At 60.7% G+C, this 115343-nt stretch carries 81 protein-coding genes, 1 other RNA gene and 1 pseudogene; 42 read left to right on the top strand and 41 right to left on the bottom strand.

Annotated features, from left to right (window positions below; all coding sequences use genetic code 11):
• The first annotated feature begins 194 nt into the window (after positions 1-194).
• On the top strand, positions 195-374 hold the full coding sequence (locus tag BK658_RS25005; protein ID WP_123584631.1) for a PA1571 family protein: 180 nt from the start codon (positions 195-197) through the stop codon (positions 372-374).
• A 174-nt stretch (positions 375-548) separates the two neighbouring features.
• Here BK658_RS25005 and pdxB read toward each other — a convergent pair whose 3' ends face one another.
• A complete protein-coding gene (pdxB, locus tag BK658_RS25000) occupies positions 549-1691 on the bottom strand; it encodes a 4-phosphoerythronate dehydrogenase PdxB (protein ID WP_123584630.1) in 1143 nt (380 codons plus the stop codon).
• A gap of 150 nt (positions 1692-1841) precedes the next feature.
• Here pdxB and BK658_RS24995 point away from each other — a divergent pair, with 150 nt between their 5' ends.
• On the top strand, positions 1842-3257 hold the full coding sequence (locus BK658_RS24995) for an MATE family efflux transporter (protein WP_123584798.1): 1416 nt from the start codon (positions 1842-1844) through the stop codon (positions 3255-3257).
• A 39-nt stretch (positions 3258-3296) separates the two neighbouring features.
• On the opposite strand, the gene tusA is transcribed toward BK658_RS24995, so the two are convergent.
• A complete protein-coding gene (gene tusA, locus BK658_RS24990; protein WP_054593199.1) occupies positions 3297-3548 on the bottom strand; it encodes a sulfurtransferase TusA in 252 nt (83 codons plus the stop codon).
• A gap of 168 nt (positions 3549-3716) precedes the next feature.
• Positions 3717-4790: a 23S rRNA (cytidine(2498)-2'-O)-methyltransferase RlmM gene (gene rlmM / locus BK658_RS24980; RefSeq protein WP_123584629.1), complete on the bottom strand. Its 1074-nt coding sequence runs from the start codon at positions 4788-4790 to the stop codon at positions 3717-3719.
• A 222-nt stretch (positions 4791-5012) separates the two neighbouring features.
• Here rlmM and acnA point away from each other — a divergent pair, with 222 nt between their 5' ends.
• From acnA to BK658_RS24965, 3 genes are all read left to right on the top strand, one after another.
• The gene (gene acnA, locus BK658_RS24975; protein ID WP_123584628.1) at positions 5013-7763 is read left to right on the top strand and encodes an aconitate hydratase AcnA; all 2751 of its coding nucleotides are present in this window, start codon (positions 5013-5015) and stop codon (positions 7761-7763) included.
• 227 nt (positions 7764-7990) lie between these two features.
• Positions 7991-8782: a CPBP family intramembrane glutamic endopeptidase gene (locus BK658_RS24970; protein WP_123584627.1), complete on the top strand. Its 792-nt coding sequence runs from the start codon at positions 7991-7993 to the stop codon at positions 8780-8782.
• Positions 8783-8882: 100 nt separating this feature from the next.
• Positions 8883-10448: a methyl-accepting chemotaxis protein gene (locus BK658_RS24965; RefSeq protein WP_123584626.1), complete on the top strand. Its 1566-nt coding sequence runs from the start codon at positions 8883-8885 to the stop codon at positions 10446-10448.
• A 187-nt stretch (positions 10449-10635) separates the two neighbouring features.
• On the opposite strand, the gene BK658_RS24960 is transcribed toward BK658_RS24965, so the two are convergent.
• Positions 10636-11313 (bottom strand): alpha/beta family hydrolase, encoded by a 678-nt coding sequence (locus BK658_RS24960; RefSeq protein ID WP_123584625.1) that lies wholly within the window; start codon positions 11311-11313, stop codon positions 10636-10638.
• A gap of 98 nt (positions 11314-11411) precedes the next feature.
• Between BK658_RS24960 and ccoN (BK658_RS24955) the strand changes: the two genes are divergently transcribed.
• From ccoN (BK658_RS24955) to ccoP (BK658_RS24920), 8 genes are all read left to right on the top strand, one after another.
• Positions 11412-12836: a cytochrome-c oxidase, cbb3-type subunit I gene (ccoN, locus tag BK658_RS24955; RefSeq protein ID WP_123584624.1), complete on the top strand. Its 1425-nt coding sequence runs from the start codon at positions 11412-11414 to the stop codon at positions 12834-12836.
• A gap of 10 nt (positions 12837-12846) precedes the next feature.
• Complete coding sequence (ccoO, locus tag BK658_RS24950; protein WP_123584623.1) at positions 12847-13455, top strand: cytochrome-c oxidase, cbb3-type subunit II; 609 nt, start codon at positions 12847-12849, stop codon at positions 13453-13455.
• An 18-nt stretch (positions 13456-13473) separates the two neighbouring features.
• Positions 13474-13680, top strand: a complete 207-nt coding sequence (locus BK658_RS24945; RefSeq protein ID WP_123584797.1) for a cbb3-type cytochrome oxidase subunit 3 — start codon at positions 13474-13476, stop codon at positions 13678-13680.
• Entirely contained in the window at positions 13677-14630 is a 954-nt protein-coding gene (ccoP, locus tag BK658_RS24940) for a cytochrome-c oxidase, cbb3-type subunit III (RefSeq protein WP_123584622.1), read from the top strand. The genes BK658_RS24945 and ccoP (BK658_RS24940) overlap by 4 nt, the downstream gene beginning before the upstream one ends.
• Positions 14631-15114: 484 nt before the next feature.
• Complete coding sequence (ccoN, locus tag BK658_RS24935; protein WP_054593208.1) at positions 15115-16557, top strand: cytochrome-c oxidase, cbb3-type subunit I; 1443 nt, start codon at positions 15115-15117, stop codon at positions 16555-16557.
• Positions 16557-17165 (top strand): cytochrome-c oxidase, cbb3-type subunit II, encoded by a 609-nt coding sequence (ccoO, locus tag BK658_RS24930; protein WP_054593209.1) that lies wholly within the window; start codon positions 16557-16559, stop codon positions 17163-17165. Before ccoN (BK658_RS24935) ends, ccoO (BK658_RS24930) begins: the two co-directional genes overlap by 1 nt.
• Positions 17166-17170: 5 nt before the next feature.
• Positions 17171-17356 (top strand): CcoQ/FixQ family Cbb3-type cytochrome c oxidase assembly chaperone, encoded by a 186-nt coding sequence (locus tag BK658_RS24925; protein WP_003175465.1) that lies wholly within the window; start codon positions 17171-17173, stop codon positions 17354-17356.
• Entirely contained in the window at positions 17353-18330 is a 978-nt protein-coding gene (gene ccoP, locus BK658_RS24920) for a cytochrome-c oxidase, cbb3-type subunit III (protein WP_054593210.1), read from the top strand. Before BK658_RS24925 ends, ccoP (BK658_RS24920) begins: the two co-directional genes overlap by 4 nt.
• Positions 18331-18408: 78 nt before the next feature.
• On the opposite strand, the gene BK658_RS24915 is transcribed toward ccoP (BK658_RS24920), so the two are convergent.
• Positions 18409-19419 carry a metallophosphoesterase family protein gene (locus tag BK658_RS24915; RefSeq protein ID WP_123584621.1) on the bottom strand — a complete coding sequence of 337 codons (1011 nt, stop codon included), beginning with the start codon at positions 19417-19419 and terminating at the stop codon, positions 18409-18411.
• 474 nt (positions 19420-19893) lie between these two features.
• Here BK658_RS24915 and ccoG point away from each other — a divergent pair, with 474 nt between their 5' ends.
• The 8 genes from ccoG to BK658_RS24870 all read left to right on the top strand — a co-directional run bounded on the left by ccoG (position 19894) and on the right by BK658_RS24870 (position 28460).
• Positions 19894-21309: a cytochrome c oxidase accessory protein CcoG gene (gene ccoG / locus BK658_RS24910; RefSeq protein WP_123584620.1), complete on the top strand. Its 1416-nt coding sequence runs from the start codon at positions 19894-19896 to the stop codon at positions 21307-21309.
• An 11-nt stretch (positions 21310-21320) separates the two neighbouring features.
• Positions 21321-21854, top strand: a complete 534-nt coding sequence (locus tag BK658_RS24905; protein ID WP_123584619.1) for a FixH family protein — start codon at positions 21321-21323, stop codon at positions 21852-21854.
• Between the two features lie 153 nt (positions 21855-22007).
• Positions 22008-24452, top strand: a complete 2445-nt coding sequence (locus BK658_RS24900) for a heavy metal translocating P-type ATPase (RefSeq protein ID WP_123584618.1) — start codon at positions 22008-22010, stop codon at positions 24450-24452.
• A 22-nt stretch (positions 24453-24474) separates the two neighbouring features.
• The gene (gene ccoS, locus BK658_RS24895) at positions 24475-24705 is read left to right on the top strand and encodes a cbb3-type cytochrome oxidase assembly protein CcoS (RefSeq protein ID WP_123584617.1); all 231 of its coding nucleotides are present in this window, start codon (positions 24475-24477) and stop codon (positions 24703-24705) included.
• On the top strand, positions 24698-25381 hold the full coding sequence (locus BK658_RS24890) for a sulfite exporter TauE/SafE family protein (protein ID WP_123584616.1): 684 nt from the start codon (positions 24698-24700) through the stop codon (positions 25379-25381). The genes ccoS and BK658_RS24890 overlap by 8 nt, the downstream gene beginning before the upstream one ends.
• Positions 25382-25636: 255 nt before the next feature.
• Positions 25637-27019, top strand: a complete 1383-nt coding sequence (gene hemN, locus BK658_RS24880) for an oxygen-independent coproporphyrinogen III oxidase (protein WP_123584615.1) — start codon at positions 25637-25639, stop codon at positions 27017-27019.
• Between the two features lie 79 nt (positions 27020-27098).
• On the top strand, positions 27099-27833 hold the full coding sequence (fnr, locus tag BK658_RS24875; RefSeq protein WP_123584614.1) for a fumarate/nitrate reduction transcriptional regulator Fnr: 735 nt from the start codon (positions 27099-27101) through the stop codon (positions 27831-27833).
• 78 nt (positions 27834-27911) lie between these two features.
• A complete protein-coding gene (locus tag BK658_RS24870; RefSeq protein WP_123584613.1) occupies positions 27912-28460 on the top strand; it encodes an adenine phosphoribosyltransferase in 549 nt (182 codons plus the stop codon).
• A gap of 132 nt (positions 28461-28592) precedes the next feature.
• Here the strand turns inward: BK658_RS24870 and BK658_RS24865 are convergent, their stop codons facing one another.
• From BK658_RS24865 to dnaX, 4 genes are all read right to left on the bottom strand, one after another.
• A complete protein-coding gene (locus BK658_RS24865; protein ID WP_123584612.1) occupies positions 28593-29741 on the bottom strand; it encodes an acyl-CoA dehydrogenase family protein in 1149 nt (382 codons plus the stop codon).
• 188 nt (positions 29742-29929) lie between these two features.
• Positions 29930-30532, bottom strand: a complete 603-nt coding sequence (recR, locus tag BK658_RS24860; protein WP_054593221.1) for a recombination mediator RecR — start codon at positions 30530-30532, stop codon at positions 29930-29932.
• A gap of 179 nt (positions 30533-30711) precedes the next feature.
• Positions 30712-31050 carry a YbaB/EbfC family nucleoid-associated protein gene (locus BK658_RS24855; RefSeq protein WP_008028561.1) on the bottom strand — a complete coding sequence of 113 codons (339 nt, stop codon included), beginning with the start codon at positions 31048-31050 and terminating at the stop codon, positions 30712-30714.
• 67 nt (positions 31051-31117) lie between these two features.
• Positions 31118-33223 carry a DNA polymerase III subunit gamma/tau gene (gene dnaX / locus BK658_RS24850; RefSeq protein ID WP_123584611.1) on the bottom strand — a complete coding sequence of 702 codons (2106 nt, stop codon included), beginning with the start codon at positions 33221-33223 and terminating at the stop codon, positions 31118-31120.
• A 146-nt stretch (positions 33224-33369) separates the two neighbouring features.
• On the opposite strand from dnaX, the gene BK658_RS24845 reads away from it, so the two are divergent.
• Positions 33370-34128 (top strand): substrate-binding periplasmic protein, encoded by a 759-nt coding sequence (locus BK658_RS24845; protein ID WP_123584610.1) that lies wholly within the window; start codon positions 33370-33372, stop codon positions 34126-34128.
• A gap of 3 nt (positions 34129-34131) precedes the next feature.
• Here the strand turns inward: BK658_RS24845 and BK658_RS24840 are convergent, their stop codons facing one another.
• Positions 34132-35832, bottom strand: a complete 1701-nt coding sequence (locus tag BK658_RS24840; RefSeq protein WP_123584609.1) for a putative bifunctional diguanylate cyclase/phosphodiesterase — start codon at positions 35830-35832, stop codon at positions 34132-34134.
• Between the two features lie 490 nt (positions 35833-36322).
• On the opposite strand from BK658_RS24840, the gene BK658_RS24835 reads away from it, so the two are divergent.
• Positions 36323-36637, top strand: a complete 315-nt coding sequence (locus BK658_RS24835) for a helix-turn-helix domain-containing protein (RefSeq protein WP_071550993.1) — start codon at positions 36323-36325, stop codon at positions 36635-36637.
• A 136-nt stretch (positions 36638-36773) separates the two neighbouring features.
• Positions 36774-37142, top strand: coding sequence for a VOC family protein (locus BK658_RS24830; protein WP_123584608.1), 369 nt, complete (start codon positions 36774-36776; stop codon positions 37140-37142).
• A gap of 120 nt (positions 37143-37262) precedes the next feature.
• Here the strand turns inward: BK658_RS24830 and ffs are convergent.
• From ffs to BK658_RS24810, 4 genes are all read right to left on the bottom strand, one after another.
• An RNA gene (ffs, locus tag BK658_RS24825) (signal recognition particle sRNA small type) lies at positions 37263-37359 on the bottom strand.
• Between the two features lie 204 nt (positions 37360-37563).
• Complete coding sequence (mgtA, locus tag BK658_RS24820; protein ID WP_123584607.1) at positions 37564-40329, bottom strand: magnesium-translocating P-type ATPase; 2766 nt, start codon at positions 40327-40329, stop codon at positions 37564-37566.
• Between the two features lie 601 nt (positions 40330-40930).
• On the bottom strand, positions 40931-42268 hold the full coding sequence (locus BK658_RS24815; RefSeq protein WP_123584606.1) for a lysine N(6)-hydroxylase/L-ornithine N(5)-oxygenase family protein: 1338 nt from the start codon (positions 42266-42268) through the stop codon (positions 40931-40933).
• A gap of 134 nt (positions 42269-42402) precedes the next feature.
• Positions 42403-42945, bottom strand: a complete 543-nt coding sequence (locus BK658_RS24810) for a sigma-70 family RNA polymerase sigma factor (RefSeq protein ID WP_259740133.1) — start codon at positions 42943-42945, stop codon at positions 42403-42405.
• Between the two features lie 261 nt (positions 42946-43206).
• Between BK658_RS24810 and BK658_RS24805 the strand changes: the two genes are divergently transcribed.
• From BK658_RS24805 to BK658_RS24795, 3 genes are read left to right on the top strand one after another with little or no spacing between them, the layout of a single operon-like run.
• Positions 43207-44385, top strand: coding sequence for an efflux RND transporter periplasmic adaptor subunit (locus BK658_RS24805; protein WP_123584604.1), 1179 nt, complete (start codon positions 43207-43209; stop codon positions 44383-44385).
• Positions 44386-46359 (top strand): MacB family efflux pump subunit, encoded by a 1974-nt coding sequence (locus BK658_RS24800; protein WP_123584603.1) that lies wholly within the window; start codon positions 44386-44388, stop codon positions 46357-46359.
• A gap of 7 nt (positions 46360-46366) precedes the next feature.
• A complete protein-coding gene (locus tag BK658_RS24795; RefSeq protein WP_123584602.1) occupies positions 46367-47761 on the top strand; it encodes an efflux transporter outer membrane subunit in 1395 nt (464 codons plus the stop codon).
• A 144-nt stretch (positions 47762-47905) separates the two neighbouring features.
• Here BK658_RS24795 and BK658_RS24790 read toward each other — a convergent pair whose 3' ends face one another.
• Together BK658_RS24790 and pvdP are read right to left on the bottom strand one after the other, a co-directional pair.
• Positions 47906-48271, bottom strand: coding sequence for a DUF6124 family protein (locus tag BK658_RS24790; RefSeq protein WP_123584601.1), 366 nt, complete (start codon positions 48269-48271; stop codon positions 47906-47908).
• Positions 48272-48609: 338 nt separating this feature from the next.
• A complete protein-coding gene (gene pvdP / locus BK658_RS24785) occupies positions 48610-50247 on the bottom strand; it encodes a pyoverdine maturation tyrosinase PvdP (RefSeq protein ID WP_123584600.1) in 1638 nt (545 codons plus the stop codon).
• Positions 50248-50506: 259 nt separating this feature from the next.
• On the opposite strand from pvdP, the gene pvdM reads away from it, so the two are divergent.
• The 5 genes from pvdM (at position 50507) to BK658_RS24760 (ending at position 58476) form a co-directional block, all read left to right on the top strand.
• Positions 50507-51856, top strand: coding sequence for a pyoverdine-tailoring dipeptidase-like protein PvdM (gene pvdM / locus BK658_RS24780; RefSeq protein ID WP_123584599.1), 1350 nt, complete (start codon positions 50507-50509; stop codon positions 51854-51856).
• A 30-nt stretch (positions 51857-51886) separates the two neighbouring features.
• Positions 51887-53167, top strand: a complete 1281-nt coding sequence (pvdN, locus tag BK658_RS24775; RefSeq protein WP_123584598.1) for a pyoverdine-tailoring periplasmic protein PvdN — start codon at positions 51887-51889, stop codon at positions 53165-53167.
• 38 nt (positions 53168-53205) lie between these two features.
• Positions 53206-54075: a dihydropyoverdine dehydrogenase gene (gene pvdO, locus BK658_RS24770; RefSeq protein WP_123584597.1), complete on the top strand. Its 870-nt coding sequence runs from the start codon at positions 53206-53208 to the stop codon at positions 54073-54075.
• Between the two features lie 109 nt (positions 54076-54184).
• On the top strand, positions 54185-55834 hold the full coding sequence (locus tag BK658_RS24765; RefSeq protein WP_123584596.1) for a cyclic peptide export ABC transporter: 1650 nt from the start codon (positions 54185-54187) through the stop codon (positions 55832-55834).
• A gap of 176 nt (positions 55835-56010) precedes the next feature.
• A complete protein-coding gene (locus BK658_RS24760) occupies positions 56011-58476 on the top strand; it encodes a TonB-dependent siderophore receptor (protein ID WP_123584595.1) in 2466 nt (821 codons plus the stop codon).
• Positions 58477-58845: 369 nt separating this feature from the next.
• On the opposite strand, the gene BK658_RS24755 is transcribed toward BK658_RS24760, so the two are convergent.
• The 5 genes from BK658_RS24755 to BK658_RS24735 all read right to left on the bottom strand — a co-directional run bounded on the left by BK658_RS24755 (position 58846) and on the right by BK658_RS24735 (position 84967).
• Positions 58846-59808: an alpha/beta hydrolase gene (locus BK658_RS24755; RefSeq protein WP_123584594.1), complete on the bottom strand. Its 963-nt coding sequence runs from the start codon at positions 59806-59808 to the stop codon at positions 58846-58848.
• 57 nt (positions 59809-59865) lie between these two features.
• Positions 59866-71640 carry a non-ribosomal peptide synthetase gene (locus BK658_RS24750; RefSeq protein WP_123584593.1) on the bottom strand — a complete coding sequence of 3925 codons (11775 nt, stop codon included), beginning with the start codon at positions 71638-71640 and terminating at the stop codon, positions 59866-59868.
• Positions 71640-82691, bottom strand: a complete 11052-nt coding sequence (locus tag BK658_RS24745) for a non-ribosomal peptide synthetase (RefSeq protein ID WP_123584592.1) — start codon at positions 82689-82691, stop codon at positions 71640-71642. The genes BK658_RS24750 and BK658_RS24745 overlap by 1 nt, the downstream gene beginning before the upstream one ends.
• Before the next feature lie 165 nt (positions 82692-82856).
• Positions 82857-83591 carry a thioesterase II family protein gene (locus tag BK658_RS24740; protein ID WP_123584591.1) on the bottom strand — a complete coding sequence of 245 codons (735 nt, stop codon included), beginning with the start codon at positions 83589-83591 and terminating at the stop codon, positions 82857-82859.
• A 203-nt stretch (positions 83592-83794) separates the two neighbouring features.
• Positions 83795-84967 carry an MFS transporter gene (locus BK658_RS24735; RefSeq protein WP_123584590.1) on the bottom strand — a complete coding sequence of 391 codons (1173 nt, stop codon included), beginning with the start codon at positions 84965-84967 and terminating at the stop codon, positions 83795-83797.
• 210 nt (positions 84968-85177) lie between these two features.
• Here BK658_RS24735 and BK658_RS24730 point away from each other — a divergent pair, with 210 nt between their 5' ends.
• Positions 85178-87001, top strand: a complete 1824-nt coding sequence (locus BK658_RS24730) for a glycoside hydrolase family 15 protein (protein WP_123584589.1) — start codon at positions 85178-85180, stop codon at positions 86999-87001.
• Here the strand turns inward: BK658_RS24730 and BK658_RS30855 are convergent.
• Positions 86940-87197: a hypothetical protein gene (locus tag BK658_RS30855; protein ID WP_404943198.1), complete on the bottom strand. Its 258-nt coding sequence runs from the start codon at positions 87195-87197 to the stop codon at positions 86940-86942. The genes BK658_RS24730 and BK658_RS30855 overlap by 62 nt on opposite strands.
• Positions 87198-87573: 376 nt before the next feature.
• Between BK658_RS30855 and idi the strand changes: the two genes are divergently transcribed.
• Positions 87574-88119 carry an isopentenyl-diphosphate Delta-isomerase gene (idi, locus tag BK658_RS24720; protein ID WP_123584587.1) on the top strand — a complete coding sequence of 182 codons (546 nt, stop codon included), beginning with the start codon at positions 87574-87576 and terminating at the stop codon, positions 88117-88119.
• 93 nt (positions 88120-88212) lie between these two features.
• Here idi and BK658_RS30145 read toward each other — a convergent pair.
• Positions 88213-88347: pseudogene (locus tag BK658_RS30145) on the bottom strand (DUF6124 family protein); the annotation flags it as partial.
• A 234-nt stretch (positions 88348-88581) separates the two neighbouring features.
• On the bottom strand, positions 88582-88953 hold the full coding sequence (locus BK658_RS24715) for a DUF6124 family protein (RefSeq protein WP_123584586.1): 372 nt from the start codon (positions 88951-88953) through the stop codon (positions 88582-88584).
• A 533-nt stretch (positions 88954-89486) separates the two neighbouring features.
• Here BK658_RS24715 and BK658_RS24710 point away from each other — a divergent pair.
• Positions 89487-89894, top strand: a complete 408-nt coding sequence (locus BK658_RS24710; protein ID WP_123584585.1) for a hypothetical protein — start codon at positions 89487-89489, stop codon at positions 89892-89894.
• A 1-nt stretch (position 89895) separates the two neighbouring features.
• Here the strand turns inward: BK658_RS24710 and BK658_RS24705 are convergent, their stop codons facing one another.
• On the bottom strand, positions 89896-90882 hold the full coding sequence (locus tag BK658_RS24705; RefSeq protein ID WP_123584584.1) for a GlxA family transcriptional regulator: 987 nt from the start codon (positions 90880-90882) through the stop codon (positions 89896-89898).
• Between the two features lie 109 nt (positions 90883-90991).
• Here BK658_RS24705 and inhA point away from each other — a divergent pair, with 109 nt between their 5' ends.
• The gene (inhA, locus tag BK658_RS24700; RefSeq protein ID WP_123584583.1) at positions 90992-91690 is read left to right on the top strand and encodes an isonitrile hydratase; all 699 of its coding nucleotides are present in this window, start codon (positions 90992-90994) and stop codon (positions 91688-91690) included.
• 72 nt (positions 91691-91762) lie between these two features.
• Here inhA and acpP read toward each other — a convergent pair whose 3' ends face one another.
• From acpP to BK658_RS24675, 5 genes are all read right to left on the bottom strand, one after another.
• The gene (gene acpP / locus BK658_RS24695) at positions 91763-92014 is read right to left on the bottom strand and encodes an acyl carrier protein (RefSeq protein WP_306108842.1); all 252 of its coding nucleotides are present in this window, start codon (positions 92012-92014) and stop codon (positions 91763-91765) included.
• Positions 92015-92058: 44 nt separating this feature from the next.
• The gene (darB, locus tag BK658_RS24690; protein WP_123584581.1) at positions 92059-93210 is read right to left on the bottom strand and encodes a beta-ketoacyl synthase DarB; all 1152 of its coding nucleotides are present in this window, start codon (positions 93208-93210) and stop codon (positions 92059-92061) included.
• Entirely contained in the window at positions 93203-94159 is a 957-nt protein-coding gene (locus tag BK658_RS24685) for a dialkylrecorsinol condensing enzyme (protein ID WP_123584580.1), read from the bottom strand. The genes darB and BK658_RS24685 overlap by 8 nt, the downstream gene beginning before the upstream one ends.
• 1054 nt (positions 94160-95213) lie before the next feature.
• On the bottom strand, positions 95214-95576 hold the full coding sequence (locus BK658_RS24680) for an ArsR/SmtB family transcription factor (protein ID WP_259740132.1): 363 nt from the start codon (positions 95574-95576) through the stop codon (positions 95214-95216).
• Complete coding sequence (locus tag BK658_RS24675) at positions 95563-96021, bottom strand: SRPBCC family protein (RefSeq protein WP_123584579.1); 459 nt, start codon at positions 96019-96021, stop codon at positions 95563-95565. The genes BK658_RS24680 and BK658_RS24675 overlap by 14 nt, the downstream gene beginning before the upstream one ends.
• A gap of 149 nt (positions 96022-96170) precedes the next feature.
• Between BK658_RS24675 and BK658_RS24670 the strand changes: the two genes are divergently transcribed.
• The 3 genes from BK658_RS24670 (at position 96171) to BK658_RS24665 (ending at position 98036) form a co-directional block, all read left to right on the top strand.
• A complete protein-coding gene (locus BK658_RS24670; RefSeq protein WP_259740131.1) occupies positions 96171-97091 on the top strand; it encodes an ADP-ribosylglycohydrolase family protein in 921 nt (306 codons plus the stop codon).
• A gap of 24 nt (positions 97092-97115) precedes the next feature.
• Entirely contained in the window at positions 97116-97532 is a 417-nt protein-coding gene (locus BK658_RS30420; RefSeq protein ID WP_259740130.1) for a GFA family protein, read from the top strand.
• Between the two features lie 96 nt (positions 97533-97628).
• Entirely contained in the window at positions 97629-98036 is a 408-nt protein-coding gene (locus tag BK658_RS24665) for a lysozyme inhibitor LprI family protein (RefSeq protein ID WP_123584578.1), read from the top strand.
• A gap of 137 nt (positions 98037-98173) precedes the next feature.
• Here BK658_RS24665 and peaD read toward each other — a convergent pair whose 3' ends face one another.
• From peaD to peaA, 4 genes are all read right to left on the bottom strand, one after another.
• Complete coding sequence (gene peaD / locus BK658_RS24660; RefSeq protein ID WP_123584577.1) at positions 98174-99292, bottom strand: quinohemoprotein amine dehydrogenase subunit beta; 1119 nt, start codon at positions 99290-99292, stop codon at positions 98174-98176.
• 37 nt (positions 99293-99329) lie between these two features.
• The gene (gene qhpC / locus BK658_RS24655; protein ID WP_054596428.1) at positions 99330-99653 is read right to left on the bottom strand and encodes a quinohemoprotein amine dehydrogenase subunit gamma; all 324 of its coding nucleotides are present in this window, start codon (positions 99651-99653) and stop codon (positions 99330-99332) included.
• 1 nt (position 99654) lies between these two features.
• The gene (gene peaB, locus BK658_RS24650) at positions 99655-101085 is read right to left on the bottom strand and encodes a quinohemoprotein amine dehydrogenase maturation protein (protein ID WP_123584576.1); all 1431 of its coding nucleotides are present in this window, start codon (positions 101083-101085) and stop codon (positions 99655-99657) included.
• Between the two features lie 93 nt (positions 101086-101178).
• A complete protein-coding gene (peaA, locus tag BK658_RS24645; protein ID WP_123584575.1) occupies positions 101179-102759 on the bottom strand; it encodes a quinohemoprotein amine dehydrogenase subunit alpha in 1581 nt (526 codons plus the stop codon).
• Positions 102760-103072: 313 nt separating this feature from the next.
• Here peaA and BK658_RS24640 point away from each other — a divergent pair, with 313 nt between their 5' ends.
• Both BK658_RS24640 and BK658_RS24635 read left to right on the top strand, forming a co-directional pair.
• Positions 103073-103744 (top strand): HAD family hydrolase, encoded by a 672-nt coding sequence (locus BK658_RS24640; protein WP_123584574.1) that lies wholly within the window; start codon positions 103073-103075, stop codon positions 103742-103744.
• A 146-nt stretch (positions 103745-103890) separates the two neighbouring features.
• Entirely contained in the window at positions 103891-105381 is a 1491-nt protein-coding gene (locus BK658_RS24635; RefSeq protein WP_103317610.1) for an aldehyde dehydrogenase family protein, read from the top strand.
• A gap of 123 nt (positions 105382-105504) precedes the next feature.
• On the opposite strand, the gene qhpG is transcribed toward BK658_RS24635, so the two are convergent.
• The 5 genes from qhpG to BK658_RS24610 form a co-directional block, all read right to left on the bottom strand.
• Entirely contained in the window at positions 105505-106809 is a 1305-nt protein-coding gene (gene qhpG / locus BK658_RS24630; protein WP_123584573.1) for a flavin-dependent monooxygenase QhpG, read from the bottom strand.
• Positions 106806-107483, bottom strand: a complete 678-nt coding sequence (qhpE, locus tag BK658_RS24625) for a subtilisin-like serine protease QhpE (RefSeq protein ID WP_123584572.1) — start codon at positions 107481-107483, stop codon at positions 106806-106808. Before qhpE ends, qhpG begins: the two co-directional genes overlap by 4 nt.
• Positions 107473-109191 carry an ABC transporter ATP-binding protein gene (locus BK658_RS24620; protein WP_123584571.1) on the bottom strand — a complete coding sequence of 573 codons (1719 nt, stop codon included), beginning with the start codon at positions 109189-109191 and terminating at the stop codon, positions 107473-107475. Before BK658_RS24620 ends, qhpE begins: the two co-directional genes overlap by 11 nt.
• Entirely contained in the window at positions 109191-111095 is a 1905-nt protein-coding gene (locus BK658_RS24615) for a sigma-54-dependent Fis family transcriptional regulator (RefSeq protein WP_123584570.1), read from the bottom strand. Before BK658_RS24615 ends, BK658_RS24620 begins: the two co-directional genes overlap by 1 nt.
• A gap of 239 nt (positions 111096-111334) precedes the next feature.
• Positions 111335-112090 (bottom strand): class II aldolase/adducin family protein, encoded by a 756-nt coding sequence (locus tag BK658_RS24610; protein WP_123584569.1) that lies wholly within the window; start codon positions 112088-112090, stop codon positions 111335-111337.
• 171 nt (positions 112091-112261) lie between these two features.
• Here BK658_RS24610 and BK658_RS24605 point away from each other — a divergent pair, with 171 nt between their 5' ends.
• On the top strand, positions 112262-113218 hold the full coding sequence (locus BK658_RS24605; protein ID WP_123584568.1) for a LysR family transcriptional regulator: 957 nt from the start codon (positions 112262-112264) through the stop codon (positions 113216-113218).
• 9 nt (positions 113219-113227) lie between these two features.
• Here the strand turns inward: BK658_RS24605 and mrdA are convergent, their stop codons facing one another.
• Together mrdA and BK658_RS30140 are read right to left on the bottom strand one after the other, a co-directional pair.
• Positions 113228-115120 carry a penicillin-binding protein 2 gene (gene mrdA / locus BK658_RS24600; RefSeq protein ID WP_123584567.1) on the bottom strand — a complete coding sequence of 631 codons (1893 nt, stop codon included), beginning with the start codon at positions 115118-115120 and terminating at the stop codon, positions 113228-113230.
• A 24-nt stretch (positions 115121-115144) separates the two neighbouring features.
• A partial coding sequence (locus tag BK658_RS30140; RefSeq protein WP_221178619.1) for a hypothetical protein occupies positions 115145-115343 on the bottom strand: 199 nt, incomplete at its 5' end.

Genomic DNA, 115343 nt, shown 5'->3' with positions numbered 1-115343 from the left:
GTAAATCACAATGAGTCAGGTTAAATATGACCGCAGACAATAGAGCCTAGATGTTATCGGTCTAAAGTCCGGCTAGAAGTCCGAGGTTATTTCTGATGGACTGGTACTGCCGCCTTGTCCCCTGTAGGGAGTTGTCACAGCTTGGTCATTTGGTGGTTCTACAGTAAATGCACAACCTGATGAGGAGACAGGCCATGTCCTTGCAAAATAGCAGCGATGACAAAGTTCAAGTGATTCGCACGCAGCCACACCAGTCTCTGGGATGCGCCATTATTGACGCCCAGGGGCGCGAAGTGCCGATCACTGAAGACATGATCCAGAGTGCGTGCCGCGAACTGGAACAACGGTTGGTCAAGCCTGCCAAGCAAGATTGATACATAGCCTTACGTCTTCCGACCCGGCCCCTTGGCCGGGTTTTTTATTACCCGTTTGAGAGTAATGTCGTCTGTCAGGGACTCATCGCGAGCAAGCTCGCTCCCACAGGGTTTTGTGAACACCGAAAATCCACTGTGGGAGCGAGCTTGCTCGCGATGAGGTCGACTCGATCCCTAGACAGCCACCGCCCCAAGCGCCGCCACCATTTGCCGCAATGCCGGCGACTCACCCTCAATGCGCACCTTCAGCCCGTCAATCTCGCGCCGCTCAGGGTAATGCTTGCGCAGCAAGTCAAACGCCGTGCGCTGTTCGGCACCGCTGACCACCAGGCTGCGGCGGAAATCCGCGTCATCACGGCGCGGGTCGTACACGCCACGGCAGACCATCGCCAAGGCCCAGGCCGGATCACAACTGGCGTTCAAGTGAACTTGCGCCAGCCACGGTGCCGGCAACAACTGATCAAGGGAGACCTGAGCCGGCTGCCCGAGGAACTGGCAAAACGCCTGATAGATCTGCGCGGTCCCGCGCTGCTTGCCGTCGAGGCTGTAACCGGCGATATGCGGGGTAGCGATCACACACAGCTCGGCCAAGCCGATATCGACGCTCGGCTCGCCTTCCCACACGTCGAGCACCGCTTGCAGGTCTTCGCGCGCAAGCAGCACTTCACGCAGCGCGGTGTTGTCCACCACCGGACCTCGGCTGGCATTGATCAGCCAGGCGCCAGGTTTGAGCTGGTTCAAGCGGTTTTGGTCAAACAGGTGCCAGGTTGAATGTTCGGCGTTGTTGCTCAACGGGGTGTGCAAACTGATAACGTCGCATTGCCCGATGATCTGCTCCAGGCTGACGAATTCACCCCCTTCGGCCGCCTGACGCGGCGGATCGCAGACCAGCACTTTCCAGCCCAGACCTTGCAGAACCTTGACCAGCCGACCACCGACTTCACCGGCACCGACCACCCCGTAAGTGCGCTCGGTCAGATCGACGCCTTCGATTTCGGCCAGGGTCAGCAGGCTGCCCAACACGTAGTCGACCACGCCCCGGGCATTGCAACCCGGCGCGCGGGACCAGGTGATGCCGGCCTGCTGAAAGTAATCCAGATCCAGGTGATCCGTACCAATGGTGCAGGTGCCGACAAACCGCACGTTGCTGCCTTCGAGCAAGTCGCGGTCGACGTTGGTCACCGACCGCACCAGTAGCACATCGGCCTGTTCGACAGTGGCACGGTCGATGGAGCGTCCCGGTACGCGGCGTATTTCACCGAAACCTTCAAAGAACGCATCGAGCAGCGGGATATTTTCGTCGGCAACAATCAGCATGGCAGGCTCCTTTGGCGGATCGGCAGTGTAGCGCAGCTCCCGCAGGGTGGATGAGCTTTACAAATCCACAACACAGGAATTTTCCTGACTACGGCGTCAATGCGTAGAATGCGCCGCCTTGCGCATCAAACCCCTTTGGACGCTTCGCCTGTGAATTCCGTGACTGACAGCCTCGCCGCTACTTCCCTCAACCGCCCGGCCCGGGTTCGCCTGGAGCTTAAAAGCCTGCTTGGCCTGGCGCTGCCGATCATGATCGCGCAACTGGCAACCACCGCCATGGGTTTCGTCGATGCAGTGATGGCGGGCAGAGTCAGCCCACGGGACCTGGCGGCGGTCGCACTGGGTAATTCGATCTGGATTCCGATCTACCTGCTGATGACCGGGGTTCTGCTGGCCACCACCCCCAAGATCGCCCAACGTTTTGGCGCAAAGCAGCACGACGAGATCGCGCCTCTGGCACGCCAGGCCTTGTGGCTGGCGCTCTGCGTCGGACTGATAGGCAGTGGCCTGCTGCTTGGCGCCGAGCCGATCCTGCACTGGATGAAAGTCGACCCGCAGCTGATTGAGCCGAGCATGGGCTACTTGCACGGTATCGCCTTCGGCTTTCCCGGCATTGCCTTCTACTACGTACTGCGCTGCTACAGCGATGCCATGGGTCGCACCCGTCCAAGCATGGTCATTGGCCTGGGTGGTTTATTGCTCAATATTCCAGTGAACTACGCGCTGATCTATGGCCATTTCGGCCTGCCGGCCCTCGGCGGTGTCGGTTGCGGCTGGGCCAGCGGCATCGTCATGTGGTTCATGGCGCTGAGCATGGCCGGCTGGACCCGCTGGGCGCCCTTCTATGCCCCCACGCGTGTGCTGGTGCGTTTCGATCGTCCGCAGTGGGCGGTGATCAAACGTTTGGTCGGCATCGGCCTGCCGATCGGTATCGCGGTATTTGCCGAGTCCAGCATCTTTGCGGTCATCGCCCTGCTGATCGGCAGCCTCGGATCAACCGTCGTGGCCGGGCACCAGATCGCCCTGAACATCAGCTCGTTGCTGTTCATGATTCCTTATTCCCTGGGGATGGCGGTCACCGTACGGGTGGGTCAGGCACTGGGGGCCGGGAACCCGTATCAGGCGAGCTTCGCGGCGAAGGTCGGCCTGGGCGCGGCGCTGGTGTTTGCCGCGTTCTCGGCGAGCCTGATTCTGCTTCTGCGCGAACCTGTCGCCTCGATCTACACCGCCGACAGGACCGTCATCCAGATCGCCTCGATGCTGATCGTCTATGCCGCGCTGTACCAGTTTTCCGATGCTATCCAAGTGATCTGTGCCGGCGCACTGCGCGGTTACCAGGACACCCGGGCGACCATGGTCCTGACGTTGTTCGCCTATTGGGGGATCGGCCTGCCGGTGGGGTACGTGCTGGGGTTGACCGACTGGTTCGGCCCGGCCAGCGGCCCGAGCGGGCTGTGGCAAGGTCTGATTGCAGGCCTGAGCTGCGCGGCGCTGATGCTGTCGATCCGCCTGACGCGCAGTGCGCGCAAGCGAATCCGCATCAGTCAGCGGGTTAACCGACGGTAAAAAGAAGGCCTGCAAACGCAGGCCTTTTTTTCGGGTCCGTTAATCGGACTTCTTGCGAATCCAGTACAGATAGGTCCCGGCGTCTTCCTGTTGCTCGACCAGTTCATGGCCAAGAAACACGCAGAACTTCGGGATATCGCGACGGGTCGACGGGTCGGTGGCGATCACCTTCAGCAGACCGCCAGCCGGCAGGTCGCGCACGTGCTGGTGCAGCATCATCACCGGCTCCGGGCAATTGAGGCCGGTGGCGTCGAGGGTGCCGTCTACCGGCGTATCAATCATTTCACTCATGATTCACTCCTGAAACTGGCCGGCATTGTCGCGCAAAACCGGGTGCTCGGTCATCTGTGACATCTGTGGGAGCGAGCCTGCTCGCGATAGGGCCATAACATTCAATATCAATGTTGATTGTTACACCGCTATCGCGAGCAGGCTCGCTCCCACATGGGGCCGGGTGAATCAGCGGGTTTTCGGTTTCTTTATGTCATGCCGGCGCAAATGGCAGGTCACTTCTTCCCGGTCGTGGTACAGCTGTTTGCAGCCGATATCGACCCGAATGCCACGCGCCTTGAAGCCTTCTGCAATGCGCTCAAGCAAGCGCTTCACTTCAGCATAACGTTGCTTCATCGGCAGCTTCAGGTTGACCACCGCCTCGCGGCAATGCCCCTCGCCAATCCACTCTTCCAGCATCGCCGCGTTGCGCGCCGGTTTCTCGACGATGTCGCAGACCATCCAGTCCACCGGTTGCTTGGGCTTGAAGGTAAAACCGTCCGCCATCAAGTGCTGAACCAGCCCGGTGTCCATCAGGCTTTCAGCCATTGGGCCGTTATCGATAGCAGTCACCAACATGCCGCGGTTGACCAGTTGCCAGGTCCAGCCGCCAGGCGCAGCGCCCAGGTCAACGCCAGTCATGTCACTGTGCAGGCGCTCGTCCCACTGATCACGCGGGATGAAGTGGTGCCACGCTTCTTCCAGCTTCAGGGTCGAACGGCTTGGCGCTTCACGCGGGAACTTCAACCGCGGAATGCCCATCGGCCACATCGCCGAGTTGTTGGCCTCGGCCAGACCTACGAATACTTCACGGCCGCTTTTGAAGGTCAGCAACAAACGCGGCTTGTTGGCGTCTTCCACCAGTTTGCCGGCGCCGGTCAGCGCCTTGCGCAGCGGGCCTTCGAATTTCTTGCAGAAGTTCGACAGCTCTTTGCCGTCGTTGGTATCAACCACTTCCAGCCACAGACTGCCGCAGGTCGGGAAGCTCGCCAGATGAGCGAGGATCACGCTGATGCGGTCGGTTTCCGGCAGATCGATGAAGATCCCGCGCGCCCATTGGCGCGGAAAAATCAGCTCGGCGAAACGCTGGCCGCGCATCAGGCGCTCGGCGCCATCTTCTTCGGTGCAGACAAACTCGGCGCAGGCACTGGCGGTTTTGGCCTTGGCATAACCGGCCACGTTCAGCCGCGCGGCGTGTTCGGAAATCTCGGAACAGACTTCGCCTTCGAAGCCTGGCCGGCAATGCATAAAGAGGGTGTTCATTATTACTCCTGGGCAGATGGCGAGACATTCAACCACTGCGCGATGCCCAGACTTGCGTTGAAGCAAAGCCTGTCACGAAAACCGGCGCATGATAGCCGAGTTCGCAACGCCGGACTTGTCCATAGAGTCCGGTTATTAGCCAGATTTGCCAAACAGGGCTAGGTTAAAGGCTCTGTCCGTCCCGTCAGTCCGTAGCCGTGCGGACCCAAAGGAGTCATTTCAATGCCGTCCCTCGATAGTCTGAAGACCCTTAAAACGCTGAAAATAGACGACAAGACCTACCATTACTTTAGCCTTCCGGAAGCCGCAAAGTCCTTGGGCGATCTCGACAAGCTGCCGATGTCGCTCAAAGTGCTTCTGGAAAACCTGCTGCGCTGGGAGGACGAAAAAACCGTCACCGGCGCCGACCTCAAGGCCCTCGCCGCCTGGCTCAAAGAACGGCGCAGCGACCGGGAAATCCAGTACCGCCCCGCGCGCGTGTTGATGCAGGACTTCACTGGAGTACCGGCGGTGGTCGACCTCGCGGCCATGCGCGCCGCCATGGCCAAGGCCGGCGGCGATCCGCAGCGAATCAATCCGCTGTCGCCGGTGGACCTGGTGATCGACCACTCGGTGATGGTCGACAAATTCGCCAGCAGCACGGCCTTCACCCAGAACGTCGACATCGAGATGCAGCGTAATGGCGAGCGTTATGCCTTTCTGCGCTGGGGCCAGAGTGCCTTTGATAACTTCAGCGTCGTGCCGCCGGGCACGGGCATCTGTCACCAGGTCAACCTGGAATACCTTGGTCGCACGGTGTGGACCAAGGATGAGGACGGCCGCACCTATGCCTTCCCGGATACGCTGGTCGGCACCGATTCCCACACCACCATGATCAACGGCCTCGGCGTACTCGGCTGGGGGGTTGGCGGGATCGAAGCGGAAGCAGCGATGCTTGGCCAACCGGTGTCGATGCTGATCCCGGAAGTGATCGGTTTCAAACTCACCGGCAAACTCAAGGAAGGTATTACCGCCACTGACCTGGTGCTGACCGTCACCCAGATGCTGCGCAAGAAAGGCGTGGTCGGCAAATTCGTCGAATTTTATGGCGACGGCCTCGCCGAGTTGCCGTTGGCGGATCGTGCGACCATCGCCAACATGGCCCCGGAATATGGCGCCACCTGCGGTTTTTTCCCGGTGGACGACGTGACGCTGGAGTACCTGCGCCTGTCCGGTCGCCCCGCCGCCGTGGTGAAACTGGTCGAGGCCTACTGCAAAACCCAGGGCCTGTGGCGTCTGCCCGGCCAAGAGCCGGTGTTTACTGACAGCCTGGCGCTGGACATGAACAGCGTCGAAGCCAGCCTCGCCGGCCCCAAACGCCCGCAAGACCGGGTGGCGCTGCCGAATGTCGCCCAGGCGTTCACTGACTTCCTCGGCCTGCAAGTCAAGCCCGCCCGCCCCACCAGCAAGGAAGAAGGCCGCCTCGAAAGCGAAGGTGGCGGTGGCGTCGCCGTCGGCAATGCCGATCTCGTGAGCGAGGCGGATTACGAGTACGAGGGCCAGACGTATCGGCTGAAAAACGGTGCCGTGGTGATTGCCGCCATCACCTCTTGCACCAACACCTCCAACCCAAGCGTGATGATGGCTGCCGGGCTGGTGGCCAAAAAAGCCGTGGAGAAAGGCCTCAAGCGCAAACCCTGGGTGAAGAGTTCTCTGGCGCCGGGTTCCAAGGTAGTCACCGACTACTACAAGGCCGCTGGCCTGACCCAATACCTCGATGAACTGGGCTTTTCTCTGGTCGGCTACGGCTGCACCACCTGTATCGGTAACTCCGGGCCGTTGCTGGAACCGATTGAAAAAGCCATCCAGAGCTCCGACCTGGCCGTTGCCTCGGTGCTGTCCGGCAACCGCAACTTCGAAGGTCGCGTGCACCCATTGGTGAAAACCAACTGGCTGGCCTCCCCTCCGTTGGTCGTCGCGTATGCCTTGGCCGGCAGCGTGCGCATGGACATCAGCAGCGAGTCGCTGGGTGAAGGCAAGGATGGCAAACCGGTGTACCTGCGGGACATCTGGCCGAGCAGCAAGGAAATCGCCGACGCCGTGGCGCAGGTCGACACCGCGATGTTCCACAAGGAATACGCCGAGGTGTTTGCCGGGGACGCGCAGTGGCAAGCCATCGAAGTCCCACAAGCGGCGACCTACGTCTGGCAGAAGGATTCCACCTACATCCAGCATCCGCCATTCTTCGACAACATTTCCGGCCCCCTGCCGGTGATTCAGGACATCAGCGGTGCACGCGTACTGGCGCTGCTCGGCGACTCGGTGACCACCGACCACATCTCCCCCGCCGGCAACATCAAGTCCGATAGCCCGGCCGGACGCTACCTGCGTGAACAGGGTGTGGAACCGCGAGACTTCAACTCTTACGGCTCACGTCGCGGTAACCATGAAGTGATGATGCGCGGCACGTTTGCCAACATCCGTATTCGCAACGAAATGCTTGGCGGCGAAGAAGGCGGTAATACGCTCTACATTCCGACCGGTGAAAAACTGCCGATCTACGATGCCGCCATGCGCTATCAAGCGGCGGGCACTCCGCTGGTGGTGATTGCGGGTCAAGAATACGGCACCGGCTCAAGCCGTGACTGGGCGGCCAAGGGTACCAACCTGCTGGGCGTCAAAGCGGTGATTGCCGAGAGCTTCGAACGGATTCACCGCTCCAACCTGGTGGGCATGGGCGTACTGCCGCTGCAATTCAAGCTCGACCAGAACCGCAAGAGCCTGAACCTGACCGGCAAGGAGACTCTCGATATTCAAGGGCTGACGGGCGTCGAACTGACGCCGCGAATGAACCTGACGCTGGTGATCACCCGCGAGGACGGCAGCAGCGAGAAGGTGGATGTGTTGTGCCGGATCGACACGTTGAACGAAGTGGAATACTTCAAGGCGGGAGGGATACTGCATTATGTGTTGCGGCAGTTGATTGCTTCATAATGTCGCACTGACAAAAACACCGCCTTTGGGCGGTGTTTTTGTTTGCTTCGCGAACGTCCCTTTAATCGCACCTGCTTCTTGTGGGAGCGAGCCTGCTCCGGGCGGCGATCCGACGATGAGGCAATTACATTCAACATTGATGTCGACTGTCAGTACGCTATCGCGAGCAGGCTCGCTCCCACAGTGGATCACGTCACACTGCAAAATCCCGGGAACAAGGACTTAACATGATTGCTCTGCCATGGCTCTACCTGGCACTCCTCTCCATCGGCTACGCACTGGCCCTGATCTACAGCCACCTCGGCTGGCTGGCGGCCATCTCCATCGGGTTGTTAGTGTTTGCCGGTTTTGCCGTTCGCCAACCACAGATCCAGGTCGGCCGCGTCCTGGGTCACGGCCTGTTCGTTTTCCTGGCGGTGGCGCTGGCCATGCACTGGCTTCCCGGTTTCTACAACGGTCGCGGTATCGGCCCGGAACGCTTCAGCGCTGATGCCGCACCGTTTTCCATGTACCTGAATCTGGACAAACCACTGATTGGCTTCTGGCTGTTGCTGGTGTGCCCGTGGATTGTCGGGCGCCGCTCCCTGCGCCTTTCACTTTATGCCACCGCCGCGGCACTGACCTTGAGCGTGCTGACTGCTCTGGGTGGCGCGCTGCTGCTGGGCATGATCAGTTGGGCGCCGAAGTGGCCCGATCAAGCCTGGCTCTGGGTGCTGAACAACCTGCTACTGGTGACGCTGGTCGAGGAGGCGCTGTTTCGCGGTTACATCCAGGGCGGTTTGAGTCGCTGCCTGAAGCACCTGCGCCACGGTGAACACCTCGCCCTGCTTGGCGCTACATTGTTGTTCGGTCTGGCGCACCTCGGCGCTGGCTGGCAATGGGTGCTGCTGGCGAGCCTTGCCGGGGTCGGTTACGGGCTGGCGTACCGTTTCGGTGGGCTGGGGGCCGCCATCGCCACGCACTTTGGCTTGAATCTGCTGCACTTTGGTCTCTTTACCTACCCGATGCTGGCGGGTTGAAGATCAAGGAATGTGCGCCAGCGCTGAATATTGAAAAATAATTTCAATTTATTCCTGGCGCTGCCGACACCCTCTCAAAGCCTTGCGGATTGAAAAAGCCATGCGTAATAACCAGCCCATTACACAACGCGAGCGGACCTTCCCGGCTCAGCAACGGTTGATTTCCACGACCGATGCCAAAGGCGTGATCACCTACTGCAACGACGCTTTCGTCGAAATCAGCGGGTTTTCTCGTGAAGAGCTGATCCGTGCACCGCACAACCTGGTCCGTCACCCCGACGTTCCGTCTGCGGTCTTCGCGCACATGTGGGGCACACTGAAACAAGGCTTGCCATGGATGGGCATTGTCAAGAATCGCTGCAAGACCGGTGATCACTACTGGGTTAACGCCTATGTCACACCGGTATTCGACGGCAATCAGGTGGTCGGTTACGAGTCGGTGCGGGTCAAGCCCAGCGCTGAACAGATCCGCCGTGCCGAAGCGCTTTACCAACGCATCAATCAGGGCAAGTCGGCGATTCCTCAAACAGACAAATGGCTACCGGTGCTACAGGACTGGTTGCCGTTCATTCTGGTCAGCCAGTTGAGTTTCATGATCGGCGCCACGCTCAACTCACAGTGGGGTTTTGCGCTGGCCGCCGGGCTGTCCGTACCGCTCGGCCTGCTGGGTTTAAGCTGGCAACAGCGTGGCCTCAAGCGCTTGCTGCGCCTGGCCGAGCAGACCACATCCGACCCGCTGATTGCGCAGATGTACACTGACAGCCGCGGCGCTCAAGCGCGCCTGGAAATGTCGATCCTCAGTCAGGAAGCCCGTCTGAAAACCTGCCTGACTCGCCTGCAAGACACCGCCGAACACCTGAACGAGCAAGCTCGACAGTCCGACACCCTGGCGCACAAAAGCTCGACGGGCCTGGAACGTCAGCGCGTCGAGACCGAGCAAGTGGCGACCGCCGTCAACCAGATGGCCGCCACTACCCAGGAAGTCGCCAGCCACGTGCAACGCACCGCTGACGCGACCCAGGAAGCCAATCGCCTGACCGGTCGTGGCCGTGACATCGCCGGTGAAACCCGTGACGCGATCCAGCGCCTGTCGATGGTGGTCGGTGAAACCGGTCTGACCGTGACCCAACTGGCCAAGGACAGCGACGAAATCGGCGGCGTGGTCGACGTGATCAAAGGCATTGCCGACCAGACCAACCTGCTGGCCTTGAACGCGGCCATCGAAGCGGCTCGCGCCGGTGAGATGGGCCGTGGTTTTGCGGTAGTTGCCGACGAAGTAAGGCAACTGGCGCAACGCACCAGCGAATCGACCGGGCAGATTCACACCCTGATCGCCAAGCTCCAGCAGACCGCCAGCACCGCGGTGCAAACCATGGAAGCGGGTCACCGTCAGGCTGAAGAAGGCGTGGCGCGGGTTCTGGAAGCCGACCAGGCGCTGGTGGGTATCAGCGAAGCGGTGGCCAACATCACCGAGATGACCACCCAAATCGCTGCCGCGACCGAAGAGCAAAGTGCAGTAGCCGAAGAGATCAGCCGCAACATCAGCACCATTGCGCAACTGGCTGACCAGACCTCGGAACAGGCACAGAACTCGGCGTTGCTGAGTGAAGAGCTGACCAAAACCGCGAATACCCAGTATTCGCTGGTGGAGCGGTTTAACCGCTGATCGTTGCTGGCAAATACAAAAGCCCGGGAGGTAATACTTCCGGGTTTTTTATTGCCAATCTGAAAGTGATGTCGTCTGTCATGACTCCATCGCGAGCAGGCTCGCTCCCACAGTGGATTGTGGTGGCGCGCAAATCCTTGTGGGAGCGAGCCTGCTCGCGATGAGGCCGCAACTGCCACCATCATTATCAGAGAAGAAATTCAGCAACCTTCTGCGCCGCAGCCGCCAAATGCTGCTCGTGAGTAAACCCGGACGCCTTCAACGGCTTCAAATCATGATCGCCAGCCGCCAGCCAGAACACCTCGATACTCGGCGACAGCACGTAACCTTCCACCGCCTGGCGATTACCCAACGCATCCCTCTCCCCCTGCACAATCAGCGTCGGCGTCTTGAGCCCGGCCAGATGCTCGACTCGCGGCTTCTCCGGTTTGCCCACCGCGTAAAACGGATATCCCAGACACACCAGCGCATCCGCGCCCAACTCATCGGCCAGCAAACTGGCCATGCGTCCGCCCATGGACTTGCCGCCGATGGCCAGGCGCCCAGTGACATGGCGTCGCACCAAGGCATGCACTTCACGCCAGCATTCGAGCAATTTGGGCGTCGGATTCGGCGGACGCTTGCCACCGTCGATGCGCCGTTGCGCCATGTACGGAAACTCGAAACGCAACACGTTGACGCCAAGCCCGGCAAGGCGTGCGGCGATGTCGTTCATCCAGTCGCTGTCCATCGGTGCGCCGGCGCCGTGGGCAAGAATCAGCGTCGCCGCTGCCGGCACCGAGGCGGCATCCCACAGCCATCCGCGGTCCTGCACGCACTGCACCCATTGATCCCCGTCAATACTGGCCTTGTGCTGTTTGTCCATGCTTGCCTCGCTTTTAATCTGCCTATAACTCCAGGCGAAGGGAGCGTCATCGCCTCGCGCGGACGCTTTCACTTCGGCTGAACCGTGGATGGGGAACCATGAACACTTCTTTAAGTACCGCCTATAACTACAAGGTGGTCCGCCAATTCGCCATTATGACGGTGGTGTGGGGCATCGTCGGCATGGGGCTCGGGGTTTTTCTCGCGGCTCAATTGGTCTGGCCTGAACTCAACTTCAATTTGCCCTGGACCAGCTTCGGCCGTTTGCGCCCGCTGCACACCAACGCGGTGATCTTCGCGTTCGGCGGCTGCGCCCTGTTCGCCAGCTCCTTCTATTCGGTGCAACGTACCTGCCAGACGCAGCTGTTCGCGCCGAAAATCGCCGCATTCTGCTTCTGGGGCTGGCAGTTGGTCATTGTCCTGGCCGCCATCAGCCTGCCGCTGGGCTACACCACTTCCAAGGAATACGCCGAGCTGGAATGGCCGATCGCCATTTTGATCGCCATCGTCTGGGTCGCCTACGGCGTCGTTTTCTTCGGCACGGTGATGAAGCGCAAGACCAAGCACATCTACGTCGGTAACTGGTTCTTCGGTGCGTTCATCATCACCGTGGCCATCCTGCATATCGTCAACCACGCCTCCCTGCCGGTGAGCTGGACCAAGTCCTACTCGGCCTACGGCGGTGCGACCGATGCCATGGTCCAGTGGTGGTACGGCCATAACGCGGTAGGTTTCTTCCTCACCGCAGGCTTCCTCGGAATGATGTATTACTTCGTGCCGAAACAGGCCGAACGCCCGGTGTACTCCTATCGCCTGTCGATCGTGCACTTCTGGGCACTGATCACCCTGTACATCTGGGCCGGCCCGCACCACTTGCACTACACCGCGCTGCCGGACTGGGCGCAGTCACTGGGCATGGTGATGTCGCTGATCCTGCTCGCACCGAGCTGGGGCGGGATGATCAACGGCATGATGACCCTCTCGGGCGCCTGGCATAAATTGCGCAGCGACCCGATCCTGCGCTTCCTGGTCGTGTCGCTGGCGTTCTACGGCATGTCGACCTTCGAAGGGCCGATGATGGCGATCAAAACGGTCAACGCCCTCTCCCACTACACCGACTGGACCATCGGCCACGTACACGCCGGCGCACTCGGCTGGGTGGCGATGATCTCGATCGGCGCGCTGTACCACATGATCCCGAAAATCTTCGGCCGCACGCAGATGCACAGCCTCGGCCTGATCAACGCGCACTTTTGGCTCGCCACCATCGGCACCGTGCTCTACATCGCCTCGATGTGGGTCAACGGCATCGCCCAGGGCCTGATGTGGCGTGCGGTCAACGAAGACGGCACGCTGACCTACTCCTTCGTCGAAACCCTGGTGGCCAGCCACCCAGGCTACGTCGTGCGGCTGGTGGGCGGCGCGATCTTCTTCAGCGGCATGCTGCTGATGGCTTACAACACCTGGCGCACCGTGCGTGCCGCACAGCCAGCCGAAGCCGCCGCCGCGGCGCAGATGGCCTGAGGAGTCCGCCATGAAACACGAAACGATTGAGAAAAACGTCGGCCTGCTGTTGCTGCTGATGGTCTTCGCGGTGAGCATCGGCGGCCTGACCCAGATCGTCCCGCTGTTCTTCCAGGACGTCACCAACAAGCCGGTCGAAGGCATGAAGCCTTACACCGCCCTGCAGCTCGAAGGTCGCGACATCTACATCCGCGAAGGTTGCGTGCAATGCCACTCGCAGATGATTCGCCCGTTCCGCGCCGAAACCGAGCGCTACGGCCACTACTCGGTGGCCGGTGAAAGCGTTTGGGATCATCCGTTCCTGTGGGGCTCCAAGCGTACCGGCCCGGACCTGGCCCGGATCGGCGGTCGCTACTCGGAAGACTGGCACCGCGCGCATTTGTACAACCCGCGCAACGTCGTGCCGGAATCGAAGATGCCCGCCTACCCATGGCTGGTGGCCAACGCGCTGGACAGCAGCCACACCGAAACCAAGTTGCGGGTCATGCGCACCCTCGGCGTTCCGTACACCGACGAAGACATTGCAGGCAGCGCCGAAACGCTCAAGGGCAAGACCGAAATGGACGCGCTGGTCGCCTACCTGCAAGTGCTCGGCACTGCGATCAAGAGCAAGAGGTGAGCCATGCCCATGTCTTTTATAGAGAGCGAAATGAGCACCGGAATGATTCGCGGCCTGGGCACCGTCGTCGTCTTCATAGCCTTTGTCGGACTGACGCTATGGGTATTCAACGGTAAACGCAGCCCGGATTTCGCCGAAGCGCGCCTGCTGCCCTTTGCCGATGAACCGCAACCCGACAACACCGACACCAAAGAACCCGCAGCAACAAGGAGTACCCGGCCATGACCACCTTCTGGAGTACGTGGATCTGCGTACTGACCATTGGCAGCCTGATCGGTCTGACGTGGCTGCTGATCGGCACCCGCAAGGGCGAAACCAAAGGCAGCGTCGACCAGACCATGGGCCACAGCTTCGACGGCATCGAGGAGTACGACAATCCGCTGCCGCAGTGGTGGTTCATGCTGTTCGCCGGGACCCTGGTGTTTGCCGTCGGCTACCTGATTCTTTATCCGGGCCTGGGCAACTGGAAAGGCGTACTGCCAGGCTATCAGGACGGCTGGACCCAGACCAAGGAATGGGACCGGGAAATGGCCAAGGCCGACGCCAAGTTCGGACCGATCTTCGCCAAATTCGCGGCCATGCCTGTGGAAGAGGTCGCCAAGGATCCACAAGCGCTGAAAATGGGCGGACGCCTGTTCGCCTCCAACTGCGCGGTCTGCCACGGCTCGGATGCCAAGGGCGCGTTTGGTTTCCCCAACCTCGCCGACAACATCTGGCGTTGGGGCGGCAGTGCCGAAACCATCAAGACCACGATCATGGGCGGACGCATGGCGGCCATGCCGGCCTGGGGTGAAGTACTGGGTGAGACCGGGGTGAAAAATGTCGCGGCCTATGTGCGTCACGAGCTCGCCGGCCTGCCGCTGCCAGCCGACAGCGGTGCTGACCTGCAAGCCGGACAGCAAACGTTCAGCACCACTTGCGTAGCCTGTCACGGTCCAAACGGCCAGGGCACGGAACTGATGGGGGCGCCAAACCTGACGCAACCGGCAGGTTTCATCTACGGCACCAGCCTGACGCAACTGCAACAGACCATCCGCCATGGTCGCCAGGGTCAGATGCCGGCGCAGCACGAACTGCTCGGCAACGACAAGGTGCAACTGCTGGCCGCGTACGTGTACAGCTTGTCTCACAGCCCGAACGCCGAGCGTTTGCAGGCTGAAAGCAAAACCGAATAAATCTTCACCGCCCAACTGCTGCATTCACCCGAATGCGGCAGTTCCCTGCTCCTTTGCGACGCATTGTCGCACCCCTCAATGGGTCTGCCTTTCGGTTCGGTGGATTCGCGTCTACGCTTGCTTCGAAGCGGACTGGCAACAGCCGGTCATAAGGTCAACCGTACACGATGCGTTCGACGAATCTGTTCGATGACAGGCCGCAAAGGCTGGTGGATACCGGCTGTCGTGCAAATTGCCGTCTGTCACCTGCCCGCCTCGTTTGAACACACCCAGTTACACCTGACCCGACCCCCTCGCCTTTTTGGTCCGCCGAGACATTTTGTCCATGGGCAATTTTGTCCCTACGCGGAGCATGGAAAGGCCGCAGAATCAGCTTTTGAAAGCATTGACGCGGGTCATGGCGCGTTGCAATGACCCCCCGCTTTCTCCATACTTGCGACCGATTTTTATCCCTAATAAAACACCTAAACCGTGGAACCTTAGAATGAGCACAGCAATCAGTCCGACTGCTTATAACTATAAGGTAGTCCGCCAGTTCGCCATCATGACGGTGGTCTGGGGGATCCTTGGCATGGGGCTCGGTGTCTTCATCGCCTCACAACTGGTCTGGCCGGAGTTGAATTTCGGCCTGCCGTGGACGACGTTTGGACGCCTACGCCCGTTGCACACCAACCTGGTGATTTTCGCCTTCGGTGGTTGTGCACTGTTTGCCACTTCCTATTACGTCGTGCAGCGAACCTGCCAAACGCGACTGATTTCCGACAGCCTCGCCGCCTTCCACTTCTGGGGTTGGCAAGCGGTGATCGTCGGCGCGATCGTTACCTTGCCGCTGGGTTACACCACCACCAAGGAATACGCGGAACTGGAATGGCCTCTGGCTATCCTGCTGGCTATCGTCTGGGTCACCTACGGCCTGGTGTTCTTCGGCACCATCGTCAAGCGCAAAACCAAGCACATCTATGTCGGTAACTGGTTCTACGGTGCTTTCATCGTCGTGACGGCGATGCTGCACATCGTCAACCACGCCTCCTTGCCGGTCAGTTTCTTCAAGTCCTACTCGGCGTACGCCGGTGCGACTGACGCCATGATCCAGTGGTGGTACGGCCACAACGCGGTAGGTTTCTTCCTGACCACCGGCTTTCTGGGGATGATGTACTACTTCGTGCCGAAACAGGCCGAGCGTCCAATCTATTCGTATCGCCTGTCGATCGTGCACTTCTGGGCACTGATCACCCTGTACATCTGGGCTGGCCCGCACCACCTGCACTACACCGCACTGCCGGACTGGGCTCAGTCGCTGGGCATGGCCATGTCGATCATCCTGCTGGCACCAAGCTGGGGCGGCATGATCAACGGCATGATGACCCTGTCGGGCGCCTGGCATAAGCTGCGTACTGACCCAATCCTGCGTTTCCTGGTCGTGTCCCTGGCGTTCTACGGCATGTCGACCTTCGAAGGCCCGATGATGGCCATCAAGACCGTCAACTCGCTGTCTCACTACACTGACTGGACCATCGGCCACGTACACGCCGGTGCCTTGGGCTGGGTAGCGATGATTTCGATCGGTGCGCTGTACCACATGATCCCGAAAATCTTCGGTCGTGCGCAGATGCACAGCATCGGCCTGATCAACACGCACTTCTGGCTCGCGACCATCGGTACCGTGCTCTACATCGCTTCGATGTGGGTCAACGGCATCACCCAGGGCCTGATGTGGCGTGCAATCAACGATGACGGCACCCTCACCTACTCCTTCGTCGAAGCCCTGCAAGCCAGCCACCCTGGTTTCATCGTTCGCGCCCTTGGCGGTGCGTTCTTTGCCAGCGGCATGCTGTTCATGGCGTACAACGTGTTCCGCACCGTACGCGCCTCGAATCCGGAAGATGCTGAAGCCGCCGCTCAGATCGCTGTCGTTGGAGCTCACTGATGAAGCATGAAGCAGTCGAGAAGAATATTGGCCTGCTGGCCTTCTTCATGGTCATCGCCGTCAGCATCGGCGGCCTGACCCAGATCGTCCCGTTGTTTTTTCAGGACGTGACCAACAAGCCGGTTGAAGGTATGAAGCCACGCCCGGCGCTGGAACTTGAAGGCCGTGACATTTTCATCGCCAACGGTTGTGTCGGCTGCCACTCGCAGATGATCCGTCCGTTCCGTGCTGAAACCGAACGCTATGGCCACTACTCGGTAGCCGGTGAAAGCGTTTGGGACCACCCGTTCCTGTGGGGTTCCAAGCGTACCGGCCCGGACCTGGCCCGCGTTGGCGGTCGTTACTCCGATGACTGGCAGCGTGCGCACTTGTACAACCCGCGCAACGTGGTCCCAGAGTCGAAAATGCCGGCTTACCCGTTCCTCGTGGAAAACAAGCTCGACGGCAAGGACACCGCGAAGAAAATGGAAGTCTTGCGCACCCTCGGCGTTCCTTACACCGACGAAGACATCGCCGGTGCAAAAGATGCCGTGAAGGGCAAAACCGAAATGGACGCGCTGGTGGCCTATCTGCAAGGCCTGGGCACCATCATCAAAAGCAAACGGTGATTTAGATGGATATCGGGATGATTCGTGGCCTGGGCACCGTTGTCGTGATGGTTGCCTTTATCGGTCTGGCGCTGTGGGTGTTCAGCCCCAAGCGCAAATCGGAGTTTGAAGACGCGACCTTGCTGCCTTTCGCGGATGATCCCGAAGCCATCAAGCACGTCGAGCAAGCTTCTAGGAGTAACAAAGAATGACTACGTTCTGGAGTCTGTACGTCACAGTCCTCAGTCTGGGTACCATCTTCGCCCTGACCTGGCTGCTGCTGTCGACCCGCAAGGGCCAGCGCGCCGAGCAGACGGATGAGACGGTTGGCCACGCCTTCGACGGGATCGAGGAATACGACAACCCGCTGCCGAAATGGTGGTTCATGCTGTTTGTCGGGACCATCATCTTTGCCCTTGGTTACCTGGTGCTGTACCCGGGCCTGGGCAACTGGAAAGGCCTGCTGCCGGGTTACGGCTACCTCGACAACGAGAAGCAGACCGCGTTCGCCAACGGCCAGTCCGGCTGGACCGGCGTTCACGAGTGGGAAAAGGAAATGGCCAAATCGGACGCCAAGTTCGGTCCGATCTTCGCCAAATTCGCGGCCATGCCAATTGAAGAAGTTGCCAAGGACCCGCAAGCCCTGAAGATGGGCGGCCGCCTGTTCGCCTCCAACTGCTCGGTTTGCCATGGCTCCGACGCCAAAGGCGCTTACGGCTTCCCGAACCTGACCGACGAAGACTGGCGTTGGGGTGGCGAGCCACAAACCATCAAGACCACCATCATGGGCGGCCGTCACGCGATGATGCCAGCCTGGGGTGAAGTGATCGGCGAACAAGGCGTCAGCGACGTTGCCGCGTTCGTACTGACCAACCTCGATGGCCGCAAGCTGCCGGAAGGCGCCAAGGCCGACCCGGTTGCCGGCCAGAAGATTTTCGCCGCCAACTGCGTGGCTTGCCACGGCCCGGAAGGCAAAGGTACCCCAGCCATGGGCGCACCTAACCTGACCCACCCGGCAGCGTTCATCTACGGCTCGAGCTTCGCTCAACTGCAGCAGACCATCCGTTACGGCCGTCAGGGCCAGATGCCTGCGCAAGAACAGCTGCAAGGCAACGACAAGGTTCACCTGCTGGCCGCTTACGTCTACAGCCTGTCTCACGGTGAGAAAGCTGCTGACGCCGAGTAAGGCAAACGCGTGATCGCACTAAAAAACGGCCCCGCCAGTGATCTGGCGGGGCCGTTTTCATTTCCGTCACTCATTTGCCTACTTCAAGATCGGGATGACCTTATCGACCTTTCGGCTTGGCCAGTTACTGTTCCGAACAACGCTGACCGCCAGAGACTGCCGGTCATTCGAAAAACTGGCAATCAGATAGGTTTGCTGAGAGGCAGAGCCGCTTAGAAATACCGGCACATCACCAAAGTACTTTGGCTTACCCCAATCGAAGTAAGTCCCCGCCCCCCAGTGATCATGCCCACCAAAGACTGCGGTCACCTTGTACTTCTCGATCATCTGTTTGAATCTGGATATCTGCTCGTCATCACCATTCCAATCGAAAACCTTGTGCATAGTGAGAATAATGACCTTGCCCTGCTCCCGAGCGCTCTTTAGATCCCCCTCCAGCCAGTCAAGCGCAGGGGTAATTTCAAACGCTGTCGGAGCAAGTGGATTGCCGGAGGTAAAACTGACGGTATAGGTCGGCTCATTATTCAATTGAACCACATGCACATCACCGGCACTTTTCGAGTAAGCGAGACTGCCATAATAGACACTCCCCAAGCCTGAACTTCTTGCCGCCAGGTCCATGGATTCGACTTTTCCCCAGTAGCGATCCTTGAGGTCGTTGACACTGCCAGCCGCACAGTTATTCAGGAAACAGTCGCCCACGTTATTGGCATAGTCATGATTACCCAGCCCGTAATCATATAGCCCCTCCAGTTTATTCTCGAAAACCGATTTCATGTATGAACGTTCGTCACCATGACCAAAGGCTGTGATATCACCGTTAATCATCACCGGTATGCGGGATGCCCCGCCATTCAGCTTCCTGAAACTTGAAATATCGGAGTACTGCAACTCTATCAGCTCTTTTGAGCGAGCCTCTTTGTTGGGGTCCGGAAGATTATCATCCGTGAGATCAGTCCAGGGGTATTGCGAATCCGATACAAACACCATATGGCGCGGCGCCTCTGCCGACGAGGCGCCATAGACCACAGGGATAACCAACGCCAATGCAAGACACACCAGCCACACACGCTCTTTATATAAAGTCATAGAAATCCATTTCCATCGATATTTAACAGCCACTCCATAGCGGCAACTGCAAAATATATCGCCCACCGACAATTAACAAACGACCAGCCTCTGCAGATCAACAGTAGATATGTCCAACACTTCCTGACACTCGCGCCCTTCAAAACACTCACTAAAAAATGTTCTATATAGTCCCGCGCAAATGAACATCAGGCAGTGGAAGGCGGAAGATGAGGGAATCGGACTCGGTACGCCCCTTGCGGGCGCGCGGTAGCAACCCTGGCCGGACGGACAGCTATACTCAACAAGTCAATTGATCTGCATCATGATTTGTTACATTTGCTACACCATCCACGATTTTTACCCAACGCGACCAAAGGTCGCACCCTTGCGCTAGAGCTACAGGCGTATCATTGCGCCACTGCAACACCTCTTTTTGACCGCGGTCGGCACGTACTGACCGGGGCATTTTTCCACTGCCGTGGGATGCAATAGATGAGCAACCAGATTCCGGTACACGACGTCACCCCACCTGCCAAGAACGCGAACAACAGCGTCGACCTCTACGCCTCTCGGGAAAAAATCTACACCCGCGCCTTCACCGGCCTGTTCCGTAATCTGCGAATGACCGGCGGTGCCGCGTTGTTTCTGCTGTATTTCGGCACGGTCTGGCTCAACTGGGGTGGCCACCAAGCCGTCTGGTGGAATCTGCCAGAGCGTAAGTTCTTCATCTTCGGCGCAACCTTCTGGCCGCAGGATTTCATTCTGCTGTCCGGCTTGTTGATCATCAGCGCCTTCGGTCTGTTCTTCATTACCGTGTACGCCGGGCGTGTCTGGTGCGGCTATACCTGCCCGCAGAGCGTCTGGACCTGGATTTTCATGTGGTGCGAGAAGGTCACCGAAGGCGACCGCAACCAGCGCATCAAGCTCGACAAGGCGCCAATGAGCGCCAACAAGTTCCTGCGCAAGTTCAGCAAACACGCGATGTGGCTGTTGATCGGCTTCGTCACCGGCATGACCTTCGTCGGCTACTTTTCGCCGATTCGTGAACTGACCATCGATTTCTTCATGGGCCAGGCCGATGGCTGGTCGTATTTCTGGGTCGGCTTCTTCACCCTCGCCACCTACGGCAACGCCGGCTGGCTGCGCGAGCAAGTGTGCATCTACATGTGCCCTTACGCGCGCTTCCAGAGTGTGATGTTCGACAAGGACACGCTGATCGTTTCCTACGACCCGCGCCGCGGCGAAGCCCGTGGTCCACGCAAGAAAGGCATCGACTACAAGGCCCAGGGCCTGGGTGACTGCATCGACTGCACCATGTGCGTTCAGGTGTGCCCGACCGGTATCGATATCCGTGACGGCTTGCAGATCGAATGCATCGGTTGCGCCGCCTGCATCGACGCCTGCGACAGCATCATGGACAAAATGGACTACCCGCGCGGGCTGATCAGCTACACCACCGAGCACAACCTGTCCGGGCAAAAAACCCATAAACTGCGTCCGCGCCTGATCGGCTACGCGCTGGTGTTGCTGGCCATGATCAGCTTGCTGATCACCGCGTTCTTCATGCGCTCGCTGGTCGGTTTCGATGTCAGCAAGGACCGTGTGCTGTATCGCGAAAACGCCGAAGGCCGGATCGAGAACGTCTACAGCCTCAAAGTCATGAACAAGGATCAGCGCGACCACACTTACGTGCTGGAAGCCTCCGGGCTGCCGGATCTCAAGTTGCAAGGCAAGCGCGAGATCAAGGTGGCTGCTGGCGAAATCTTCAGCATGCCGGTCGAGCTGTCGAGTGCACCGGAACAACTGCCGTCGAGCACCAACGAGGTGAAATTCACCCTCAAGGATGCCGACGACAACAGCGTCCACGTTGAAGCCAAGAGCCGATTCATCGGCCCACAAATTCGTTGAGAGAAGTCATCATGCCCGCAGCAACTGCCACCAGCCCTTGGTACAAGCACCTCTGGCCATGGATCATCATCGGGATTCTGACCTGTTCGGTGACCCTGACCTTGTCCATGGTGACCATTGCCGTCAAAAACCCGGACAACCTGGTTAACGACAATTATTACGAGGCGGGCAAAGGCATCAACCGTTCGCTGGACCGCGAGTTGCTGGCCCAGACCCTACTGTTGCGCGCCAACGTGCATCTGGATGAGGTGACCGGTGAAGTCGACGTGCGCCTGACCGGCAACAGCATGCCCAAGACGCTGGAACTGAACCTGATCTCGCCGACCCAGCCGGAAAAAGACCGCAAGATCACCCTGACCCGCAGCGAGACCGAACCGGGCCGTTATATCGGCCAGTTGACCGACAAGATCGAAGGCCGGCGCTTCGTCGAGCTGCTGGGCAGCCAGGACGATCATGTATGGCGCATGTTCGAAGAAGAACAGATCGGCCACGACAAGCATTTGCTGCTCGGTGACGAACCGCTGCAAGCCGCGGAAGACAAGTAGTAACAAGCTCAATCACTGATCGTACCCACGCTCTGCGTGGGTACGCAGCCAGGGACGCTCCGCGTCCCAGCCGAAGCGGACGCGGAGCGTCCGGGGAGGCATTCCCACGCGGAGCGTGGGAACGATCATCGGATAACGCCCTGTGAAAACCCCATGACCACCCCCTGCTACCACTGCGCCCTGCCCGTTCCCTCCGGCAGCCGGTTTACCGCCGTCATCCTCGGCGAAACCCGCGAGCTCTGCTGTCCGGGTTGTCAGGCCGTGGCCGAGGCGATTGTCGCGGGCGGGCTGGAGCACTATTACAGTCATCGCAGCGAGGCTTCGGCCAACCCTGAAGCCTTGCCGGTGCAACTGGTGGACGAACTGGCGCTGTATGACCGCGCCGACGTGCAACAACCGTTTGTTCGCCACGAAGGCGAACTCGCTGAAACCACCTTGCTGATGGAAGGCATCAGCTGCGCGGCCTGCGGCTGGCTGATCGAGAAACACCTGCGCAGCCTGCCGGCCGTGACCGAGGCGCGACTGAACCTGTCCAACCATCGCTTGCACGTGCGCTGGGCCGACAGCCAGTTGCCGTTGAGCCAGTTGCTCAGCGAGCTGCGCCACATCGGTTATGCCGCCCACCCCTACCAGGCCGACCAAGCCTGCGAACAACTGGCCAGCGAAAACCGTTTGGCCCTGCGTCAACTGGGGGTCGCCGGCTTGCTGTGGTTCCAGGCGATGATGGCGACCATGGCCACCTGGCCGGAATTCAATATCGACCTCAGCCCCGAGCTGCACACCATCTTGCGCTGGGTAGCGCTGTTCTTGACGACACCGATTGTGTTCTACAGCTGCGCGCCCTTTTTCAAAGGTGCGATGCGCGACCTGCGCACCCGCCACCTGACCATGGACGTTTCCGTTTCGCTGGCCATCGGCGGCGCCTACCTTGCCGGGATCTGGACCTCGATCAGCGGAGTCGGCGAGCTGTATTTCGACGCAGTCGGGATGTTTGCGCTGTTTCTATTGGCGGGCCGCTATCTGGAACGCCGCGCCCGTGAACGCACCGCCGCCGCCACCGCGCAGTTGGTGAACCTGTTGCCCGCATCGTGCCTGCGCCTGAGCGCGGACGGCCAGAGCGAGCGCATCCTGCTCAGCGAGTTGCGTCTCGGTGACCAGGTATTGGTGCACCCCGGCGCCATCCTCCCGGCCGACGGCAAAATCCTCGACGGCCAGTCGAGCATCGATGAGTCGCTGCTGACCGGCGAGTACCTGCCGCAACCTCGGACACTCGGCGATGCGGTGACTGCCGGCACCCTGAATGTCGAGGGCGCGCTGACCGTCGAAGTGCTGGCGCTGGGACAGGACACTCGCCTCTCGGCCATCGTCCGCCTGCTTGATCGAGCCCAGGCCGAGAAACCGCGCCTGGCACAAATCGCCGACCGCGCTGCGCAGTGGTTTCTGCTGCTGTCGTTGATTGCCGCTGCGGCCATCGGTTTGCTCTGGTGGGAGCTGGATGCATCCCGTGCGTTCTGGATCGTGCTGGCGATGCTGGTCGCAACCTGCCCCTGCGCCTTGTCACTGGCCACGCCGACCGCGCTCACCGCCGCCACCGGCACCTTGCACAAACTCGGCCTGCTGCTGACCCGGGGCCACGTGTTGGAAGGCCTGAATCAAATCGACACGGTGATTTTCGACAAGACCGGCACGCTCACCGAAGGCCGCCTGGCCTTGCGTTCGATTCGAGCACTGGGCGCGCTCGACAGCGATCAGTGCCTGGGCCTCGCCGCCGCCCTGGAGAACCGCTCCGAACACCCGATAGCCCGTGCCTTTGGCCGAGCGCCGCTGGCCGCCGAAGAAATCCTCAGCACCCCGGGATTGGGCCTTGAGGGCCGGGTTGGCGAACAGCGCCTGCGTATCGGTCAACCGGTGTTTGTTTGCGAACTCAGTGGCTGCGCTGTGCCGGCAATCCCGGATGAAGCCGGTCAATGGCTGTTGCTTGGCGACAGCCATGGCGCGCTGGCCTGGTTCGTGCTCGACGACCGTCTGCGCAACGACGCGCCTGCGCTGCTCGCGGCGTGCAAAGCACGCGGTTGGCGCACGCTGCTGCTATCCGGTGACAGCTCGCCGATGGTTGCCAGTGTCGCCGCCGAATTGGGTATCGACGAGTTCCGGGGCGGCTTGCGTCCGGATGACAAGCTGCAGGTGCTCAAGCAGTTGCACCAGCAAGGTCGCAAGGTGCTGATGCTCGGCGACGGGGTCAACGACGTGCCGGTGCTGGCCGCCGCCGACATCAGCGTGGCCATGGGCTCGGCCACCGATCTGGCGAAAACCAGCGCCGACGCGGTGCTCCTGTCCAATCGTCTCGACGCCCTGGTGCAAGCCTTCAGCCTGGCCCGGCGCACACGTCGGGTAATCATCGAGAACCTGCTGTGGGCCGGGCTGTACAATGGCCTCATGTTACCGTTCGCCGCCCTCGGCTGGATCACTCCGGTGTGGGCCGCGGTCGGCATGTCGATCAGTTCGCTGACCGTGGTGCTCAATGCACTTCGCCTGACTCGCATGCCGAGCCAGCCAAGCGCCAGTGCCACGCCAGTCACCCGCCCGCTACCGGCTTGATCCGGTCAGGCATGGAGTCCAGATGCCAGCTCTTTATGTGATGATCCCGGCAGCGCTGCTGATCGTCGCCATCGCCATTTACATTTTCTTCTGGGCGGTCGACAGCGGTCAGTACGACGACCTCGACGGTCCGGCCCACAGCATCCTGTTCGACGACCAGGACCCGAGCCATCAGGCAGCAGTCGACGAAGCCAGCGGTCACGCACCAACCGATCCGGCCAAACCGAACGACAAGGCCCCGCCTCATGCTTGAGTTGGCACCACTACTGGTTTCTGCGGTGATCCTCGGCCTGCTCGGCGGCGGGCATTGTCTGGGCATGTGTGGCGGGTTGATGGGTGCGTTAACCCTGGCGATTCCCAAGGAACAACGCAGTCGGCGTTTCCGTCTACTGCTGGCGTACAACCTCGGGCGGATTCTCAGCTACGCCGCTGCCGGCCTGCTGATCGGCCTGGCGGGATGGGCCGTGGCCAACAGCCCAGCAGCGATGTTCATGCGGATCCTCGCCGGCTTGTTGCTGATCGCCATGGGCCTGTACCTGGCCGGCTGGTGGAGCGGCCTGACCCGCATCGAAAGCCTGGGTCGCGGCCTGTGGCGCTACATACAGCCAGTTGCCAACCGTTTACTGCCGGTGTCGAGCCTGCCGCGGGCGTTGTTGCTCGGCGCGCTTTGGGGCTGGTTGCCGTGCGGTCTGGTCTACAGCACGCTGCTGTGGTCCGCGAGCCAAGGCAACGCCATCGATAGCGCGTTGTTGATGCTCGCATTCGGCCTTGGCACCTGGCCGGTGCTGCTCGCGACTGGCCTTGCGGCCGAACGGGTCACGGCGTTACTGCGCAAACGCAGCGTGCGTATGACTGGCGGCTTGCTGGTGATCCTGTTTGGTATCTGGACCTTGCCGGGACCGCATCAGCATTGGTTGATGGGGCATTAAAACTGTGGCGAGGGGGCTTGCCCCCGCTGGGCTGCGAAGCGGCCCAAAAATCTGCAACCGTATTCCGTCTGAGACACCCCGCCTACGACCTTACGACTGCTGCGCAGCCGAACGGGGCGGTGCGGCGTTCCGACAAGCCCCCTCGCCACAAAAAGCGATCGCAGCTTCCAACCACCGTTGATGCAAATCAAGATGCCCCAACGCCGCACCCCCTAGACTCGCCAACACTGCCAGCCTATCCGGGGGAATGCCCGCATGCTCGACGCCATTCGTTGGGACACAGATCTGATCCGCCGTTACGACCTGGCGGGACCACGTTACACCTCGTATCCGACTGCGGTGCAATTCAACAGCCAGGTCGGCACTTTCGATCTGTTTCATGCCCTACGCGAAAGCCGTAAGGCCCTGCGCCCACTGTCGCTGTATGTGCACGTGCCGTTCTGCGCAAACATCTGCTACTACTGCGCCTGCAACAAAGTCATCACCAAGGACCGCGGCCGCGCGCTGCCCTATTTGCAGCGCCTGGAACAGGAAATCCAGCTGATCTCCTGTCACCTGGACCCGAACCAGAAAGTCGAGCAGCTGCATTTCGGCGGCGGCACTCCAACCTTTCTCAGTCACGACGAACTGCGCCAGTTGATGGCGCAACTGCGCAAGCATTTCAATCTGCTGGACGATGACTCCGGCGATTACGGCATCGAAATCGACCCGCGCGAAGCCGACTGGTCAACCATGGGCCTGCTGCGCGAGTTGGGTTTCAACCGGGTCAGCATCGGCCTGCAAGACCTTGACCCTGCTGTACAGCGTGCGGTCAATCGCCTGCAAAGCCTGGAGGAAACCCGGGCGGTGATCGAGGCGGCGCGCACCTTGCAATTCCGCTCGATCAATATCGACCTGATCTACGGACTGCCCAAGCAAACCGCCGAGAGTTTCGCCCGCACCGTGGACGAAGTCATCAACCTGCAACCGGATCGGCTCTCGGTATTCAACTATGCGCACCTGCCCGAACGCTTCATGCCACAGCGACGAATCAACAGCAGCGACCTGCCGGCCCCCGCCGAAAAGCTGAACATGCTTCAGCGCACCATCGAGCAACTGACCGCCGCCGGTTATCGCTACATCGGCATGGACCATTTCGCCCTGCCGGATGATGAGTTGGCCATCGCACAGGAAGAGTCGACGCTACAACGCAACTTCCAGGGTTACACCACCCACGGTCATTGCGACCTGATCGGTCTTGGCGTGTCGGCCATCAGCCAGATCGGTGATTTGTACTGCCAGAACAGCAGCGATCTGAGTCAGTACCAAAATACCCTGGCCAGCGCGCAACCGGGCACCAGTCGCGGATTGCTGTGCAACCAGGACGACCGTCTGCGGCGAGCAGTGATTCAGCAATTGATCTGCACGTTCAGTCTGGCATTCGTCCAGATCGAGCTGGCCTTCAACATCGATTTTCGCGGCTACTTCAACGAGCTCTGGCCGCAGTTGCAGGCCATGGCCGAGGATGGCCTGATCGAACTCGACAGCGAAAAAATCGTGGTCCTTCCGGCCGGAAGATTACTGGTCCGTTCGGTGTGCATGGTCTTCGATGCGTACCTGGAACAGCAAAATCGCCAACGTTTCTCTCGGGTAATTTAAGACACCACAGGCTGGCTTCGACGTCATTGCGTAGGTTACCCTTACGTCTTATGTGTGTTTTCCCACAAGGATCTAAGAAATGTCCGAGCCAGTTAAACTGCGCGCTCACAGCCAGGCACATTGCAAGGATTGCAGCCTGGCCCCCCTCTGCCTGCCACTTTCGCTGAATCTGGAAGACATGGAAGCGCTGGACGATATCGTCAAACGTGGTCGCCCGCTGAAAAAAGGCGAGTTTCTGTTCCGTCAGAGCGACCAGTTCGATTCCGTTTTTGCAGTACGCTCCGGCGCGTTGAAAACCTTCAGCCTGAGCGATGGCGGCGAAGAGCAGATCACTGGCTTCCACCTGCCGAGCGAACTCGTCGGCCTGTCGGGCATGGACACCGAGAGTCACCCGGTTTCAGCGCAGGCGCTGGAAACCACCTCGGTATGCGAAATCCCCTTCGAACGCCTCGATGAACTGGCCCTGCAACTGCCGCAATTGCGCCGCCAATTGATGCGCGTGATGAGCCGCGAGATTCGTGACGACCAGCAGATGATGCTGCTGCTTTCGAAGAAGACCGCTGACGAGCGTATCGCCACGTTCCTGGTCAACCTGTCGGCGCGTTTCCGCGCACGCGGATTCTCTGCCAACCAGTTCCGCCTGAGCATGTCGCGCAACGAAATCGGTAACTATCTAGGCCTCGCAGTGGAAACAGTGTCCCGGGTGTTCACGCGCTTCCAGCAGAACGAGCTGATTGCCGCCGAAGGCAAGGAAGTGCACATCCTCGACCCGATCCAGCTGTGTGCGCTGGCCGGTGGCTCGATCGAAGGCTGACGTTGCGATTGCGGCTGAGCGAACCTGCCCGGCCGCAGTTATACTTCGCCGTTTGTAGCCTGCCAGGACACCTCGACGATGGTCATCGACTCCTTCGACATCAAATCCCTGATCCGCCCCGTGATCGATTTTCCAAAGCCGGGCGTGATCTTTCGCGACATCACCCCGCTGTTCCAGTCCCCGAAGGCCCTGCGCCTGGTGATGGACAGCTTTGCGCACCGCTATGTCGAGGCTGACTTCACGCACATCGGCGCCATGGATGCGCGCGGCTTCCTGATCGGCTCGATCCTCGCCTATCAGTTGAACAAGCCACTGGTGCTGTTTCGCAAGCAAGGAAAACTGCCGGCTGACGTACTGTCCGAGGGGTATCAGACCGAGTACGGCGAAGCTTTTCTTGAAGTTCACGCCGACAGCCTCTGCGAAGGCGACTCGGTGCTGATCTTCGATGACCTGATCGCCACTGGCGGTACGCTGATCGCTGCGGCCAACCTGATTCGGCGCATGGGCGCGCGGGTTTTCGAAGCCGCGGCAATTATCGACCTGCCGGAACTGGGCGGCTCCCAGCGGCTGGAAGACATGGGCATCCCGACGTTCTGCCTGACACAGTTTTCACTTAGCGAAAGATAAGCCTTTCACGATCGTTCCCATGCTCTGCGTGGGAATGCCTCAATGGACGCTCCGCGTCCGCTGTTGGGACGCGGAGCGTCCCGGGCTGCATTCCCACGCGGAGCGTGGGAACGATCAGCCAAGATCAGCCAACTAGAGCCCCATCTGCTTGCTGATGATTTCATTCATCACTTCCCGCGTACCGCCTCCAATGGACAGGATCCGGCTGTCGCGGTACAGCCGCTCCACCAGGCTTTCACGCATGTAACCCAGCCCACCGAGAATCTGCACCGCGTCGCTGGTGATGCGATCGGCAGTGTCGGTGGCAACATTCTTGGCCATGGATATTTCCTTGATCACGCTCTGCCCCGCCGCCATTTTCGCGGCCTGGCGATAGGTGAACTCCCGGGAGACTTCCAGCGCCGTGGCCATCTCCGCCAAGCGATGCTTGAGCACCTGAAACTTGCCAATCGGCTTGCCGAACGCTTCGCGCTGCCGGGCCCATTTCAGGCTTTCTTCCAGCGCCAGTTGCGCAGTCATGTTGGCCATCAATGCCAGCGCCAGGCGCTCGCTTTGAAAGTTGTCCATGATGCAGGCAAAGCCCATGTTCTCGGCGCCGATCAGGTTGCCCGCCGGCACACGGCAATCATCGAAAAACAGCTCGGCGGTATCCGACGCCCACCAGCCCATTTTTTTCAGCTGACGACCGACGGTGAATCCCGGCGTGCCCTTCTCGATCAGCAGCAGGCTGATGCCGCCAAATCCCGGCTCACCGGTGCGCACCGCAACGGTATGGAAATCCGCACGAACACCACTGGTAATAAAGGTTTTGCTGCCGCTGACCCGGTAGTAGTCACCATCACGTATGGCACGGGTTTGCAGGTTGGCCACATCGGAGCCGCCGCCGGGTTCGGTGACCGCCAACGCGCTGATTTTTTCGCCGCAAAGGACTTGCGGCACCACTCGCTCACGCACCTCGGGTCTGGCCCATTTGAGGATCGGTGGCAGGCCGATGTCCAGCGAGCCCAGCCCCGCCACCAGCCCGCCTGAACCACAGCGCATCAGCTCTTCAGTGGCGGCGATCTTGGCGAACAGATCACCTTCGTGGCTGCCACCCAGCGCTTCGGGATAGCCAATCCCGAGAATGCCCGCTGCACCGGCCTTGAGGTAAAGCTCACGAGGAAAGCCCTCGGCCTCCTCCCACTGATCGATGTCCGGAAGAATTTCGCGCTCGACGAAACGTCGTACGCTGTCGCGGACCAACTGATGGCCAGGGTCGAAGTATTCCTGAAAGGCAGGCATCGGCGAGCTCCACTGAAGGTTCAGCGAACTTACCGAGCGCTTGCTTGGTTTTCAATAGAATTGTGGAAGCCAGGGAGACCGAGTCGTCCGTATCGCGAGCAGGCTCGCTCCCACAGTTGACCGAATTGTCCTAGCGAATGCGGTCCAAGGTGGGAGCGAGCCTGCTCGCGATGACGTCAGTTCACGCGCTACAGAACGATCGGCTTACGCCCGGCGAACGAATGAGCCAATGTCCCGCCATCCACCAGTTCAAGCTCGCCCCCCAACGGCACGCCATGGGCAATGCGCGAGGCGATCAGGCCTTTATTGCTGAGCAACTGGGCGATGTAGTGCGCTGTCGCTTCACCTTCAACCGTCGGGTTGGTGGCCAGGATGACTTCAGTGAACGTCCCCGCCTCTTCGATCCGCGCCAGCAATTGCGGAATGCCGATAGCTTCCGGCCCCAGACCGTCGAGTGGCGACAAATGCCCCTTGAGCACGAAGTAGCGACCGCGAAACCCGGTCTGCTCCACGGCATAGACATCCATCGGCCCTTCGACCACGCACAGTAAGGTGTCGTCGCGGCGAGGGTCCGCGCATTGCGGGCACAGATCGTCTTCGGTCAGTGTGCGGCACAGTCGGCAATGGCCGACCCCTTCCATGGCCTGACTCAAGGCCAGCGCCAGCCGCGAGCCACCGCTGCGATCACGCTCGAGCAGTTGCAGCGCCATGCGCTGGGCGGTTTTCTGACCGACACCGGGCAGGGTTCGCAAGGCGTCGATCAGTTGGCGAATCAAAGGGCTGAAGCTCATGGGGGAAACGTCCGACATATCAACGAGACGCGGTTTATACCCGCGCCTCTGGCCAGCGTCAAATACTCATCCACGGGGCAGTTCCTGGCCCTGCGTGGGAACGATCAGTGTGTCACAGAAACAAAAATGCCAGGCTTGAGTGCCTGGCATTTTTGTAGACCATCCGACGCGTCAGCGAATCAGAATGGCAGTTTCATGCCCGGCGGCAGTTGCATGCCTGCGGTCATGCCGGACATTTTGTCCTGGCTGTTGGCTTCGATCTTGCGGACGGCGTCGTTGACGGCGGCGGCGAACACGGCCTCCAGCATCTCCTTGTCGTCTTCGCTCAGGCCTTCCACCAGGCTTGGATCGATAGTCACGCGCTTGACGTCGTGACGACCGGTCATCACCACGGTGACCATATCGCCACCGGCTTTACCGGTGACTTCGGCGTTGGCCAGTTCTTCCTGCATCTTGGCCATTTTTTCCTGCATCTGCTGCGCCTGCTTCATCAGGCCGGCCATGCCACCTTTCATCATGGGAATCACCTCAAAAGTACTTGGATCAAAACAGCGCCCGGCCCAGCGGGCCGAACACCTTCAGTTATTAGCCCTGGCTGACCAGAGCCTCGACAGGTTCAATAGTATCGTTACGGATCACCGCGCCGAACTGTTGCATCATTTGCTGGATGAACGGATCACCGTGGATCGAGTCCTCAGCCTCGCGCTGGCGGTCGGCACGTCGACGCGAAGCCGCCTGGGCCGGGGTTTCCTGCTCAGGCTTGATCAGCTCGATGCTCACCGTCAGGGTGCGCTGGTGATACTGGTTCAGCGCATCGTTCAGCCGGCGTTGTTGAGTCGCGTTGAACAGCGCGCTGTGGGCCGGGTCCAGGTGCAGCAACCAGTGGTCGCCATCGACGGCGATCAGCGTGCAGTTGGCGGCGATGCTGCCGGTCATGCCGGAAATCGGCAATTTCGCGAACAGCTCCAGCCATTGCAATGCCAACCCTGTGGCCGGCATCGCAGCCGGTTCAGGTTCGGGGGCCGGCGCAGGTTCTGCGGCGTGCTCACTGGCCAGCTCGTCGAGGTAACTATAGGCCGAATCCATGTCCGGCTCGATGTAGTCCTCGTCCAGCGGCGGCTCGTCATCCAGGTCCATTCCCGGCGTGGCGGCGTCGATGTCAGCCACCGACGGCTCGGGAATCGGCGCTGCCGCCCATTCCGGCGCATCGGGTACAACGCTGTCCGGAGTCGGCGTCGGCATTGGCGTCAGGTCAGGCTGCTCGGCAGTCGTCTCCAGCACCGGCTCGACAGCCGGTTGCTGGACGATCTCAGGCTCTACCGGATCGTTCCAGGGCAAGTCGACGACTTCTTCGACGATGGCCACAGGCTCGGCCACCACCTCGACCACTGGCGCAGGCACAACCACCGGAGCAGCAGGCGCCGGTGCGGGTGCAACCACCTCGGCAACCGGCTGAACCGGCGCCGCAGCGACAGGTGCAGCGACAGCGGGAGCGGGTGCGATTACCGGCGCAACACGCGGTGCGCCAGCCACGGAGTTTGCGGAATCAACTGTGGCCTGGCTGATCCCCACTGGCTTTAGCGGCTGCCTCGGCGCGTCTGCAGTGTCTGCCGGGCGGAACGCAAGCATTCGCAGCAAGACCATTTCGAACCCACCACGCGGGTCCGGCGCCAGTGGCAAATCGCGGCGGCCAATCAAGCCCATCTGGTAATAGAACTGCACGTCTTCGGCCGGCAAGGCCTGAGCCAGCGCCAACACCCGATCGCGGTCGCCATGACCGTTATCGACACCTTCAGGCAAGGCCTGGGCAATCGCGACGCGGTGCAGCACGTTAAGAATTTCCGACAGCACGCCATTCCAGTCCGGCCCCTGCTCGGCCAGATGCCGCACCGCTTCGAGCAATGCCTTGGCGTCGCCATCGAGCAGCGCGTGCAGGACATCGTAGACCTGACCGTGATCGAGCGTGCCGAGCATCGCCCGCACGTCAGCCGCCATGACCTTGCCTTCACCGAAGGCGATGGCCTGGTCGGTGAGGCTCATGGCATCGCGCATCGAACCGTCGGCAGCACGACCCAACAGCCACAGCGCATCGTCTTCGAACGGCACATTCTCGACACTCAGCACGTGGGTCAAATGCTCGACCACACGCTCCGGCGTCATGTTTTTCAGAGAAAACTGCAGGCACCGCGACAGAATCGTTGCAGGAAGTTTCTGCGGATCGGTGGTCGCCAGGATGAACTTGACGTAGGGCGGCGGCTCTTCGAGGGTTTTCAACAGCGCATTGAAGGAATGGCTGGAGAGCATGTGCACTTCGTCGATCAGGTAGACCTTGAAGCGCCCGCGGCTCGGCGCGTACTGCACGTTATCGAGCAGCTCACGGGTGTCCTCGACCTTGGTCCGGCTCGCGGCGTCGATCTCGATCAGGTCGACAAAGCGCCCTTCATCGATTTCGCGGCACACCGAGCACTCGCCACATGGCGTCGACGTGATACCTGTCTCACAGTTCAGACATTTGGCAATGATCCGCGCGATGGTGGTCTTGCCCACACCGCGGGTACCGGTAAAAAGATAGGCGTGGTGCAGCCGCTGGCTGTCCAAGGCATTGATCAGAGCCTTGAGCACATGGGTCTGGCCGACCATTTCGCGGAACGAGCGCGGACGCCATTTACGTGCAAGAACCTGATAACTCATCGAAAACCGTCGCAACTGGGAAGCGGAAGCGGGTAATGCTAGCGGAGCAAGGCCAAAATTGCATCCGGTGTGCTCGGCTAATCTGGCTAAGCTGGTCTTTGGGGGCGTTTTAATCGGCTCCTGGCGGTTTTTTTGCTGGAGAGTTTATGCGTTCAGCCTTGGGGGCTTTGTTGTTGATCAGCGTCAGCGCTACCAGCGCGCCTGCACCCTTGCGCTTTGCAATCACCGACAGCTGGGCGATGCCCATGGTGCAAATCGAGCAAAACCAACCGACTCAGGGCATTCTGTACGACGTGATGCTCAGCCTGGCCACACAACTGGGCCGGCCGGCCGAGTTTCACGTGCTGGCCCGCGCACGCGTGCAAAGCGCCATGGAGCACGGGGAAATCGACATCCGCTGCTACGCGGCGCAATCCTGGTTGCCGAATCAGTCCGCAGACTATCTCTGGAGCGTTCCGCTGTGGTTTCAGCGCGACCTGCTGGTCAGTACACAAAGCGCGCCTGCCCCGGTCGTCCCCGCCAGCCTTTCTGTGCAGCCAATCGGCACCGTACTCGGCTACAGCTACCCAACCCTGCAACCACTCTTTGATCGCGGCCAACTCAAGCGCGACGACGCACACAACCAGGAACACGTGCTGAAAAAGCTGGCGGCCGGCCGTAATCACTACGCCGTCAGCAATCAATGGGCCCTGGACAGGTTCAACCTGCAACTGATGCCTGACCGGCCATTACGGGCAGTCGCGGTGTTGCAGGAACAAAACGTCGGTTGCTACGTGCGTAACGACCCAAAACTACCGGTCCAGTTGATTCTGCGAACGCTGCTCAAGATGAAAATGTCCGGGGAAATTGACGACATCATCAGGCTCTACACCGGAACCAACGAACCGACCCTGGCCGATCAATAAGCCTCAGACCGCCTGGTCCAGTGCCTGCCACCGGGTCGGAGCGACGAAGGCCTCGACCCAGCCCGGCACCTCGCTGGCCGGCATCGGCCGCGCAATGAAATAGCCCTGCGCCACCTCGCAGCCCAGGCGCAACAGCAACTCGCCATGCTCGATGCTTTCCAGGCCCTCGGCGATCACCTCTCGCCCAAACGCCCGGGCAAGACCGATCACCGCGGTGGTCAACGCCAGATCATCGCGATCATGCAGTATGTCGCGCACAAATGACTTATCGATCTTGATGGTTTGCGTGTGCAGGCGCTTGAGATAGCTCAGAGACGAATAACCCGTGCCAAAATCCCCCAGAGAGAACCTCACACCCAGCGCCTGACAGGCCTGCAGGCAGGTGCTGACGTGCTGAATATTCTCGATCGCCACCGACTCGACAATCTCCAGGTCAAGCAACTGGGGCGCGACCCAGGCGTGCCGTGCAAGCACGGTCTTGAGCCGATCAAAAAAGTCCGCCCGCTGAAAATGCCGGGCAGCGATGTTGACGCTGACCGGCCAGCGTTGACCGTTCTTTTGCCATCGCGACAACTGCGCCAGAACCTGCTCCATCACCCACTCGCCAATATCGACGATCAGGTCCGTCTCCTCGACAAACGGCAGAAACTCCCTGGGCGGCACCAGGCCATCCTGCGGGTGCTCCCAGCGCAGCAACGCCTCGAAACCAACCACCGCACCGCAGCGCATATTGACCTTGGGCTGAAAATGCAGGCGCAGCTCATCGTTGAGCAAGGCCTGACGCACCCGCGCAACCGTCTGGTGAGTGGCCTTGACCTCTTGGTCGCGCACCACATCAAACAGGTGAAAACGGTTACGCCCGCTCTGCTTTGCCACGTACATCGCCTGATCGGCGTGGCGCAGCAGGGTTTCCGCATCTTCGCTGTCATCCGGGAACAGCGTGACGCCGATGCTGGCAAACACATTGATGTCCTTGCCCAGAATCGAATACGGCGCAGAGATCGCCCCCAGCACACGATGCAGCGCCGCGCGCAATTCCGGCATATCGCGCACAAACCGCAAGATCAGCACGAACTCGTCCCCGGCCAGCCGCGCCACCACATCTTCGCCTCGAACGATGGTGCGTAGCCGCTTGGCTACTTCAACCAACAACAAGTCGCCGCTGGCGTGACCATAGCCGTCATTGACCGCCTTGAAGCCGTCGAGGTCGAGCATGCAGACCGCCAACGGCACCTTCTCGATGCGGGAATAATCCAGGGCCTGCTCGAGCAAATCGGAGAGATACGCCCGATTGGGCAGCCCGGTCAGGACATCATGGCCGACCCGCCATTGCAGTGAGTGCAGCAACTGCCGCTTTTCACTGATATCGAAGCAAATCGACAGATACCGATGGACCCGTCCGGTCGACTCATCCAGCATCGGTACCATGGTGCTGTCGATCCAGTACAGGCTACCGTCCTTGGCACGGTTGCAGATTTCGCCTTTCCAGACTTTGCCCAAAGCAACGGTGCGCCACATCGTGGTGAAGAAATCGTCTGGATGCAGACCCGAGTTGAGGATGCGGTGGTTAACCCCCAGCAACTCCTCGCGGCTGTGGCCAGACACTGCGCAAAACAAATCGTTGACGTAAGTAATGCGCCCCGCCAGGTCTGTCTCGGAGAAAATGGCGGCTGCATCTACGGCCCTTCGGTACTTCTCATCCATGAGTCCGGCTCACTGTGGCTAGCGGTTGTACCGCTCGACCAGCGCACAACGCCCGGAAGAGATGTTTTGAAGGATGCGGCACTGCGCAGAGGGTCGCAGCGCGTGATGCTGCCTGGGCAACATCCTTGCAATAGAGCGGGCCGGCAAATTCAGATGCACGTTAAAACTCCATGAACAGCATTTGATGGCCCCCGAACAGACGAAGATCAACTAGGCTCAGAGGCCTCGTACAAACATGTCAGAAACGCTGACTCTGGTAATATTGAAACGGCATTTCGCGTCGCCAGCAGCGCCTCCGCACACCCTGCGAGGTAACACAATGCTGGCCGTCTCACATTGCCTGGACTTATGAAGCCAGGTCACCAAATGCCTGTACGAAACGGGGATTCTACGAAATACATCACATTTTGCAAAGCAAGGTGATGGATCATGCAGTTGTCTAATGCAAAAATCTATCGTTAAGTTCTTGATTCTAAATGGGAATTGAGCGATGCAAATTTCAAGTTTGGGTCCAGCCATAAGACGCTATCGCAAGGTGGCGGGGCTTACTCAGGCTGAACTCGGTGAAAGAACCGGTTTTGACCCCAAAACCATCAGCCGCTTCGAAACCGGCACCTATACCCCCAGCGTGGAAGCCCTGTTCATGCTTGCCGATGTGCTGGGAGTGAAGCTCAAAGCGTTTTTTGCCGATCTTGGCGACGAAGACGAACAGCGAGCGTATTTGTTCGGTGTCATACACAAAGCCACCCCGAAGGATCTGGGAAAGCTGATCGCGGCGGTAGACCAGGCCTTGTCCAAGCCTTAGAGCCAGAAACAAAAAAGAGCAGGTATGTGTATCAAGTCGATACGCATACCTGCTCTTTTGTTATCGACTACTGACAGAAACTGACAGCCCGACCGTCTAGGCTTGAGCCATCAATGCCAACGACATCGGAGTCGCCATGAACGCCCAACACTACCTGCTGCTGTACGTCGACAGCCCCGCCACCAGCGCCAACTTCTACAGCCGCCTGCTCGACAAACCACCAGTTGAACTACAACCGACCTTCGCGCTGTTCATTCTCGATTCAGGGCTAAAGCTTGGGCTGTGGTCCAAGCACACCGTGGAACCTGCGGCCGAAGCGGCGGGCGGTGGCGGCGAACTGGGATTCTCGGTGGCCGACGAACAGACGGTCGACACGCTGTACGCCGCATGGACCGCACAGGGGCTGCGCATCGCCCAAGAGCCGATTGAACTGGATTTCGGCTACACCTTCGTGGCGCTCGATCCTGACGGGCATCGCTTGCGGGTATTTGCTCTTTCGGAATGACGGCGAGGTTATTTTTGACGAAGCAAGGCATCGATCAGGAAAGATCAATGCGATAAAAATTCTGGATTTTTCTGAGAATATACAAGCCTTGCGAATGAAGGCCTGACGTTAAGGTGGCGACCCCACCAGCCACACCCCGGCACACAATGTTCCCGCTGTGGCTGCTTCCTTCCGGATCTGACCAGGTTCACGGGTAATCGTTGCGGGGGGACCGATGGGGTCACCATAACGACGCTCACCTGACGGCGAGCCGCGCCATTGTACCTATCTGAGACGAAGTTACAACCGTTCGCGCAGATTAAAAAATATGAACCGGGTCAAGGACATGCGTTGGTCTTGAAAAGATCGCAGCCTTCGGTGTTGTGGTTCAGTTTTTTTGAACCACACCGTAGAAGCTGCCGCAGGCTGCGAGGCTGGCGGCTTATTGCCAGCCAAACCGGCGAATGTAGAAGCCTTTCACCGCTTGGGTCAGTGCCATGTACGCCAGCAAGATCAGCGGCAGGAACACAAAGTACAGTGATGGCAACGCCTGCAGTTTGAAGTAATGCGCCAGCGGCCCCATCGGCAGGAAGATCCCTACGGTCATGATGATCCCGGTCATCACCAGCAACGGCGTGGCCGCACGGCTTTGCAGGAACGGAATTTTCGGCGTGCGGATCATGTGCACGATCAGCGTCTGGGTCAGCAACCCGACCACGAACCAGCCCGACTGGAACAGGGTTTGATGGTCCGGGGTGTTGGCATCGAACACATACCACATCAAGGCGAACGTCAGCAGGTCGAACACCGAACTGATCGGGCCAAAGAAGATCATGAAGCGTCCGACATCGGCCGGCTGCCAGCGTTGTGGTTTTTTCAGCATCTCGTCATCGACGTTATCGAACGGGATGGCGATCTGCGAAATGTCATACAGCAGGTTCTGCACCAGCAGGTGCATCGGCAGCATCGGCAGGAACGGGATAAACGCACTGGCCACCAACACCGAGAACACGTTGCCGAAGTTCGAGCTGGCGGTCATTTTGATGTACTTGAGCATGTTGGCGAAGGTCCGACGGCCTTCCAGCACGCCCTCCTCCAGCACCATCAGGCTCTTTTCCAACAGGATGATATCGGCCGCTTCCTTGGCGATGTCCACCGCGCTGTCCACCGAAATGCCGATGTCGGCGGTACGCAGCGCTGGCGCGTCGTTGATGCCGTCGCCCATGAAACCGACCACGTGCCCATTGGCCTTGAGCAGGCGAACGATGCGTTCCTTGTGTGTCGGCGTCAGTTTGGCGAAGACATTGGTAGTATCTACCGCCAGCGCCAACTCGGCGTCGCTCATGCGTTCAATGTCATTGCCCATCAGCAGGCCTTGTTGCTCCAGCCCAACTTCGCGGCAGATTTTTGCGGTTACCAGCTCGTTGTCGCCGGTCAACACCTTGACTGCCACACCGTGGGCAGCCAGGGCCTTGAGCGCAGGTGCGGTGCTTTCTTTCGGCGGATCGAGGAAGGCCACGTAACCGATCAGCGTCAGTTCCTGTTCATCACCCAGACTGTAAGTGTCGCGCCCGGCCGGCATTGACCGCGCGGCCACCGCCACAACGCGCAAACCTTCTTCGTTGAGCTCGGCCGTGACCTGACGAATCCGTGCCAGCAGTTCATCGGTCAGCGCTTCCTCGGCCTCGCCGTGACGCACGCGCTTGCACACTGCCAACACTTCTTCCACCGCGCCTTTGCAGATCAACAGATGGGGCTTGTTCTGCTCGGCCACCACCACCGACATGCGTCGGCGATTGAAGTCGAACGGGATTTCATCGACCTTGCGAAAGGCGCTGCCGACGTTCAGTTCACGCTGTATTTCAACGTGTTCGAGCACCGCCACGTCCAGCAGGTTTTTCAGCCCGGTCTGGTAGTAGCTGTTCAGGTACGCCATTTCCAGGACGTCTTCGGACTCTTTACCCCAAACGTCGACATGCCGCGCCAGGAAGATCTTGTCCTGGGTCAGGGTGCCGGTCTTGTCGGTACAGAGCACGTCCATCGCGCCGAAGTTCTGGATCGCATCAAGGCGTTTGACGATGACTTTTTTGCGCGACAGGAACACCGCGCCCTTGGCCAGGGTCGAGGTGACGATCATCGGCAGCATTTCCGGCGTCAGGCCGACGGCGATGGACAGCGCGAACAGCAGCGCCTGCATCCAGTCACCCTTGGTGAAACCGTTGATGAACAGCACCAGCGGCGCCATCACGAACATGAAACGGATCAGCAACCAGCTGACTTTGTTGACGCCGGTCTGAAATGAGGTCGGTACGCGATCGGTGGCGCCGACACGTTGCGCCAGCGCACCAAAATAGGTGTTGTTGCCAGTGGTCAGAATCACCGCAGTGGCCGCGCCCGACACCACGTTGGTGCCCATGAACAGAATGTTGTCGAGGTCCAGCGGGTTACTGGTGTCGTTGTCCTGCTGGCGCGGGAATTTTTCCACCGGCATCGATTCACCGGTCATCGCCGCCTGGCTGACGAACAGGTCCTTGGCACTGAGCACCCGGCAATCGGCGGGAATCATGTCGCCGGCCGAGAGCACGATCAGGTCGCCCGGCACCAGTTGGTTGATCGGCAGTTCAATGCGCTGCGCACCTTTGACCCGGGCCGCCGCGCCATAGAGTTTGCCAAACACGGTCGCCGGCTCAGCGCTGAAGTCACGGCGCATCACGGTCGCGGTGTTACTCACCATCGCCTTGAGCGCATCGGCGGCCTTGTTCGACTTGGCCTCCTGCCAGAAGCGCAATAGGGTCGAAAGCACCACCATCGAGAAAATCACCGTGGCGGCCTTCAGGTCGTCAGTCAGCCACGAGATCACGGCCAGCAAGGTCAACAGCAGGTTGAACGGGTTTTTGTAGCAGTGCCACAGGTGCGTCCACCACGGCAATGGCTGCTCGTGCTCGACTTCGTTGAGGCCGAACTGCTCCCGCTGCGCCTCGGCCTCGCTGTCGCTCAGGCCGTCGCTGTGGCTGCCGAGTTTTTCCAGCAGACTGCCGGTGTCGCTGTTGGCGGCGGCCACCAGGGTTTGCGCCAGGGTGGGCGGCACCTCACGGTTGACCGGCGTGTCGGTGAAGCTTTCCAGCAGCGCCAGTCGGCGGAAGTGCCGGGCGAAGTGTCGGGTCCGCAGAAAGCCTGCGAAGAACTCTTTCAACAGAGTGAGTTTCATGGCGGTTCCCCCAAGGATCAGCCGGGAAACCCACGAGCAGGTACGGCCGACCTCACGCCTTGCCATCAAACGGGCAAAGCGGATCCGGCCCGCCCGTCAAAAAGACAGGCGCGTCGATAAGCTGCAATGACGACGCAAAGGTCGGCATCACACGCTGTTCAGTGTCGTTGAGAGGACGTCGGGACTCGGGCCAGGACTGGCCACAATCGGGATGCCGCTGCTCGCTTTGCGGCGAGACAACAGCACAGGAAACTGCGCGTTATCTTGCCGAGAATATGCCGGTTACCGTAACCGGCCGACTACTGTCACTCGAACAAGTACCCACGTGGGTCTCCGCTATTGATGAAAACGCGCGCAGCTTACGCCGCACGTTCAGGAGAGTAAACCTTGAAACAATTTCGACTGGATGAAATCGGAAGTTCTTCAGGAAGGGTTCAGGTTGTCGCATTTGTGTCGTTCTTGAGGGCCCTATCGCGAGCAAACGAACGTCGCCCGGCCCGTCCCACATTTGATCTTCAGTGAACACGGAATGTGTGCATGACGATGATTCAATGTGGGAGCGAGCTTGCTCGCGATGACGGACTTACAGGCACCAACGCTCTCAGCTAGCCGCCGCGAACAACAAATCCAGCACCGAACGGCTGTTACCCCGCGGCTTGCCATGCTCGTACAAAGAACCGGCAATCTCATCGGCACGAATCGGCAGCACCGACAGTAAGGTGTCGCTCAACCCGTGGCTGGCCTGACAAAAGCCCTGCATATAAATGCCGACCTTACAGCGCTCATCGGTGATCAGCCGGTAATGGCGATCAACCTCGAAATCCCCCAGGTACGCTTCCAGCGGTGCCAGCAGCTTGCGGTGCAGCTGACGCTCGTAACCGGTGGCCAACACCACCGCGTCGTAACGCCGAACACTCAACTCACCCGTGGCGTTGTTACGCAATACCAACTCGACACCCAGCTCGGTTGCGCTGGCTTTTTCCACAGTCGTCAGCGTGCGGAAGGTGTGACGGGCGATCCCGGAAACCTTCTGCCGATAGAAAATCCCGTAGATGCGTTCGATCAAGTCGATATCGACCACCGAATAGTTGGTGTTGTGGTACTCGTTGACCAGCCGCTCGCGCTCGCTGCTGACTTGCTGGAACACCAGGTCGGTGAACTCCGGCGAGAACACCTCGTTAACGAACGGGCTGTCATCCGCCGGCTTCAGCGCCGAGCCGCGCAGGATCATGTCGACCTGCACCGACGGGAAGCTGTCGTTCAAATCGATAAAGGCTTCCGCCGCACTCTGCCCACCGCCGATGATCGCAATGCTCATCGGCTGGCCGTTGATACACGGCTGCTTCGCCACACGCTCCAGATACTGCGAATGGTGGAACACCCGGCCATCGTCCTTGAGTGCCTTGAAGGCCTCGGGAATCCGCGGCGTACCGCCAGCGCTGACCACCACTGAACGGGTAGTACGGACGAATTCGTCGCCCTGGCTATCGCGGGAAATCACCCGCAGCGCTTCGACCTGCTGATTGTGCAGCACCGGCTCGATGGCCAGCACTTCCTCGCCATAGCGGCTCTGCTCGGGGAATTGCCCGGCAACCCAGCGCAGGTAGTCGTTGTACTCCATGCGGCACGGATAAAAGGTGCCCAGGTTGATGAAGTCCACCAGACGGCCGTGGGCCTTGAGGTAATTGACGAACGAATACCGGCTGGTCGGGTTGCGCAGCGTCACCAGATCCTTGAGGAACGAAATCTGCAATTCGCTTTGAGTCACCAGGGTATTGCCGTGCCAGCGGTAATCGGCCTGCTTGTCGAGAAACAGCACGTCCAGCTCGCCCTGCTTCTGCCCTCGCTCTTGCAGAGCAATGGCCAATGCCAGGTTCGACGGGCCGAAACCGACGCCAATCAGGTCGTGAACGATGGGCGATGCACTTGCCTTTGTCATTTCCAGTGTCCTCTGGATAACCCCCGGAGCAGCCGGGAGATGTAAGCCGTGTGACCTGGCTGGCCTAAGGCAGGACAGCAGATCGTCTGTTGAGTAGGAACGAGGACAATGAAAAAAAATTTAGATACAACGGCTCAATGGGCATCCCATTGGCGCATGCGCACACGGCAATGCTTCATGGCGTTGACGATGTGCTTTTCCACCAGGCTGCGGGAAATCCCCAGGCGCTCGGCGATCTCGGCGTGCGACAGGCCTTCAAGCTTGCGCAGCAAGAAGCTCTCGCGACACAGCGGCGCCAGCTCTGCCAGCGCCTGTTGCAACAGTTCCAGGCGCTGCGCGTGATCGAAGCTGGTCTGTGGCGATGGCGTGAAGTAGCGCTCTTCACTGTCGAGCACCTCCAGCGACTCGGCCTGACGCGAGACGTTGCGCCGATGGCCGTCGATCACCAGGTTCAGCGCGGTGCGATAAAGGAACGCGCGGGGTTGCTCGATGGGGGTATCGCTGGCGCGCTCCAGTACCCGCACATAAGCGTCATGCACCACATCTTCGGCCACCTGACGGTTGCCCAGCCTGGCGTTGATGAAACACACCAGCTCGCGATAGTAGTTTTCCAACATGACTCCCGACCGCTTCGAGGGCGGTTCCTGTCCTTGAACCTTACCGGCGCCGTCAACCACGATGGCGGCACGGTAATGGCAGTTTTGAAGCTACGTAATTTATAGTAATTCTCATATAGATTTAAAGCGTTGCATTCCCGGCCCTGCAAATAATGCCGAGTGACAGCTGTAAACCTTTGTGTCGACGCTTAAATTCCTGCGCCCTGGCCTCGTTTAACGGACAGCTCCCCGTGTCTGTCGGCCCCCCGGCAGCGTTCAACGGTGGTCCGGATTTATCCGTTCCCGGAACGACGGGCCGACTTCCATTGGCCGGAACCCTGCATGAAACGTCCCCGACAGTCCCGACGCGCCCTGCTTGTAGCACTGTGTCTGATCCCCCTCATTGCCGTGGCCGCCTGGCAGGTCATCCCGCCTGGCCGGGACAAGTTCGCTACGGTCCAGGTCAGCCGTGGCGACATCGAAAGCAGCGTCACCGCCCTCGGCACCCTGCAACCGCGACGCTACGTCGACGTCGGCGCCCAGGCCTCGGGGCAGATCCAGAAGATTCATGTCGAGGTCGGCGACGTGGTCAAGGAAGGCCAGTTGCTGGTGGAGATCGACCCCTCGACGCAAAACGCCAAACTGGACGCCGGACGGTTTTCCATCGACAACCTCAAGGCCCAGCTTCAGGAGCAACGCGCACAAAACGATCTGGCGCGGCAGAAATACCAGCGCCAGCAACACCTTGCCGCAGGCGGCGCCACCCGCGAAGAAGACGTGCAAACTGCGCACGCCGAATTACGCGCCACCGAGGCGCGCATCCAGATGTTCCAGGCGCAAATCCGCCAGGCCGAAGCCAGTTTGCGCAGCGATCAGGCCGAACTCGGTTACACCCGGATTTATGCGCCGATGTCCGGCACCGTGGTCGCGCTGGACGCACGCGCCGGCCAGACCCTCAACGCGCAACAGCAAACCCCGCTGATACTGCGGATCGCCAAACTGTCACCGATGACCGTCTGGGCGGAGGTCTCGGAAGCCGACATCGGCCACGTCAAACCCGGCATGAACGCCTACTTCACCACTCTCGCCGGCGGTGCGCGGCGCTGGCAAAGCTCGGTTCGGCAGATCCTCCCGGTGCCGCCCAAACCGCTGGATCAAACCGCTCAGGGCGGCGGCAGTGGCAGCCCGTCGAGCAGCAGCAAAAGCGGCAGTGGCCGGGTGGTGCTCTACACCGTGTTGCTGGACGTCGACAACAGCGACAACGCGTTGATGGCGGAAATGACCACCCAGGTATTTTTTGTCGCCAGCACAGCGAAAAACGTGCTCACCGCACCGATCTCGGCGCTGCAAACCGGCCCACAAACCGACCGCCAAACGGCGCGAGTCGTCGCTGAAAATGGCCAGATCCAGCCCCGCGTGGTCAGCACCGGCATCAGCGATCGGCTGCGGGTACAGATCCTCGACGGATTGCATGAGGGCGATCACCTGTTGATCGGCCCGGCTGATGGCAGCGGAGGCTGAATGCACACACCGCTGATCGACCTCAACAACCTCCGCAAATCCTACGGCGGTGGCGACGCGCCTGAAGTTCACGTGCTGCGCGGCATTGACCTGTCGATCCACGCCGGCGAGTTCGTGGCGATTGTCGGCGCGTCCGGCTCCGGCAAGTCGACGCTGATGAACATCCTCGGCTGCCTCGACCGTCCGACGTCGGGCGAGTACCGCTTTGCCGGCGAGAACGTCGCCCAACTGGACAGCGACGAACTGGCCTGGCTACGCCGTGAAGCCTTCGGTTTTGTGTTCCAGGGTTATCACCTGATTGCGTCGGGCTCGGCCCAAGAGAACGTCGAAATGCCGGCCATCTACGCCGGCACCCCGGCGGCCGAGCGCCACGCCCGCGCGGCTGCCCTGCTGGAGCGGCTGGGGCTGGCCGAGCGCACTGGCAACCGTCCGCATCAGTTGTCCGGCGGCCAACAGCAACGGGTGTCGATTGCCCGAGCCTTGATGAACGGCGGTCACATCATTCTCGCCGACGAACCGACCGGCGCCCTCGACAGCCACAGCGGCGCCGAGGTTATGAGCCTGCTCGACGAGCTGGCAAGCCAGGGTCACGTGGTGATTCTGATCACCCACGACCGCGAAGTGGCGGCCCGCGCCAAGCGCATCATCGAGATCCGCGACGGGCTGATCATCAGTGACAGCGCAACCGACACCCCCGACGCCCAACACTCGGCCAACCCCGGTGCCTTGCAAGCGGTCGACCTGCGCCAGCGCCTGAGCGAAGGCAGCGAAGCCTCCGGCGCCTGGAAAGGCGAACTGGTCGACGCGGTGCATGCCGCCTGGCGGGTGATGTGGATCAACCGCTTTCGCACCGCCCTGACCTTGCTCGGAATCATCATCGGTGTGGCCTCGGTGGTGGTGATGCTGGCGGTGGGCGAAGGCAGCAAACGCCAGGTCATGGCGCAAATGGGCGCCTTCGGCTCCAACATCATTTACCTCAGCGGCTACTCGCCCAACCCGCGCACGCCCATGGGCATCGTCAGCCTCAGTGACGTCGCCGCCCTCTCGGCGCTGCCCCAGGTCAAACGCATCATGGCGGTCAACGGCGCGGAAGCCGGGGTGCGTTTTGGCAATGTCGACCACAGCAGCTACGTGGGCGGCAACGACACCAACTTCCCGACGATTTTCAACTGGCCGGTGCTCCAGGGCAGTTACTTCACCCAGGCCGACGAAGACAACGCCGCCGCTGTGGCGGTGATCGGCAAAAAGGTTCGGGACAAGTTGCTCAAGGATGTCGCCGAGCCGATCGGTCAGTACATCCTGATCGAAAACGTGCCGTTCCAAGTGGTCGGCGTGCTCGCCGAAAAAGGCTCCAGCAGCGGCAACCAGGACAGCGACGACCGCATCGCCGTGCCCTACTCGGCCGCCAGCGTCCGGTTGTTCGGCAGCCACAATCCCGAATACGTGGTGATCGCTGCGGCCGACGCACGCAAGGTCAAGGACACCGAACAGGCCATCGACCAGTTGATGCGCAAACTGCACAACGGCAAGCACGACTACGAGCTGACCAACAACGCCGCGATGATTCAGGCCGAAGCGCGCACGCAAAACACCCTGTCGCTGATGCTTGGCTCGATTGCCGCGATTTCGTTGCTGGTGGGTGGTATCGGCGTGATGAACATCATGCTGATGACCGTGCGCGAACGCACCCGCGAGATCGGCATTCGCATGGCCACCGGCGCCCGGCAGCGCGACATCCTGCGCCAGTTCCTCACCGAAGCGCTGATGCTCTCGGTGGTTGGTGGTATCGCCGGCATCGCCCTGGCGTTGTTGATTGGCGGAGTGCTGGTGCTCAGCGAAGTCGCCGTGGCGTTCTCCTTGCTCGCGGTGCTCGGGGCCTTTGGCTGCGCCCTGATGACCGGGGTGATTTTCGGCTTCATGCCGGCCCGCAAAGCTGCCCGGCTCGACCCGGTCACGGCCCTCACCAGTGAATGATCGACCTATGAAGCCGTCTTTGAACCTGTTGTCCGTCTGCCTGTTGCTCAGCGCCTGCGGCAGTCCGGCCCAACGCCCGGAGAGCGGCATCACGCCGCCGAGCACCTGGCAATCGCCGTACACCAGCAGCGCCGCGCACAGCCGCCAGCACTGGTGGACAACCTTTGGCAGCTCCGAACTCGATAGCCTGATCGAACAGGCACGTATCGGCAGCTTCGACCTGGCCGCCGCCGTCGCGCGAGTACGTCAGGCTCAAGCCTCGGCGGTGATCGCAGGCGGTCCGCTGTTGCCGGAAGTGAAAGCCTCGATGAACGCCAATCGCCAGAAACTGCTGCGCGGCAGTGGCTACAGCCAGCTCGACGCCGACAGCAACAACAACGCCGTGGATTACTTCGACGCCAACCTCAGCGCCAGTTATGAAATCGACTTCTGGGGCGGCAAACGTGCGGCCCACGACAGCGCCCTGCAAGGCGTGCGCGCCAGCGAGTTCGATCAGGCCACGGTCGAATTGACGCTCTTGAGCAGCGTTGCCAACAGCTACGCGCAAAGCCTGTCGCTGCGCGAACAAAGTACGATTGCCGAACTGAACCTGGCCAACGCCGAAAGCGTGTTGAAACTGGTGCAGACCCGATTCGACTCGGGTTCTGCGACCGCATTGGAGCTGGCCCAGCAAAAAAGCCTGGTGGCCGCCCAACAGCGCCAATTGCTGTTGGTTCAGCAGCAAGCAGAAGAAGCGCGCATCAGTCTTGCCGCCCTCCTCGGCCTCCCGGTGCAAGAGTTGCCGCCAAGCGTGCAGCGCTTCGATCAGTTGAACTGGCCGAGCATCGGCGCCGGCCTGCCCAGCGACCTGCTCAGCCGCCGCCCGGACATCGCCCGTGCCGAAGCGCAACTCGCCGCTGCTCAGGCTGACGTCACGGTTGCCCGTGCGGCGATGTTGCCGACCGTGACGTTGAGCGCCGAACTCGGCTCGGGGGCCGACACTTTTAGCGAGATCATGCGCAGCCCCTTCTACAACCTGACTGCCGGATTGGTCGCGCCCATTTTCAACAACGGTCGCCTTAGTGCCGAACGCGACCGCGCCACGGCTCGTCGGCAAGAGCTGCTGGAAACCTATCGCGGCGCCATCATCAATGGCTTCGCCGATGTCGAAAAAGCCCTGACCAGCATCCGTGGCCTGGACCAGCAACGGCAGTGGCAAAGTGAAGAACTGAACCAGGCGCACATCGCCTTCAACCTCGCCCAACGCCGCTACCAGGCGGGTGCCGAGGATTTGCTGACGGTGCTCGACACCCAACGCACGCTGTATGCCGCCCAGGATCTGAATGTGCAACTGCGGCTGTCGCGGGTGCAGGCCAGCATTGCGTTGTACAAGGCGTTGGGTGGGGGGTGGCGGGTGTTGTGACCCAGTGATCGCGTGGTTTGAATCAACAAAGTTCCAATGTGGGAGCGCGCTTGCTCGCGATAGCGGACTGACAGTCAACTGAGATGTTGAATGTGATGCCGCCATCGCGAGCAAGCTCGCTCCCACAGTAGTGCAGTGTTACTGCTATTCCGGCTGATCGTAATGATCCAGTGCCCGATTCACCAACAATTCCCCCAACGAAACCATCTGCTGAATCGCCAACGCCACATGCCGGCGCGTGCCTTCCAGCTCGAACGCCAGATCGCTGGCCAGCACATTCAACGACGCGAGGGTTTCCGAGGAGTGGGCCAGCAGGGTTTCGTTATCCAGATCGGGGATCACCGCGAAGATGTTGGAGGGACGCTTGTCGGGCAGATTGCCCTTGTCGAACGGTGGTTTGAGGTGGTGATCCAGTGCTCGCTCGGCGGCGTCGTGGAGTTTTCTGGAGTCGGTGGAGGCGTAGGGGGAAGTGCTTGAGGCTTCTGGGGAATCGGGGGTGATTTTGTGCATGATGACGCTCCGTTGATGTATGCGCCGTTTACTCATCGGGTTTCCAAGCCCGGTCGCTGAATGGGCAGCGACCACCGAAGACTAGTCACGCCCCTTCCCACCGGCAACCTGAAAACCATGTCGGAAACTTCTGTGGCTCCTACGCCTTGGGTAGGAGATGAACACCCAACCTGTGGCGAGGGGGCTTGCCCCCGTTGGGCTGCGAAGCAGGCCCCACAACCTGCAATCGGGTTTCGTCAGGCACACCGCGTTCACCGGGTTTGCGGCTGCTGCGCAACCGAACGGGGGCAAGCCCCCTCGCCACAGAAACGCGTTCGCCAGCTTGCTACGGGGAACGATCAGTGACTTGCAGTCACCGCCTCTTTGGGCTTCAAATGCCGGGCATACCACGGTCGTCTCGGCACTTTGCGGAACAGGTCGGCGAGTTTCTTTTCGTCGTCGCTGAAAGTAATGCGCAGCGCCAGCTTCATGGTTTCCGGGTCCATTTCCACCGACTTGCCGATCTGCAACCCCGGGATGGTGCTGCAACCATGGGTGATCGGACCGAGCCAAGGATCAGCCGCTTCAACCCAACGCCCAGGCGTGAACCACGGTACGCCGTTGACTTCCAGGCGGGTCAGTTCGCCGGGGTGGAAACGTTCATGGGCTCGGAACCAGTCTTCGAGGCGATCATCGATCCAGCCGTGGAAGTGCCAGAAAATCGGGCTGACATGGGACGAAAACGGGTCACCCAGAAAGTCGTTTTCGGCGGCATACCAGCGCGCCGAGAAGTCCGCCGGATCGCGGGCGAACGGTACTGGCGCGCCGTTGGACGGGTCACGCGGCACCGAGGCCCAGCGCATGTGCAGCCAGTCGTGCAGACCGAGTTCGACTTGCGAACCGAACTGGCCGAGGGTCAGCTTCGACAGGTAACGCGGGTCGCGGTATTGCGACTCCCAGACCTGGAAATTGCTGTGATAGGTCTCGGCGGTCTTGATATCGCTGACCCATTGCGAATACTCGTGATCGTCTTCGGCCTGCCAGGTCGGCGGCAAGGCAAAGCCGTCGTGGTTATCGTAGTAGAGGGCAAAACCCTGGCGGTCGCGTTCCAGCTCCGGCTGCGGCATCGGGAAGCTCGACCATGACGGCAAATCCTGCATTGAACGCGCAGTGCCGAGCATGTGCCGGTGCATGAAGAAAAAATCGATACCCGAACCATTGCGGTCCTTGCGCGGCCCACGGGCATCGCGCTCCTGATCCCGTGGGCCAGGTTGCCAGCCGATGCCGCGCAAGGCGTTGCGCTTGTCTTCAGACAAGGTGTGCCATTTGTCTCGCGAGGCATGCCAGAGCTGGTGGAACAAGCGGTGCTCGGGGGAAATCAGCCACGCCAGCAAGGTCGGGTGCAAGCCGATGCGCTCGCGGGCTTCGGGGAATACGCGCTTGACCGCGATGAAGCGGTTGTCCTGTTCGGGTAACCCGAGCGCCCGGTCCAGCCGCAGGATCCGCCCGCTGAGGCTGCCACTGCCGGCATTGCCGAACGCGCCCCAGACTTCGTCGAGGGTCAGGCTACATTCGTAGTCCGGGGCCCCATCAGCCGATGGGTGACCGATCAAGCGCCAGCGCAAGGCATGGGGTTCGGCATTGGCCAGGTCACCGAGCACCCGGTAACGCGCCGGACTGTCACTGCGCAGGCGTTCGGCGGTGTCGAGGTAGCCGCGCAAGCCCCGGCCACGCGGGGCGACGTCGAGAAACACTTCAAGCCCGGTGAGCGGCAAGCCTTCGAGGCCGGCATGGGTGCCTTCGAAACGAATCTCCCAGACACCGCGCAGCGTGTCCGCCAGCCGTTGACCGGCCTGATCGGCGACGTCGAACGAGGCTTCGCCCGGGGTGATCGTCTCATCCTTTCTGGTGAATTCGCGATGCCCGTAAAACGCCGCAGGCACCGCCGCGCCGGTCAATGCCAAACCTGCCAGGAACCCTCGTCGAGAAATCGTCATTGCCCTACCTGTGTCAGCCATGAAGCAGGCTTTATCCAAGCTAGGACGAGTGTTGCCGGCACAAATTTAAAAGTTTCGCGAGCAGGCTCGCTCCCACAGGGAATTTGCGGTGAACACACTATTTTGTGGATCCCGGAGATCAAAGGTGGGAGCGAGCCTGCTCGCGAAGAGGCCAGCACATTCGCCTAAATTCCTCCGACAGTTACTCGTTCTTCCCAGATAGCAACGCTCTTCGACGGCGAACCTGACTGAGATGGCAATGACAAAACCACGTTCGAAAAAAGCCCTGTTCATCGGCCTTCCCCTGGCCTTGGCCGTGACCGCTGGTGCGGCTTTTCTGGCTTGGGATTACGGGTTCAAGGACAACCCCGGCTACCCGGTCAAGGTGCTGAAACAGGCCGACGAATTGCACGAGCGGATCCTCTCGTTCGACAGCCACGTCACTATTCCGCTGGATTTTGGCAGCGCCGGCAATGAAGCCGACAAGGACGGCGGCGGGCAGTTCGATCTGGTCAAGGCCCGGCGCGGGCGCTTGTCTGGCGCGGCGCTGACAATCTTTGGCTGGCCAGAGATCTGGAATGGCGCCAATGCCCCGCACCGCCCCACCGCTGGTTTTGTCGAAGAAGCGCGTAACGAGCAGGAAATCCGCTACAAGATCATCAGCACCCTGGTGCGCGATTTCCCCCATCAGGTGGCAATTGCCTACACCCCCGAAGATTTCCGCCGACTGCACGGCGAAGGCAAGTTTGCGATCTTCATCAGCATGCTCAACGCCTACCCGCTGGGCAACGACCTGCACCAGCTGGATCTGTGGGCCGCCCGTGGCATGCGGATGTTCGGTTTCAGTTATGTCGGCAACAACGCCTGGGCCGACTCGTCGCGGCCACTGCCGTTTTTCAATGATTCGCCGGATGCCCTCGGCGGCCTGTCGGACATCGGCAAGCAGGCCGTGCAGCGGCTCAACGACCTCGGGGTGATCATCGACGTCTCGCAGATGTCAACCAAAGCTTTGCAGCAAGTCAGCCAGTTGAGCCGCACGCCGATAGTCGCCTCGCACTCGGCGCCACGGGCGCTGGTGGATATCCCTCGCAACCTCAGCGACCAGGAAATGCAACTGATCAAGAACAGCGGCGGTGTGGTACAGATCGTTGGCTTCCCGACTTACATCCGCCCGCTGAGCCAGGCCAGCCGCGACAAACTCAATGCGCTGCGGGCGCGCTTCGACCTGCAACCCTTGGCCAACCTTGAAATGGCGCTGATGCCCGGTGACCCGGTGATCACCGTCTGGTCCGAACAGCGCTTCGGCGAGTACGCCAGCGCGCTCTACGCCATCGTCGAAGAAGAGCCCAAGGCGACCCTCAAGGACTATGGCGACGCGATTGATTACGCGGTGAAGAAGATCGGCATCGATCACGTCGGCATCAGTTCCGACTTCAATGACGGCGGCGGCCTGCACGGCTGGAAGGACGTCAGCGAAGGCCGCAACGTGACCGCGGAGCTGATCTCGCGCGGCTACAGCGAGGCCGATATCGCCAAGCTCTGGGGCGGTAATTTCCTGCGGGTCTGGGGCCAGGTGCAACAGGCCGCCAAGCCTGTTGCCAGCCGCTGACCCGCCTTCTTCACCAAGTGAAATGAGCTCATGACCAATCGCCGTTCATTCCTCAAACAGGCCGGCATCCTCGCCGCCGGCCTGCCGCTGAGCGCCGCCCTGCCCCATGCGGCTGTCGCCACGGCATTCAGCCCGCAACCCAAAGACCAGTGGCAGCAGTTGCGTCAGTTGTTCACGCAAGATCCTGACTACCTGCACTTCGCCAATTTCCTGGTGACCTCGCACCCCAAACCGGTGCGCGACGCCATCGAGAGGCACCGCGCCAACCTCGATCGCAACCCCGGACGCGCGATGGACTGGGACCTGGGCGAAACCGAAAAACGCGAGCAGGAAGTTCGCGTCTGGGCCGGCCACTACCTGCAAGCCAAACCCGAGCAAATCGCCCTCACCGGCAGTACCACCGAAGGCCTGGCGGTGATCTACGGTGGAATTCATGTGCGCCCGGATCAGGAAATCCTCACCAGCGAACACGAACACTACTCGACCAATAGCGTGCTGGAGTTCCGCCAGCGCAAGGACGGCACGCGCGTGCGCAAGCTCAAGCTGTTCGAAAACAGCCAAGCAGTTTCCGTCGATGAAGTGCTCAGTTCGATCAAGGCCGGCATTCGCCCTGAAACCCGAGTGCTGGGCATGACCTGGGTGCATTCGGGCAGCGGCGTGAAGCTGCCGATTGGTGAAATCGGCAAGCTGCTGGAAGAGTTCAACCGTCAGCGCGACGACCAGGACCGAATCTTCTACGTGGTCGATGGCGTGCACGGTTTCGGCGTCGAAGCCCTCGACTTCCCTGACATGCACTGCGACTTCTTTATTGCCGGCACCCACAAATGGATGTTCGGCCCGCGGGGCACCGGGATCATCTGCGCCCGTTCCGCCGAGCTCAAGGACCTCACGCCGACGCTTCCAACGTTCTCTGAAGCCACAACCTTCTCGACCATCATGACCAGCGGCGGCTATCACGCCTTCGAACATCGCTGGGCGCTGGATGAAGCCTTCAAGTTGCACCTGGAGTTGGGCAAGCACGACGTTCAAGCGCGCATCCATCAACTCAACAGCGAGCTGAAAAGCCGTTTGCTGGAGCATCCGCAAATTGAACTGGTGACACCGCGCAGCGCCGAGATGTCGGCCGGCTTCAGCTTCTTCCGGGTCAAGGGCCAGGACTGCGACCCGATTGCCGCTCGCCTCATGGAAAACCGCGTGGTCTGCGATGCGGTCGACCGTGACGTCGGCCCGGTGATCCGCACCGCGCCCGGCCTGCTCAACAACGAGGCAGAAATCGAACGCTTCATGACCTTGCTCAACAAGAACACTTGAGCCTGCCGCCAGCCCCTTTCCTTGGATCGAGATGACTCATGAACCCTGACAGGCTCACTGCCCCCCTGCTCAAGCCGCTCCTCGTATTAGCCCTGACCAGCCTGCTGCCACTGGCCGCCGAAGCGGCGCAGCCGGGCAAGGTGTTCAAGGACTGCAAGCACTGCCCGGAAATGGTCGTGCTGCCGGCCGGCACCTTCACCATGGGAACACCGGAGGATGAAGTCGGTCGCGAGCCCGATGAAGGCCCGATGCACGACGTCACCTTCGCCAAGCCTTTCGCCATGAGCCGCTTTCAGATCACCGCCGGCGAATGGGACATTTACGTCAAGGACAGCGGCGTGATCATCGCCAACGGCGACGAACGTCCCGGCCGTGAATGCATCGCCAGCAAACCGCGTTACCCACAGACCCCACGCCAGCCGGCGGTGTGCATGGATTTCGACGACGTCAAAAACTACGTCGCGTGGCTGTCGAAAAAAACCGGCCAGAACTACCACATGGTCAGCGAAGCGCAGCGCGAATACGCGGCACGGGCCGGCTCCAAAGGTCCGTTCCCCTTCCCGTTTGATGAAGGCAAGGGCTACAGCATCGCCCAACACGCCAACACCTACGGCCCGGCCGACGGTTACAGTTTCAGTTCGCCGGTCGGCAGCTACCCGGCCAACGCCTTTGGCCTGTACGACATGCACGGCAACGTCTACGAGTGGGTGGCCGATTGCGAACACCCGGACTACGTCGACGCCCCCACCGATGGCAGCGCCTGGCTGAAACCCGACTGTGAAGCGGTGCGGATTCGCGGCAACGACTGGGGCGAGGCGCCGGTGTTCTCCCGTTCGGGCAACCGCAACAGTCAGTACCCGAAAGAGCGCGGCGACTGGATTGGCTTTCGGGTCGTGCGTGACCTTTAAGCACTGATCCCCTGCCTGCCGGGCCGCCAGTCGGCGGCCTTCTAAATTAAGCCTGCGACCAGACGTTCTACTGGGTATCTGCCTTTACGACCCAAGGAACTGTCCGCTCATGACCCAGCCTACCCGTGGCGCAATCGCTGAATTGTTCGCCCTGTTGAAACCCTTTCGGTTCATCGTCGCCGGGTCGATCCTGCTCGGCATGGTCGGCGGCCTGAGCGTGACGGTGCTGCTGGCCACCATCAACAACGCCCTGCATTCCGACAACGGCCTGACCCAAGGCGTGGTCGCGCTGTTCGCCGGGTTGTGCGTGCTGGCGCTGCTGAGTTCGATCTGCTCGGACATCGGCACCAATTACGTGGGTCAGCACATCATTGCCCGACTGCGCAAACAGCTCGGCGAAAAAGTCCTGTCGGCGCCCATCGAGCAAATCGAACGCTACCGCAGCCATCGGTTGATTCCGGTGCTGACCCATGACGTCGACACCATCAGCGACTTCGCCTTCGCCTTCGCGCCGCTGGCGATTTCCGTCACCGTGACCCTGGGTTGCATGGGCTATCTGGCCATGTTGTCGTGGCCGATGTTTCTGATCATGGCCGCAGCGGTGCTGATCGGCATTGCCATCCAGGCCTTCGCGCAAAGCCGTGGCATCCAGGGCTTCATGGCCGCGCGCGAAGCCGAAGACGAACTGCAAAAGCATTACAACGCAATCGCCGGAGGTGCCAAGGAGTTGCGCATCCATCGGCCCCGTCGCCAGCGCATGTTCGTCTCGGGCATCAAGGCAACTGCCGAGTTCATCTGCAACACCCAGGTGCGTTCGATCAACACCTTCGTGATTGCCAAGACCTTCGGCTCGATGCTGTTTTTCGTGGTCATCGGCTTGGCCCTGGCCCTGCAAACCCTCTGGCCCAGCGCCGACAAAACAGTGATGAGCGGCTTCGTCCTGGTGTTGCTGTACATGAAAGGCCCACTGGAGCATTTGATCAGCACCTTGCCGATTGTCAGCCGGGCGAAGATCGCTTTCCGGCGCATCGCCGAACTCTCCGAACAGTTTTCCACCCCCGAACCGCATCTGCTGCTGAGCGATCAGGGCAGCACGCCACAGACGCTGCATGCGCTTGAACTGATGAACGTCAGTTACCGCTTCCCTGCCGTCGAGGGCAGCACGCCGTTCCGGTTGGGGCCGGTGAACCTGCAGGTCAAACAGGGCGACATCGTGTTCATCGTCGGTGAAAACGGTTGCGGCAAGACCACGCTGATCAAACTGCTGCTGGGGCTCTACACCCCGCAGCAGGGCGAAATCCGGGTGAACGGGGTGGCCGTTGACGCGGTCAATCGCGACGACTATCGCCAACTGTTCACCACGGTGTTTGCCGACTACTACCTGTTCGATGACGTGGTGCAAGGCGATCAGCAGATTCCCGAGGACGCCAACCAATACCTCGAACGACTGGAAATCGCCCATAAGGTCAGCGTCAACGGCGGCCAGTTCAGCACCACCGATTTGTCCACCGGACAGCGCAAGCGCCTGGCGCTGGTCAATGCGTGGCTGGAGGAGCGTCCGGTGCTGGTGTTCGACGAATGGGCCGCCGACCAGGACCCGACCTTCCGGCGGATTTTCTATACCGAACTGCTGCCGGACCTCAAACGCCTGGGCAAGACCATCATCGTGATTTCTCACGACGACCGTTATTTCGACGTCGCCGATCAACTGGTGCGCATGCACGCCGGGCAGGTTGTCACCGAGCTCGCAAACGCTTGATCGCCCTTCCCCCGCGCAAGGCGGCAAGCGCCTTGCGCGGGATCTGAACACCACCGCAACCCAACACAAGACGCCGAATTGAAGCTCGGTTTTCCGGTTTTTCGCCCGCGACGCGTCTAATAACAATTCTTATTAACAAATACTCTGCACACACTTCTCAGGAGCACAGGCAAGTAATGCGACCCACTCTTAGCCGCACACCTCTCGCGCTGGCAGTACAGCGACCGATGCTGCACCGGACGTTGTTGACCAGCGTCCTGCTGACCGCCACCTTGCTGGGGAGCTCGATGGCCAATGCTGCACCTGTGAACGTCAACATTGCGGTTCAGTCTCTGTCCAGTGCGTTGAACGAACTGGGCCAGCAGGCCAACCTGCAAATCCTCTACAACCCGGATCAAGTCGCCGGCATCAAGTCCAAAGCGGTATCCGGCTCGCTGGAGCCAGAGCAGGCGCTCAAGGCCCTGCTGCAAGGCAGCGGTATTTCGTTCCAGATCGACGGTAACCGCGTGACCCTGGAATCGGCGGGTTCCGGGCAAAGCCTGCAACTGGGCGCCACCACCATTTCCGGCCAGGCACTGGGGTTGACCACCGAAGGCACCGGTTCCTACACAACCGGCGCCACCACTACGGCAACCAAGCTGCCACTGACCCTGCGCGAAACCCCGCAGTCGGTCACCGTGATTACCCGTCAGCAAATGGACGATCATGGCGTTCAGGAAATCGGCGACGTGCTGCGCAATACCCCAGGTGTTTCGGAGCAGGCCTACGACAGCGACCGCAAGGAATATGCGACTCGTGGCTTCGCCATCACCAACTATCAATACGACGGCGTCAACACCATCTATGACGGGGTCTACGACGAAGGCGCGACCCACGTCGACATGGCCACTTATGACCGCGTCGAAGTCATCAAGGGCGCAACCGGCCTGATGACGGGCTCGGGTGACCCGTCCGCCACCGTCAACCTGGTGCGCAAAAAACCGACCCGCGACTTCAAGGCGTCGATCACCGGCACCGCCGGTTACTGGGACAACTACCGCACCGAAGGCGATATCTCCGGTTCGCTGAACGAGACCGGTACCGTTCGCGGACGGTTCGTGGGGGCGTATCAGGATCGCAAATCGTACCTGGACCACTACACGCAAAAGAAAGACGTGTTCTACGGCATTCTTGAAGCCGACGTGACGCCCGATACCCTGCTGACCTTCGGCATCGACAAGCAGAGCGTCACCCCGCGTGGTTCGTCCTGGACCGGCAACCCGGTGTATTTCTCCGACGGCACGCGCACCAATTTTTCTCGTTCCTTCAACCCGGGGGCCGACTGGAGTCGCCGCGACTTCGACTCGATCACCTATTTCACCGCGCTGGAACAAGCGCTGGCCAATGACTGGAAACTCAAGGTCAGTCTCAACCAGAAGCTGACCGACCACGACACGCGCCTGGCCTCGGCCAGCGGCGGCAACCCCGACCCGGTCACCGGTAAAGGGATGTTCCTGTACTGGGGTCGCTGGGAAGGTCATCGGACGCAGAACACTGCCGACGTAAACCTCTCTGGCCCGTTCACCCTGATGGGCCGCCAACATGAACTGGTGGCTGGTGTGATGGCCTCCCATTCCCGGCAGACCGGCGACACCTTTGACACCAGCGCCTTTGCCCAGGTACCCGGGAGCATTTTCGACTGGAACGGCAAGCTGCCCGAGCAGAACTTCCCGCGCAACGGCAAGTACGAAAGAACCCAAAGCCAGAACGGCGTTTACCTTGCCTCGCGGTTCCGCCCTACCGACGATCTGTCGTTGATCCTCGGGACCCGCGTCAGCACCTTCAAATACAACGAAGACTACGACTACAACGCCGGCAGCAACATGGCCAACACCCATGCCAGCTACAAGGAGCACGGGGTCGTCACCCCTTACGCCGGTGTGGTCTACGACCTCGATGACGTTTACTCGGTTTATGCCAGCTACACCTCGATCTACCAGCCGCAGATCTACAAGGACGCCAACGGTGCGACCCTGCCACCGGTGGAAGGCAAAAGCTACGAGACCGGTCTGAAGGCGGCGTACCTGGATGGCCAGTTGAACGCCAGCCTGGCGTTGTTTCGCATCGAACAGGAAAATGTCGCCGAGTCGATCGGCACCAACCCCGTGACCAACGAAGGCATCTACAAAGCCATCGACGGCGCCACCACCCAAGGTATCGAGCTGGAACTGGCCGGTGAGTTGCAGGAAGGCTGGAACCTGTCCGCCGGCTACACCTACGCGCGCACTCGCGACGCCGACGGCAACCGCATCTTCGGCTACCCGCTGTCCACCACCAAACCGGAACACGTCGCCCGGATGTTCACCACCTATCGCCTGCCAGGCATGCTGGACAAGGTCACCGTCGGTGGCGGTATCAGCTGGCAGAGCGGCTACTATGGCAAGATCTTCAGCTCGACCGTGGGCGACTACACCCGCATCAAACAGGGTGGCTACAGCCTGGTCGACCTGATGTCGCGCTATCAGTACAACGAGCACCTGAGCTTCACCGTCAATGCCAACAACGTGTTCGACAAGCGCTACCTCAGCGGCCTGGGCAACTTCGACACCACCTACTACGGCGAGCCACGCAACCTGATGCTCACCACCAAGTGGGATTTTTGAGTCCGCCACGCTGTGTTTGAAACGATTAAAAACCCGCCATTTGGCGTAATGCTGGTCAGTTAGCGTCACTTTTGCGAGGAATGCTTCAGGCTGTTCGCCACTGCTCAAGCCCCCCCCTCACCCTAACCCTCTCCCCAAGGGGCGAGGGGACTGACCGAGGTGGTCTTTCGAGTTACATCGACCTGAAAGTCCGAGTCGAACTCAGGCTTGAAAGGCCTGGAGATCTGCTCCCTTTCCCCTCTCCCCCGTGGGGAGAGGGCTGGGGTGAGGGGTGGATTTCGGATCAGAACAGAGCATTCAGGCGCTGAGTTTTCTTAACTGACCAGCATTACGCCGGATGGCGGGTTTTTCGGATCAGCCAAATCCTCGTCAGGCTGACAAATGTGCGCGTAACCACCCCGCCACTTCCTGATGAATGCCCTCCACCTCCTCAAGCAACCCGGCCATGCGCAGGAAGTCGTGGGTCATGCCCGGCTGCTCCAGCAACGTCAGTTCATTACCGGCCGCACGCAGGCGCTCGGCGTAGGCCAGACCTTCGTCGTGCAGAGGATCGTAGCCGGCCAGATACACCAGCGCCGGTGCCAGGCCTGTCAGGTCCTGAGCCAGCAACGGTGAACAGCGCCAGTCGGCAAGGTCTTCGGGCGTGCGCCCGTAATGCCCGTAGAACCAGTCCAGGGTCGCGGTTTCCAGCAAGTAGCCTTCGGCAAAGTCACGGTGAGAGGCACGCCGGATCGTTGCATCCGTCACTGGGTACACCAGCGCCTGCGCCTTGGGTTTCAAGGCCAGTTCCGCCGGATCGCGCACGGCGATGATCGACAGCACCGTGGCCAGGGTCGCGCCGACACTGTCACCGGCCAATGCCGTACGCGCAGCATCGAGGCCATGACGGGCACCTTCACCGACGATCCAGTTGGCCGCGTCGCAGGCATCCTGTACCGGCGTCGGGAAACGCCACTCGGGCGCCAGTCGATAGTCGACGGTCAACAGCGCGAAATGCCCTTGCGCCGCCAACCGGCGACACAAGGCGTCATGGGAATCCAGACTGCCGACCACGTAACCACCGCCATGAAAGTACAGCACCACCGGTTGTGGCCCCGCTGGCAATTGCGCGCTGCGGTACAAACGTGCCGGCAAGCTCCAGCCATCGCGGGCGCGGATGTTCAGGGTCTGGCAATCAATGCTTGCCAACGCTGTATCCAGCACTCCGGAAGCCGCCTCGAAATCGGCGCGGGCCTGTTGTGGGGTCAGTTCGTGCATCGGGCGACTTTTGCCGGTCAGACGGCCGAACTCGGCGAGTTCGAGAAAAGCTTCAAGTTCTGGCAAAACGGCCATGAACGGTTCCTTCCAGAGACATAGGGATCAAAGGCCGGGCGCCAGGCCCGGCGGTTTTCAAGCGATTTCCAGCTGACGTTCGAGCAGTGCTTGCAGTTCATCGAGCAGATCAACGGTGCGCAGCAACTCGTAGTGCCCGCCCGTCAGTAGGCGGTCGGAGCCCTGGCTACCAACCTGCGCCGCGAACACCTCACGCTCCGCTTCACGTCCCGCGACCCACCAGCGATGACTGGCGACCCGGGTCGCCGGCAGCTCGCGTTGGCCCAGCGCCAATTGCTTGAGGCGCGAGCCGGTGGCGAAGATCTGCGTCAATTCGGTGGCCCCGAGTGCGGCGTGCCCGCGCTGATCCGGCGGCTGATGCAGGGCCGCTTCGATCACCCGTGCTGCGCCCTCGCGCTCCTCCAGTGCAGCGGCGTTTTGGTCAATCAGGGCCTGCGCTTCGGCGACCGGAAGCCCCAGTACAAATCTCAGGAAATCAGCCAGGTCTTCACGCCAATCACCCGGTTCGGCGACCCCGGCCACGTAGCTGTCGACCAGGCCGGCAAACGCGACCTGCTGACCCTGGGCTTCCAGTTCATGGGCGACCAACTGCGTCAGCGCACCGCCCAGCGACCAGCCCAGCAGCAGGTACGGACCGTTCGCCTGCTGCGTGCGAATGCGTTCGGCGTAGGCCTGAGCCATGGCGTGCAACGAACTGTCCTGCCAGTTCGGATCGAGCAGCATCCGGCATTGCAGGCCGTACACCGTGCGCTGACCTTCCAGCCGCCGCGCCAGCGGTTCGTAGTCGAATACCGTGCCGAAACCGGCGTGCAGACAGAACAACGCAGGGACTTCGGTGATTCGGCTGTTGAGTGCCAGCAGCGGATCCGGAGCGCTGTTCAATTGCGGCGGTTCATAACCGCAAAGTTCGGCGACGGAGGGTTTCTGCATCAGGTCGCGCAGCTTCAACTCGAAGCCCAGTTGTGGCTGGTTACGCACCCGCGAGATGACTTTGAGCACCTGCAAGGAGTCGCCACCGAGCTCGAAAAAGTTGTCGTCGATGCCCACCTGCGGCACACCCAACACCTCTTGCCAGATCGCCGTCAATGCCTGCTCCAGTTCATTGCGCGGCGCGCGGTAACCGCCCACCGCCCATTCCGGTTCCGGCAACCCGCGGCGATCGAGCTTGCCATTGGCCGACAACGGGAAACGCTCCAGCAGCACGATCCGCGCTGGCACCATGTAATCCGGCAGCTGCGCTTGCAGTTCAGCCTTGAGTCGACGGTCCATACCCGCCGCATCTGCGGCCACCACATAACCGACCAGTTGTTTACCGGTCAGCGTGTCGTGCACCACCACTGCGGCATCCTGTACACCGACGCACGCACGCAAACGGGCCTCGATTTCGCCCAGCTCGATGCGGAAACCACGGATCTTCACCTGCTGGTCGAGACGTCCCAGGTAGTCGATCAGCCCGCATTCACGCTGGCGCACCAGGTCACCGCTGCGGTACATGCGGCCACCGGCGTCGAACGGGTCCGGCACAAAGCGCTCGGCACTCATGCCGGGACGCTGGTGATAACCACGCGCCAGACATTCGCCGCCCAGATACAACTCGCCGCTCACGCCTACCGGCAATGGATTGAGGTCGGCGTCGAGCACGTACACACCGCGCCCGGCCACGCCGCGACCAATCGGCGCATAGGCCGCTTCACACTGCTCGCCGGCTTCGGCACGCCAGAGCAACGGCGTGACCACGGTTTCCGTCGGACCGTAGCCATTGACCAGCCTTTGCGGTCGCAGTGCGCGTTTGACCTGCTCGAAGCTGGCCTCGGGCACGGCGTCACCACCAAAGCAATACACCTGAACCGCCGGCGCAGTGCCCAGCCGTTCAGCGACCTCGGCCATCTGTTGCAGATAGGCCGGCGGGAAGCAGGCCACGGTCACCCCGTGGCGGTGCAGGACCTCGAGGGTCTGCTCCGGGGTCCACAGGTGGTCATCGCGAATCACCAGACTGCCGCCCGCCAACAACACACTGAGCCAACGCTCTTGGGCACCGTCGAAAGCAAACGACATGAAGTGCAGTTCGCGGCTTTGCGGTTGCAGTTCGTAGAGCTCGATAATCCCACGGCAATGCCGCGCAATCGGCCCTCGCGCCACGGCCACGCCCTTGGGTTGCCCGGTGGAGCCGGAGGTGTAAATCAGGTACGCCAGGTTTCCCGGCAGCGGCTGGGTGACAAGGCCCGGCTGACTGACATCCGCGTCTGCTGCTTGATCAAGCAGCAGGCGCGGCGGGCTGGCGGCCAGCGGCAGGCGCTTGCCCAGATCGCTGTCACAGAGCAACAGGCTGGCCGCCGAATCGCTGAGCATGTAGGCCAGGCGCTCGGCCGGGTAGGCCAGGTCCAGTGGCAGGTAGGCGGCGCCTGCCTTGAGCACCGCAAGGAAGGCGACGATGGTCCGTTCCGAGCGCGGCAAGGCCACCGCCACCAGGCTTTCCGGGCCCATACCGCAAGCGATCAATTGCACTGCCAGCGCAGCGGCCTGTGCATCGAGGTCGGCGTAGCTCAGCTCTCGATCGTCACACAACAATGCAGTTTTCTGCGGTTGCCGGCTGACGTGCTGATTGAAGGTGTGCAGCAGATCAGCCGAGTCCTGCGTCACCTGCGGCAGACTGATGCGTGCTTCGGGCAGGCCAATAGTGCCAAGCGGTCGCGCAGCATCCTCAGGCAACACCGCCAACAAGCCTTCGAGTTGCGCGCGGATTCGCTCGACATCGAGGTCGCTGAAGCGATCACGCAGGTACAGGTACTCGACTTCCAGCCCTTCTTCATTGGCGCTGACCATCAGGTCCATCGGGAAGTTGGTCACCCCGCCGCTGCCGACTTCGGCAAAGCGCAGTTCACCTTCTTCGCCCCCTTGCAACGCACGGTCCACCGGATGGTTTTCGAACACGATGATGCTGTCGAACAAACCCTGGCCACCCTGCCCGGCCCAGCGCTGAATGTCCGACAACGGCGTGTGTTCGAAGTCGCGCACCGCCAGGTTGTAATCCTGCAAGGCGCGCAACCAGTCGCCCAGTGGCTGTTGCGGGTCGAGCGTCTGAATCACCGGCAACGTATTGATGAACAGCCCGAGCATGTCCTCAGCCCCGACCAGCCCCGTCGGGCGCCCGGCCACCGTGGCGCCGAACGCCACGCTGCGCTGGCCGCTGTGGCGTTGCAACAACAGCAGCCAGGCGCCTTGCACCAGGGTGTTGAGGGTCACGCGTTGGCGTTTGGCAAAGGTGTGCAGCTTGCGCGTCGCGCTCGCGTCAAGGTTGCTGTACATCACACCGTGCCCGGAACCACCGGCGCCCGAGGCCTTGGCCAGAATGGTCGGGGCTTCAAGCAGGCCCAGACGCTCACGCCAGAAGCTTTCGGCCAGCGCGCCGTCCTGGCGTTTCAACCAACCGATGTAGTCGGCATAACGCCCGTTCAATGCCGGCAACGACTGATGGTGGTACAGGCGCAGCATGTCGCCCAGCAGGCGCGAGGCACTCCAGCCGTCGAGCAGCAAGTGATGGTAGATCCAGATCATCTGGTAACGCTCAGCCCCCAGACGAACCAGAATGAAGCGCATCAGCGGCGGGCAACTCAGGTCGAAACCACGGGCCTGCTCAGCGGCCGCCAGATTGATCAGCGCTTGCTCGGTGTCGTTGCGCTCGCGCCAGTCGAGTTCTTCGATGGGCAACTCGACGCTGGCAAACACCGCCTGCAGCGGATCGGCCAGGCCGTCACGCCAGCGAAACGCCGCACGCAGCACTTCATGCCGCTCGATCAGCGCCTGCCAGGCCGCCCGGAAGCGCGGGATCTGCAAGCCATCCACTGCCACGCTGAGCTGGTTGACGTACGGGTTGAGCTCCGGTGAATCAAGGCAGTGGAACAACATGCCCTGCTGCATCGGTGACAACGGATACAAATCCTGCAGCCCTTCGCGGGCGCCAAGGTCGACCTCGGGAATCAGCGCAAAGGCTGGCGTGCGCAGCACCTCCAGCAACGCCGGTTCGCGGCTGCTGGCCACCGCGGCCAACGCACGAATAGTCTGTTGCTCGAACAACTGCTTGGGCGTGAACGCCAACCCACGCTGACCGGCACGGCTCACTGCTTGCAGCGAGATGATCGAGTCACCGCCCAGTTCGAAAAAGTTTTCCGTGACGCCGACCGATGCCAACCCCAACAGCTCTTGCCAGATCTCCACCAACAACGCCTCGGCAGGTGTCGCCGCCGCGACCTGATCATGGCCCTCACGGCTGGCCTCGGGTGCCGGCAGGGCCTGGCGGTCGAGTTTGCCGTTAGGCGTCAGCGGCAACGCGGCCAGGCACAGCAGATGAGCCGGCAGCATGTGCGCCGGCAAACGGCTGCGCAGGTGCTGCATCAACGCGTCACGCAGTTGCCCTTCAGCGGCCAGCGGATCACGTGGCACCACATACCCCACCAGTTGCCGACTGGCCGGTCCTTCGCGGTCGATGACCAAGGATTCACGCACGTCTTCGTGCTCCAGCAGGCAGGCTTCGATCTCGCCCAATTCGATGCGGAAGCCGCGAATCTTCACTTGCTGGTCGATCCGTCCCAGGTATTGCACCACGCCGTCATCGCGCAGACAGGCCAGGTCGCCGCTGCGGTACAGCCGCGCGCCAGCCACGAATGGATCCGGTACGAAGCGCTCGGCGCTCAGGTCCGGGCGTTGATGATAACCGCGGGCAATGCCTTCGCCGCCCAGGTACAACTCACCCGCCACACCCACCGGCAACGGTTGCAGGCTGCTGTCCAGCACATACGCACTACGGTTGCCCACCGGACGACCGATCGGCAAGAACGCCGAATCGAATTGAGTGTCGGCGTAAGCACACCAAATCAGCGGGGTAATTACCGTCTCCGTCGGGCCATAGCCGTTGATGATGCGCGGCGGTTGCAGGACGCGCTGAACCTCGTCGAACGCGTGCTTGGGCATGCCCTCGCCGCCGACGGTGTACGAGCGAATCGGCAGCGCACGCCCGGCCTCGCCGATGTAGTCGGCCATCTGCAACAGGTAGCTTGGGGTAAAGCAGGCGATAGTGATGCCATGGCGTTCGATTTCGGCGCAGGTGCGTTCCACGCTCCACAACTCATCGTCACGCGGCATCAGCGCTGAACCGAACACCAGCGGCGTCAGCCAGCGTTCATGGGCGCCATCGAAGCTGATGGAAGCAAATTGCAGCTCGCGGTCTTGCGGGGTCATGCCGTACAGCTCGCCAATCGCCAGGCAATGCATGGCCAACGGCCCCTGAGCCACGCTGACGCCTTTCGGGCGCCCGGTGGAGCCGGAGGTGTAAATCAGGTACGCGAGGTTTTCGGCATGCGTCAGGTTTTCAGGGTTCGCCTCGGACCAGCGCTCCAGCCCTTCGCGGTCCAGTTCCAGCACCGGCAGACCTTCGGGCAACGGTAGCGAGTCACGCAACCACGACTGGCTGAGCAACAGCGCGATGCCGCTGTCCTCGATCAAAAAGCGCAAGCGCTCGGGCGGATACGCCGGGTCCAGCGGCACGTAGGCGCCGCCGGCCTTGAGGATCGCCAGCAGGCCGATGACCATCTCTGGCGAACGCTGCACCGCCAGGCCGACCCGAACTTCCGGGCCAATGCCCACTGCACGCAGGCGATGGGCCAGGCGATTGGCGCGACGATTGAGTTCGGCGTAGCTCAGTTGCAGCTCGCCGAAGATCAACGCCGTGGCCTCGGGCCGGGCAAACACCTGGGCTTCGATCAATTGATGCACGCACAAGCGGTTTTCGCGGGGGCCGAACGCCGGGTTCCACTCCCGCAGTTGCTGAGTACGCTCGGCTTCGGTCAGCAGGTCCAGCTCACCCAGTGCAGCCTGCGGCGCGGCAACCATGGCCAGCAGCAAACACTCGAGATGTTGACTCATCCGCGTAATCGCAGCGGCGCTGAAGTGGCTGCACTGGTAGCTCCAGGTCAGGCTCAGTTGCCCCTCGGCGATGGCCGCCAGCGTCAACGGGAAGTTGGTGCGCTCGTGGTTCTGCGGCAGCGAGAAACTCAAGCCGGACGGCGCGCCCTGTTGCAAGGCCTGGCTGATCGGGAAGTTCTCGAACACCACCAGGCTGTCGAACAGCGCTTCGCCCGTGCGCCCGGCCCAGCGCTGGATATCGCTCAACGCGGTGAACTCGTGCTCACGCAGTTCCAGGTTCTGCGCCTGCAAGCGCGTCAGCCACTGCTCGACCGTTTCGACCATGTCCGGGGTGCTGATGACCGGCAAGGTGTTGATGAACAGCCCGAGTTGGCTTTCGGCCCCTGGTAAATCCACGGGGCGCCCGGCCACGGTGGCGCCAAACGCCACGCTGCGTTGCCCGCTGTAGCGTTGCAACAACAGCGCCCAGGCGCCCTGGACCAGCGTATTCAAGGTCACTTTGTGCTGCCGGGCAAAGTCGCTGAAACGCTGGCTGGTGACGGCATCGAAGCGCTGATGATGGTCGGCAAACCCAGCGTTCGGCTGCTCGTCCCTTACGCCGATGGCCAGGCTCTGGGCCAACAGTGTCGGGCTGTCCAGCGCACTCAGCTGCTCGCGCCAGAAGGCTTCGTCCGCCTCGGCGTCCTGGCGTTGCAGCCAGCCGATGTAATCGGCAAAACGCCCGGTGGCGGCCTGCACCTGTTGGCCGGCATAGCGTTGCAGCACTTCACCCAACAGCAGTGCATTGCTCCAGCCGTCGAGCAACAAGTGATGATGGGTGTAAATCAGTTGCTGACGTTCATCGTCCAGGCGCACCAGGGTCAGGCGCATCAGCGGTGCCTTGGCTGGATCGAGCAACAGACGCTCGCTGTCGATCAATTGCGTCAGGGCTTGCGCTTGATCCACGCGACCACGCCAGTCCAGGCACGTCAGCGGCAGTTGCAGATGCCGATGAACCAACTGCACCGGCGCTTCATAACCCTGAGGGAAGTGGAAGCTGCTGCGCAGGATCGGATGCGCGTCGAGGACCGCCTGCCAGGCACACCCCAGACGCTGGGCATCAAGCCCGCGCACTTCGACGCTGAGCTGGTTGACGTACGACCCGGCCATGGGCTCGTACAGGCTGTGGAACAGCAGACCGCTTTGCATCGGGGACAACGGGTACAGGTCTTCGATCTGCGCCGGCGCCACCGGCAGTTCGTCAAGTTGCTGCTGACTCAGACGCGCCAGCGGGAAGTCGGCCGGCGTCACGCCACCGGCGCCGTTACTCAGGCAATGCGCAATCAGCGCCAGCAACTGGTCACGGAACTGCGCCGCAAGCATTTCGATTTCACCCCGGTCGAAGCATTCGCGGCTGAAGGTCCATTCCAGCTTCAGCTCACCGCCATAAACCTGACCGTCCACGGATAGCCAGTTCGGCAGTGGCGCGTCTTCGGACTGCGCGGCGCCGCTGGACTCGTGTGCCAGGGTGAACAACCCGTCGTCGGTAAAGCTCTGGTCAAACTGCCCCAGGTAGTTGAACGTAACCCGGGCTTGCGGCAATGCCGCCAGCGTCGCCTGCGCCGCCGGCGTGCCCAGGTAACGCAGCAGGCCGTAGCCCATGCCTTTGCCGGGCACTTCGCGCAGTTGTTGCTTGATCGCCTTGATCGAACCCGACAGATCGGCGCTCGGGGTCAATCGCACCGGGAACAGGCTGGAGAACCAGCCGACCGTACGGGTCAGGTCGATGTCCTCGAACAGTGCTTCGCGGCCATGGCCTTCAAGCTGAATCAACACTGACTCATGGCCGGTCCAGGCACTCAGCGTGCGCGCCAATGCGCTCAACAGCAGGTCGTTGACCTGCGTGCGATAGACCGCCGGCACCTGTTGCAACAGTTGCCTGGTGCGTTCACGGTCAAGACCGATGCTCACCGACTGACGATGCCGACCGGACTGGCTCGCACCGACCCTGGCCGTGGGTAGTTGCTCACTGCTATCGGCCAGGTGTTGCTGCCACCACGCCAGTTCATCGCTGGCAGCGCGAGTGTGCGCGTACGTCTCCAGCTTATTGGCCCAGGCCTGGAAGGAGCTGGTCTTGGGTGGCAAGTCGTGACCGGCATAAGCGGCCTGCAAATCCTCGAGCAACACGCGCCACGACACGCCGTCGACCGCCAGGTGATGGATCACCAGCAGCAGTCGTTGCGTGCCATCGGCCTGAGCAATCAGTGCCACCCGCAACAACGGCCCGTCGTGCAGGCTCAAGCTGCGCTGGGCCTCCTCGCAGACCGCCGCCAGCGACTCGTTGCTGCCCACCCGCGCCGTCCACAGCATGTCGGTGCCAGCCGCGGCATCGAGCGGCGCATAACGCGCCGACCAATGGCCATCCACCTGACTGAAGCGCAGACGCAGTGCGTCGTGCTGACTCAGCAAGCGTTGCAGCGCGCCTTGCAGACGGTGCAATTCGAGGGTTTCGCGCGGCACCAGCAACACCGCCTGATTCCAGTGCTGACGCTGGGGAATGGATTCATCGAAGAACCAGCGCTGGATCGGCGTCAGGCGTTGCGCACCGTCTACCGGACCTTGCTGCGCCAGCGGCGCGGCCTGTTGTTTGGCCACCGCCGCCAGCGCCTGCAAGGTCGGTTGTTGAAACAGGTCGCGGGGTTGCAGGTTCAGGCCGGCACGACGGGCACGGCTGACCACTTGAATCGAAATGATCGAGTCACCGCCCAGTTCGAAGAAGTTGTCCTGTCGCCCGACCTGCTCGACACCCAGCACTTGCTGCCAGATCTGCGCCAACCGCCGCTCGTGTTCGCTGTGCGGGGCTTCGAACGCTCGCTGGTTGGCCTGAGCGGTCGGTGCCGGCAAGCGTTTGCGATCAAGTTTGCCGTTGGGGCTCAGGGGCATCTGTGCCAGCAATACAGTCTGCGCCGGGACCATGTAGTCCGGCAGACTGCTGAGCAAATGCTGTTTGAGGCTTTCACGCCAGACCGTTTGCTGCTCGGCGTCCGCCGCCAGCAAGGCCCGATCCTGTGGCACCAGATACGCCACCAATTGCTTGCCGCTCGACACGTCCAGCGCCAGCACTAGCGCTTCCTGCACCCCGGCGTGCGCTTGCAGGCGCGCTTCGATCTCGCCGAGTTCGATACGCAAACCGCGAATTTTCACCTGATGGTCGATACGCCCGCAGTAGTCGATGGCGCCGTCGGCGCGGTAACGCGCCAGGTCACCGGTACGGTACAGCCGCTCGCCGCGGCCAAACGGGTCGACCACGAACCGCTCGGCAGTCAGCGCCGCCCGTGCGTGGTAACCGCGCGCCAGACCGATCCCGCCCAGGTACAACTCACCCACCGCGCCCAGCGGCAGCGGTTGCAGTTCGTCGTCGAGAATACAGGTGCGCAGATTGCCGATCGGCCGACCGATCGGCACGCTGTCGCGCCCCTCCTCCACGCACGTCCAGTGGGTCACGTCGATGGCCGCTTCAGTCGGGCCATACAAATTGTACAGGCCCGCCTGCGGCAGGCAGCGCAGGGTTTGCCGCGCCAGTTCGACCGGCAGCGCTTCACCGCTACAGATGATTCGTTGCAGCGAGGTGCAGCCCAGCGCCTCCTCGCTAGCGATGAACGCGGCGAGCATTGAAGGCACAAAGTGCAGCGTGGTGATTGCCTGTTCGACGATCAACGCCGCCAGCCGTTGCGGATCCCGGTGCTCGCCGGGTGCGGCAATTACCAGGGTTGCACCTTGCATCAAGGGCCAGAAAAATTCCCAGACCGACACATCGAAACTGAACGGGGTCTTTTGCAGCACCCGGTCCGAGGGCAGCAAACGATAAGCCTGCTGCATCCACGCCAGGCGGTTATGCAAGGCGACATGACGGTTACCCGCGCCTTTGGGTTTACCGGTGGAACCCGAGGTGTAGATCACGTAGGCGAGGTTTTCCGCGAGCGCGACGCTTGGCAAATCGTGATCCGGCAACGCGCTCAGCCAATCGGCATCGGCGTTCAGGCAAACACACTGCAAGTCGTCCGGGATCGGCAATGGGCCCAGCAGATGTTCCTGGGTCAACAGCAAGGCGATGCCGCTGTCGTCGATCATGTAGGCCAAACGTTCGCTCGGGTACTCCGGGTCCAACGGCACATAGGCCCCCCCGGCCTTGAGGATCGCCAACAGTCCGATGACCATTTCCAGCGAGCGCTCGCAGGCGATCCCCACCAACACCTCCGGCCCGACGCCTTGCGCGCGCAAGTGGTGGGCCAGGCGATTGGCCCGTCGGTTCAGCTCGGCATAGCTCAGTGTCTGGCCCTGGAACACCAGCGCCGTGGCCTCACCCACCATCGCGGCGTGTGCCTCGAAATGGCGCTGAACACAGACCTCACCGGGATAGACCTGCGAGGTGTCGTTGAGGTTTTCGAGGATCGCGTGACGTTCTTCAGCATCCAGCAGTGGCAGCTCGGCGAGGCTGCAATCGGGGTTGGCCAGCACACCGGCCAGCAGATTTCGCCAGTGCCGGGCCAGGCGCTCGATGCGCTCGGCATCAAACAGATCCGTGGCGTAGGTCAGGCTGGCAGCCAGTTGTTCGCCTTCCTCAAAGGTGTCCAGTTGCAGGTCGAACTGGGTGGTGTGCACCGACCCGTTCAAGCTCTGCACCCGCAGGCCGGCCAGCAGACTGTTTAACGCCGCAGGCCGGGATTGCTGGTGGTTGAACATCACCTGGAACAACGGGCTATGGCTCAGGCTGCGCTCACCTTGCAGCGCCTGCACCAGCCGTTCGAACGGCAGCTCCTGATGGGCCTGGGCATCCAGCGCCGCACCGCGTGTTTGCTCCAGCAGTCGGCTGAACGGCATGCGCCTGTCGAGCTCGGCGCGCATCACCTGGGTGTTGACGAAGAAGCCGATCAAGCCACGGGTTTCGCTACGATTACGGTTGGCAATCGGCACGCCAATGCGCAGGTCCGTCTGGCCACTGTAGCGATAGAGCAGCGCCTGGAAGCTCGCCAGCAACAACATGAACGGCGTGACCCCGCGTTGTTTCGCCAGGCTCATCAGCCCCGCAGCCAGCGTGGTGTCGAGGGCAAAATCCAGGCGGGCGCCACGCAGGCTCGGTTGTGCCGCACGGGCGCGGTCGGTGGGCAGCTCAAGCAGCGGTTGCTCATCGCCCAGGTAGCCACGCCACCAGTTCAACTGCCGCTGCAGTTCCCCGGCTTCCATCCAGCGGCGTTGCCAGGCGGCGTAGTCGCTGTACTGGATCGGCAACGCCGGCAGTTGCGCGGTCTGCCCCTGGCAATGCGCGGCATAGAGCTGCGAGAACTCATCGACCAACACGCCCATCGACCAGCCATCGGTGACGATGTGATGCAGGGTCAGCAGCAGCACATGTTCCTCGCTCGCCAACTGCAACAGGCTGACGCGTAACAGCGGGCCGTGCTGCAAATCGAACGGGCGGGCAATCTCGTGCTCGACCACAGCCATGGCACTGGCCATCCGCTGCGCCTCAGGCTCGTTACGCAGGTCGTGGCGCTGGATCGGCAATGGACTGACCGCCGCCACCTCCAGCAACACTCGACCATCGGCTTCGATGAAACGGCTGCGCAAGCTCTGATGACGCGCCAGCAACACATCGAAACTGTGTTGCAGCGCCTCGATATTCAGCGGCCCGTGCAACTGCAAAACAGCAGGAATGTGATAAGCCGCACTGTGCGGATCGAGCTGCCAGAGGAACCATTGACGCTGTTGTGCGTACGACAGCTCATGGCTCGTCAGAAATTGCGCGGCAGGCGGAATCGGTAATTGCCCGAAGCTGACCCCCTGCTCTTGCATACGCTCGAGAAACTCGCGGCGTTTGTCTGCGGCAAGGCCGGCAAAACGGGTAGCGATACGCCAGGCAGTAGAGTGTTCCATCAGTTGATCTCCATCTCGTCGAGAAGCGACTCAAGCGCCTCCAGACGTGCATCGTTGTCAGTCGGAGCCTGTAACCCGGCCAGGGCGGCGTAAGCCTGAAGGTCGCTGGATTCGAACAGGGCCCGCAGCCCCAGCTCGATACCCAGTTCCAGTTCCACGCGGGCACTGGCTTGGGCGGCGAGCAGGGAATGCCCACCGAGTTCGAAAAAGTTGTCGCGCCGGCCGATCTGCGCCACGCCGAGCACGCTGGCCCAGATCGCCGCCAGTTGCTGTTCCAGTTGACCTTCAGGAGCTTCGAACGGACGTTGCCAGTCGTGTGCATCGGGGGGCGGCAGCGCCTTGCGGTCGAGCTTGCCGTTACCGGTCAACGGCAAGGCATCAAGCAGCAACCAATGGCTGGGCAGCATGTAGTCCGGCAGGTCGACCTTGAGCGCGGCACGTAGCTCATCGCGCCAGGCGATCGGCTCAAGCGGCGCCTGCTCGGCCACCAGATAGGCACACAACTGCGGCCCACTGGCGCTCGAATACACGCTCAACACCGCCTCGCGCACACCCGGTTGCGCCAGCAGCGCGGCCTCGATCTCCCCCAACTCGATGCGGAACCCGCGAATCTTCACTTGCTGGTCGATCCGCCCCAGGTAATCGATGCTGCCGTCGGCGCGCTGGCGTGCCAGATCCCCGCTGCGGTACAGCCGCTGCGCGGCGTCGAACGGGCTCGGCACAAAGCGTTCGGCCGTCAGCCCGAAGCGCCCGTGATAGCCGCGCGCCAGACCCGCCCCGGCGATGTACAACTCACCGGCGACACCTGTGGGAACCGGTTGCAACTGACTGTCGAGCAAGTACCAGCGCAGGTCGCTGATTGGCAGGCCAATCGGGCTTTGCGCCTTCGCTTCAAGATCGGCCATGCTCAGCGCGCGATAGGTCACGTGCACCGTGGTTTCCGTGATGCCATACATGTTGACCAAGGTCGGTTGGCGATCACCGAAGCGTTCGAACCATGGGCGCAGGCTGGCCACCTCCAGCGCCTCGCCACCAAAAATCACCTGACGCAGCGCCAGCGGTCGCTCACTGGCACAGGCCACCGGGAGCAGTTGACGGAACGCACTCGGCGTCTGGTTGAGCACCGTCACGCCCTCATCGCACAACAGTTGATGAAAGGCTTGCGGCTCACGGCTGAGGTAATACGGCACGATCACCAGACGCCCGCCGGTGCACAGCGAGCCAAACAGCTCCCACACCGAAAAGTCGAAGGCGTACGAGTGAAACAGCGTCCAGACATCCCGGGAATCGAAGGCAAACTCGCGGGCCGTGGCGCTGAGCAGACGGCTGACATTGCCGTGACTGAGCAACGCGCCCTTGGGCCGACCGGTGGAGCCCGAGGTGTAAATCACATAGGCCAGCTGCTCGGCAGTGGCCAGCGGCGGCAGGTTGTCGGCGCGGTAATCGTCCAGTGCCAAACGCTCAAGACTCAGCCGCGTCAGCCCCTCGCGCGCCGGTAAACCGTCGAGCAAATGCTCCTGGGTCAGCAACAGCGAGATGCCGCTGTCGTCGATCATGTAGCTCAGGCGCTCGCTCGGGTACTGCGAGTCCAGCGGCACGTAAGCCCCACCGGCCTTGAGGATCGCCAGCACCCCGACCACCAGAGGCATCGCCCGCTCGGTGGCGATGCCGACCCGCACTTCAGGCCCCACGTCGTGCTCACGCAGCAGATTGGCCAAGCGGTTTGCCTGGGCATTCAATGCGCCGTAGCTCAGGCGTTCACCCCGGTACACCAGCGCAACGGCATCCGGTTGCAGCGCCGCCTGAACTTCGAACAACTGATGCAGGGTCGGCGTTGCCGGTTGAGCCTGGAACCCCGGGTTCCATTGCCCGATCAGTGCGTCACGTTGTGCCTGTGTCAACAACGGCAGTTCGGCGACCCGCTGTTGCGGGTCCTCAACCACCGCGCGCAACACACTCAGCCACTGCTCGGCCAGACGCTCGATGGAGCCGGCGTCGTACACGTCCGTGGCGTAGGTCAGGCTCGCCTGCAACCCTTGGTCCTGTTCCTGGGTATCGAGCACCAGATCGAATTGCGTGGTCTGTTGCTGCCACTGCATACGCTCGATGCGCACCCCCGACACCTCACGTTCGAGACTGGCGCCCAGCTGTTGCTGATGGTTGAACAACACCTGGAATAATGGGCTGTGGCTCAGGCTGCGCTCGGGCTGCAAGGCGTCGACCAATTGCTCAAACGGCAAATCCTGATGCGCCTGCGCCCCCAGCGCGGCCTGTTTGACCTGTTGCAGCAATACGCTGAACGGTTGCTGACCGTCGATCTCGGCGCGCATCACTTGGGTGTTGATGAAGAAGCCGATCAGGCCTTCGGTTTCCAATGGCGCACGCCCGGCATTCGGCACGCCGACACAAATGTTCGACTGCCCGCTCAGACGGTGCAGCAAGGTCTGGAAGCTCGCCAGCAACAGCATGAACAAGGTCACCTGTTGCTGTTGAGCACAATCGCGCAAAGCATTGAGCAAGGCGCGGTCAATGTTCAACGCCAGGCTGGCACCGCGCTCGCTGCGGCGCGCACCACGGATCAGTTCGCTGGGCAATTGCAGCGGAGCGTGCTGCTCACCCAATTGATCGCGCCACCAGGCCAGCTGTCGCGCACCCTCCCCGGCCTCCAGCCAGTCACGCTGCCAGCGGGCGTAGTCGATGTAACTCACTGGCAAAGGCGCCAGCGTGGCGGCGCGACCTTCGACCTGCGCCTGATACAGCGCACTGAACTCATCGACCATCACTTGCATCGACCAGCCGTCGGCGGCGATGTGATGAACGGTGAGCACCAGCACCTGCTCCTGGGGCGCGACGTGCAACAGCAATACCCGCCACAACGGACCATGCCGCAAATCGAACGGCCGGGCGATTTCCTCGGCCACGGCCTGATCGATCGACGCCTGCGACGAACCGTCCAGCTGCCGTTCCTGCCACTGCAAGCCGAGCTCGGCATGCACCCGTGGACGGGCCTGCTGACCGTCCTGTTCGAAGGTGGTGCGCAGGGTTTCATGGCGGTTTTGCAGTTGCACGAAACTCTCGCGCAGGGCCGCAAGGTTCAATGGCCCGTTAAGGCGCAGCGCGGCGGGAATGTTGTAGGCGGCGCTGTGCGGGTCGAGCTGCCAGAGGATCCATTGGCGTTGCTGGGCATAAGACAAGACAGGCAACTGATCGGCCGACGCCGGGCGCAACAGCGGTCGCACGGAACCGGCGGCACCGGCTGCACTGGCGGCGAAAGCGGCCAGCGTGGCGGCGGAAAACAGGCTGTTCACCGACAGCTCAAGGTCCAATTGCTGACGCGCCCGGGAGATCACCTGAAGCACCAGCAGCGAGTGGCCGCCCAGTTCGAAGAAGTTATCCTCGCGACCGACCCGCTCGACCTGCAACACCGCCTGCCAGATTGCTGCCAGCTGCGACTCCAGGCCCGCAAGCGGCGCCACGAAAGTGCGCGGCACATCAGCCGCCCCGGCCGCTGGCAATGCCTGGCGATCGAGTTTGCCATTGTTGTTCAGCGGCAAACCGGCCAGCAACACCAGATGCGCCGGCACCATGTACTCAGGCAAGGTCTGACGCAGCGCGACCTTGAGTTGCTCGCAGTACTGCGCCGCAGCCCGCTCATCAGCCAGCAACCGCGCCGAATCATTGGCCACCACATAGGCCACCAATTGCGCGCCGTTGGCCGTATGCCGAGCAATCACCGCCGCCTCGCGGACCTGATCCATGGCTTGCAGGCAGGCTTCGATCTCACCCATTTCAACGCGAAAACCGCGAATCTTCACTTGATGGTCGATACGCCCGACGTATTCCAGTTCGCCAGCCGCGTTGTAACGGGCCAGGTCGCCGCTGCGATACAGACGCGCCCCCGGCTCACGGGCAAACGGGTCCGGCAGGAAGCGTTCGGCGGTCAGACCCGGACGCTCGAAATAACCTTGAGCCAGGCACGTCGATGCACCGATGCACAGCTCGCCGACGCCACCGGACGGCAGCAGATTACCCGCCGCGTCGAGCACGTACAGCGCGCGCCCGGCAATTGCCCGACCGATCGGTACGCCGAACGCATCGCTGGCATCCGGCAAACGGCACTGATGCACGCTGGACACCACCGTCGCCTCGGTCGGCCCGTAGGTGTTGAGCAAGCGGATCGCGCCAAGCCCGGCTGCGTGCCACAACCGCAGGCCTTCGACCGACATCGCTTCGCCGCCCACGTGCACCTGGCGCAAGTTCCCCAGCGTGCGTTTCGCGCCCGTCGCGCACTCGCGGGCGAGCAAATACCAATAGGCCGCCGGCAAGTCGGCCAGGGTTATGTTCTGACGGACGATTTCGCGGGTCAGTCGATCAACATCCCACAGTTCATCACCGCGCATCACCAGCGCAGCCCCCACGCACAGCGGCGGGTAGCACTGCTCGACAAAGCCGTCGAAGCTGAAGGTTGCGAACTGCAACACGCGGTCCTCGGCGGTCAGTGCCGAATAGTCGGCCGCGCTGTGGCAGAACTCGCGCAAGGCGCCGTGAGTGATCGCCACGCCCTTGGGCTGGCCAGTGGAACCGGAGGTGTAAATGACGTACGCCAGGTCTTCGCTATGCACATGGGAAAGCGGATCGCTGTCGGGGTAGTTCACCAGTTCAGCAACCAGCGCTCCCAGGCTCAGCCGGTTGAGCTGCGCCGGCAGGCTCAACGCCTCCAGCAAACCGTCCTCGCACAGCAGCAGGTCGAGACGGCTGTCGTCGATCATGTACCTCAGACGCTCCGCCGGGTAGGCCGGATCCAGTGGCACGTACGCGGCACCGCTTTTCAGCACGGCCAGCAGGCTGACCAACAGCTGCGGACCACGGCGGACAGCGAGCCCCACCCGTTGACCTGGCGCGACACCGCCGGCCATCAAGCGATGCGCCAAGCGATTGGCCTGGCCGTTCAGCTGGCCGTAGCTCAGGACCTGTTCGTCCACCTGCAGGGCCAGCGCCGCTGGGGTGGCGGCCGCTTGAACAGCGATTTGCTGATGCGCAAACAGTCGGGTTTTCAGCGTGGGCGCGGCGGATTGGCTGAAGCTGAGCACGGCGCTTCGTCCCGCCTCGTCGAGCAACTCGAGTGCGCCCAGATGCGCGTCCGGCAGCGCAACTATTTGCTCCAGCAAGTGCTGCACATTGGCACTCAACCCGGCGACCTGAGCGGCGCTGAAGCGCGCCGCGTCGTAGCTGAACTCAAGGTTCAGGCAGGCGCCCAACTCGATGCCCAGGGTCAACGGATAGTGGGTACGTTCATGGTTATGCAGTGCGCCAAACGACAGTCCGGCTGGCGCACCTTGCTTGAGGGCCTCGGCCACCGGGAAGTTTTCGAACACCAACAGGCTGTCGAACAGCGCCGTGCCCTGCTGGCCGGCCCAGGTCTGAATGTCGTAGAGCGGCACATGCTCGTACTCGCGCAGACTCAGGTTCAGGGCCTGCAAGTCGCCCAGCCATTGGCTCACCGGTTGACCCGGCGAGGCGGTGCAAATGATCGGCAAGGTGTTGATGAACAACCCCAGTTGCTGCTCGATGCCCGGCAATGGCGCCGAACGCCCGGCGACCGTGGCACCGAACGCCACGCAGTCCTGGCCGGTATAGCGTTGCAGCAACAGACTCCAGGCGCCCTGGAACAACGTGTTGAGGGTGACTTTGTGCTGGCGCGCGCACTCGATCAGACGTTGTGTCGCAGCCTCATCGAACAGCTGTCGATGGGCCGAATAGCCCTGAGTACCGACCGGTGGACGCAGCGCTTCAGCCAACAGCGTCGGCGCCTCAAGCTTGACCAGTGCGTCTTTCCAGAACCGCTCGCCCGCCGTCACCGATTGCTGCTGCAACCACGCCAGGTAATCGCGGTATTGGCCGGGCACCGCGCTCAGCGACTGCCCGGCATAGTGCTGGATGACTTCGGCGAGCAACTGCGCATTGCTCCAGCCGTCCATCAGAATGTGGTGGCTGGTGTAAATCAGGTGCCAGGCATCCGCCCCCGTGCGCAGCAGTTGCAGGCGCAACAACGGCGCCGCGTTCAGTTCAAAGCCTTGCGCACGCTCGGCATCCGCCCGTGCATCAAGGTCCGTAACCTCAGACTCAAGCACCTGCAACGGCAACTCGACCTGGCGCTGGATCACCTGATGCGCGGTTTCCAGCCCTTGCCAATGAACGCTACTGCGCAAAATGTCGTGGCGGCTCAACGCGGCCTGCCAGGCCTCTTTGAACTTTTGCACGTCGAGGCCCTGGATATCCAGACGCAACTGGCTGATGTACGCCGCCGCCTCGGGCTCATGCACGGTGTGAAAAAGCATGCCCTGTTGCATGGGCGACAATGGGTAAATGTCCTCGATCAGTTGCGCTGCAACCGGCAGTGAATCGAGTTGCGCCTGAGTGATCCGCGCGACCGGGAAGTCCGACGGGGTGGCCTGACCGGCTGGCGTCAGGCAGCAGTGTTCGATCAGCGCCTTGAGTTCCGCCGCGCAGTCATCGGCCAGACGCTGGATGGTCGCGCTGTCGAACATCTCGCGACTGAAGCCCCAGCTCAGGGACAACTCACCGTTGTAGACCTGGCCTTCCACGGTCAGCCAGTTGCCCAGCGGCGTACGCTCATGCTGCGCTGCACCGCAGCCTTCGCTGGACGGCGCGAACAGCGCGGCTTCATCGAATTGCCGGTCGAACTGGCCGAGGTAGTTAAAGGTGATGCGCGGCTGCGGCAATGCCGCCAGTTGCGCGCCAACCTGCGGCCCGGCCAGGTAACGCAGCACGCCATAACCCAGGCCTTTGTCCGGCACGGCGCGCAGTTGCTCCTTGATGGTTTTGATCGAGGTCGACAGCTCGGCACTCGGTGTCAGGTTGACCGGGAACAGGCTGGTGAACCAGCCGACCGTACGGGTCAGGTCGATGTCATCGAACAGGTCTTCGCGGCCGTGGCCTTCGAGCTGGATCAGCGCACTGCCCTGTCCGGTCCAGCGGCAAACGCTGCGCGCCAGGGCGGTCAGCAGCAGGTCGTTGACCTGGGTGCGATAGGCCGCCGGGGCCTGTTGCAGCAGTTTGCGGGTGTGTCCGGCATCGAGCTTGAGTTCGACTTTCTGCTCGAAGCGGTTTTCCAGTGCGCCGTCTGCACGGTCGCAGGGCAGCTCGCCAATCGGCGCGTCGTTGAGCTGGGTTGTCCAGTAATCCAGCGTGTTCAGAAACGCTGGAACCTGTTCCTGCAAGCGCACGCTCCAGGCTTGATAGCTGCTGGACCGGGGCAATGCGTTGAGCGCTAAACCGTCGCGCTGCTGACGGTAAAACTGCTGCAAATCTTCCAGCAGGATCCGCCATGACACACCGTCCACCACCAGATGGTGAATGACCAGCAACAGCCGCTGCGTACCGTCGGTCATGTCGACCAGCAACGCGCGCAACAGCGGGCCGTTATTCAAGTCGAGGCTGCGCTGGGCCTCATTGCACAAGGCAGTCATCTCGTGCAGCGACAGCGCCTGACGCTGCCACAGCACCGACACGCTCGAGGGTGCGGCAAAGGCCTGCTGCCACGCGCCATCGGTGGCCTGATAACGCAGGCGCAAACCGTCGTGATGGTTGAGCAATTGATGCAGGGCGCGGTCAAGCGCTTCGGCGTCCAGCGTCTGCCGCGCAACCAGCAACAGCGACTGGTTCCAGTGCTGACGTTCGGGGATGGCCTGTTCGAAAAACCACTGCTGCACCGGCGTCAGGGCTACCGCGCCGGTGGCCGGGCCTTGCCCGATCAGGTTCTGTTCGGCGCTACGGGCCACATGGGCGAGGCTGCGGATAGTCTGGTGTTGAAACAGCTCTTTGGGACTCAGCAGGATCCCGGCCTGACGGGCGCGGCTGACCACTTGCATGGACACGATCGAGTCGCCGCCCAATTCAAAGAAGTTGTCTTCAAGACCCACGTTGTCGACGGCCAGCACCTCCTGCCAGATCGCCACCAGGCTTTTCTCCAGCGCACTGCGAGGGGCCACGTGCTCACGCAACGGTTGGCAAGCGTCAACCGTCGGCAGCGCCTTGCGGTCGAGTTTGCCGTTAGGGGTCAGCGGCAACTGCACAAGGAACACCACGTGTGCCGGCACCATGTAGTCCGGCAAATGGTCGCGCAGCGTGCTCTTGAGAGATTCGCGCACTGCGGACTGCGCCTCGGCATCGGCTGGCGGCACACTCGGCACGATATACGCGACCAGTTGCTGGCCGCTGGCGCCTTCCTGGGCCAGCACTGCCACTTCACGCACGCTGGCTTGCTGCAACAGCCGCGCTTCGATTTCGCCCAGTTCGATTCGAAAGCCACGCACCTTGACTTGATGGTCGATGCGCCCGACGTATTCGAGCACGCCATCGGCCCGGTAACGGGTCAGGTCGCCTGTGCGGTAAAGGCGCTCTCCGTGACCGGCAAACGGGTTCGGCAGATACTTTTCGGCGGTCATGCCCGGGCGCGCCAGATACCCGCGGGAGATGCCAGCGCCCGCCAGGTACAGCTCGGCACATACGCCTTGCGGCACAGGTTGCAGGTCGGCATCGAGCAGGTAGCTGGCGGTATGCCGGATCGGCCGGCCGATGCTGGCTTTAGCGCCCGCCTCGCGACGGGTGCAGGTCGAATAGGTGGTGTCTTCCGACGGCCCGTAAAGGTCGTAGACATGCTCGACCGTCGGCTGCTGGTACAGCGATTCCACCAGGCTCTGTTTCAGCGGTTCACCCGCCAGGTTGATGATGCGCACGCTCGGCGGAATCTGCCCGGCACGCTGCAACGCGGCAATCGCCGACGGCACCGTATTGATCAACCGCACTTGGTCGCGCGCCGGCAACTGCGGCAACTCCAGCGCATTGCGCGCAATGATCAGCGAGCCGCCGCCGGCCAGGGTGACGAACAGCTCCCATACCGACAGGTCGAAACACACCGACGTCGAGGCCAGTACCCCTTGAATATCCTCGCGGCCATAGAGCTGCTGCGACCAATCGATCAGCGCCAGCACGTTGCGATGAGCAATCGCCACACCCTTGGGTTTACCGGTCGAACCGGAGGTGTAAATCACATAAGCCAGGTTGTCCGGGGTGACCGCAGTGACCGGTGCACTACGCGGGTAATCACCGAGCCACTGCCGGGCCTGTTCCATCAACACCACGTGGGTCGAGTCGGTGAGTGGCAGCGTGGCCGCCACCGCCGCCTCGGTCAGCAGCACTTTGGCGCGGCTGTCTTCAAGCATGTAGGCAAGCCGTTCGGCGGGGTAATCCGGGTCCAGCGGCACGTAGGCGCCACCCGCCTTGAGCACCGCCAGCAAGGCCACCAGCAGATCGTCAGAACGCTGCATCGCCACGCCGACCCGCACTTCCGGACCAACACCCAGCGCGATCAATCGGTGAGCCAACGGGTTGGCACGTGCCTCCAGTTGCGCGTACGTCAGTCGGGTTTCACCGAAGGTCACCGCCAGCGCTTCAGGCATCGCCGCTGCCTGCTTCGCGATCAGTTGATGAATGCAGTGCGCCTGATCGAAGCCTGCGCCGGGCTGATTCCAGTCATACACGATGCGTTGGTATTCGGCAGCGTCGAGTAGCGGCAGAGCACTGATGCGTTGCTGCGAATCGCTGACGATCCCCTGCAACAGCCGGGTCCAGTGTTGCGCCATGCGCTCGATGGTCGACGCGTCAAACAGGTCGTTGGCGTAGGTCAGCGCGGCGCACAACGTGCCGCCCTGCTCATAGGTGTCGAGAGTCAGGTCAAACTGGGTGGTACGGCTTTGCCAGTCAATCGAACTCAGCTGCAGACCGGACGCGGTGGTGACCGTGGAAATGTCGGCGACCTGCGGCTGGTGGTTGTACATCACCTGGAACAGCGGCGTGTGGCTCAGGCTGCGCTCCAGCTTCAAGGCTTCGACCAGACGCTCGAACGGCAAGTCCTGATGCGCCTGGGCGCCGAGCGCGGCGTCCTTGATATCGCGCAGCAGATCGGCAACGCGGGTCTGGCCATCCAATTGGGTGCGCAGCACCTGGGTGTTGACGAAGAAGCCAATCAGGCCTTCGATTTCCGAGCGGTTGCGGTTGGCAATCGGCACGCCGACCCGAATGTCGTTCTGCCCGGTATAGCGATGCAGCAGCACGTTGAATGCGCCCAGCAACAGCATGAACAGGGTGATGCTGTGTTGTTGCGCAGTGCTACGCAGCTGCTCGGCCAACTTGCTGCTCACCGCGAACTCATAGCGGGTGCCGCGATAGCTCGGCATGGCCGGGCGCGAGTGATCGGTCGGCAACTCCAGCACCGGATGCTCATCGCCCAGGCACGCCTGCCAGTACTCCAGCTGCCGCGCCTGCTCCCCCGCCTCCAGCCAGCGGCGTTGCCACAACGCATAGTCGCTGTACTGAATCGGTAACGCCGGCAATTGCGGCGATTCGCCCGAATCATGGGCGTCGTAGCAGCGGATGAACTCGTCGATCAATACGTTCATCGACCAGCCATCGGAGACGATGTGGTGCAAGGTCAGCAACAAGACGTGCTCTTGCGCATCGAGCGTGAGCAGCTTGACCCGCAGCAACGGCCCGTGTGCCAGATCGAACGGCAGCAGCGCTTGCTGCTCGGCTTCATCGACCACCGACTGTTCACGCAAGGCGCTCGGCAAGTCGCTGAGATCAAGTTGCTCGATGACCAGCGGCGCGGTCAACGCCACTTGTTGCAGGCGCTCATCGGCCTGCTGCCGGAACACCGTGCGCAAGGTTTCGTGGCGTGCCACCAGACTGGCAAAGGCCCGCTCGACCGCTGCTGCATTCAAGCGCCCGTTGAGCCGCACTGCGCCCGGCAAATTGTAGGCGCCGCTGTGCGGGTCCAGTTGCCAGAGAAACCACATGCGCTGCTGCGCGTAAGACAGCGTTTGCCGATCATCGGCCTCGACACCCGCAGGAATCGGCAACCGGGAAAAATCCACGCCCTCCTTGTTCAAAGCCGCGAGAAACAGCTGGCGTTTCTCCAGGGGTAACCCGATAAACCGGCAAGCGAGTTTCAAGGCGTCATCAGCATTCATTTCTAAGCATCCGGATCAATAGGCAGGAAGCACAAAGGCACGTCGTCCCTATAAAACGAATGCAGACCGGAAAAATTAGCGAATGAGAACAGCTGTCAGAGAGGGGGATAAAACGCAAAAGATCGCAGCCTGCGTGAGGTTGCGATCTTTGATAAAAAACGATGATTAACCGACGGCGACCATCGCATGGCGCCGATGATGTATCTCCAGATGGCTCTTGATCGCCCGCAGCACTTTGGCTTCATGTTCATGAATGAAGAAGTGCCCGCCGGCCAGCATGTCCACCGAAAAACTGCCCCGGGTTTCCTGGCTCCAGCCGATCAATTGCTCGGTGCTGGCCCGGTCGGCCTTGCCACCGAACACGTGCACCGGGCACTTGAGCGGTGGCCGCTCCAGAGGCTGAAAACGCCCGCACAGCAAAAAGTCCGCCCGCAGGATCGGCAGCATCAGGCTCATCAGCTCTTCGTTACCCAACACTTCTTCGCGGGTGCCACTGAGGGCGCGCAATTGCTCGATCAGTTGGGCGTCGGTCCTGGGCTCGGAAAAGCCCCGGTCATAGTCCGAGCGCATCGTCGGCGCAGCTGTTCCGGACGCGAACAGCGCCACCGGTTCCAGCGCGCCCAACGCCCGAAAGGCATGGGCCATTTCACACGCCAGCAAGGCCCCGAGGCTATGACCAAACAGCGCATAAGGAGCCTTCAAGGACGAGCGTTGTTCCCTGGCCAGTTGCAGCGCCAGTTCGCGCATGTCGGTCTGCAACGGCTCGGCAAAACGCGCACCCCGCCCCGGCAACTCCACCGGTTTGACCTGCAACCATTCCGGCAGCTTGCGCCGCCAGCGGCTGTAGACCATGGCGCTCGCTCCCGAATAGGGCAGGCACAGCAGTGTCAGTTGGGTCACCGCATTCCCCTCACTCAAGTTATCTGTAAGGGGAACGGATGACACACGGCGTAAATTAGTCGCCGTACATGTGGGAGCGTGGCTTGCCCGCGATGAACGATAACGCGCAATGCCTGAAAAATCGCGGTGTTCGCTTCGCGGGCAAGCCACGCTCCCACAGGTTCTGCGCCAGGTTGTGGATCTGAGTCAGCGGGCGCTAACGCTCACCTGAGTCGGCGATAACTCTGGATGGCCGAACCCAGCACCACCGTCCCCGCCGCAATCGACAGCCAGAACCCGCTGCGCGCGCCGAAGGCATCCACCAGCCAGCCGGAACCGGCTGCGCCGATCGCCACGCCGATGCTCAGGCCGGTGATCAGCCAGGTCAGGCCTTCCGTGAGTTTGGCCGGCGGCACGATGCGCTCCACCAACCCCATGGCGACAATCAACGTCGGTGCGAAAAACAGCCCGGCAACAAACACTGCCAACGACAACCCGAGAATGTTCCCCGCCAGCAGCAACGGCAGCGTGGTCAGCGCCGTCGCCACTCCGCCGTACAGAAACAAACGCGGCAACGGCACGTTGGGTTTCAACGCGCCGAACGCCAACCCGGCCAGGCACGAGCCGATGGCATACACCGACAGCACGATGCTCGCTGCTGCTGGCTGGCCCTGTTGCTGCGCGAAGGCCACGCTGACCACGTCCACCACCCCGACGATGGTGCCCATGGCGCCCATCAACAGCATCAACAGTCGTACATCCGCCGAACCAATGATCGAGCCCGGTTGATCGGCGTCATGCGGATGCACTGACGGCTCGGTGCTGCGCTGCAACACAAACGCGCTCACCCCGATCGCCAGCATCAGCAACGCCACCAACGGCCCAGCCTCGGGAAACACCACCACACACAGCCCCACCGAGAGTGGCGGTCCAACAATAAAACACACCTCATCCAGCACCGATTCCAGCGCATAGGCGGTTTGCAACTGCGGTTGACCACGATACAGCTCGGTCCAGCGCGCCCGGACCATCGCCGACATGTTCGGTATGCAACCGGCCAGCGCGGCGAACACAAACAGTGTCCAGTTCGGCGCTTGCAATCGTGTACACAGCAACAGCAGCAACAACGCGCAACCGCCGACCAAGGCCGAAACCGGCAGCACCCGGCCCTGACCAAAACGGTCGACCATGCGCGACACCTGCGGCGCGCAAAATGCCGTGGCCAAGGCAAAGGTCGCCGCCACTGACCCGGCCAACGCGTAACCGCCCTGCAACTGCGAGAGCATGGTGATCAGGCCGATGCCGGTCATCGAGATCGGCATGCGCGCGACCATTCCCGCCAGCACAAAGGCGCGGCTGCCAGGGGCGTTGAATAGCGCTTGATAGGGATTTGCCATCGGGTTCCATCCTCTGCTGAGGCGTGCAACTTGCCATAAAGCGTCCAGGTAGTAAAAAACCACAAATAAGCCCACCAAACATGAACTCAAGCCACCTTGCGCCAGTCACCTGATAAGCCCGCCCGTCGAAAGCTGGCTGATAGGCACATCTCATCGGCAGCACACTGTTCATCAATGGCGGCATATGCCTCTATCCGGAGTGACACAGCAATGGCTGATCATTACAACGAGCGACAAAGCGCTATCGACGCCCACGGCATCATCGGGGACATGCGCAGCGCAGCGTTGGTCAACGACAAGGGCAGCGTGGACTTTTTCTGCTGGCCGGAATTCGACAGCCCGTCGATCTTCTGCTCATTACTGGACACCCCGGATGCGGGAATTTTCCAACTGGCACCCGACCTGCCCGATGCCCGACGCGAGCAAATCTACCTGCCCGACACCAACGTGCTGCAAACCCGCTGGCTGAGTGAACAGGCCGTGGTGGAAATCACCGACCTGCTACCCGTCGGCGACAGCGACGATGACCTGTCCATGCTAATCCGGCGCGTGCGGCTGGTCAGTGGCCACGCCACCTTCCATCTGCATTGCGCGGTGCGCCATGACTACGCCCGAGCACAAACCACGGCGCGGGCCGACGGCGCAGACATCTGCTTCGAAGCCGCTCACCAGCCAGGTTTACGCCTGCGCGCCAATCAGCCGATGCAGATTGCACAAGACGCCGCCGTCGCCACGTTCAGCCTCAAACAGGGACAGAGCGCCGAATTCCTCCTCGGCGCCCTCGACGACCCACGCTTCAAGGACGAAAACAGCGACCTGTGCCTGCAACGCACGCTGAAGTTCTGGCGCGACTGGATCGGGCAATCCAATTACCGCGGACGCTGGCGCGAAATGGTCAACCGCTCGGCACTGGCGCTGAAACTGCTGACCTCGCGCAAACACGGCGCGATCCTCGCCGCCGCGACTTTCGGCCTGCCGGAAATACCCGGCGGCGCGCGCAACTGGGACTATCGCTATACCTGGATCCGCGATGCCTCCTTCACCGTCTACGCCTTCATGCGCCTGGGCTTTGTCGATGAAGCCAACGCCTACATGCGCTGGTTGCACGGCCGGATGAGCGACTGCCAGGGCAATGCGATGAAGCTCAACGTCCTGTATGCCATCGATGGTCGTCAGGAGCTGCCGGAAATCGAACTCGCGCACTTGTCCGGTCACGGCAACGCCAAACCGGTACGTATTGGCAATCAGGCCTACGAGCAGGCTCAGCTGGATATTTTCGGCGAGTTGATGGACGCGGTGTACCTGGTCAACAAGTACGGTGAGGCTATTTCCCATGAGAGTTGGCAACATGCCATCAAGGTGGTCGATCAGGTGTGCGATAGCTGGCAGCAAGAGGATGTCGGCATCTGGGAAATGCGTGGCGAGCAGCATCACTTCCTGCATTCACGGCTGATGTGCTGGGTGGCGCTGGACCGGGCCATCCGTCTCGCTTCGAAACGCTCGCTGCCCGCCCCGTTCGCCCGCTGGGATCAAACCCGCCAAGCGATCTACGCCGACATCTGGAACAACTTCTGGAGCGACGAACACGGGCATTTCGTCCAGCACATCGGCGGCACCGCACTCGACGGATCGATGCTGCTGATGCCGCTGGTGCGCTTCGTCAGCGCCAAGGACCCGCGCTGGCTGTCGACCCTGCAAGCGATCCAGAAAACCCTGGTGCGCGACGGCATGGTGTACCGCTACCACAACGACAGCCAGATCGATGGCCTCGCCGGCATCGAGGGCGCTTTCGCCGCCTGCTCGTTCTGGTACGTCGAATGCCTGGCCCGCGCCGGTATGGTCGAAAAAGCCCATCTGGAGTTCGAACAACTGCTGCGCTACGCCAACCCGCTGGGACTCTACGCCGAAGAGTTCGACAGCCACGCCAGACACCTGGGCAACACGCCACAAGCACTGACCCATCTGGCACTGATCAGCGCAGCGAGTTTTCTCGAGCGGAAGTTGAGTGGGGAAAAGAGTTACTGGCAACCGTAAGGTGCTGGAGCGCTTGATACGGCTCACTGACAATGACTAACTTCGGCTCGAACCTCAAGCACTGCGCAAACAGTCTTTCCATGTTGCGATGTGCACTAAGCGCAAACACAACGAATATTTCAGGATTACACGCAACCACCTCTAACGCACTGTCCAACCTGGAATCGGCTGAGTCGATAATCAATAGACGCCGCATCATAAACTTTTCATCCCAGTCCCAGCCGACCAACTAAATCAACAGACTCCACCCTATAAGCGCCCTGATCAACATTGCGTTAATCAACCGACAGAGCGCCGCCAAACACTGGGGCTTGAGACTGGGACATGAGCAAAGCAATTCATCCCAATCCGTAATCGGCCCACAAAACAACAGACCTAAAGGCTCTTTTAAAAAAACCATAAAAAACAAATATAAAAATACAACCACCCACAACGCCAGCTAAAAACACCAAAATACTTGTACATACTAAAAAACAAACTAAATTCCTAATCAACACACAAACACGACCAACGCCTAAAAGTAGAAAAACCCACAACAACGCCCAGTAGCGAAGACAAAATGGAATTTTCCCATGGAAGAAATCTTGATACTTGTCGATCCAGATGATCGTGAAATCGGCTCTGCACCGAAGTTGCAGGTCCATCAACAGGGGCTTTTACACCGAGCCTTCTCGATCTTCATTTTCGATGGCAACGGCCGTGTGCTGTTGCAACAACGCGCCTTGGGCAAATATCACTCTCAAGGTCTTTGGACCAACGCCTGCTGCGGACATCCGCGCCAGGGTGAACGGACCCGCGCCGCAGCCAAACGCCGACTTCGCGAAGAAATGGGGCTCACCTGCAAACTGACGCCGGTCTCCACCCTGCTCTACCACGAACGTGTGTCGAACCAGCTCATCGAGCATGAATACGACCACGTGTTCGCCGGCATCTGCCGAACGGCACCGATTGCCAATCCCGAAGAAGCCCTCAGCTGGCAATGGCAGAAGCTCTCCGAGATTCCGGGACAGATCGCGGCAGCCCCTGAAACCTTCAGCGTCTGGTTTCGCCGGATCTTCGAGCAAGTCGGGACGGCCGGGGTACGCAGGTGGAAAGAACTCGCGCACAGCCACCGCTGAGCAGTGTCGCTCCGTCCATACCTTCACGAGAAAAGATCGCAGCCTGCGATCTTTTGGGGCGCACAACGCAACCCCCTCGCTACAGGCGGCCCGCTAAGCGTCCGAATCGTATGGATCGAAATTATCCAGCGCCCGGTTCACCAATAACTCGCCCAGCACCACCATCTGCTGAATCGCCAACGCCACATGACGCCGTGAACCTTCCAGTTCGAAGGCCAGATCGCTGGCCGAACGGAAATTGAGTGGGGAAAAGAGTTACTGGCAGCCGTAAGGTGCTGGTGAGAGATCTGACGCGGACTATCTGGCAGCAGACAGTCCCTTGTGGCGAGGGGGCTTGCCCCCGTTCGGCTGCGCAGCAGTCGCAGACCCGGTAAGCGCGGTGTGCCTGATACAACACGATTGCAGGTTTTTGGGCTACTTCGTAGCCCAACGGGGGCAAGCCCCCTCGCCACAGCTTGTGCTCTACGCGTCGGAGTCGTACGGATCGAAATTATCCAGTGCCCGGTTCACCAGCAACTCGCCCAGCACCACCATCTGCTGAATCGCCAACGCCACATGACGCCGCGAACCTTCCAGTTCGAAGGCCAGATCGCTGGCCAACACGTTCACCGATGCCAGGGTTTCGCTGGCGTGGGCCAGCAGGGTTTCGTTATCGACATCGGGAATGACCACAAACATTTTGCCCGGCCGGGTATCGAGTTTCGTTGGCTGGGTGAACGGCGGTAAGTGGTAATCCAGCGCACGCTCGGCGGCTTCATGCAGCTTGCTGGAATCGAGAGAATCGTAAGGGGAAACCCTGGGGTTTTCGGGGGGATTGGGGGTGATCTTGACCATGGGTAAAACTCCTGACGTTCATGAAGCTCACCAGCATCGTGACCAAACGATGGGTGGTGGGCGGTACGCAGGTTGGTCAACCGGGAAGTCAGGCACCCGGCGCACTCGAAAGTGCCCCGCGCACAGCCCACCGCGAAGCATAACGACAAGTGCAGAAAAAAGCGCCGACATGCTTACGTTGGCGCTCATGCGCCTGACATTGAACAGGTGACCAAACCCGGCCGCTGAATTGGCAGCGACCCGCAAACACTAGTCCCGCGCTCTTCCTAGCCGCAACCTTAAAACCCCGTCAGATATTTCCCCGGTCAACACCGCTTCTGTAGGAGCAAGGCTTGCCCGCGATGAACGAAGACACGGTCCACCTGACGAAACGCGTTTAATGATGATTAGCCCCGCCCCCTACAAACACTAAACAACTCACCTCGCCGCACTCTGAAATATGCGGTTGCAAGCCAGCCATCCGCCTCATAACATCGCCCCCTCAACGGGTACAGCGGAGCTGTTCAACAAAAACCCGCATTCAAGGAACCAGAATGAGCCATCGCATCCACTGCAGCATCAAAGCACCTCCCCGCTCGGGCCTGACCCGGGATCAACTGTGGGAAGCCGACGACAAAGGCCTGATCAAATGTTGGGAAGTCGGCCGCGAACGCGCCGCTAAATTCCCCGATCTCTCAAAACGCTGCCTGGCCGGCGAACTCCCGGTACTCGGCTGGAAAGGTGGCGTCAGCCGCAGCCTGAAGAAGCGCGATAAATTCGGCTCCCTCAAATACCTCGCCCAATGGCAAGGCCTGCGCGGTGAAGACCTGGACATCGACCTGACTCAGGAACGATCGATAACCTGCTCCCGCACCAAAATGCTCGTGACCTTCACCCCTGATCGCTCGAAATACTTTAACCAGCCGTCGGAAATCGAAACCCAGGAGCTGGGGGTCGGCTGACTCAACCCTCCTCAGCAACGCTCTCCCGCGAAAACCGCTCGCGGTACGCCTGCGGGGTCACGCCCATGGCCCGCAGGAAACTGCGGCGCAGGGTTTCTTCGCTGCCGAATCCGCATTGCACGGCGATTCGTTTGATCGGCACTCCGGTGTCACTCAGCAATCGTCGTGCGGTTTCGACACGGATCAGTTCGATGGCCCGCGCCGGGGTCTGGCCGGTGTCGGCGCGATAGTGTCGGATAAAACTGCGTTCGCTCATACCCGCTTGCAGCGCCAGCGCCGGGATGCCGAGGTCCAGGCTGAGGTTTTCGGCGATCCAGGCGTGCAACTCATCAAAGCGATTGCCGTGCTGTTGCAGGTCCAGGGTCACGCTGAACTGCGACTGGCCGCCCGGCCGTTTGAGAAACACCACCAGTTGCCGGGCGACTTCCAGAGCTATCCCGCGACCGAGATCTGCTTCCACCAGCGCCAACGCCAGGTCGATGCCGGCCGTAACCCCGGCCGAGGTCCAGACCGGGCCGTCGTTGATAAAGATCGGGTTGAGCTCGACCCGCAGTTGCGGGTGTTTTTGCGCCAGCTGATCGCAGCGGGACCAGTGGGTGACCACGCGACGACCGTCGAGCCAGCCGCTGGCGGCCAGTAAAAACGCCCCAGTACACACCGACGCCACACGCCGGGAAACCGCAGCCTGTTGACGCACCCAGTCCACCATCACAGCGTCTTCGGCCGCAGCGTAAACCCCCCAGCCGCCCGCAATGATCAGCGTATCGGAAGGTTCGCTCGGCAACGGTTCGGCCAGCAGCGCCAAGCCGGCCGAGGACATCACCGCCCCGCCACCATCGGCAATAACCATCGGCGCATAGGGTGGCGGTAATCCTCGCTGCGCGGCACTGTCATTGGCCGAGGCAAACACCTGCAATGGCCCGGTGACGTCGAGCAATTGCACATTGGCGAAGGCCAGCACATGAACGGTTTTCGGTGAGTTCGGCATGATTGGCTTAATTCGAGGGTTTATTGGCGTATACGCCAAATCCTACGAGCCTACAGTCAAACCGTCCACCCAATAAGGGTGTGAACACGCAGACCAAGGAGATAGCGTCATGACGTTGCAGATCGGTTTTCTGTTGTTCCCACAGGTGCAGCAACTTGACCTGACCGGACCTTACGATGTGCTGGCCTCGTTGCCGGACGTGAAGGTGCATTTGATCTGGAAGGACCTGGTCCCCGTGGCGGCAAGCACCGGTCTGGTTCTAAAGCCGACCATCACCTTCGATGACTGCCCCGACCTGGATGTGATTTGCATCCCCGGAGGCAGCGGCGTCGGGCCGTTGATGGAAGATCCACAGACCCTGGCGTTTATTCGCAAACACGCCGCCCAGGCACGCTACGTGACCTCGGTGTGCACCGGCGCATTGGTGCTCGGTGCGGCGGGATTGCTCAAGGGAAAACGGGCGACGACCCACTGGGCCTATCATGAATTGCTGAGCCTATTGGGCGCCATCCCGGTTCGGGATCGGGTGGTACGCGACGGCAATCTGCTGACCGGTGGGGGGATCACGGCGGGGATCGATTTTGCCCTGACCCTGGCCGCTGAGTTGTATGACAAAGACACTGCGCAATTGGTGCAGTTGCAACTCGAATACGCGCCCGCACCGCCCTTCAACTCGGGCAGCCCCGATACCGCGCCGCGTGAGGTTCTGGAAGAAGCCAATCGCCGCTCCGCGCCATCGCTGAAGCTTCGTACCGAGATAACCCAGCGTGCGGCAGCGCGTCTGGATCGGGTTTGTATTACGGCCTGAATTGAAGGAAGAGGTGAACCGACGTCGCTTATCTGGCCAGCCAACCAGACGTCGGTCACCTCTTCTTGCCACTTAGGCCATGGCGGCGCTTTCACACGCCTGGCGGATGTAATCGATGCTCAGCTGAACGCTTTGCAACCCATCGGCCTGGTCATCCGGGATCGTGATATCAAACTCGGCTTCAAGCGCCAGTACCAGTTCGACCCTCGCCAGCGAGTCTGCTTCCAGGTCTTCGCCAAAAGTGCTCGTGTTCTGAACGCGCGCTTCGTCAACGCCCAATTCCCTGGCCACTACTTTTTTTACCCGTTGTTCGATCGTATCCATATCCATTCCCTGGTGTGTTGCATCAATTGATCCGTAGGTTTCGTTTACATCACTGTCAGGTGCATGAAACCACCTGAGAACCGCCCGCTTTCCGGGACGAAGCACAGAATTTTCTGACCTTTGCTCAGGCGCCCGGACTCGATCAGCTCATGGATCATGATGTAGATCGAGGCTGCCCCGGTGTTGCCTCGCTCTGCCAGATTGGTGAACCAACGCTCCTGAGGAATCGCCAGCTCGTTGTCTTCCAGGCATTGCGCTATTGGTTTACGGAAGTATTCCGAAGACATGTGCGGCAAGAACCAGTCAATGGCCTCCGGGGAGAGGTTGCGCTTGGCCATGACTTGGCGCAGCGGCTTGCCAAGGGTGTAATTCACCACGTTTTCATTCAACAGGCGCACGTCCTGCTTGATCGCGAACGTCGAGCGCTCGCCCCATTGCGCCGGGCTCAGCTGTTTCCAGCCTGTCAGCTCATCACCGTCGGTCTTTTCCGCACCGGCGTACATGCAGGTCGGGAGCTGATCGGCGTAGGAGAAGATGTCGACCCAGTCGATTCGCAGCGACGTGCCGCTGGCCCGTGGTTTGTTTTCGATGAGGAATGCACCGGCACCGTCTGACAGCATCCAGCGCAGGAAGTCTTTCTCGAACGCGATCTCTGGCCGAGCCGCCAACTGGGCGACCAACGCTTCATTTTCACTGTCGAAATTGCGCGCATGCAATACCGGTGAAAGAACCTCGGAAGCGGTTGCAACCGCATTCTGAGTGGAGCCCGAGAGTACCGACAGGTACGCGTATTTCAAGGCAGTCAGACCTGCCAGGCAGATACCCGCTGTGGACACCACTTCACAAGGTTTATTACCCAATACGCCGTGCACCATGACGCCATGGTTGGGCATGAGTTGGTCGGGTAAAGTGGTGCCGGTAGACAAGCATTCGATGTTATCCAGCGCAAAGTCATCACCCACCAAGCCTTTGACCGCCAAGGCGGTGATGTCGGCATTGGTGAACTTTGCAATACCGGTTTCCCGGTCAAGTACATAGTAACGCTGTTTAATACCGTTATTGCGCAGTACCACTTGCCGCGACCGGGAAGGACGCCCACCCACATAACCGAGAATGCTTTCCATAGTATCGTTATCCACCGCCTCACCCGGCATGAACGTGGATGTCTTAGTGATATAGGCAAACGAATCATTCATAGTGCTTTACTCTTTCAGTTTCAAGGTTTAGTTGCGAGCCGGACGGCTGTTCATAATAGTGCTTCAATTGATCCAGACGCGCCCGGATAAAGGGACTCAGCAAACGACGTAACACCAGTGATATCGGTAAAACAGTCATGATGACGAGCATCAAGTAGACAATGAACACCCCCAACAACAACGTTCTTAGCCAACGCCCGTATTGACCGTACCGGCAGATAAGTCCAGACCAGAACCTGAACCCCCGATGAGCCGCGCGCTCGCTGAGAATCAGTCCAGGATTGACAACAGCAGCCCCCAAGCCTTTGAGCATGGGCGCATCCTGTATTTCCTGATCGTTATAAAGTGCATTGCGTAGTGCCACGCCAAAGCGCGAAGCCCCTTGAATATCGGCATCACTGACCCCGGCCCTGGGCAACCCGAAAAAGGACTCGCGCCGCCCGGTAAACATCCAGCGCGGGGTGGTGATCAGCGTGGCGAACGTATTGGCGCGGTCCGTAAACACCACGTTGTCGCGCAGGTGTGCACCCGCTTCCTGCAGCAGGCCCTTGACCGCTTCCTGGGCCATCAACCACATGTTCCGGCAGGCAATGACCGTGACCACCGGGCGACCCGCCAGCACTCGCTTGCCCTCGGCACTTTTCAAAAACGCCGTTATCAGTGGCGACGGCGACAGATACCACACCTGGTAAGCCAGAATGACCAGGTCGAAAGGCTGTTCATAATCAAGACCCAAGGGGTCTATAACAGGGGGTTCAAGTTGAACGGTTTCGGGAAATACATCGAAGAAGCGAGTGACCGGCCAGGGAAAAGGATAAGCCGTGGCCGGTTTTAATATAACTTCCCGAAGACTGACTTCATGATCATCACGCAGCGGCGCAATAAGACTTTCAATCACTGAAGTCAACTGCCCGCTTTGCGAATAACGCACTACCAACACTCTTTTCATAAGTCCACTGACCTTCCTGATCCAAACCCTGAGCGCATCGAAAGTACCGCCACCTTTTTTCAAGTAATGTGACAGTTATGTTTTTTTATAAACAGCCAACTAAAAACCTGAAGACAGGCACACCGCATTCCATTACTGCCAGATCGAGCCTGTCATGAACGTAAAACTGAAATACCCACACGAGAAATAACGCACTGGCCGTGCACTTTATTAGTTGACTTTAATAACCCGGTACACGCCCACTCGAAATCGCGAATTCTTCCGGCCCTTTGCGGGCACGGAATAAATAAGGAGTGGTGTTAGAGTCGGAGTTGTCCCCGTCTTGTGATGACAGACTCTACCCGGATCAGAAGCGATGTAAACCTACCAGATTTGGTAGGTTCACACCTGTATTCGCGGCTGGCGATTCATGTTTTCATTGCCGGTTTTTTCGGGATTTACGCGTCCAGATCAATGATCTCGGACCGCGCGCGACATCCTCGCCTGCGCTCATCAACTGGATTTGAATCGCTGCCGCAAAGCGCCGGGTATGGTGCTCCGGGACGGACGTTTACAACGCCCATAAAAAAACCCGCCGAAGCGGGTTTTCCAAGACCATGACGACATCCTGTCGCTGCATTCCTTGCAAATGGTCGATCATCCATGACCCTGAGCGCGTCCTGCGCTGCAGTTGATGGAGTCAGATTAGGCCTGAAACCAAAAGCGCAAAAGACGACATACCATCGACCGTGCGTAAGCCATTGGCTATGCGTCAGGTCAAGCCCCCAAACGGCCATTTCCTGCAGGCAAAAAAAAACCCGCCGAAGCGGGTTTCCAAGACCATGACGACATCCTGTCGCTGCGATCCTTGCAAATGGTCGATCATCCATGATCCTGAGCGCGTCCTGCGCTTCAGTTGATGGGTGTAGATTACGCTTCGGATCCAATCTGAAACAGGAGACATAGCTACTACTTCGTGTAAGACATTCGCCATTGCAGCACTTCCGAAAACCCTTAGACACCTCAGGTCTCAAGTACCTGAGTTGCGCGTTTCGCGTCAGATACGGCTCGCAATTCATTGTTCGACAAAGGCTTTCAGATTCACCAACGCGTGGTCCCACTGCCGGCTGATCACTTCCAGCGAGCGGCGGGCCTCGTCCAGTTGCGTCGGCTCGAATACCCATCGGCGTTCACGCCCCCGTTTGGTGTCACGCACCAGGCCGGCGTCAGCCAGCACCTGCAAGTGTTTGGTCACGGCCTGGCGGCTGATGTCGGTGCCAGCGGTCAGTTGCGCGATCGACATCGCCCCGCCGCCGCACAACACATCAATCAACCGCAGCCGGGTTTCATCGCCGAGTGCGGCGAAGGTCAGCGCCGAGCGGCCCAGCGCAGTGGCGGTCGACGGCGTATCCAGCGTTGAAGCGTCAGGGGGTGGCAAGGTACGTCTCGATGTTGGTCATTTGATCATCCCAACCGCGACTGTTCATGCGGAAAGCTTTCAGACGGCGTTCTGCCGGAATGTTATCGAAACCGGACTCGACAACCTTCAGCAAAGTACCGCCCTCCATGTCCTCGAGCTCGAACAGCACCAGAGTGGTGGGCTCCGACGAATAGTCCACGGCCGGGTCCACCGGATACGGATGCCAGCGAAACGCAAACACCCGCTCGGGCTCGACCCGCGCCACCTGCACGTCCCAGACCAGATGTTCATAGCCCGGATAAGTGATTTGTCCCCGGGTTCGCTCACCGGCAACAAAGCGTTTGCCCTCGAGCGCGACACCAAACCACTTGCCGAAGGATTCGGCATTGGCCAGGGCGCGCCAGACGGTGGAGCGTGGAGCCTTGAGCAGGATCTTTCTTTCGATGCGATCTGATGAGTGCATAGGTCACCTCCTTTGATGAACACTAGGCCCGGATGGTTGAATGTGCAACTTTCTGGTTGCATAAAACATGATGACAGGCTTTACCTTCCTGCCATGACGCCCGGAAATGCTAACGTCGGCAGAGAATTGGCTTAAAACAAGGATGCTTCATGTTCCCTACCCTCTCGGAGCGTTATCGCGGCACCCTGCTGGGGCTGGCTTGCGGCGACGCTGTCGGTACAAGCGTAGAGTTCAAACCACGCGGGTCGTTCCCGGTGCTCACCGATATGGTGGGTGGCGGCCCCTTCAATCTGAAACCGGGCCAGTGGACCGATGACACATCGATGGCTCTGTGCCTGGCCGAAAGCCTGCTCACAAAAAACGGTTTTGATGCCACCGACCAGATGGGGCGTTATCTCAATTGGTGGCAATGGGGTTACCTGAGTTCGACTGGAGACTGCTTTGATATCGGCATGACCGTACGCGAAGCCCTGACTCATTATCAGGAAACCGGTAATCCATTTGCCGGATCGACTGATCCGTTCACCGCAGGTAACGGTTCGCTGATGCGATTGGCGCCAGTGGTGCTTTTCTATTTCCCTGACATCAATCAGATCAACGTGTTTTCCAGCAGTAGCTCCAGAACCACTCACGCGGCCCCAGAAGCCATCGAATGCTGTCAGTTGTTCGCCGAATTGATTTGCAGAGCATTGCAGGGCGCGTCGAAATCGGACTTGCGGCACCTGGGCCACGCACACTTTTCAGAACCAAAAGTCGCCGCGATTGCCGGTGGCAACTATCTCGCCAAACCAAAATCAGAGATCGTTGGTACAGGTTACTGCGTTGCCTCGCTAGAGGCGGCGCTGTGGTGTTTTCATCACACCGACAGCTTCGAAGACGCCATTCTGCAAGCCGCCAACCTGGGTGAAGATGCTGACACTACCGCCGCTATTGTCGGGCAGTTGGCCGGAGCATTTTATGGTGTTCAAGGAATCCCCAGGAACTGGCTTGCGAAGCTGCATATGTGCGATGAAATCAGGGGGATAGCTGACGCATTGCTGCAGGCATCACTCACCCGACTTAATGACTGAACAGACGGACACAAGGAGTATCCCATGCCAACTCTCCACGGCAGTTGCCTGTGCAAGGCCATCGCCTATGAACTCGACAGCCTCGACATGCCGATCAGCCACTGCCATTGCCACACCTGTCGCAAGGCGCATGCGGCAGCGTTCGCATCAACGGCCGGGGTCATGCGGGAGCATTTCCGTTGGGTCAAAGGTTTGGATAAGTTGTCATCCTTCGAGTCCTCGCCCGGCAAGCTGCGGCACTTCTGCTCGCAGTGCGGCTCGCACCTGGTGGCCGAGCGCTTGGCTCAGCCGCATGTGATTGTGCGGGTGGGGACGCTCGATGATGATCCGGGAATGACGCCACAGGCGCACATTTGGACATCTCACGATGTGCCATGGCTGGGTTATGAAGGGCTTGCCGAGTGTGACGAGTGGCAACCGCCGTCAGACCTGAACGACTGATGTCGATGGCTGCGGCCACCAGCCAAGGTTGCACAAGCGTGGCGACTGCACTTCAATCAGCCTATTCAACTCCTCGAAGACCCACGCGAGCTTTCCATGCCTCCACGCTTTTTACTGGCACTTGTACCGCTGCTGATGGCGCCCTTCGCCCACGCCCACGCCGACGACTGCGCCAACGCCGCCGACCAACGCACGATGAACGAGTGTGCCGCCAAGGAATACAAGAAAGCCGATACCCAGCTCAACGCCCTCTACAAGCAGATCAATGACCGCTTGAAGGACAACGTCGAGAGCAAAAAACGGCTGGTCGGTGCACAGCGCGCCTGGGTAGCGTTCCGCGATGCCGAGTGCGAGTTCTCGGCGTCCGGGGTGGCGGGCGGTAGTGCCTACTCGATGATCTACAGCAGCTGCATGGCCGGGTTGACGCTAAAACGTGTCGAGGCGTTCAAGACTTACCTCGAGTGCCAGGAAGGTGACCTGAGTTGCCCGGTTCCCGGGGCTTGATACTCGATAGTCTGTAAGGGCCTCTTCGCGAGCAAGCCCGCTCCCACATGGGATTTCGGTCGTACACACACTTTGTGTGCATCCGTTCCAGTGTGGGAGCGAGCCTGCTCGCGATGGCGTCCGCGCGGGCACCGCGATTACCGGACAAACACCTGCGCCGTGGTGATCGCCATGTCGCCGCCCGGCATTTTGATGCTGCCGATCTGTTTCAGGCTGTCGGCATCAAAGATCGCCACGTCATTGAAGGTCCCGGCCAGGTAGATCTTGCTGCCGTCCTTGTTGAAGGAAATGCAGTAGTAGGAGTGATCCAGGTTTGTCGCCTGAAGCAGCTTCTTCTGTTTGATGTCGTACTTGGCCAGACGATTGAGCACGCCGAACATCAGGTTCGGGTCTTTCGGCGAGCGCATGCCACTGAAGTAGATCTCGGTCAGCGGGCCGAAATCGGTGGTTTCGGTCTTGCCGGTTTTCAGGTCGATACTGAACAGGCCATAGAGGTTTTCGGCAGTGGCCGGGTCCTGTTTTTCGTCCTTGAATTTAGCGGTGGTGTAAAGCAGCGAGAAGTCATGCCGATACGTCTGCTGGTTCCACACGTAGAGCACGTCCGGCGCGCTGTAGTTCGGACGTTTCCAGTGGCGGCTGGGGATCAGCACATCGAACTTGCCGGTTTTCACGTTGACCTTGTAGATGTCCGCCCCCGCCACATACAGCGTGCCGTCATCACCGCTTTGCATGATGGTCAGCTGGCGCGGTGCCGGGAAGCTGCGAACCGGTTTGGCGCTCATGCCGGCATCGGTGGCGTAGACATCCAGCCGTGGCGGCTGCACTTCATAGTGGTCATTGAGCATCAAGGTCGGGTTAGCGACGGCGTACAGTTCCTTGCCGTCGTGACTGAGGGTGAACGCGAACATCGAACGCGCTTTCTCCCCCGGTTGCTGGGTGATACTGGCGTGGAACACCTGTTTGCAGCTGTCGAGTTCGACACCGTAGATATCCGCGTAGTGGTTGTTCAGCACGTAGGCGGTCTTGCGGTCCGGCGATAACTGAATGGTGCCGGGGCCAAAGGCGCCCGGCAGTTTGCAGGTCTTGTACAGGCTGTCGGTTTTAAGGTCGATGACGTTCAGGTTGTTCGGGTAATTGGTGGTCAACATGTACTCGTGACCACTTTGAAGCACAGTGTTTTCATCGGCCAGAACACTGAGTGAACAAACACTCAGGAGGGCGGAAGCGGCCAGGCCGCAGGCATTGATGTGTCGCATGCTGGAATCCTTCTTCTGTTCCGCTATTTTTTTCGGGCTACTTGTCTTTTGGGAACACGGTACCGAGGTTGCGCCAGCTCTCGTTGGACGCTTGGGCGTCCTTGTTCCAGTCCGGGTAGGTGCTCATCATGTCCGGCACCTGGGCCGGCCACCAGCAAGGGTCGGAACAGCCATAAAGGTCAGCTTCCATCGGCTGGCACAGCGACGACACACCGCCAAAGGCGTCGATTTCCCAACCCGGATCGGTGGTCGAGGCGCAGCCGGCGACGGAACTCATGGCCACGACTTCTTCGATACGGTTTTCGGCCGCGGCCTGATCGAGCTTCTGCGCTTTGTTATTGATTGCCTTGAGATGTTTCATATCAGTGAGCCTTGCGCGGAGTGATGTAACTGCTGATAAACGCAGGGTTGTGAGCCATGATCCGGGTGTAGACCTCGATACCGAAGTCGACCCAGTCACGCATCAGTTCGCAGTAGTGATAGGTCGGATGAGTCGGGTCGCCATAACGGGCGTAGCTTTCGTGGTAGCAACCGCCGGAGCACAGGTTGCGGATCTGGCAGTCTTCGCAGCCGGTGTTGGTCCGGTCCAGGCGCTGGGACAGGAAGTCGTTCAACTCGACCTGTTTCACGCCGCTGTGAACATTGCCGAAGGTCGGCAATGACGAGCCGGTAAAACGGTGGCAGAGGTTGAGTTCCCCCTTGTGATCCACCGCCAGCATCTTCAGCCCGGCGCCACACGGCAGGGCTTTTTTGTGGCCCTCGTGGATATCGGTGATCAGCTGGTGCAGGTTGGAGAAACCGATGTTGCGGTGCTCCAGCGCTGCTTCCAGATAACGCCGACCGAGTTTCTTCATGTTGGCGAAGACTTCGATCAGTTCGTCACTGGACAGGTTGAAGCTGCTGATGTCACCCGAGGTCACCGGGGCAAAACCGACTTCGGCAAACCCCAGTTCGTTGAACAGGTGATCCCAGATGGTTTCGACGTCGGTGACGCCTGTGGTCAGGGTCACACGTGCGCCAACCGGGCGGCTGTTATAGCGCGACAGCAGCATCTCGGCCTTACGCCGAACCACGTCATAGGTGCCCTGCCCGCCCACGGTGATGCGGTTGCGGTCGTGCACGGTTTTCGGTCCGTCGATGCTCACTGACAAACCAAAGCGATGGGCATTCAGGTAGTCGACCGTTTCCTCGGTGAGCAGTGTGGCGTTGGTGGTCATGACGAATTCGACGAACTTGCCGGCCTCGCGAAAACGCTTCTCGCAATAATCGACCATGTACTCGATCAGCTTGCGGTTGCTCAACGGCTCGCCACCAAAGAACACCACGGTGAAACGCTCTTCGTCAGGGGATTCGCGCAGCAGCATTTCCACTGACGCGACAGCGGTGTCGACGTCCATCTTTTTACCGGCGGACGGCTTGTCGAGGTCTTCCTTGTAGCAATAGGTGCAGCTCAGGTTGCAGCCGGTATTGACGTTGAGCACCACGGTGTTGATCGCCGTGCGTTCGACCCGTTTGGTGCCGATGTCCGGAGTCAGCGGCGAGCCGTCGCTGACCAGTTCCAGGGAGATCAACTCGCGCAGGGTTTCGGTGATTTCTTCACCGTTGAAACGTGCCGCCAAGCGCTCGATCAAGTCCTCCGACGAACAGCCGGGACCACGCAAGGTATCGATGATGGTGCCGGTCAGCTCATCACTGGCGAACAGCGAACTGCTGGGGATATGGAACAGCATGCGGTCGGCATCAACGTGCACTTCGTGCAGATTGCGCTCGACCAGATTCAAAATGGCGCCCATTACAACCTCCTGTGCAAACCCCGCTTGGCGGGGCCTGCGGTCATTCCTGCAAAGTGTCTGAAACCGTTACGTCAGCCAGCTCACGTTTTCAAATCAGGGAATGGGTGGATTGTTCCAGCGTTGCACGGTGACGATCATGTGGCCCTCGCCGGTCAGGGATTTCCCTGCGTCGTCGATGGCGGCGATCACCTTGAGGTTGCCAGCATTGTTCGTGGACATTTTGCGCGCGGGGTTCGGCCCGGCGTCGCCCGGGGTGAACACGCCGCTGTCGGCCTGCATGGTGCCGGCAAACTTGACGTCCTGGTCTTCCTTGGCGCGGTCGTCGAAGGCTTCGACCTTCCACTGCGCCGGGACCACACCAATCCGATACGGCTTGCCATCGGCGCCTTTACCCCAGGCTTCGGCGTCAAAACGACCCTGGACTTTCGGCGTCGAGCCGCCGCCCTCGCCGATCCGCGCTACCGAAAACTCCGGCACCACCTTGACCTCGTCGATCTGGCTGTAGACCGCCAGCGTCGCGCCTTTCAAGTTGCCAATCGTGACCTCGCGCGCGCCCGGTTTGGCATCGGCGGTGGCTTTGAGCCTGACCTTGATGCGTTCTGGACTTTGTTCCAGCACTTGCGCCACTTCGACACCGCTGCCGAAGTTTGGCATGCCTTGCAGGCCGCTACCGATCAGGATCACCTCGGTTTCGCTGCCGGCCTTGAGGTAACCCGGCTGCACCGCCAGCAAACGGCTGGAGCCTTGTTTGGCGGCGATAAAGTCGAGACCGCGTTCATCGTGCTCGGCTTCGAACATCCGGCCCTGCAGCTCAGTGCCTTTGGCCGCAAACACCTGACGCATGACCACGCCGTCGATGGTCACGTTGCCGCGCCATTCATACCCACTGTAGAGGATCGCGCTACCGTCACCATTGAACGGGCTGCCATCGGCGTATTGACCTTTGACCGCGACCTTGAACTGGTCGGCGCCCGAGGCGTTGACGTTCATCACACCGGACAATTCACCCTTGCCTGGCAAACGGCCGCTGAAGCTCCAGTTCCCCACCAGCGCGTCGGCTTTCGGAGCGGTTTTCTGCCAGCTTTTCCAGGCCGGGTTGTCCAGCGGATAACGCTTGGCCAACAGCGGCACCATGTCTTTGCGGGCAATGTCGAACCAGTCACGGTCGCGAGCCAGCGCCTGGTATTCCAGGGACGGCCATTGGCCGAGGTGGAAGTTCACCAGACGTTCCCACTCCTGGGCCGGTCGCCGTTGCAGGGCGATCCGCGCGCCGGAGTGGCAGCGGCCACACATCTGGCTGGTCTGATCATCGAAATGCTCGACGGTGTTGAGCCGGCGCTCCAGCGCATAGCGCACGCCATCGGTTTCGCTCGGTGCCAGGCCCTGGGTATCGGCGAGGTATTTGACCAGGGTGCGACGGTCCTCATCACTGATCTGCAAACCGTGCATGGTCTGCATCCGGGCAATGCTCATCAGCCAGCCTTCGGGCGTTTTGCGCTGGTGGCTGATACGGCTCAAGGCATTGCCGGCTTCAGGGGTGTGACAGCCCTGACAGGTTTCCTTGAGAATGCTTTGGGCGTCACGCGCCGCCATGCTTTGTGGAGCATGCAGGGCGGCACACGCAGCGAGCGCCAGCAGACTGGCGCTCATGCCTGATCGGAGTTTTCTCTTCATCAACGTCGAACCTCGCACGGTGCTTTCTTATTTTTTGAATGATCGTTTTCAGGGTCTCTGCCGTCGGCGAACCGGTCGCTGACGGAGGCAGGAGAAACGTCTGCGAAGGAGCAATACACGGAGCGTGCCAGCTTATTAATAGTCTTTAAAATCAAGTAGTTGTCGATAAATAACGGATTTTTATCAGCGTCGAAAAAGATCAACGGCGTCTAAATTCGCGACAACTGTTGCACTCTGAGACGAGCATAGATGACGCCCTGCGTATACGATGACCCGCTATCCGCTTAACCGCTTCAGCTACGGGAACTGCGCCATGCTCAATGCTTTGCTCTTCGACCTAGACGGCACCCTGACCGATACCGATGCGCTCCATCTGCTGGCGCTGCAACAACTGTTGCTGGAGGAGGATGGTCGGTTCTTCAGCAAAGCCGAGTTCGAAACCCACGTCAGTGGTCAGGCCAACGCCAACATGTGCCGTTACCTGTTCCCGGACCGCTCGGTGGCCGAGCGCGAAGCATTCGCTGAACGCAAGGAAGTGCGTTTCCGTGAACTGTCGCCACAACTGACACCGATTGCCGGGTTGGTGCGGTTACTGGATTTCGCCAAGGCTCAAGACATTGGTATCGCCGTGGTGACCAACGCGCCACGGGCCAATGCCGATCACATGCTCGAAGCACTGGGCCTGCGTGAGCGTTTCGAACATATCGTGGTCGCCGAGGAACTGCCCCGCGCCAAACCCGATCCCCTGCCCTACCTCACCGGCCTCGAACGTTTGCAAGCCAGCGCCGAGGTGACCCTGGCATTCGAAGACTCGATCCCCGGCCTGACAGCGGCAGTGAACGCCGGGATTTTCACCGTGGGCCTGGTAACCAGCCAACGCCGCGAGACGCTGTTGGCGGCGGGCGCGCATCTGGTGATCGAGGACTTTGATGATCCGCAGCTGTGGGCGGTGATTGATCGTATGTTGAGCCGTCAAGGGTTATAGCTGTCTCATCCGTGTCTCAGTTTGCAACAGCTCGGTGTGCTCTTCTCTGCTGCTTCTGCCACTGAACCCCGCTAAACACAGCCCTTCGACAAACTGGCACAACCGTTGCGAAAGACCTCGTCACACGAACAAGACGAGGTCTTACCATGCCACTCCCTTACCTGCTTCCTGCCGTTTCGGCGTTCATCCAACGTGCGCCGCGCATGCTGATCGGCGCCGAGTGGGTCGAGGCCGCCGACGGCCAGACCATGCCCTTGCACAACCCGGCAACCGGCGAAGTGCTGTGCGTTGTCCCGAAGGCTACGCCGGACGATGTTGATCGCGCCGTGCTCGCCGCACGTCATGCGTTCGATGATTCGGCCTGGACCCGAACCCGACCTCGGGAGCGGCAAAACCTGTTGTGGAAACTCGCTGACCTGATGGAACGCGACGCTGAACTGCTCGCGCAGCTGGAATGCCTGAACAACGGTAAAAGCGCGGCGGTGGCGCAAGTCATGGACGTGCAGTTGTCGATCGACTTCCTGCGCTACATGGCCGGATGGGCGACCAAGATCGAAGGCTCCAGCGTCGAAGTCTCGCTGCCATTGATGCCCGATGATCAGTTCCACAGCTTTATCCGCCGTGAAGCGGTGGGTGTGGTCGGCGCTATCGTTGCCTGGAACTTCCCGCTGCTGCTGGCCTGCTGGAAACTCGGCCCGGCCTTGGCGACCGGTTGCACCGTGGTACTGAAACCGGCGGATGAAACGCCGCTGACCGCATTGAAACTCGCCGAGCTGGTGCTGGAAGCCGGCTACCCGAGCGGGGTGTTCAACGTGGTCACCGGCACCGGCATCACCGCAGGTTCGGCGCTGACCCACAACCCGCTGGTGGACAAACTGACCTTCACCGGCTCCACCGCCGTCGGCAAGCAGATCGGCAAGATCGCCATGGACTCCATGACCCGGGTCACCCTGGAACTGGGCGGTAAATCGCCGACCATCGTCATGGCCGACGCCAACCTCGGCAGTGCCGCCGCCGGGGCGGCCAGTGCGATCTTCTTCAACCAGGGCCAGGTCTGCTGCGCAGGCTCGCGGCTCTATGTGCAGCGCAAACACTTCGACAACGTGGTGGCCGACATTGCCGGCATCGCCAATGCCATGAAGCTCGGCAATGGCCTGGACCCGAGCATTGACATGGGCCCGCTGATCTCGGCGCGCCAGCAGGAGCGGGTGTACAACTACATTGAAATGGGCCGTGAAAGCGGCGCGACCATTGCCTGTGGCGGTGAGCAATTCGGCCCCGGGTTCTTCGTCAAACCGACGGTGATAGTCGACGTCGATCAAAAGCACTCGCTGGTTCAGGAAGAGATTTTCGGCCCGGTGCTGGTAGCGATTCCGTTCGATGACGAAGCCGATGCATTGCGCATGGCCAATGACAGCCCGTATGGCTTGGGCGCGAGTATCTGGTCCAACGACCTGGCGGCCGTGCACCGGATGATTCCACGGATCAAATCCGGTTCGGTCTGGGTCAACTGTCACAGCGCCCTCGACCCGGCGTTGCCGTTTGGCGGCTACAAGATGTCCGGCGTGGGCCGGGAGATGGGGTATGCGGCGATCGAACATTACACCGAGTTGAAGTCGGTGTTGATCAAACTCTAAAACAACCCTTATCGATCGTTCCCACGCTCTGCGTGGGAATGCCGCCATGGACGCTCTGCGTCCGCTCCAAGAAGTGACGCGGAGCGTCACGGGATGCATTCCCACGCGGGAGCGTGGGAACGATCAATTCGGTTTGGGTCTGTAGCCTTGGGACAATAGCCACCCGCGCACCATCCGCCCCTGCTCCACCGTCAAACCTTCCAGCGCTTGGTCAGCCGGCTCGGTTTGCAATCGCCGCAGCAAGGGTGCCAACTCAACCCCCTGCACATGCCAGATCCCCAATGGCTGATCCGCCGTGATCACCACCTCGGCCTCATCGACAAATCCATCCTTGAGTACCGGCGCCCGCTCAATTCTCAGAGACGAAAAATCTGCAGGTGCATGAGCCAGCTCCGCATCCGGCCACTGTCGACGCGCACACCAAAACGGTTGGTCCGACCAGCGCAGTTCATCGGCATAAAAGTCCCGACCAATGCGCGCAAAGCGCAAGAACAGTTGCTCGACCCGTTGTTGATGGAAGCGCTGGGCCAATGCCGCCCGCTCAGGTTTATCCAGCAAGGTATTGATCACCACCGGCGCCTGCAAGGCTGAGGACAGGGATTGAAAGATGCCGTTGCCTGACAGCGGATCGACCGCCATGGCCGCATCGCCAACCCGAATCCAGTTATCGCCGCACACCTGCGGATTGAGAATCGCCGTGCTGCTGCGGGCGTGCAGTTGCAAGTCAGTTTCAGGCTGCGAGCCGAAAAAATCGATGGCCAACGGCGAATCCTGGCGGCGCTGGCGACAGTAGTCGAGCAACTTCGCTTTGCCCGGCAACCCGGCGCTGGCCACGTCCACGGTCAACTGCCAATAACATTGACCGTCGGCCCGCCGCGCCATCCAGGCCCAACCGTCCGGCAGACTTTCCACCGCGCTGGCGGTGCTGCCTGACGCGCCCTGCCAACGGTTGAGCAGGCTGACCGTCTCCGGTCCGCGCAGGCCTTTGCCAAGCGCCGGTGCCTGACGACCACGGGCTTCCACCAGAAACTCGCTGTTCAGCTCGGCATGACCTTCGATCTCAACCCGATGACCCGACGTCTGGGAGTGAACCGCCAACACCCGGCCTTCGATCATCTCGACACCGGCCAGGCGCAAATCCTCACGCAGACCGCGATCAAAGCTCGGCCGATCCAGCAGAAACTCGATGTTTTGCGCATGCTGCTGGCCGTTCCACGATACCTGTCGCTGCGACGGCAACGCAGCCTCCGCCAGTGCCTGATTCAAACCAGCACCGCGCAGAGCTTCGAGCACCCGTTGCGAAACGCCTTCAAGCGCCGAAAATCGTCGCCAGTCGCTGACCAGCGTCACCGCATAACCCAGCCGGCGCAGACCCAACGCCACTGCCGCACCGGCAGGTCCGGCGCCGAGAATCAGGATGGCGCTCATTGCCAGACTCGCCGCTCGGGGCCGCGATAACGGGCGTTGTCTTGTAGCCACTCAAGGACCTGCGCATTGCTCGCGTCGAGGTGCCCGGCAAGGAAATTGGCGATATGCCCGGTCAGCGCCGCGCAACCGAGACTGGCACCGGATTGCCCTGGGTAAATGCCCTGAACACAGGCGGCAAAGTCGGCCTGCTGGCTGTTGAGCCACGACCACTCGTGTTCGCCACAACGGGCATCGCCAGTCACCCGCAACACCTGCGGGTAACTCGCCGGGTACACGCCTTCGCCTTGCGCCGGGCTCGCGGCGCACAGCAAAACACCACGGGCCAATGCTGCCGAACAGGCCTCACGCAGCAAGCTGCGGTCCTGACGCAAGCCCAGGCTGAGGTTGATGACTCGCACATCCTGCGCCACCAGCCAATCGATCGCCGTGGCAATCTGCAAGGCGCTGGTGACCCCGCGCTGGTCGAACACTTGCGCTACGCAAAACCGTGCAGAGGCTACACGCCGGCTGATTGCCTCGACGACCGCGCTGCCATGGCCGAGCGGATCGTCACGCAGCTCGTCTTCGGCGAGTCCGTCCTCCACCAGGTAAAACCGTCGTCCGGCGCTCACCTGCCCGCGTTGTGCCACGGAGTGTCCGCTGTCGACCACGCCAATCCTTAGCTCAAGCTTCATGCAGCACCTTAACTTGCGTCAGCACGCCGTCGAACAACTCAAAGCGCAGATCAGCATCGGCCAGGGTCGAGGGGCGATGGCTGATCAGGATTCGTGTGCGTCCGGCAAACAGTCGATCGATGGCCTCGATAACTTCCCGTTCAGTGGCCTCATCGACCGCCGAGGTAGCTTCATCGAGCACCAGAATCAGCGGATCCTGCAACAGCGCACGGGCGATGGCAATCCGCTGTTTCTGCCCGCCGGACAACTGCTGACCACGCTCGCCCAACGGACTGTCGAGGCCTTCGGGCAGAGACGCGATGAGGCTGTCGAGCTGCGCCAGCCGCGCCACTTCGGCCACTGCCTCATGACTGGCGTCCGGCACCGCGTAAGCGAGGTTATCTGCCAGGCTGCCGCGAAACAGCACGATGTCCTGGCTGACCACGGCGATCCGCCGACGCAACTCGAACAGCGCAAGCTCGCGCAGGTCGACTCCGTCCAGCAGCACCCGACCGGACTGCGGGTCATGATGCCGTTGCAGCAGGTCGATCAGCGTCGACTTGCCAACCCCGGAGCCACCGCTCAGGGCAACTTTCAAACCATAGGGAATACGCGCTTCGATCCCGCGTAACGTCACCGGGCGCCCGGGATGGCTGAAGTGCACCGCCTCAAAACACAGCTCGCCAGAGCTCGGCATTGGCTGCGGCGTGGCCGGTGTGACGACGCTCGGCTGTTCACCGCGCAGTTCCATCACCCGACCGAGGCTGACGGTCATCCGTTGAATCGCCACGTACAACCCGAGCAAGCTCTGTACGGGTCCGACCGCCATGCCCAGATAGGTCGAAAATGCGATCAACGCGCCGAGCTGCCACGTGCCCTGCACCACCCAATAACCACCAATCAAAAACGCACAGGCCCGCGATAACGAAGTCAGTGTGCCGGGCACCGCCTGAGTGAAAAACTCGGTAACTTGCAGGCGCAGCAACTGGCTCATGTAGCCCTGCCCCAATGTTTCGAGGCGCCGTGCTTCACGCTGTTGCTGGCCGGCGGACTGGATGAACTTCATCACCGGCAGGGTTTCGACCATGAACGAGGACATGTCCGCCGAACGCTCGCGCAATTGCCGTACATCACGCTCGACCTTGCGCCGCATCCAGCGCAGCCAGAGCACATCCAGCGGGATCAACACCAACGCCAGCAACGAGAGTTTCCACGACAGGGTCAGCAACATCGCCACCGCGCAGACCAGACCGATGACGCTGGAAACCGCCGAGAACAGCGAGTCGACGGCAAAGCGCTGGATCTCCGCCACATCACCGTCGAGGCGCGACATCAGGTCGCCGATCCGCCGTTGCCCGTAGAAGCCCGGCGACAAGGTCTGCAAATGCCGATATAGGTCGTCGCGCAGGGCAAACAGAATGCGCCCCGACAACCGCGTGTGCAGGTAGCGATTGATCCCCGACAATGCGGTGCCGAGCAGTCCGGCAACAATCATCAAACCGGCGATCAGCACCAGCATGGAAAAGTTGTGCGCCAACAGCCCATCGTCGATCAGCAACTTGGTCAGCCAGGGTTGCACCAGCACCAGCAGCGAGGCGCACACCGACAACCCGAGCAGCCCGACAATCGCCAGTCGATGCGGGCGCACGAAGCCGTACAGCCACTGTAATGCGGCGTCCAGTGCCTGGGGGTTGTGACTGTCGACCAGCCTGACGATCAAGCGCCGCATCAGTTGCGCAACTGTTTGAGCTTGCGATACAGCGTCGCTCGACTGATGCCCAGCGCATCGGCCGTCGCCGAAACGTTGCCGTGATGATTATCGAGGGACTGGCGGATCAACTCCAGTTCGTTCTCGCGGATACTGCCGCAGGTTGAACGCTCGCAGGCATTCAACTCGTCGAGCATGCTGTCGGGCAAGTGCTCCAGGCTCAGCACGGTTTCACCGGGCTCGCGCATCGCCAGCACGGTACGCAACACCATCTCCAACTGGCGGATGTTGCCCGGCCAGTGGTAACCGGCGAGTAGGCTGCTCAAGTCGTCCTTGAGTTTGACCGTCGGGGCGTCCAGTTTGCCGAGTAGACGGTTCACCAACTCACTGAAATCATCGCGCTCACGTAGCGCCGGCAGCATCACGCTGATGCCATTGACCCGGTAGAACAGGTCTTCGCGAAAGTGTTTGTCCTCGACCAGACGCTTGAGGTCGCGGTGAGTCGCGCAGATCAGCGCGACATCAATGTCTTGCTCTTCACCCGCCCCCAGCGGTGCCACCTTGCGGTCTTGCAACACCCGCAACAGGCGTGCTTGCAGTGCCAGCGGCATGTCGCCGATTTCATCGAGGAACAACGTGCCGCCATGGGCCTGTTGCAAGCGCCCGATCATTCCGCCACGCCGTGAGCCGGTGAACGCGCCCTCACGGTAGCCGAACAATTCCGACTCGATCAGGCCTTCGGGGATCGCCGCACAATTGACCGCCACGAAGGGTTTGTTGCAACGGCTGCCAGCCATGTGCAGTGCCCGGGCGATGACTTCCTTGCCGGTGCCGGTTTCCCCCAGCAGCAACACCGGCAACTCGTTGGCCAGGCCTTGCCGGGCCATCCGTAACGCACGCGCATAGCGTGCATTGCTGCCGGCCAGGGATTCGAGATCGGGTTGAGGTTTTGGATTTTTGGTGACGCTGCGCGGTGTGCTACCGACATTGATCGAGCGCTGCGGCGCACGGAGGGTTTTGTAGAAAAATTCGCCCTTGGCGGTTTGCAGACTGCCGATCCCGCCCTGTTGCAGACGTGCCAGCAATTGCAGGCCATCAACCCCTAGGAACTCTTCGCAGCGGTGGCCAACCAAGGCTGGTCGCTCGGCATTGAGCAACTGACAAGCCTGGGCGCTGACCGCCAGAATCTGCCCGCCGAGGCTCACCGCTAACAACCCCTGCCAGGGCGATTCGAGGTACTGTCGACGGCTATGAAAGGCCAGCACGATCTGTTCGGGGAAGCTTGCGTTGAACACCCGGCTTTCAATCTGGCTGACCGCCATCGCCAACAACGCGGTGCTGTCATGCGCCCGGCCCAACGGGCCTTCACGAGTCAGGTCGAGCACGCCAAGGATGTCGCCTTGGGGGCAATGAATTGGTACCGAACTGCAGGAAAAATCGCTGAGACGATCGAGATAATGTTCGCCGCAGTCGATCAGCGTCGGCCGGGCTTCCACCAGCGCAGTGCCGAGGGCGTTGGTGCCGCGTGCCGCTTCACTCCAGCAGGCGCCCAGGGTGATGTCTTGCAGGCCGCTGCCCTTGAGGCGGTCGGCGCGACCTTCGACCGCGAGAATGGTCGCCTCGGAATTGGCGAGGATGATCAGCCCCTCCTTGCCCTGACGCTCGGCCAGGTAATCGATGGCCGGCATCGCGGCGTCGATCAGCAAGCGATTGCTCGCCAGCAACACCTCGAGGCTCGCACTCGATTCCAGCGCCAACTCATGCTTGCCATTGAAGTGCACGCCATGGCTCAAGCTGCGCCGCCATGAGGCATCGATTTCAGCGCGCAACACCCCGTTGGGGACTTCGCCTTCAAGGTGAAGTTTCTCCCGGGCCAGCCGGGCTTCATGTTGCAGTTGTGGCGTTATTGTTTTTATAAGAGTCATCAAGCGCTCCGGATCGGTCCGCCCAGTCTCTGGCCGGGTCACTTCCAGACATGCGACGAAGCACGCATGCCATGGGGAAATATCTACCCGGTTCAGATGGCAGTAAAGGGAAGTTTGCCCGATACCTCGGACGGCCCTTCCCTCAAGCAAAACCTGCGCCATGGAAAATCGGCGCCAGCGCTCATCTTTACGTTAACGTCAAGAGACTGGCAAGTGCCGTAGAGCGCCTGACTCGGTGTTCATGAGCAATAGGATTCGCGTTGCGATTCGATCAGGGTCAATGCCGAAGACCAGGCCAGTTCGATGATGTTCTCGGCATCGTCCTGCTCGAACTGTTCAGCCGTGTGGACACAGACCTCTGGCGACGGAAAGTTCAGCTCGCACCCGCCCGCCAATGCCTGTACCTGCGCCTGGCAGGCACGCTCCAGGAAGTAAATTTCCTGGAACGCGTGGGCCACACTGGCGCCGCCCGCCAGCAGTCCGTGATTGCGCAGGATCATCGCGTTGTGCGGTCCCAGGTCGGCAATCAGCCGCTCGCGCTCGTCCAGCGACAAAGCGATGCCTTCGTAGGCGTGATAAGCCAGCTTGCCGTAGAACTTCAGCGCGTGCTGAGTGATCGGTAGCAAGCCTCGCTTCTGCGCAGCCACCGCCATGCCCGCCGCCGTGTGGGTGTGGATCACGCAGTTCAGATCGGGGCGCGCCATGTGAATCGCAGAATGGATGACGAAGCCCGCAGTGTTGACCCGATGATCCGCGTACGCCGGATCGACAATTCGGCCCTGCTGGTCGATGCGTACCAGATCCGAGGCGCGCATGCGATCAAAGATCACCCCGTAGCGATTGATCAGGAAGTGATGCTCGGGCCCTGGGATCCGCAATGTGATGTGGGTGTCGATCAGGTCGGTCATGCGAAAGTGCGCGACCAACCGATACAGGGCCGCCAACTCGCAGCGGGCCTGCCATTCAATGGTGTTCATGTGCTCAGGCTTATTCACCAACTCACCTCTTTTTGTGTGATGGCGACCGGCTGCCCTTGAATAGGCAACGTGCAGACGCCGGGTATCAACAGCACGGTGTGCTTGTGGGCTTTATCGCGGCCGGGCTAGGATTAGTCAATTTTCAAATTCTTAACCTAACTATTAGATTAACTAATAGCAGGATTCTTTATGCCCTCACCCCTCCCTCAATCCAGCCGACGCTTTCTCAATGACCGGCTCGACTGGAACCTGTTGCGCACCTATCTGGTGATCGCCCAGGAAGGCAGCATGAGCCGCGCTGCTGCGCGCCTGCACATCACACAATCGGCGGTGAGCCAGGCACTCAAGCGTCTCGAAGAACAACTCGACTGCGTGCTGATTGTCCGCAGCGGCCGGCGTTTCGACCTCACCGAAACCGGCGAAGAAGTGCTGCGTATCGCGGCCGATGTCTATGGTGATATTTCGCGCCTGGGGCCGGTGATCGAGAGTCCTCACGATGACGTGGTGGGCAAGGTGCGGATCCTGACCATCAGCGGTATACAGTCCCCGCACTACGATAAGTTCCTCGCGGACTTCCATGAGAGCCATCCGAATGTCGAACTGGAAGTCGAGGTGATGGGCAGTTCGAACATCATCAGTGCCCTGCTGCAAAAGACTGCGACGGTCGGCGTTGGCCTATCCCGACTGCCGCAACCGCGACTGGAGCAACGGGTGCTGTTTCGCGAACGTTATGGGTACTTTTGCGGCCAACGCCATCGATTGTTCGGGCAGGCGAATCTGAGGCTGGAACAACTCGCCACCGAGCACTTCGTCAGCTTCACCAGTGATCAATTGGGCGGCAATCTTTCACCGCTGACACTGTTTCGCGACCAGCAAGGTTTTACCGGCAAGATCGTCGCATCATCGACCAGCTTCGAAGAGATTCAACGATTGATCTGTGCAGGGTTTGGGATCGGCTGTTTACCCGTTCACCTGGTGCAGCGAGATGTCGAGCAGGGGTTGCTGTGGCGTTTGCCGCCTGATGAGGGTGTGGTGGATCTGGATATTCGATTGCTCTGGAATCGCGAGCAGAAAATGACTCCGGCTGAAACAGTGTTCCTGGAAAGCTTCCAGCACCTGCTCAGCAGGCATGAGCAGGTGCTGTAGCTTTCAGCGCTAAACGTGAGGATCGCTGGGTGGTTTGCTCGGGCTCGCGTATTGCGGCTTTAGATGGCCGTCCTTGTCCAGCAGCCACGCATCCATGATCTGCCGCACCACAGGGCCGGCCACGCGACCGCCGGCCTCACCGTTCTCGATCATCACCGAGATCACGATCTGCGGATGTTCGGCCGGGGCGAAACCGACGAACAAGGCGTTGTCGCGGTTACGCTCGCGGGTCTTCAAGCGGTCGTAGCGCTCGCCCTGTTTGATTGCCACCACTTGTGCGGTGCCGCTCTTGCCTGCAATCCGGTATTGCGCCCCCACGGCCGCCGCACGGGCAATCCCGCGCGGATCGTGCATAACCATCTGCATGCCATGGTTGACCTGCTCCCAGTCGTGTGGATTCTTCAGCAGGATGTTCGGCATCGGATGCTCATCCACCGGTGGCACGCCATCGATCGTCTTGGCCAGATGCGGTCGATTCCACACGCCTTTGTTGGCGATCAGTGCCGTCGCCTGAGCCAGTTGTAGCGGTGTCACTTGCATATAACCCTGGCCAATCCCGAGGATCACCGTTTCACCGGGGAACCACGGCTGACGGCGAGTAGCGCGCTTCCATGCCTGGGACGGCATCAATCCGGCCGACTCTTCGAACATGTCCAGCGAGACTTTTTCGCCAAGGCCGAACATCGCCATGTAATCGTGCAAACGATCAATGCCGAGTTTGTGCGCGAGGTCGTAAAAATAGGTGTCGTTGGAACGCATGATCGCTGCGTCCATGTCGACCCAACCGTCGCCGCTGTGATTCCAGTTACGGTATTTATGGTCGAAGTCCGGCAGTTGGTAGTAACCCGGATCGAAGACCCTGGTAGACGCCGTCACCACGCCGGTGTCGAGCCCGGCAATCGCCACTTCCGGCTTGATCGTCGAGCCTGGCGCATACAACCCGCGCAAGACCCGGTTGAACAGTGGGCGGTCAATGGAGTCATGCAGCGCCGCGTATTCCTTGAAGCTGATGCCGGTGACGAACAGGTTCGGGTCAAAACTCGGTTTGCTGACCATTGCCAGCACTTCACCGGTTGCAGGATCGAGAGCAACCACTGAACCGCGACGGTCGCCCAGTGCCTCTTCTGCCGCCTCCTGAAGCTTTACATCGAGGCTGAGCACGATGTTTTTCCCAGGAATCGGATCAGTGTGCTTGAGCACTCGCAGCACCCGGCCCTGGGCGTTGGTTTCGACCTCTTCATAGCCGACATGACCATGCAACTCGGACTCGTAGAATTTTTCGATGCCGGTCTTGCCGATCGACTGGGTACCGCGGTACTCGACGGTATCCAGTGCCTTGGACTCTTTCTCGTTGATACGCCCGACATAACCGATAGAGTGGGCGAAATGCGCACCCAGCGGATAGTTGCGCACGAACTGCGGCTCAACGTCGATTCCCGGCAGGCGGAACTCGTTCACCGCCAGTATCGCGATCTGCTCTTCGGTCAGTTCGTAAAACAAGGTGACCGGAACAAAGGGATGGCGCGCCTGCTTCATCGCCTTGTCAAACAGCGTGCGATCTTCAGCAGGCAAGTGCAACAGACTGACCACCGAGTCCAGCTCGCCTTTCACATCGGTTGCGCGTTCGCGGGTAATGATCAGGTTGTAGCTTGGCCGATTATCGGCCAGTAGTACGCCGTTGCGGTCGTAGATCAGACCGCGAGTCGGGGTAATGGGCAGGACATGCACCCGGTTGTTTTCAGAGATCGTCGAGTGATAGTCAAACTCGACCACTTGCAGGACGTACATGCGCACAACCAGCGCGCAGGTAATTGCAACCACGAACAGCGCGCAGGCCAACAGCCGTTTGTTGACCAGGCGCGTTTCTTTTTCGTGGTCCTTGATCGGGATCGGTTCGGGCATTTCTGCAGCAACTCTTTGACCGGGTTAAACGCCATTCCCTGCGCGCGACATCAGTCCATTAAAAAACGAGCTGCACCATACCAAAAACTGCGCGGCTACTTTAGGGGTAATTTCCCAAGTGGTTGTCCTTGACGGCCAAAACGACGGTCGGACGCTGGTGCCGCCGATGAGCACTTTCTCGCAGGCAAAACAAAACCCCAACTGCTTTCGCAATTGGGGTTTC

The organism is Pseudomonas brassicacearum (genome assembly GCF_003732175.1).
Taxonomy (GTDB): Bacteria; Pseudomonadota; Gammaproteobacteria; order Pseudomonadales; family Pseudomonadaceae; genus Aquipseudomonas; species Aquipseudomonas brassicacearum_G.
Note: the sequence above shows the minus strand (reverse complement) of the source record. Positions and strands in the feature narration are given on the sequence as shown.

What these genes read in the sequence shown, in the direction of transcription:
- BK658_RS24635 (WP_103317610.1), top strand. Translation starts at nt 103,891, where the DNA reads ATGCCACTCCCTTACCTGCTTCCTGCCGTTTCGGCGTTCATCCAACGT.
- BK658_RS24605 (WP_123584568.1), top strand. Translation starts at nt 112,262, where the DNA reads ATGCCCTCACCCCTCCCTCAATCCAGCCGACGCTTTCTCAATGACCGG.
- BK658_RS24870 (WP_123584613.1), top strand. Translation starts at nt 27,912, where the DNA reads ATGGTCATCGACTCCTTCGACATCAAATCCCTGATCCGCCCCGTGATC.
- BK658_RS24745 (WP_123584592.1), bottom strand. Translation starts at nt 82,691, where the DNA reads ATGAATGCTGATGACGCCTTGAAACTCGCTTGCCGGTTTATCGGGTTA.
- BK658_RS24750 (WP_123584593.1), bottom strand. Translation starts at nt 71,640, where the DNA reads ATGGAACACTCTACTGCCTGGCGTATCGCTACCCGTTTTGCCGGCCTT.
- BK658_RS24755 (WP_123584594.1), bottom strand. Translation starts at nt 59,808, where the DNA reads ATGGCCGTTTTGCCAGAACTTGAAGCTTTTCTCGAACTCGCCGAGTTC.
- qhpC (WP_054596428.1), bottom strand. Translation starts at nt 99,653, where the DNA reads ATGAAACATCTCAAGGCAATCAATAACAAAGCGCAGAAGCTCGATCAG.
- recR (WP_054593221.1), bottom strand. Translation starts at nt 30,532, where the DNA reads ATGAGCTTCAGCCCTTTGATTCGCCAACTGATCGACGCCTTGCGAACC.
- pvdN (WP_123584598.1), top strand. Translation starts at nt 51,887, where the DNA reads ATGACCAATCGCCGTTCATTCCTCAAACAGGCCGGCATCCTCGCCGCC.
- BK658_RS24965 (WP_123584626.1), top strand. Translation starts at nt 8,883, where the DNA reads ATGCGTAATAACCAGCCCATTACACAACGCGAGCGGACCTTCCCGGCT.
- BK658_RS24830 (WP_123584608.1), top strand. Translation starts at nt 36,774, where the DNA reads ATGAACGCCCAACACTACCTGCTGCTGTACGTCGACAGCCCCGCCACC.
- BK658_RS24855 (WP_008028561.1), bottom strand. Translation starts at nt 31,050, where the DNA reads ATGATGAAAGGTGGCATGGCCGGCCTGATGAAGCAGGCGCAGCAGATG.
- inhA (WP_123584583.1), top strand. Translation starts at nt 90,992, where the DNA reads ATGACGTTGCAGATCGGTTTTCTGTTGTTCCCACAGGTGCAGCAACTT.
- pdxB (WP_123584630.1), bottom strand. Translation starts at nt 1,691, where the DNA reads ATGCTGATTGTTGCCGACGAAAATATCCCGCTGCTCGATGCGTTCTTT.
- BK658_RS24905 (WP_123584619.1), top strand. Translation starts at nt 21,321, where the DNA reads ATGCCCGCAGCAACTGCCACCAGCCCTTGGTACAAGCACCTCTGGCCA.
- qhpE (WP_123584572.1), bottom strand. Translation starts at nt 107,483, where the DNA reads ATGAAGCTTGAGCTAAGGATTGGCGTGGTCGACAGCGGACACTCCGTG.
- BK658_RS24795 (WP_123584602.1), top strand. Translation starts at nt 46,367, where the DNA reads ATGAAGCCGTCTTTGAACCTGTTGTCCGTCTGCCTGTTGCTCAGCGCC.
- BK658_RS24705 (WP_123584584.1), bottom strand. Translation starts at nt 90,882, where the DNA reads ATGCCGAACTCACCGAAAACCGTTCATGTGCTGGCCTTCGCCAATGTG.
- BK658_RS24900 (WP_123584618.1), top strand. Translation starts at nt 22,008, where the DNA reads ATGACCACCCCCTGCTACCACTGCGCCCTGCCCGTTCCCTCCGGCAGC.
- pvdP (WP_123584600.1), bottom strand. Translation starts at nt 50,247, where the DNA reads ATGACGATTTCTCGACGAGGGTTCCTGGCAGGTTTGGCATTGACCGGC.
- tusA (WP_054593199.1), bottom strand. Translation starts at nt 3,548, where the DNA reads ATGAGTGAAATGATTGATACGCCGGTAGACGGCACCCTCGACGCCACC.
- BK658_RS30855 (WP_404943198.1), bottom strand. Translation starts at nt 87,197, where the DNA reads ATGCGGCGTCTATTGATTATCGACTCAGCCGATTCCAGGTTGGACAGT.
- BK658_RS24730 (WP_123584589.1), top strand. Translation starts at nt 85,178, where the DNA reads ATGGCTGATCATTACAACGAGCGACAAAGCGCTATCGACGCCCACGGC.
- BK658_RS24710 (WP_123584585.1), top strand. Translation starts at nt 89,487, where the DNA reads ATGAGCCATCGCATCCACTGCAGCATCAAAGCACCTCCCCGCTCGGGC.
- rlmM (WP_123584629.1), bottom strand. Translation starts at nt 4,790, where the DNA reads ATGAACACCCTCTTTATGCATTGCCGGCCAGGCTTCGAAGGCGAAGTC.
- dnaX (WP_123584611.1), bottom strand. Translation starts at nt 33,223, where the DNA reads ATGAGTTATCAGGTTCTTGCACGTAAATGGCGTCCGCGCTCGTTCCGC.
- fnr (WP_123584614.1), top strand. Translation starts at nt 27,099, where the DNA reads ATGTCCGAGCCAGTTAAACTGCGCGCTCACAGCCAGGCACATTGCAAG.
- ccoS (WP_123584617.1), top strand. Translation starts at nt 24,475, where the DNA reads ATGCCAGCTCTTTATGTGATGATCCCGGCAGCGCTGCTGATCGTCGCC.
- BK658_RS24735 (WP_123584590.1), bottom strand. Translation starts at nt 84,967, where the DNA reads ATGGCAAATCCCTATCAAGCGCTATTCAACGCCCCTGGCAGCCGCGCC.
- pvdO (WP_123584597.1), top strand. Translation starts at nt 53,206, where the DNA reads ATGAACCCTGACAGGCTCACTGCCCCCCTGCTCAAGCCGCTCCTCGTA.
- BK658_RS24715 (WP_123584586.1), bottom strand. Translation starts at nt 88,953, where the DNA reads ATGGTCAAGATCACCCCCAATCCCCCCGAAAACCCCAGGGTTTCCCCT.
- BK658_RS24760 (WP_123584595.1), top strand. Translation starts at nt 56,011, where the DNA reads ATGCGACCCACTCTTAGCCGCACACCTCTCGCGCTGGCAGTACAGCGA.
- BK658_RS24790 (WP_123584601.1), bottom strand. Translation starts at nt 48,271, where the DNA reads ATGCACAAAATCACCCCCGATTCCCCAGAAGCCTCAAGCACTTCCCCC.
- acpP (WP_306108842.1), bottom strand. Translation starts at nt 92,014, where the DNA reads ATGGATACGATCGAACAACGGGTAAAAAAAGTAGTGGCCAGGGAATTG.
- BK658_RS24685 (WP_123584580.1), bottom strand. Translation starts at nt 94,159, where the DNA reads ATGAAAAGAGTGTTGGTAGTGCGTTATTCGCAAAGCGGGCAGTTGACT.
- BK658_RS24765 (WP_123584596.1), top strand. Translation starts at nt 54,185, where the DNA reads ATGACCCAGCCTACCCGTGGCGCAATCGCTGAATTGTTCGCCCTGTTG.
- pvdM (WP_123584599.1), top strand. Translation starts at nt 50,507, where the DNA reads ATGACAAAACCACGTTCGAAAAAAGCCCTGTTCATCGGCCTTCCCCTG.
- acnA (WP_123584628.1), top strand. Translation starts at nt 5,013, where the DNA reads ATGCCGTCCCTCGATAGTCTGAAGACCCTTAAAACGCTGAAAATAGAC.
- mgtA (WP_123584607.1), bottom strand. Translation starts at nt 40,329, where the DNA reads ATGAAACTCACTCTGTTGAAAGAGTTCTTCGCAGGCTTTCTGCGGACC.
- BK658_RS24815 (WP_123584606.1), bottom strand. Translation starts at nt 42,268, where the DNA reads ATGACAAAGGCAAGTGCATCGCCCATCGTTCACGACCTGATTGGCGTC.
- BK658_RS24845 (WP_123584610.1), top strand. Translation starts at nt 33,370, where the DNA reads ATGCGTTCAGCCTTGGGGGCTTTGTTGTTGATCAGCGTCAGCGCTACC.
- BK658_RS24890 (WP_123584616.1), top strand. Translation starts at nt 24,698, where the DNA reads ATGCTTGAGTTGGCACCACTACTGGTTTCTGCGGTGATCCTCGGCCTG.
- BK658_RS24835 (WP_071550993.1), top strand. Translation starts at nt 36,323, where the DNA reads ATGCAAATTTCAAGTTTGGGTCCAGCCATAAGACGCTATCGCAAGGTG.
- ccoN (WP_123584624.1), top strand. Translation starts at nt 11,412, where the DNA reads ATGAACACTTCTTTAAGTACCGCCTATAACTACAAGGTGGTCCGCCAA.
- ccoO (WP_054593209.1), top strand. Translation starts at nt 16,557, where the DNA reads ATGAAGCATGAAGCAGTCGAGAAGAATATTGGCCTGCTGGCCTTCTTC.
- BK658_RS25005 (WP_123584631.1), top strand. Translation starts at nt 195, where the DNA reads ATGTCCTTGCAAAATAGCAGCGATGACAAAGTTCAAGTGATTCGCACG.
- BK658_RS24800 (WP_123584603.1), top strand. Translation starts at nt 44,386, where the DNA reads ATGCACACACCGCTGATCGACCTCAACAACCTCCGCAAATCCTACGGC.
- BK658_RS24915 (WP_123584621.1), bottom strand. Translation starts at nt 19,419, where the DNA reads ATGACTTTATATAAAGAGCGTGTGTGGCTGGTGTGTCTTGCATTGGCG.
- mrdA (WP_123584567.1), bottom strand. Translation starts at nt 115,120, where the DNA reads ATGCCCGAACCGATCCCGATCAAGGACCACGAAAAAGAAACGCGCCTG.
- BK658_RS24620 (WP_123584571.1), bottom strand. Translation starts at nt 109,191, where the DNA reads ATGCGGCGCTTGATCGTCAGGCTGGTCGACAGTCACAACCCCCAGGCA.
- ccoO (WP_123584623.1), top strand. Translation starts at nt 12,847, where the DNA reads ATGAAACACGAAACGATTGAGAAAAACGTCGGCCTGCTGTTGCTGCTG.
- idi (WP_123584587.1), top strand. Translation starts at nt 87,574, where the DNA reads ATGGAAGAAATCTTGATACTTGTCGATCCAGATGATCGTGAAATCGGC.
- BK658_RS24675 (WP_123584579.1), bottom strand. Translation starts at nt 96,021, where the DNA reads ATGCACTCATCAGATCGCATCGAAAGAAAGATCCTGCTCAAGGCTCCA.
- BK658_RS24925 (WP_003175465.1), top strand. Translation starts at nt 17,171, where the DNA reads ATGGATATCGGGATGATTCGTGGCCTGGGCACCGTTGTCGTGATGGTT.
- ccoP (WP_123584622.1), top strand. Translation starts at nt 13,677, where the DNA reads ATGACCACCTTCTGGAGTACGTGGATCTGCGTACTGACCATTGGCAGC.
- BK658_RS24670 (WP_259740131.1), top strand. Translation starts at nt 96,171, where the DNA reads ATGTTCCCTACCCTCTCGGAGCGTTATCGCGGCACCCTGCTGGGGCTG.
- BK658_RS24840 (WP_123584609.1), bottom strand. Translation starts at nt 35,832, where the DNA reads ATGGATGAGAAGTACCGAAGGGCCGTAGATGCAGCCGCCATTTTCTCC.
- BK658_RS24805 (WP_123584604.1), top strand. Translation starts at nt 43,207, where the DNA reads ATGAAACGTCCCCGACAGTCCCGACGCGCCCTGCTTGTAGCACTGTGT.
- ccoN (WP_054593208.1), top strand. Translation starts at nt 15,115, where the DNA reads ATGAGCACAGCAATCAGTCCGACTGCTTATAACTATAAGGTAGTCCGC.
- hemN (WP_123584615.1), top strand. Translation starts at nt 25,637, where the DNA reads ATGCTCGACGCCATTCGTTGGGACACAGATCTGATCCGCCGTTACGAC.
- BK658_RS24640 (WP_123584574.1), top strand. Translation starts at nt 103,073, where the DNA reads ATGCTCAATGCTTTGCTCTTCGACCTAGACGGCACCCTGACCGATACC.
- BK658_RS24960 (WP_123584625.1), bottom strand. Translation starts at nt 11,313, where the DNA reads ATGGACAAACAGCACAAGGCCAGTATTGACGGGGATCAATGGGTGCAG.
- darB (WP_123584581.1), bottom strand. Translation starts at nt 93,210, where the DNA reads ATGAATGATTCGTTTGCCTATATCACTAAGACATCCACGTTCATGCCG.
- BK658_RS24970 (WP_123584627.1), top strand. Translation starts at nt 7,991, where the DNA reads ATGATTGCTCTGCCATGGCTCTACCTGGCACTCCTCTCCATCGGCTAC.
- qhpG (WP_123584573.1), bottom strand. Translation starts at nt 106,809, where the DNA reads ATGAGCGCCATCCTGATTCTCGGCGCCGGACCTGCCGGTGCGGCAGTG.
- peaD (WP_123584577.1), bottom strand. Translation starts at nt 99,292, where the DNA reads ATGCGACACATCAATGCCTGCGGCCTGGCCGCTTCCGCCCTCCTGAGT.
- ccoG (WP_123584620.1), top strand. Translation starts at nt 19,894, where the DNA reads ATGAGCAACCAGATTCCGGTACACGACGTCACCCCACCTGCCAAGAAC.
- BK658_RS30420 (WP_259740130.1), top strand. Translation starts at nt 97,116, where the DNA reads ATGCCAACTCTCCACGGCAGTTGCCTGTGCAAGGCCATCGCCTATGAA.
- BK658_RS24615 (WP_123584570.1), bottom strand. Translation starts at nt 111,095, where the DNA reads ATGACTCTTATAAAAACAATAACGCCACAACTGCAACATGAAGCCCGG.
- BK658_RS24865 (WP_123584612.1), bottom strand. Translation starts at nt 29,741, where the DNA reads ATGCCTGCCTTTCAGGAATACTTCGACCCTGGCCATCAGTTGGTCCGC.
- ccoP (WP_054593210.1), top strand. Translation starts at nt 17,353, where the DNA reads ATGACTACGTTCTGGAGTCTGTACGTCACAGTCCTCAGTCTGGGTACC.
- peaA (WP_123584575.1), bottom strand. Translation starts at nt 102,759, where the DNA reads ATGAAGAGAAAACTCCGATCAGGCATGAGCGCCAGTCTGCTGGCGCTC.
- peaB (WP_123584576.1), bottom strand. Translation starts at nt 101,085, where the DNA reads ATGGGCGCCATTTTGAATCTGGTCGAGCGCAATCTGCACGAAGTGCAC.
- BK658_RS24665 (WP_123584578.1), top strand. Translation starts at nt 97,629, where the DNA reads ATGCCTCCACGCTTTTTACTGGCACTTGTACCGCTGCTGATGGCGCCC.